This window comes from Streptomyces sp. NPDC006365 (assembly GCF_042870755.1).
Lineage (GTDB): Bacteria > Actinomycetota > Actinomycetes > Streptomycetales > Streptomycetaceae > Streptomyces > Streptomyces xiangluensis.
The window spans coordinates 1-115,343 of sequence record NZ_JBIAHS010000026.1; the positions used below are offsets into that span (position 1 = coordinate 1).

The 115,343-nt window shown below is 71.4% G+C and carries 81 protein-coding genes and 4 pseudogenes (1 of these 85 running past the window's edge); 58 read left to right on the forward strand and 27 right to left on the reverse strand.

What is annotated here, in order from left to right; translation table 11 throughout:
- Positions 1-181: pseudogene (locus tag ACFYO0_RS41600) on the reverse strand (hypothetical protein); the annotation flags it as partial.
- 114 nt (positions 182-295) lie between these two features.
- Complete coding sequence (locus ACFYO0_RS41605) at positions 296-928, reverse strand: ScbR family autoregulator-binding transcription factor (RefSeq protein WP_388686777.1); 633 nt, start codon at positions 926-928, stop codon at positions 296-298.
- A 244-nt stretch (positions 929-1,172) separates the two neighbouring features.
- Between ACFYO0_RS41605 and ACFYO0_RS41610 the strand changes: the two genes are divergently transcribed.
- The 3 genes from ACFYO0_RS41610 to ACFYO0_RS41620 all read left to right on the forward strand — a co-directional run bounded on the left by ACFYO0_RS41610 (position 1,173) and on the right by ACFYO0_RS41620 (position 3,712).
- Positions 1,173-2,126, forward strand: coding sequence for a ScbA/BarX family gamma-butyrolactone biosynthesis protein (locus ACFYO0_RS41610; protein WP_388686778.1), 954 nt, complete (start codon positions 1,173-1,175; stop codon positions 2,124-2,126).
- A gap of 82 nt (positions 2,127-2,208) precedes the next feature.
- On the forward strand, positions 2,209-2,892 hold the full coding sequence (locus tag ACFYO0_RS41615) for an HAD family phosphatase (RefSeq protein ID WP_388686779.1): 684 nt from the start codon (positions 2,209-2,211) through the stop codon (positions 2,890-2,892).
- Positions 2,893-2,980: 88 nt separating this feature from the next.
- On the forward strand, positions 2,981-3,712 hold the full coding sequence (locus ACFYO0_RS41620; RefSeq protein WP_388686923.1) for an SDR family NAD(P)-dependent oxidoreductase: 732 nt from the start codon (positions 2,981-2,983) through the stop codon (positions 3,710-3,712).
- 31 nt (positions 3,713-3,743) lie between these two features.
- On the opposite strand, the gene ACFYO0_RS41625 is transcribed toward ACFYO0_RS41620, so the two are convergent.
- Complete coding sequence (locus tag ACFYO0_RS41625) at positions 3,744-4,442, reverse strand: TetR family transcriptional regulator (protein WP_388686781.1); 699 nt, start codon at positions 4,440-4,442, stop codon at positions 3,744-3,746.
- Positions 4,443-4,740: 298 nt separating this feature from the next.
- On the opposite strand from ACFYO0_RS41625, the gene ACFYO0_RS41630 reads away from it, so the two are divergent.
- On the forward strand, positions 4,741-5,709 hold the full coding sequence (locus ACFYO0_RS41630; RefSeq protein WP_388686782.1) for a hypothetical protein: 969 nt from the start codon (positions 4,741-4,743) through the stop codon (positions 5,707-5,709).
- A 435-nt stretch (positions 5,710-6,144) separates the two neighbouring features.
- The gene (locus ACFYO0_RS41635; RefSeq protein WP_388686784.1) at positions 6,145-7,317 is read left to right on the forward strand and encodes an IS701 family transposase; all 1,173 of its coding nucleotides are present in this window, start codon (positions 6,145-6,147) and stop codon (positions 7,315-7,317) included.
- 527 nt (positions 7,318-7,844) lie between these two features.
- Here the strand turns inward: ACFYO0_RS41635 and ACFYO0_RS41640 are convergent.
- Entirely contained in the window at positions 7,845-8,321 is a 477-nt protein-coding gene (locus tag ACFYO0_RS41640; RefSeq protein WP_388686786.1) for a hypothetical protein, read from the reverse strand.
- A 344-nt stretch (positions 8,322-8,665) separates the two neighbouring features.
- On the opposite strand from ACFYO0_RS41640, the gene ACFYO0_RS41645 reads away from it, so the two are divergent.
- The 10 genes and pseudogenes from ACFYO0_RS41645 to ACFYO0_RS41690 all read left to right on the forward strand — a co-directional run.
- Entirely contained in the window at positions 8,666-9,109 is a 444-nt protein-coding gene (locus tag ACFYO0_RS41645) for a winged helix-turn-helix transcriptional regulator (protein ID WP_388686788.1), read from the forward strand.
- Between the two features lie 138 nt (positions 9,110-9,247).
- Positions 9,248-10,228, forward strand: a complete 981-nt coding sequence (locus ACFYO0_RS41650; RefSeq protein WP_388686790.1) for a DUF1702 family protein — start codon at positions 9,248-9,250, stop codon at positions 10,226-10,228.
- A gap of 107 nt (positions 10,229-10,335) precedes the next feature.
- Entirely contained in the window at positions 10,336-11,334 is a 999-nt protein-coding gene (locus ACFYO0_RS41655) for a DUF1702 family protein (protein WP_388686791.1), read from the forward strand.
- Positions 11,331-13,313 carry an FG-GAP repeat domain-containing protein gene (locus ACFYO0_RS41660; RefSeq protein ID WP_388686793.1) on the forward strand — a complete coding sequence of 661 codons (1,983 nt, stop codon included), beginning with the start codon at positions 11,331-11,333 and terminating at the stop codon, positions 13,311-13,313. Before ACFYO0_RS41655 ends, ACFYO0_RS41660 begins: the two co-directional genes overlap by 4 nt.
- Positions 13,314-13,315: 2 nt before the next feature.
- Positions 13,316-14,338: an enediyne biosynthesis protein gene (locus ACFYO0_RS41665; protein WP_388686795.1), complete on the forward strand. Its 1,023-nt coding sequence runs from the start codon at positions 13,316-13,318 to the stop codon at positions 14,336-14,338.
- Positions 14,335-20,205 carry an SDR family NAD(P)-dependent oxidoreductase gene (locus ACFYO0_RS41670; protein ID WP_388686797.1) on the forward strand — a complete coding sequence of 1,957 codons (5,871 nt, stop codon included), beginning with the start codon at positions 14,335-14,337 and terminating at the stop codon, positions 20,203-20,205. The genes ACFYO0_RS41665 and ACFYO0_RS41670 overlap by 4 nt, the downstream gene beginning before the upstream one ends.
- A complete protein-coding gene (locus ACFYO0_RS41675; RefSeq protein WP_388686798.1) occupies positions 20,198-20,650 on the forward strand; it encodes a hypothetical protein in 453 nt (150 codons plus the stop codon). The genes ACFYO0_RS41670 and ACFYO0_RS41675 overlap by 8 nt, the downstream gene beginning before the upstream one ends.
- The gene (locus ACFYO0_RS41680) at positions 20,647-21,198 is read left to right on the forward strand and encodes a flavin reductase family protein (RefSeq protein WP_388686800.1); all 552 of its coding nucleotides are present in this window, start codon (positions 20,647-20,649) and stop codon (positions 21,196-21,198) included. The genes ACFYO0_RS41675 and ACFYO0_RS41680 overlap by 4 nt, the downstream gene beginning before the upstream one ends.
- On the forward strand, positions 21,195-22,541 hold the full coding sequence (locus tag ACFYO0_RS41685) for a cytochrome P450 (RefSeq protein ID WP_388686802.1): 1,347 nt from the start codon (positions 21,195-21,197) through the stop codon (positions 22,539-22,541). Before ACFYO0_RS41680 ends, ACFYO0_RS41685 begins: the two co-directional genes overlap by 4 nt.
- Before the next feature lie 188 nt (positions 22,542-22,729).
- Positions 22,730-23,216, forward strand: a pseudogene (locus ACFYO0_RS41690) (transposase); the annotation flags it as partial.
- A gap of 307 nt (positions 23,217-23,523) precedes the next feature.
- Here ACFYO0_RS41690 and ACFYO0_RS41695 read toward each other — a convergent pair.
- Positions 23,524-24,294 carry a helix-turn-helix domain-containing protein gene (locus tag ACFYO0_RS41695; protein ID WP_388686804.1) on the reverse strand — a complete coding sequence of 257 codons (771 nt, stop codon included), beginning with the start codon at positions 24,292-24,294 and terminating at the stop codon, positions 23,524-23,526.
- Positions 24,295-24,351: 57 nt separating this feature from the next.
- Positions 24,352-25,368: a transcriptional regulator gene (locus ACFYO0_RS41700; protein WP_388686805.1), complete on the reverse strand. Its 1,017-nt coding sequence runs from the start codon at positions 25,366-25,368 to the stop codon at positions 24,352-24,354.
- 282 nt (positions 25,369-25,650) lie between these two features.
- Between ACFYO0_RS41700 and ACFYO0_RS41705 the strand changes: the two genes are divergently transcribed.
- The 6 genes from ACFYO0_RS41705 (at position 25,651) to ACFYO0_RS41730 (ending at position 30,530) form a co-directional block, all read left to right on the forward strand.
- Positions 25,651-26,223, forward strand: a complete 573-nt coding sequence (locus ACFYO0_RS41705; protein WP_388686807.1) for a DUF5987 family protein — start codon at positions 25,651-25,653, stop codon at positions 26,221-26,223.
- Positions 26,220-27,884, forward strand: a complete 1,665-nt coding sequence (locus ACFYO0_RS41710; RefSeq protein ID WP_388686809.1) for an FAD-dependent oxidoreductase — start codon at positions 26,220-26,222, stop codon at positions 27,882-27,884. The genes ACFYO0_RS41705 and ACFYO0_RS41710 overlap by 4 nt, the downstream gene beginning before the upstream one ends.
- 164 nt (positions 27,885-28,048) lie before the next feature.
- Positions 28,049-28,507 carry an acyl-CoA thioesterase gene (locus ACFYO0_RS41715; protein ID WP_388686810.1) on the forward strand — a complete coding sequence of 153 codons (459 nt, stop codon included), beginning with the start codon at positions 28,049-28,051 and terminating at the stop codon, positions 28,505-28,507.
- Between the two features lie 140 nt (positions 28,508-28,647).
- Positions 28,648-29,451, forward strand: coding sequence for a TIGR03084 family metal-binding protein (locus tag ACFYO0_RS41720; protein ID WP_388686812.1), 804 nt, complete (start codon positions 28,648-28,650; stop codon positions 29,449-29,451).
- Complete coding sequence (locus ACFYO0_RS41725; RefSeq protein ID WP_388686814.1) at positions 29,448-30,032, forward strand: prephenate dehydrogenase/arogenate dehydrogenase family protein; 585 nt, start codon at positions 29,448-29,450, stop codon at positions 30,030-30,032. The genes ACFYO0_RS41720 and ACFYO0_RS41725 overlap by 4 nt, the downstream gene beginning before the upstream one ends.
- 219 nt (positions 30,033-30,251) lie before the next feature.
- Positions 30,252-30,530, forward strand: a complete 279-nt coding sequence (locus ACFYO0_RS41730) for a hypothetical protein (protein WP_388686816.1) — start codon at positions 30,252-30,254, stop codon at positions 30,528-30,530.
- A 233-nt stretch (positions 30,531-30,763) separates the two neighbouring features.
- Here the strand turns inward: ACFYO0_RS41730 and ACFYO0_RS41735 are convergent, their stop codons facing one another.
- From ACFYO0_RS41735 to ACFYO0_RS41750, 4 genes are all read right to left on the reverse strand, one after another.
- On the reverse strand, positions 30,764-32,008 hold the full coding sequence (locus tag ACFYO0_RS41735; protein ID WP_388686817.1) for an acyl-CoA dehydrogenase family protein: 1,245 nt from the start codon (positions 32,006-32,008) through the stop codon (positions 30,764-30,766).
- A 4-nt stretch (positions 32,009-32,012) separates the two neighbouring features.
- Positions 32,013-33,362: a condensation domain-containing protein gene (locus ACFYO0_RS41740; protein WP_388686819.1), complete on the reverse strand. Its 1,350-nt coding sequence runs from the start codon at positions 33,360-33,362 to the stop codon at positions 32,013-32,015.
- A gap of 319 nt (positions 33,363-33,681) precedes the next feature.
- Positions 33,682-34,110, reverse strand: coding sequence for an SgcJ/EcaC family oxidoreductase (locus ACFYO0_RS41745; protein ID WP_388686821.1), 429 nt, complete (start codon positions 34,108-34,110; stop codon positions 33,682-33,684).
- Positions 34,111-34,425: 315 nt separating this feature from the next.
- Complete coding sequence (locus ACFYO0_RS41750; protein WP_388686823.1) at positions 34,426-35,817, reverse strand: extracellular solute-binding protein; 1,392 nt, start codon at positions 35,815-35,817, stop codon at positions 34,426-34,428.
- Positions 35,818-36,083: 266 nt separating this feature from the next.
- Here ACFYO0_RS41750 and ACFYO0_RS41755 point away from each other — a divergent pair, with 266 nt between their 5' ends.
- The 8 genes from ACFYO0_RS41755 (at position 36,084) to ACFYO0_RS41790 (ending at position 48,000) form a co-directional block, all read left to right on the forward strand.
- A complete protein-coding gene (locus ACFYO0_RS41755; protein WP_388686825.1) occupies positions 36,084-37,265 on the forward strand; it encodes an acyl-CoA dehydrogenase family protein in 1,182 nt (393 codons plus the stop codon).
- Between the two features lie 42 nt (positions 37,266-37,307).
- Complete coding sequence (locus ACFYO0_RS41760) at positions 37,308-37,577, forward strand: phosphopantetheine-binding protein (protein WP_388686827.1); 270 nt, start codon at positions 37,308-37,310, stop codon at positions 37,575-37,577.
- Between the two features lie 17 nt (positions 37,578-37,594).
- Positions 37,595-38,482: a phytanoyl-CoA dioxygenase family protein gene (locus ACFYO0_RS41765; RefSeq protein ID WP_388686829.1), complete on the forward strand. Its 888-nt coding sequence runs from the start codon at positions 37,595-37,597 to the stop codon at positions 38,480-38,482.
- Positions 38,483-38,698: 216 nt separating this feature from the next.
- A complete protein-coding gene (locus ACFYO0_RS41770) occupies positions 38,699-39,934 on the forward strand; it encodes a cytochrome P450 (protein WP_388686831.1) in 1,236 nt (411 codons plus the stop codon).
- A 43-nt stretch (positions 39,935-39,977) separates the two neighbouring features.
- Positions 39,978-41,255 (forward strand): nucleotide disphospho-sugar-binding domain-containing protein, encoded by a 1,278-nt coding sequence (locus ACFYO0_RS41775; RefSeq protein WP_388686833.1) that lies wholly within the window; start codon positions 39,978-39,980, stop codon positions 41,253-41,255.
- Positions 41,256-41,390: 135 nt separating this feature from the next.
- Entirely contained in the window at positions 41,391-44,501 is a 3,111-nt protein-coding gene (locus ACFYO0_RS41780; RefSeq protein WP_388686835.1) for an amino acid adenylation domain-containing protein, read from the forward strand.
- Between the two features lie 243 nt (positions 44,502-44,744).
- A complete protein-coding gene (locus tag ACFYO0_RS41785) occupies positions 44,745-46,241 on the forward strand; it encodes a class I SAM-dependent methyltransferase (protein ID WP_388686836.1) in 1,497 nt (498 codons plus the stop codon).
- A gap of 79 nt (positions 46,242-46,320) precedes the next feature.
- A complete protein-coding gene (locus tag ACFYO0_RS41790) occupies positions 46,321-48,000 on the forward strand; it encodes an MFS transporter (protein WP_388686838.1) in 1,680 nt (559 codons plus the stop codon).
- Between the two features lie 135 nt (positions 48,001-48,135).
- Here the strand turns inward: ACFYO0_RS41790 and ACFYO0_RS41795 are convergent, their stop codons facing one another.
- The 4 genes from ACFYO0_RS41795 to ACFYO0_RS41810 form a co-directional block, all read right to left on the reverse strand.
- A complete protein-coding gene (locus ACFYO0_RS41795) occupies positions 48,136-49,017 on the reverse strand; it encodes a Gfo/Idh/MocA family protein (protein ID WP_388686840.1) in 882 nt (293 codons plus the stop codon).
- A gap of 8 nt (positions 49,018-49,025) precedes the next feature.
- Complete coding sequence (locus tag ACFYO0_RS41800; protein ID WP_388686842.1) at positions 49,026-50,372, reverse strand: NDP-hexose 2,3-dehydratase family protein; 1,347 nt, start codon at positions 50,370-50,372, stop codon at positions 49,026-49,028.
- Positions 50,369-51,646 carry a class I SAM-dependent methyltransferase gene (locus ACFYO0_RS41805; RefSeq protein ID WP_388686844.1) on the reverse strand — a complete coding sequence of 426 codons (1,278 nt, stop codon included), beginning with the start codon at positions 51,644-51,646 and terminating at the stop codon, positions 50,369-50,371. The genes ACFYO0_RS41800 and ACFYO0_RS41805 overlap by 4 nt, the downstream gene beginning before the upstream one ends.
- Positions 51,647-51,770: 124 nt before the next feature.
- Positions 51,771-52,922 (reverse strand): DegT/DnrJ/EryC1/StrS family aminotransferase, encoded by a 1,152-nt coding sequence (locus ACFYO0_RS41810; RefSeq protein WP_388686846.1) that lies wholly within the window; start codon positions 52,920-52,922, stop codon positions 51,771-51,773.
- A 292-nt stretch (positions 52,923-53,214) separates the two neighbouring features.
- On the opposite strand from ACFYO0_RS41810, the gene cmdF reads away from it, so the two are divergent.
- The 8 genes and pseudogenes from cmdF to ACFYO0_RS41850 all read left to right on the forward strand — a co-directional run bounded on the left by cmdF (position 53,215) and on the right by ACFYO0_RS41850 (position 62,247).
- Positions 53,215-54,828: a tyrosine 2,3-aminomutase gene (gene cmdF / locus ACFYO0_RS41815; RefSeq protein WP_388686848.1), complete on the forward strand. Its 1,614-nt coding sequence runs from the start codon at positions 53,215-53,217 to the stop codon at positions 54,826-54,828.
- 14 nt (positions 54,829-54,842) lie between these two features.
- Positions 54,843-56,972 carry a molybdopterin oxidoreductase family protein gene (locus ACFYO0_RS41820; protein ID WP_388686849.1) on the forward strand — a complete coding sequence of 710 codons (2,130 nt, stop codon included), beginning with the start codon at positions 54,843-54,845 and terminating at the stop codon, positions 56,970-56,972.
- A 186-nt stretch (positions 56,973-57,158) separates the two neighbouring features.
- Positions 57,159-57,545, forward strand: coding sequence for a hypothetical protein (locus ACFYO0_RS41825; RefSeq protein ID WP_388686850.1), 387 nt, complete (start codon positions 57,159-57,161; stop codon positions 57,543-57,545).
- 272 nt (positions 57,546-57,817) lie between these two features.
- Positions 57,818-59,320, forward strand: coding sequence for a 4-hydroxyphenylacetate 3-hydroxylase family protein (locus ACFYO0_RS41830; RefSeq protein WP_388686852.1), 1,503 nt, complete (start codon positions 57,818-57,820; stop codon positions 59,318-59,320).
- A 154-nt stretch (positions 59,321-59,474) separates the two neighbouring features.
- Complete coding sequence (locus ACFYO0_RS41835) at positions 59,475-60,953, forward strand: AMP-binding protein (protein WP_388686853.1); 1,479 nt, start codon at positions 59,475-59,477, stop codon at positions 60,951-60,953.
- Between the two features lie 75 nt (positions 60,954-61,028).
- Positions 61,029-61,157 (forward strand): annotated as a pseudogene (locus ACFYO0_RS41840) (IS630 family transposase); the annotation flags it as partial.
- Between the two features lie 53 nt (positions 61,158-61,210).
- Positions 61,211-61,609 (forward strand): serine hydrolase domain-containing protein, encoded by a 399-nt coding sequence (locus ACFYO0_RS41845; protein ID WP_388686854.1) that lies wholly within the window; start codon positions 61,211-61,213, stop codon positions 61,607-61,609.
- Complete coding sequence (locus ACFYO0_RS41850; RefSeq protein ID WP_388686856.1) at positions 61,606-62,247, forward strand: serine hydrolase domain-containing protein; 642 nt, start codon at positions 61,606-61,608, stop codon at positions 62,245-62,247. The genes ACFYO0_RS41845 and ACFYO0_RS41850 overlap by 4 nt, the downstream gene beginning before the upstream one ends.
- A gap of 220 nt (positions 62,248-62,467) precedes the next feature.
- Here the strand turns inward: ACFYO0_RS41850 and ACFYO0_RS41855 are convergent, their stop codons facing one another.
- The 3 genes from ACFYO0_RS41855 to rfbA all read right to left on the reverse strand — a co-directional run bounded on the left by ACFYO0_RS41855 (position 62,468) and on the right by rfbA (position 65,924).
- Positions 62,468-63,847: an FAD-dependent oxidoreductase gene (locus tag ACFYO0_RS41855; protein WP_388686857.1), complete on the reverse strand. Its 1,380-nt coding sequence runs from the start codon at positions 63,845-63,847 to the stop codon at positions 62,468-62,470.
- Positions 63,848-63,959: 112 nt separating this feature from the next.
- The gene (locus tag ACFYO0_RS41860; RefSeq protein ID WP_388686858.1) at positions 63,960-65,027 is read right to left on the reverse strand and encodes a carboxymuconolactone decarboxylase family protein; all 1,068 of its coding nucleotides are present in this window, start codon (positions 65,025-65,027) and stop codon (positions 63,960-63,962) included.
- 9 nt (positions 65,028-65,036) lie between these two features.
- Complete coding sequence (rfbA, locus tag ACFYO0_RS41865; protein WP_388686860.1) at positions 65,037-65,924, reverse strand: glucose-1-phosphate thymidylyltransferase RfbA; 888 nt, start codon at positions 65,922-65,924, stop codon at positions 65,037-65,039.
- 218 nt (positions 65,925-66,142) lie between these two features.
- On the opposite strand from rfbA, the gene ACFYO0_RS41870 reads away from it, so the two are divergent.
- Positions 66,143-67,009: a putative sugar O-methyltransferase gene (locus ACFYO0_RS41870; RefSeq protein WP_388686862.1), complete on the forward strand. Its 867-nt coding sequence runs from the start codon at positions 66,143-66,145 to the stop codon at positions 67,007-67,009.
- Here ACFYO0_RS41870 and ACFYO0_RS41875 read toward each other — a convergent pair.
- Positions 66,961-67,578, reverse strand: coding sequence for a dTDP-4-dehydrorhamnose 3,5-epimerase family protein (locus ACFYO0_RS41875; RefSeq protein WP_388686864.1), 618 nt, complete (start codon positions 67,576-67,578; stop codon positions 66,961-66,963). The two genes, ACFYO0_RS41870 and ACFYO0_RS41875, sit on opposite strands and share 49 nt — an antisense overlap.
- 103 nt (positions 67,579-67,681) lie before the next feature.
- Between ACFYO0_RS41875 and rfbB the strand changes: the two genes are divergently transcribed.
- The 3 genes from rfbB (at position 67,682) to ACFYO0_RS41890 (ending at position 70,373) form a co-directional block, all read left to right on the forward strand.
- Entirely contained in the window at positions 67,682-68,662 is a 981-nt protein-coding gene (gene rfbB / locus ACFYO0_RS41880) for a dTDP-glucose 4,6-dehydratase (protein ID WP_388686865.1), read from the forward strand.
- 195 nt (positions 68,663-68,857) lie between these two features.
- Positions 68,858-69,661, forward strand: coding sequence for a phytanoyl-CoA dioxygenase family protein (locus tag ACFYO0_RS41885; RefSeq protein ID WP_388686867.1), 804 nt, complete (start codon positions 68,858-68,860; stop codon positions 69,659-69,661).
- A 229-nt stretch (positions 69,662-69,890) separates the two neighbouring features.
- Positions 69,891-70,373: a pyridoxamine 5'-phosphate oxidase family protein gene (locus tag ACFYO0_RS41890; RefSeq protein WP_388686869.1), complete on the forward strand. Its 483-nt coding sequence runs from the start codon at positions 69,891-69,893 to the stop codon at positions 70,371-70,373.
- Positions 70,374-70,486: 113 nt separating this feature from the next.
- Here ACFYO0_RS41890 and ACFYO0_RS41895 read toward each other — a convergent pair whose 3' ends face one another.
- From ACFYO0_RS41895 to ACFYO0_RS41915, 5 genes are read right to left on the reverse strand one after another with little or no spacing between them, the layout of a single operon-like run.
- On the reverse strand, positions 70,487-70,702 hold the full coding sequence (locus ACFYO0_RS41895; protein ID WP_388686871.1) for an MbtH family protein: 216 nt from the start codon (positions 70,700-70,702) through the stop codon (positions 70,487-70,489).
- Entirely contained in the window at positions 70,699-80,904 is a 10,206-nt protein-coding gene (locus ACFYO0_RS41900; RefSeq protein ID WP_388686873.1) for an amino acid adenylation domain-containing protein, read from the reverse strand. Before ACFYO0_RS41900 ends, ACFYO0_RS41895 begins: the two co-directional genes overlap by 4 nt.
- Positions 80,901-87,116, reverse strand: a complete 6,216-nt coding sequence (locus tag ACFYO0_RS41905) for an amino acid adenylation domain-containing protein (RefSeq protein WP_388686875.1) — start codon at positions 87,114-87,116, stop codon at positions 80,901-80,903. The genes ACFYO0_RS41900 and ACFYO0_RS41905 overlap by 4 nt, the downstream gene beginning before the upstream one ends.
- The gene (locus ACFYO0_RS41910; RefSeq protein WP_388686877.1) at positions 87,113-90,235 is read right to left on the reverse strand and encodes an amino acid adenylation domain-containing protein; all 3,123 of its coding nucleotides are present in this window, start codon (positions 90,233-90,235) and stop codon (positions 87,113-87,115) included. The genes ACFYO0_RS41905 and ACFYO0_RS41910 overlap by 4 nt, the downstream gene beginning before the upstream one ends.
- The gene (locus ACFYO0_RS41915; RefSeq protein WP_388686878.1) at positions 90,235-92,958 is read right to left on the reverse strand and encodes an amino acid adenylation domain-containing protein; all 2,724 of its coding nucleotides are present in this window, start codon (positions 92,956-92,958) and stop codon (positions 90,235-90,237) included. The genes ACFYO0_RS41910 and ACFYO0_RS41915 overlap by 1 nt, the downstream gene beginning before the upstream one ends.
- Positions 92,959-93,138: 180 nt before the next feature.
- On the opposite strand from ACFYO0_RS41915, the gene ACFYO0_RS41920 reads away from it, so the two are divergent.
- Positions 93,139-94,425 (forward strand): MFS transporter, encoded by a 1,287-nt coding sequence (locus ACFYO0_RS41920; protein ID WP_388686880.1) that lies wholly within the window; start codon positions 93,139-93,141, stop codon positions 94,423-94,425.
- Positions 94,426-94,453: 28 nt separating this feature from the next.
- Here the strand turns inward: ACFYO0_RS41920 and ACFYO0_RS41925 are convergent, their stop codons facing one another.
- Together ACFYO0_RS41925 and ACFYO0_RS41930 are read right to left on the reverse strand one after the other, a co-directional pair.
- Entirely contained in the window at positions 94,454-94,708 is a 255-nt protein-coding gene (locus ACFYO0_RS41925) for a 4'-phosphopantetheinyl transferase superfamily protein (RefSeq protein ID WP_388686881.1), read from the reverse strand.
- A 496-nt stretch (positions 94,709-95,204) separates the two neighbouring features.
- Positions 95,205-95,687 (reverse strand): annotated as a pseudogene (locus ACFYO0_RS41930) (hypothetical protein); the annotation flags it as partial.
- Between the two features lie 22 nt (positions 95,688-95,709).
- Between ACFYO0_RS41930 and ACFYO0_RS41935 the strand changes: the two are divergent.
- The 3 genes from ACFYO0_RS41935 to ACFYO0_RS41945 are packed head-to-tail and all read left to right on the forward strand — an operon-like array spanning position 95,710 to position 98,224.
- Positions 95,710-96,267: a hypothetical protein gene (locus tag ACFYO0_RS41935; protein WP_388686883.1), complete on the forward strand. Its 558-nt coding sequence runs from the start codon at positions 95,710-95,712 to the stop codon at positions 96,265-96,267.
- The gene (locus ACFYO0_RS41940; protein ID WP_388686885.1) at positions 96,264-96,746 is read left to right on the forward strand and encodes a hypothetical protein; all 483 of its coding nucleotides are present in this window, start codon (positions 96,264-96,266) and stop codon (positions 96,744-96,746) included. Before ACFYO0_RS41935 ends, ACFYO0_RS41940 begins: the two co-directional genes overlap by 4 nt.
- Positions 96,743-98,224 carry a UvrD-helicase domain-containing protein gene (locus ACFYO0_RS41945; protein ID WP_388686925.1) on the forward strand — a complete coding sequence of 494 codons (1,482 nt, stop codon included), beginning with the start codon at positions 96,743-96,745 and terminating at the stop codon, positions 98,222-98,224. The genes ACFYO0_RS41940 and ACFYO0_RS41945 overlap by 4 nt, the downstream gene beginning before the upstream one ends.
- Before the next feature lie 75 nt (positions 98,225-98,299).
- On the opposite strand, the gene ACFYO0_RS41950 is transcribed toward ACFYO0_RS41945, so the two are convergent.
- Positions 98,300-99,043, reverse strand: a complete 744-nt coding sequence (locus tag ACFYO0_RS41950) for an AraC family transcriptional regulator (RefSeq protein ID WP_388686886.1) — start codon at positions 99,041-99,043, stop codon at positions 98,300-98,302.
- Between the two features lie 54 nt (positions 99,044-99,097).
- Between ACFYO0_RS41950 and ACFYO0_RS41955 the strand changes: the two genes are divergently transcribed.
- Positions 99,098-100,312: an MFS transporter gene (locus ACFYO0_RS41955; RefSeq protein WP_388686927.1), complete on the forward strand. Its 1,215-nt coding sequence runs from the start codon at positions 99,098-99,100 to the stop codon at positions 100,310-100,312.
- A 702-nt stretch (positions 100,313-101,014) separates the two neighbouring features.
- Here the strand turns inward: ACFYO0_RS41955 and ACFYO0_RS41960 are convergent.
- Entirely contained in the window at positions 101,015-101,887 is an 873-nt protein-coding gene (locus ACFYO0_RS41960) for a BTAD domain-containing putative transcriptional regulator (RefSeq protein WP_388686888.1), read from the reverse strand.
- Positions 101,888-102,960: 1,073 nt separating this feature from the next.
- Between ACFYO0_RS41960 and sbnA the strand changes: the two genes are divergently transcribed.
- The 12 genes from sbnA to ACFYO0_RS42020 all read left to right on the forward strand — a co-directional run.
- Positions 102,961-103,932, forward strand: a complete 972-nt coding sequence (sbnA, locus tag ACFYO0_RS41965; RefSeq protein WP_388686889.1) for a 2,3-diaminopropionate biosynthesis protein SbnA — start codon at positions 102,961-102,963, stop codon at positions 103,930-103,932.
- Positions 103,929-104,990, forward strand: a complete 1,062-nt coding sequence (sbnB, locus tag ACFYO0_RS41970) for a 2,3-diaminopropionate biosynthesis protein SbnB (protein ID WP_388686891.1) — start codon at positions 103,929-103,931, stop codon at positions 104,988-104,990. The genes sbnA and sbnB overlap by 4 nt, the downstream gene beginning before the upstream one ends.
- A gap of 68 nt (positions 104,991-105,058) precedes the next feature.
- Positions 105,059-106,666 (forward strand): amino acid adenylation domain-containing protein, encoded by a 1,608-nt coding sequence (locus tag ACFYO0_RS41975; RefSeq protein WP_388686892.1) that lies wholly within the window; start codon positions 105,059-105,061, stop codon positions 106,664-106,666.
- Complete coding sequence (locus ACFYO0_RS41980; RefSeq protein ID WP_388686894.1) at positions 106,663-107,877, forward strand: acyl-CoA dehydrogenase family protein; 1,215 nt, start codon at positions 106,663-106,665, stop codon at positions 107,875-107,877. Before ACFYO0_RS41975 ends, ACFYO0_RS41980 begins: the two co-directional genes overlap by 4 nt.
- 289 nt (positions 107,878-108,166) lie before the next feature.
- Complete coding sequence (locus ACFYO0_RS41985; RefSeq protein ID WP_388686895.1) at positions 108,167-108,739, forward strand: GAF domain-containing protein; 573 nt, start codon at positions 108,167-108,169, stop codon at positions 108,737-108,739.
- The gene (locus tag ACFYO0_RS41990) at positions 108,739-108,978 is read left to right on the forward strand and encodes an acyl carrier protein (protein ID WP_388686897.1); all 240 of its coding nucleotides are present in this window, start codon (positions 108,739-108,741) and stop codon (positions 108,976-108,978) included. Before ACFYO0_RS41985 ends, ACFYO0_RS41990 begins: the two co-directional genes overlap by 1 nt.
- A 37-nt stretch (positions 108,979-109,015) precedes the next feature.
- A complete protein-coding gene (locus ACFYO0_RS41995; protein WP_388686899.1) occupies positions 109,016-109,798 on the forward strand; it encodes a thioesterase II family protein in 783 nt (260 codons plus the stop codon).
- Positions 109,788-110,648 carry a hypothetical protein gene (locus tag ACFYO0_RS42000; protein WP_388686901.1) on the forward strand — a complete coding sequence of 287 codons (861 nt, stop codon included), beginning with the start codon at positions 109,788-109,790 and terminating at the stop codon, positions 110,646-110,648. The genes ACFYO0_RS41995 and ACFYO0_RS42000 overlap by 11 nt, the downstream gene beginning before the upstream one ends.
- A gap of 83 nt (positions 110,649-110,731) precedes the next feature.
- Positions 110,732-111,265 (forward strand): NADPH-dependent FMN reductase, encoded by a 534-nt coding sequence (ssuE, locus tag ACFYO0_RS42005; RefSeq protein ID WP_388686929.1) that lies wholly within the window; start codon positions 110,732-110,734, stop codon positions 111,263-111,265.
- A 100-nt stretch (positions 111,266-111,365) separates the two neighbouring features.
- Positions 111,366-112,742, forward strand: a complete 1,377-nt coding sequence (locus ACFYO0_RS42010; protein WP_388686902.1) for a nitrate/nitrite transporter — start codon at positions 111,366-111,368, stop codon at positions 112,740-112,742.
- Positions 112,735-114,822, forward strand: coding sequence for a molybdopterin oxidoreductase family protein (locus ACFYO0_RS42015; RefSeq protein WP_388686904.1), 2,088 nt, complete (start codon positions 112,735-112,737; stop codon positions 114,820-114,822). The genes ACFYO0_RS42010 and ACFYO0_RS42015 overlap by 8 nt, the downstream gene beginning before the upstream one ends.
- Positions 114,823-114,826: 4 nt before the next feature.
- Positions 114,827-115,343: the start of an FAD-dependent oxidoreductase gene (locus tag ACFYO0_RS42020; RefSeq protein ID WP_388686905.1), read on the forward strand. The gene runs 893 nt beyond the window's last position; 517 of the gene's 1,410 nt are visible here — the first part of the coding sequence; it begins with the start codon at positions 114,827-114,829; its stop codon lies beyond the right edge, outside the window.

The following is a 115,343-nucleotide window of genomic DNA, read 5'->3' on the forward strand; positions in this document are numbered from 1 at the left end:
CCGTGGCGAAGGGGTTCCGCGCAACGGGACCGGCGTTCTTCAGGGCGAGCAGGATGAACCCGGCCGCGCCCGCCTGCAGCGTGCCGTACACGTACCCGTACCCGTACCCGTACCCGTACCCGTACCCGTACCCGTACGCGTACGGGTACGCGTCGAGGCCGAAGGCCGTCACGATGACCACACGCAGCGGACCGGCGCCCCCGGCCCGTACGGGTCAGGGCCCGGCAGGGCCCCGGGTGTGCGGGCCGGGCGGAGACCGGCCGGGTGCGCCTCGGGGCGGACGCCCGGCAGAGCGTCACGTGAGTTCGAGCGTCCACGTCGAATGCGTGAGCACCTGCGTGATCATGGCCGGCACCGCCACACCCGGAAGCAGATAACGCCACATGCGCTCCACCAGGACCGGGAGGTCGCTCCGGCGTGTGGTGGCGGCGGTGTACATCTGCATCCCGGTGCACGCCTCAAGGATGAACTCCGCCAGCTCCCGGGGCTCGACCCCGGGCTGCAGCTCGCCCGCGCGCTGCGCCTCCTCCAGGTCGTCACCGAGGATCGACACCCAGGACTCGTACGGCGAACCCAGGTGGGCCTGATAGGTGCCCCGCTCGCTCGTGAGACGGACCCCGGCGCGCAGCAGGGAATCGGTCTGGAGCTGGTGCGCCCAGACGATGGTGGCGTCGACCACGCGCTGCAGGCGCTGTGACTCGAGGCGCGGGAGGATGGTGCGCGACTGGGCCTCCATCACGGCGTCGGCCAGCGCTTCCTTCGACTTGAAGTGGAAGTAGACCGCGCCCGGAGTGGTCCCGCACCGCTCCACGATCTTGGCGATGCTCGATCCGCTGTAGCCGAGCTCGTCGAAGACCTGGGCCGCGGCCTGCACGATGGACTCCCGGGTCCGCAGCGCCCGGGGTTGCTTCACTCTGCGCGTTGCCACGGGTACCTCCATAAAAAACCAAACATTCACTATCTTCCCCCGCGGGGGCGCGGCCGAATCCTCGGTGGCCGCATGCCGTTCCGGCGTACCTGCTGATTCCGCGTGGAGTTGAGGCTGCGCTCGCAGATCGTGCCTGGTCGGCGCAGAAATCATATGGATCATGGTCAAAACCCTCGACAGAGAAACAGAACGCCCCTTATTTTTTCTTGGCGCCCACTTGGGCTTCCTCTCTCCTGGAGTGATCATGCTCAGATCCGCCGAACGCGCCGGCGAGGCTCCACCAGCGGTCCTGACCACCACCGTCCCCAAGGAATACGTGCACCGCGCCGCGGTCTCCGAGGTGTTTTTAACCGGTTGGCAGCGGACCGGGGCCGACGACTTCACCGCCACCGCCCAATGGCCGCGCAGCCACAGTTTCTACCGGACCAGCCGCACCCGGTACGACCCGCTGCTGCTGTGCGAAACGGTCCGGCAGGCGCCCGCGCTGCTGATGCACGCCGCCTATCTCGTCCCGTTCGGCCACCAGATGATCTGGACGCGCTTTCGGTTCACCGCCAACCCGCACGCCCTGCGCATCGAACGCCGGCCCGCGGAACTGCAGTTGTACGTCACCTGCTCCGAGATGCGGCGGATACGGGGTGTGCCGGCCGCCGTCACCATGGAGTTCCAGGTCATGCGCGGCTCCGAGCCGCTCGGGTCCGCCGCCACCAGCTTCACCTGCCACTCCCCGGCCGTCTACCGCCGGATGCGCGGGGACCGGGGTGATGCGGCCCGGATCTTCGACGAGGCGTCCGAACCCGCGTCGCCGCTGCCGCCGGGCGAGGTCGGGCGCCTGATCCCCGAGGACGTCGTCCTGTCCCCGTCCGCCCCTCCGGGCCGGCCCGGACCGTGGACGCTGCGCGTGGACACCAGCCACCCGGTCCTGTTCGACCACCCCGTCGACCACGTGCCCGGCATGCTGCTGCTGGAGGCGGTACGGCAGGCGACGCACGCACTCGACTCCAAGAATGACATGGGCATACCCATCGGGATGGATGTCGAGTTCCACCGCTACGTGGAGTTCGACTCCCCCTGCACCATCACGGCGGAGCCGCAGCCGCCCCGCTCCGCGGACGCCCGGCGCACGGTCCGCATCAAGGGCGTGCAGGGCGAGGCGACCGCCTTCACCGCGACCGCGGAAGTGGGCGGCGGCCATTGAGACAGCGACGGGCCGGCGCCGGAATTCCCACGGCGCCGCGTCAGGACCGGTATCTGTGCACCCCTCGGACAGAGGAGAGATCATGCGGCTGGACCATCTGCGGGTGGCGGCGGTCAACATCGACGGGGTGCTCCTGAACGACACGTTCAGCCCCGTGATCCACGACTTCGTGGTCAGCCGCGGCGGCGCGTACACCCAGGCCGTCGAACAGAGCGTCTTCTCGCAGAACCCCAGGACGGCGGCCCGCGCGCTGGCCCGCGCCGCCGGTGTCGCCATGGAGCCCGACGAGGTGCTGGAGACCTACTTCGCCGCACGCGAGAAGTACCTCGCCGACCACCCGGTCCGGCAACTGCCCGGCGGCCGCGAACTCCTGGTCTGGCTGCGCGCGCTGGGGCTGGAGACGGTCTGCTACGGCGGTCTGGGCCGGGACCACTTCCTCCGGCACCTCGACGACTGCGTGGACCTGTTCTCCGCCGGCTACGTGTGCACGGCCGACTTCCGGCCCGGCCTGCGCGAGATCACCACGGACACCTTCGGCCTGCGCTTCGACCAGATGCTGTTCATCGACGACGTCGCGGAGGTGGCCGCGGAGGCCGGGCGGCTCGGCACGGCCTTCATCGGGCATCCCAGCGACTTCGCCCACGGATTCCAGCGCCGGCTGATGGCGGCGTCCGGCGTCCGGCACCTGGTCGACCGGCTGGAGGACATCGACGAGGCCCTGCTGCACCGCATCGACGCGGAGAGCGCAGCACTCGTCCGGGGGTGACCCCACACACGGCACCTGGGGAGGGAGCGCGGTGGCAGCGATCGTGGAAGGCCGCGGAGGGACCGGCCTGGCCGGGGGGAAGGTGGTCATGATCACGGGGGCGTCGAGCGGCATCGGCGCCGCCGCGGCCCGGCTGTTCGCGGCCGAGGGCGCGGCCGTGGTGCTGATGGCGCGGCGCGAGGAGGCACTCCGGCGCGTGGCCGAGGACATCACCGGGGCCGGCGGCGCCGCGGTGTGCGCACCGGGCGACGTCGTCCGGCCGGAGGACGCCGGGCGGGCGGTGCAGGCCGCCCTGACCGCCTTCGGCAGGCTGGACTGCGCCTTCAACAACGCCGGATGGGGTACGTCGGGCCAGCGGCTGCACGAGGTCGAGGACGCGGTCTACGACCAGGTCATGGACGTCAACGTGCGGGGCGTGTGGAACTGCATGCGCGCCCAGCTGCCCTTCATGCTCGACACCGGCGCCGGCGTCGTCGTGAACACGGCGAGCGTCGCCGGGGTCAGGGCGACCCGCGCCTCGGCGCCGTACGTCGCGGCCAAGCACGCCGTGCTCGGCCTGACCCGGGCGGCGGCGGCCGACTACGGACAGCAGGGCGTACGGGTGAACGCCCTGGTGGTCGGCAGCACCCGCACGGAACTCCTGGAGCACGCCACGGAGATCACCCCCGGCGGCGGGGGAGCCGTCGGCGGACGGTCGGCGCAGAAGCGCATGGCGTCGCCCGAGGAGATCGCCGAGGCGGCGGTCTGGCTCTGCAGCGACCGCTCCTCGTTCGTCACCGGAGCGGCGCTCGCCGTGGACGGAGGGCGAACGGCCCAGTGAGAGCCAGAGCCCGCGTCCGAACCCCCGCCGTTCACGCCTGCCCGCCGGACAGGGATTCGGACGGGGCCCCGGTGACGGAGGCTCCCCCCAAAGACGCCGTCCCGTCCACGCCCGCGCCCGGCAGTGGGAGCGTCGCAGCGCTGCCCGACGGTGCGATGCCCTCAAGCACCAGGCGCCAGCTGTGCTGGAGCCGGTCGACGGCACTCTCGTCGGAAGGCGCCGCCGCCTCGGCGTTCCGCAGATTCACCTCGGAGCCCCCGATCAGCAGGCGGATGAGCCCGGTCAGGTCGTCCGGCAGCGTATGACCGCTCAGCTGGCCGCTCGCATGCGCCTGGCCGACCAGGCTGGTGACCAGCGGCAGCCACTCCTCGGCCCAGCCGGTGGAGCTGTGCCGCTCCCGGGACAGGCGCACCGCGCACCGTACAAGTACCTCCTCCTCGATCAGTCGGGTGAGCTCCAGGGTCAACGCGATCGTGCGCTGGAGCGCCGGGGCCGGCTGGTCGGCGATGTGCTCGACCACCGTCCTCGCCGTGGCCCACGCCTCTTCCGCGACGGCATCGGCGAGCTGGGCCTTGTTCGGGAAGTGGAAGGTCAGCGCTCCCATCGAGATCTTTGCGACACCGGCGATCTGAGCCAGCGTCGTGCCGTGGTAGCCGTCCCGGTTGAATTCCACGGCGGCCGCGTCGATCAGCGTCCTGCGCGTACGCACCGCACGGTCTTGCCTGGTCATGTCCTCCCTGGCTTCCTGTTGACAGTCGCATCAACAGAGAGCATTGCCTCCGTGGCGCAGCGCGGCAATGCGAAGTTGCCTGAAATGCGCGACTGTCAATATCCGGCTTCTCCGTCCACCCCCCGACTTGCCGAAGTGTGCCGACGTACCGCCGTGGTCGGTGTCTCCGGCCGTACGCGCGCACTCCGCGGTCGGCAATCTCGGAGACGTTCCCGGACCGGGGTTCTCCCTACTCTCCCGCTGGGGCGGCGCTCTCGCGTCCCTCCCCACCGTCGAACCAGCCGACTGGAGAGCCTCGATGACGCACGCACAAAAGATGCAGGTCTCGTCACGGGACCGTGCGGGACAGACCGATGCACCCGCAACCGGACCGGTGCGCCGGCGGTGGCGCGTGCTCCTGCTGAGCGTCGCCGCGGGCTTTCTGCTCACGGTGGTGTGGTCCGCCGAGTTCGTGGACCGGACGATCGGCGGGAACATCGCCACAACCCTGCTCGGCCACGACCCCGAGGCGCCGATCTCCGGTGTCGTGGCGGGCATCGTCTTCGCCTTCACGTCGGGGCTCGCCGGTACGTTCACCGCCTGCAACATCGCGGCCTTCGGCACGATCGCACCGCTGCTCGGCACGGTGGGCAGCCGGTGGGGACGGGTGGTGCAGGCGCTCAAGCCGCTGGTCCCGCTGTCGCTCGGGATGGTCACGGTGTCCGCGCTGTACGGCGTGCTGGTGGGGTTCGTGGGGACGTCGATGCCGCAGTTCTCCGAGGCCGAGTCCGTCCCCGGGGTGCTCTCCGGCCGCTCCGTGCAGAGCATGGTCGCGTTCGGCGTCGTCGGCCTGTCGATGTTCTGTCTGGGGCTGAGCGCGCTCGGGTTCGTCCGTGATCCCTTCGCGCGTCTTCGCCGCAGGTTTCCGCACGCGCAGACCGTCTTCATGGGCGTGCTGATCGGCGGTTTCCTGGTCGGGCGGCCCTACCCGTTGTTCCGGCAGCTGTTCCGGGACGCGGCGGAGAGCGGGAACCCGCTGTACGGCGCCGCGGCGTTCACGCTCCAGTCGGCGGGCAACATCGCGATCATGGCGGTCGTCTTCGTGGCGCTGTCCGCCGTGGCGGGCGCCCGGGTGCAGCGGTGGATGGCGAAGCCGGGACGCGCCGCCGTCCTCACCGCCGTCGCCCTGATCGTCGCCGGCGCCTTCACGTTCCTGTACTGGGACGTCCGGCTGCTCGCCCGCCGGGAGATCATCCCCTGGTACCCGATCGCCCCGTGGGCCGCTTGAGGCGACACCGGGAGGGCGGACCCAGAACATACCGAGCGGTTGGTGCGGTCTGAGCTGCTGTGACTCCGGGTCCCCGCGCTCCTGTGGCCCCGTACCCCTGCGTCTCTGTGCCCCTGTGCCCTGGTGGCTCCGGGCCCCCGAGCCCCCGCGCTCCTGTGCCCTGGTGACCCGTGACCTGCGATCGAGGCGGCCCGCGATCAGGCCGAACTCAAGCCCCTGAACGGCCGGTTGACCCCCAGGGCGGCGTCCGGTCCCGCCCTCCAGGCCGCCACCCCGACCCGTACCGATTGCCCGTACTTGCCCGCCTCGCCGCCGCGCGGGCGGAGGCGACTTCCCAGAGTCTCCGGGCAGGGCGGCACGGGCAGGTCAAAAAAAGAGGTTAACCGTTATCCTTTTTTGCATCGCTGCGGCCGACAGGGGGACCACGCTGTGTTCATGACGAGCTCGCTCCAGCAGCAGGCATCGGCCTTCGACTTCGCGGAGCAGATCTTCGCCCACCTGCCCCGTGCCGATCAGCGCCGCTGGGCGCACGCCTACCTGGTGAGCCTGCTGCGCACCCCGGGCAAGAAGTCGATGCGGCGGCTGGCGGCGGCCATCTCGGACTCGCCGACGGCCGCGCAGTCGCTGCACCAGTTCGTCAACGCCAGTCCCTGGGAGTGGGAGCCGGCCAACCAGGAGATCATGCGCTGGGCGGAGCAGCAGCTGAACCCGGTGGCCTGGCAGATCGACGTCGCGGTCATGCGCAAGCGCGGCGAGCACTCCTGCGGCGTCCACCGGCGCTTCGTCCCCGACACCGGGAGGTCGGTGAACTGCCAGGTCGGCATCGGCGGGTTCCTGGTGCACCGGGACGGAGCGGTCCCGGTCGACTGGCGGCTGTTCCTGCCCGGCGCCTGGGTCAGGGACTCCAACCGCAGGGCGCGCGCCCGCATCCCGCACGACGTCGCCGCGCAGGGTCTCGAGGACCACGCCCTCGATCTGGCGCGCGCCATGAGCGAGCGCACCCGCCTGGCGGCCGTCCCCGTCATCGCCGACCTCAGCGCCCACGCCGGAGCGGGCACGCTGGTGCGCGGATTCAGCCAGCTCGGCTGCGACTTCGGCGTGGCCGTGCCGGGCAACCTGCCGCTGGTGGTCGGCCGCCACCTCGAAGCCCCACGGCGCGACGGCCGGTCCCAGCCCGTCGTCCTGCCGGCCGGGAAGTTCTTCGAGTCGGGCTACGGCGGCAGCCTCGAAACCACCATCTGTACGGCACCGCAGGGCCGGACCCTGACGGTCCAGGCGGGCCTTGTGGGCCTGCCGCGCAGCGGCCCGTTCGAGAAGCTGCCGCAGCGCGCGTACCGCCTGGTCTCCGTCCGCTGCGACCGGCAGCCGCGGCCCGGCACCCTGTGGCTGACCAACATGGTGCACCGGCGGATCGAGGACGTCATCGCCACGGTCCAGATGCGGGCCCACACGAAGCAGACGCTGCGGGACCTGGACAGCGGCTTCGGGCTCCAGGACTTCGAGGGCAGGTCCTACCCGGGCTGGCACCACCACATGACGCTGGTCAGCGCGGCCTATGCGCACAACGTCCTTGAACGTTCCGAGAGACAGCCGGCACTGGCCTCCTGATCCGAGAGCCTGTGCCGCTTCAGGTGCGTGAGCGGGGGACAGCCACGGGAGGACCGCTCCGCTCACGGGATGGCCGCTTGCGGCGTCTCCAGCGGCGGAGGCATGAGGTGTCCGCGCGCGAGGAAGACGAGGATGCCCAGGCCCGCGGCCACAAGACCCGCGATGAACAGCCCCTCCTTCGAGCCCCGCGGGTCGTAGACCTGGGACGGCAGCCCGATGTCGACCGCGGGAGGGGACTCACCGTCCGCATGCTGTCGCGGTCGGCACCGTAGAAGGAGGCACGCTTGGCGTCGCCACCTCCACGTGGCAGGAAGGCACCCGACCAGCTGCAGCTCTCGTGTCCCGGATGCTGGATGCAGGCCAGTTACTCCGCGGTGAACACCCCGGGCCGGCCGTCCCCTTCGCCGCCCGCAGCGCCGTGCCCGTGTTGGGCAGCGAGACGTACAGCAGCGCCACCGCCGTCAGAAGCAGGACCACGGTCACCAACCGCGACGGCGCAGGACGGGAGGCCGGACCGGGACGGGAGGTCATTCCGCCTGCCCCGCCGGCACTCGGCGGTCCACGACCGCGCAACCGCAGCGCGCGGCCGCGGCATCGGCACGCCGGTGGAGCAGCATGGCGACGACCATCGGCGCGAAGACCAGCGCGTTGTAGAACAGGGGCAGTTCCACCCGCGGGAAGAACAGCTGGATGATGCTGGTCGGAGCCGTCCGCCCGAGGAGGAACGACCCGGTGAGAGCCTGGGCCAGCAGCAGATGCTCGAAGTGGTGCCACACCTGGATGCCGAGCGACACGTTCCACCAGGTGCGCGAGCGCCCGGAGAAGCCGGGGCGGAGCAGGAGCAGCCCCACCAGCATGACCAGGGCGTAGCCGTAGTGCATCCACTCCGACGTGACCAGCCAGGGGAAGGGGATGCCGAGAACGCCACGGGCTTCGGAGAGCGGCCGGTGGTAGACGTAGAGCTGCACCGCCTGGGCGAGGTGCTGCGCCCAGTGGCCCAGCACGATGCCCGATGACGAGATACACGCCGAGCGCCGCTCTGTGCCCGCTGCTGTTCAGCCGGTCCAAGGCCGACGGGGCGTCTGAAGGGCGGCGGTTGGCCCTGACCGCCATGGGCGGGACTCCTTCGGGGAGCGGGCGGGAAGGGCCGTTGCTCACGTCAGGATGACGGCCCCGACCACCCCCGGCGTCTTCCGCAGTGCTCACTTCCCGCGCAGGTGGCAGGGGCTGCGGGAACGGCCACCGGCGACGCGGCGCGGACGCCGCTTTCCGCGGCCGGCCGGTCACTCGTGCCTACTTCACCACCTCGATCTTTTCACAGGACTTGTCGGCTGCCTACCGTGACCGAATGCTGAAACGTACCTATGACGGCCAGGACTGCAACATTGCGCGGTCACTCGAAGTGGTGGGGGAGCGCTGGACGTTGCTCATCGTCCGCTCCGCTTTCCTCGGCATCAATCGGTTCGACGGATTCCTCAGCACCCTGGACATCGCCCGGAATGTGCTCGCCGCCAGGCTCGCCAGGCTGGTCGAGAACGGGCTGATGGAGAAGATCCCGTACCAGGATAAGCCGGTCCGCTATGAATACCGGCTCACTCGGAAAGGAAATGACCTCGCCCGCGCGGTGATCGCCCTCATGCAATGGGGGGACCGTAATCTGCCCAATGAGGGCGGGCCGCCGCGACAGGCGCAGCACATCGGCTGTGAAGGACTCGTGCAGTCCCAGCTGCATTGCACCGAATGCGCGCGGGAGGTGCACACCGAGGAAGTCGCCGTCCGTACGACCCGTTGACAGCCCCCTTTTCTCCGGGGGAACGCAAGGGAGGCCCTGGGCCACCGAACACCTGCGCACGCCTGAAGATGCCCGCGGATCGGCGCCGCCCCGACGATGAGGCCCTCTTGCACTCGTCGTGGAGACAAGGAGGCGGACATGGCGGCGATCGGCACGCTCCGCAGAATGCTCATGGCCCCGTCCCTGGCCGATGTGGAGTTCGTCCGGCGTGGATTTCCCGTCGAGCCGACGGCTGCCACCCGACGGCTGGAGCACGTTCCCCAGGCGGTCGTCTGCGGTTTCGAGTGGGGGATCGAGGCGCCGAGCCTGCACGAGACCGAGCGCAGGCTGGCCATGATCGACCCGGAACTGCAGGGATTCGCCTACGAGGGCGCGACGATGGCCTGCGTCGTCCGGGACGCGATGGGACCGGGCCGCGGGAGCCGCACCCGGGACCTCCTCACCGGCGAGGGCGCCCGGCACATCTTCCTCAACTACATCGGCATCGGGTTCGCCATGGCGCGCCTCCCACAGCCGCTGTGGAAGAAGGTGCTGCCCGAACTCACCGACGCGGCCCTCTACCCGCAGATGCACTGGCTGGCCGTCGACGGCTACGGCTTCGACAAGGCCTACTTCCACACCCCTCGCTTCGTCGACGAGCAGCGCGTGCCCGACGCCTACCCGTGGCAGGGCGACGCCGCCTACTTCCCCCGCGCCGTCGACCAGGGCATCGGCCGCGCGCTGTGGTTCATCCACGGCGCCCACCCGGCGAACGTCGCCGCCGCGGTCCGCCGGTTCGCCGCGGAGCGGCAGCCCGACCTGTGGAGCGGCGTCGGGCTCGCGGCCACGTTCGCCGGCTGCTGCACCCCGGCCAGCCTGCGGACGCTGCCCGCCGAGGCGGGCGAGCACCGGGCCGACCTCGCGCAGGGCGCCGTGTTCGCCGCGAAGGCCCGCGTCCACGCGCAGGCGGTGCCCGAGCACACCCACGCCGCCCTCTCCGCGCTGGCCGGTCTCTCCGTGGAACAGGCGTCCGGACTCGCCGACGACTGCGCCGTGGCCGACGCAGGGAACGCCGGCGTTCCTGCGTACGAACTATGGCGTCGTGCCGTACGGAGCAAGGTGCCGACGGCGAACCGGTGAAGCGAATCTCCATCGGCGTGATGCACCACTCGTAAAGCTGCGCTCCTGCTGATGACTGAATTCAGGCCCGGGGATCGCAGACAATCAATGAGGGGGCGATTCTCCGCGTGTCCACAGGTCTCCGCGCGCTGCGGCGCAAAATTCTCACACCCAATGTCTCGGCCACCAGGCTGGATGTCCGTGGTTTCCATGTGAAGAATGCTGAAGCAAAAGAAAAACTGGAAACCATCGGAAGTACGTTCCTGCAGGGCTATGGCTATGCAGTGGAAGCCCGTTCGCCTGAACAAGCCGAGGAATGGCTTGAAGGGGTGGACCGGGAGTTCCGCGGATTCGCCTACGAAGGCGCCGGAATGGGCGCCGTGATGCTCGACGCACTGGCCGGAAGCACTAAAAGGCTGACCGGTCTGCTCGCCGGGCAGGGGCAGCACCACATCTACATGGTGTACGTCGGAATCGGCTGGGCCATGGCCCGGCTGCCGCGTTTCCTGTGGCCGGACGTGACCCGGACCGACCCGCTGCTGCGCTGGCTGATCCTCGACGGATACGGCTTCCACCAGGCGTATTTCCGTACCGACCAATACGTCCGCGACCCGCACCGGGAGCACCCCTTCACCTGGGCGGGCGGATCCGCCGCGTACAGCGCGCGGGCGATCGACCACGGCATCGGCCGGGCGCTGTGGTTCGTCGGCGGCACCGACCCCGACACCGTCGCCGGACTGATCGCGGCCTACCCCGCGCACCGGCACCCCGACCTGTACGGCGGCGCGGGGCTGGCCGCCACCTACGCGGGCAGCGCCGACGAGGGCGAGCTGCAGAAGTTCGCCCGGCACGCGGGCGAGCACCGCCCGCAGCTCGCCCAGGGCGCCGCGTTCGCCACCGAGGCCCGCGAGAAGGCCGGACTGACGATCCCGCACACCCGGCTCGCGGCCCGCGTGCTGTGCGACCGGACCCCGGAAGAGGCCGCCAGGCTCTGCCGCGACCTCATGCCCACGGCCGACGCGACCGCCGGCAACGCCGGTGCCACACCGGCCTACGAGACCTGGCGACAGCAGATCGCCGCCGCACTCTCCGCCGTTCCCCTCGCGCAGAAAGATGCGAACTCATGACCCACCCACGGACCTGGCTGACCAAACAGGCGCCCGGCGTCGTTGCCTTCGCCCTCATGGTGGGCACCTACTACGCCGTGCACGTACCGGACTCCTCCGCGGCCGACCGGCGCGAACTGGCGGAGAACTTCTCGTTCGCACCGACGTCGATCGCGATGCCGTCCGGCCATCCGCAGCAGACGATCCGCAAGGTCAACAAGGCGTACGAGCACATCGAGGCCTGGATCTCCTCGGTCGGCGCCGGCATCGCCATGAACGACATCGACGGTGACGGGCTGGACAACGACCTGTGCGTCACCGACCCCAGGATCGACCAGGTCGTGGTGACACCGGCTCCGGTGCCCGGCCGCAAGAGCGCGACCTACGAGCCGTTCGCACTGGACCCCGCGGCGCTGCCGAAGAGCAAGACGATGGCGCCGATGGGCTGCACGCCCGCCGACTTCAACGAGGACGGCGCGACCGACCTCCTCGTGCACTACTGGGGACGCACCCCGGTGCTCTTCCTCGCGAAGCCGGACGCGAAGTCCGATGCCAAGGCTGACGCGAAGTCCGGCGAAAAGTCCGGCGAGAAGACCGAGGCCCGTACGACCACCACCATGACCCCCGACAGCTTCGAACCGGTCGAGCTCGTGCCCGGCAACGGCGGGGACACCTACACGGGCCCCCTGTGGAACTCCAACACCTCCGTCGTCGCCGACTTCGACGGCGACGGCCACAACGACATCCTCATCGGCAACTACTTCCCCGACAGCCCGGTCCTCGACCCGTCCAAGGACGGCGGAGTGACCATGAACGACTCCCTGTCGCACGCCCAGAACGGCGGCGGATCCCACTTCTTCCGCTGGACCGAGCAGGGCTTCAAGGAGCAGAAGGACGTCCTGCCCGACGGCATCGACCAGGGCTGGACCCTGGCGGCCTCCGCCAACGACCTGGACGGCGACCAGCTGCCCGAGCTGTACCTTGGCCACGACTTCGGAACCTCGGCGCTGCTGTACAACACCTCCCGCCCCGGGAAGATCAGCTTCAGCGAGGTCAAGTCCGTGCACCGCGGAACCGTGCCCAAGTCCAAGGAGGTGGGCCGCAGTTCCTTCAAGGGCATGGGCGTCGACTTCGCCGACCTCGACAACGACGGCCTCTACGATGCCTTCGTCTCGAACATCACCACCTCCTTCGGCATCCAGGAGTCCAACTTCGCCTTCATCGGCGAGGCCAGGGACAAGAAGGACCTGAAGGACCGGATGAGCCAGGGCGAAGCCCCCTTCACCGACCGGAGCGCGCCGCTGCGGCTGGCCTGGTCCGGCTGGGGCTGGGACGTGAAGACCGGCGACTTCGACAACAACGGCGACGTCGAGATCGTCCAGGCCAACGGCTTCGTCAAGGGCAAGACCAACCGCTGGCCCCAGCTGCAGGAACTGGCGACCTCCAACGACGCCCTCGTCGCCGACCCGCTGTGGTGGCCGAACGTCCGCGAGGGCGACGACCTCGCCGGCAACCAGACCCTGCGCTTCTTCAGCAAGGCCGGCGACGGCGGCTACGAAAACCTCGCCCAGGAACTCGGCATGGCCGTGCCCGTGCCCACCCGGGGCATCGCCACCGGTGACGCCGACGGCGACGGACGCCTCGACATGGCGGTCGCCCGCCAGTGGGGCGAGCCGGTCTTCTACCAGAACACCACCGCGAAGCCCGGCGACCACCTCGGGCTGAAGCTCGTCGACCAGGCGGGCTCTCCGGTGATCGGCGCCCAGGCGGCGGTGACGCTGTCCGACGGCAGCACCCGCCTCGGCCGGGTCGACGGCGGCGGCGGCCACTCCGGGCGGCGCAGCAGCGACGTGCACATCGGCCTGGGCCAGGAGACCGACGGTCCCGTGCGGGTCGACCTCCTCTGGCGGGACCGCAGCGGCCAGGTACGCAAGCAGGATCTTCAGCTGAGCCCTGGCTGGCACACGCTCCAGCTCGGCGCCGACGCCAAGGAGAAGTGACCGTGTCCGACAAGCAGACAACCGCGCAGGCAGCGCCACAGGCGGCGCCCCGGCACGATGCCAAGGTCATCAAGGCGCTGCGCCGATTCGCCCTCTCGATCTCCGTACTGAACATCCTCGGCTACACCGTGCTCGGCTTCGAACAGCCGTGGACCTGGCCCTTCGTCGCCCTCGCCACCGCCTACGCGGTGGAGACCGGGCTGGAGGCGATCAGCGCCCGGGTCGACGGACGCCGGGCCCGCTACCTCGGCGGCGGTCCCCGCGGAGTGATGGACTTCCTGCTCCCCTCGCACATCACCGGCCTGGCCGTGAACATGCTGACCTACGTCAACGACCGGGTCTGGGTCATGGTGTTCGGCGTCATCGTCGCCGTCGGCACCAAGTGGGTGCTGCGCGCCCCGCTGCGCGGCCGGATGCGGCACTACATGAACCCGTCGAACTTCGGCATCGCCGTCATCCTGCTGCTCTTCCCCTGGGCCAGCATCGCCCCGCCCTACCACTTCACCGAGTACCTGTACGGCCCCGCCGACTGGGTGCTCCCGGGCATCATCATCGTGCTCGGCACCATGCTCAACGCCAAGCTCACCGGCCGCATGTGGCTGATCGCGGCCTGGGTCGGCGGATTCGCGCTGCAGGCCATCGTCCGCGGCCTGCTCTTCGACACCTCCATCCCCTCGGGCCTCGGCATGATGACCGGCACGGCCTTCGTCCTCTTCACCAACTACATGATCACCGACCCGGGCACGTCCCCGTCCGGACGCCTCCAGCAGATCGCCTTCGGCGGCGGTGTCGCCGGTATGTACGGGCTGCTCACCGCGCTGCACATCGCGTACGGCCTGTTCTTCGCCACCGCGCTGGTCTGCCTGATCCGCGGCGGCTACCTGTGGTGGCTCGACCGCCTGGGCAAGCGCACCGAAGCGGCGGCACCGCCGGCCCCCGTGCACGAGTCCTTCAACACCCTGCTGGGCGCCCGGTCGGTCAACGGAACCGCTCCGGGCGGACAGAAGGAGACGGTGTCCGCATGAGCAAGATAGCCATCGTCGGCATGGCCTGCCGCTACCCCGACGCGGTGACCCCGCAGGAGCTGTGGGAGAACGCCGTCGCGGGCCGCCGGGCCTTCCGCAGGCTGCCCGACGTACGCATGAACCTCGCCGACTACTACGATCCCGACCCGGCCGTGCCGGACCGCTTCTACGCCCGGACCGCGGCGGTCCTGCAGGGGTACGAGTTCGACCGCGTCGCCCACAAGATCGCGGGCAGCACCTACCGGTCCACCGACCTCACGCACTGGCTCGCCCTGGACGTCGCGGGCCGGGCCCTCGCCGACGCCGGCTTCCCGGCGGGCGACGGCCTGCCGCGGGAGACCACCGGCGTGATGATCGGGAACACCCTCACCGGGGAGTTCTCCCGCGCCAACGTGATGCGGCAGCGCTGGCCCTACGTGCGCCGGGTCCTGGCCGAGGCCCTCAAGGGCATGGGCTGGGAGGACGAGCGCGTCGCGGAGTTCGCCGCCGGGATGGAGGAGGAGTACAAGAAGCCCTTCCCGCCCGTCAACGAGGACACCCTGGCGGGCGGCCTGTCCAACACCATCGCTGGCCGCATCTGCAACCACTTCGACTTCAACGGCGGCGGCTACAGCGTGGACGGGGCCTGCTCCTCGTCGCTGCTGGCCGTGACCACCGCCGGTTCCGCACTGCTCAGCGGCACCGTCGACGTGGCGGTCGCCGGTGGCGTCGACCTGTCCATCGACCCCTTCGAGATCATCGGGTTCGCGAAGACGGGCGCCCTGTCCACGAGCGAGATGCGGCTGTACGACCGCCACTCCAACGGCTTCTGGCCCGGTGAGGGCTGCGGCATGATCGTCCTCATGCGGGAGGAGGACGCGCTCGCCGCCGGGCACCGCATCTACGCGAGCATCCCCGGCTGGGGCATCTCCTCCGACGGCCAGGGCGGCATCACCCGCCCCGAGGCCAACGGCTACCGCCAGGCCCTCGACCGCGCCTACGAACAGGCCGGGTTCGGCATCGAATCCGTACCCCTCTTCGAAGGCCACGGCACCGGCACCGCCGTCGGCGACCTGACCGAGCTGACCGCGCTGTCGGAGTCCCGCACCGCGGCCGGCGCCGACACGCCCGCGGTCATCAGCTCCATCAAGGGCATGATCGGCCACACCAAGGCCGCGGCCGGCATCGCCGGACTCATCAAGGCGGCCATGGCGCTGCACACCCGGATGCTGCCGCCCACGCTCGGCTGCGTCGACCCGCACGACCTGCTCACCGCCGACAAGGCGCCGCTGCGGGTGCTGCGCCGGGCCGAGGCCTGGCCGGACGAGCTGCCGCTGCGCGCGGGCGTCACCTCCATGGGATTCGGCGGGATCAACACCCACGTCGTCCTCGACAAGACCGCCGCCCTGCCGCACAAGGCCCCCAGCCGCCGCGCCCTCACCCTGGCCGGCTCCCTGCAGGACAGCGAACTCCTGATGTTCGACGCGCAGTCCCCCGGCGAACTGCGCGAACGCCTCGTCCAGGCGGCCGACTACACCACTCAGCTGTCGTACGCGCAGATCGGGGACCTCGCCGCGACACTCCAGCGCGACCTCCTCGACCAGCCCTGGCGGGCGGCCGCGGTCGTCACCTCCCCGGAGGACGCCGGACAGCAGCTGCGCGGGCTCGTCGAGGCCCTCGACGCACGCGGGTCCGACGACGGCTTCCGGGCCGTCGACGGCGGCCGCACGTTCCTCGGCCGGACGGGTGAGAACAGCCGGATCGGCTTCCTCTTCCCCGGCCAGGGCTCGGGCACGGGCACGGCCGGGGGCGCCCTGGCCCGCCGCTTCCCCGAAGCGGCGGACGTCTACGCCGGCGCCGGGCTGCCCACCGACGGGGACACCACCGCCACCGAGGTGGCCCAGCCCCGCATCGCCACCGGTTCGCTGGCCGGCCTGCGGGCGCTGGACGCCCTGGGCATCGAGGCGGACGTCGCCGTCGGCCACAGCCTCGGCGAACTCGCCGCCCTGCACTGGGCCGGAGCGATGGACGGCCAGGTGCTGCTCGACGCCGCCAAGGTCCGGGGCCGGGCCATGGCCGAGCACAGCGCCTCCGGCACCATGGCCTCGCTCGGCGCCGCACCGGCGGCCGTCCAGGAACTGACGGCCGGTCTGCCGGTCGTCGTGGCCGGGTACAACGGGCCCGAGCAGACCGTCGTCGCCGGACCGGTCGACGCCGTCGACACGCTCGCGGAGCGGGCCGCGCGGGCCGGCACCGCCTGCACCCGCCTCGCGGTGTCGCACGCCTTCCACTCCCCGCTGGTCGCGCCTGCCGCCGACGCGTTCGGCCGCTGGCTCTCCGGAACCGCGTTCGCGGGCCTGGAGCGCCGGGTCGTCTCCACCGTCACCGGCGCCGAACTGACCGGGCGGACCGACCTCGCCGGGCTGCTGCGGGACCAGATCACCGAACCGGTGCTGTTCACCCAGGCGGTGACCACCGCGGCCGACGACGTCGACCTGTTCGTCGAGGTCGGCCCCGGCCGGGTGCTGAGCAGCCTCACGGCCGCCTCCACCGACGTCCCCGCGCTGACCCTGAACACCGACGACGAATCCCTGCGCTCCCTCCTGCAGGTCGTCGCGGCGGCCTGGGTGCTCGGCGCACCCGTGATCCACGAGCGGCTGTTCCGGGACCGGCTGACCCGCCCGCTGACCATCGGGGCCGAACTCAGCTTCCTGGCCAGCCCCTGCGAGCAGGCACCGCAGCACGACCCGCCCGCCGTCACGGCCCGGCCCGCCGACACCGACACCGCCGCCGACACCGGAGGAGCGGCGACCACGGCCGGGAGCGCCGGGGACTCGGCACTCGACGTGCTCCTCGCCCTCGTGGCCGAACGCGCCGAACTGCCCGTGGAGTTGGTGGACGCGGGCAGCAGCCTCCTCGACGGACTGCACCTGAGCTCGATCACCGTCGGGCAGATCGTCAACCAGGCCGCCACGCGCCTTGGCATCCCTGCCACCCAGATGCCGACCAACTTCGCGACCGCGACGGTGGGCGACATCGCCGAGGCCCTGGAGTCCCTCGCCGGCACCGGCGGCGCGGACGAGGCCGCCCCCGTGGTGGCCGGTTCCGCACCCTGGGCCCGCGCCTTCTCCGTCGCACCGCAGGAACTCGCGCTGCCCGACGCGCCGGTCGCCGCCGAAGGTGCCAGCGACTGGCAGCTGTTCGCCCCCGACGGCCACCCGGTGGCGGACCGGCTGGCCACCACCCTGCGGCAGTCGGCCCTGGGCCCCGGTGTCCTGGTCTGCCTGTCCGACGCCTGCCCGCCCGAAGAGGTGGAGTACGCGCTGAACGGCGCCAAGGCCGCCCTGGCCGCCGCCGGTGCCACACCGGACCTGCGGTTCGTCCTGGTGCAGTCCGGCCGCGGCGCCGCCGGTCTCGCCAAGACCCTGCACCTGGAACAGCCGGGCCTGCGCACCACCCTCGTCCAGACCCCGCTGACCGCCGACAGCGCCGAACAGGCGGTGACACGCGTGCTCACCGAGGTCGCCGCCGTCACCGGCAGCACCCGGTTCTGCGAGGCGCACTACGACACCGACGGCACCCGCCGCGTACCGACCCTGACCGCCCTGCCGGTCCGGGCCGACCGCACGGACCTGCCGATCGGCACCGCGGACGTCCTCCTCGTGACCGGCGGCGGCAAGGGCATCTCCGCCGAGTGCGCCCTGGCCGTGGCCCGGGAGACCGGCGCCGCCCTCGCCGTCCTGGGCCGCTCCGACCCGGACACCGACACCGAACTCGCCGCCAACCTGGCCCGGATGGCCGACCGGGGCGTGACGCTCCACTACGCCCGCGCCGACGTCACCGACGCGCAGCAGGTCCGGGCCGCGGTCGGCGAACTCACCGACCGGCTCGGCCCGGTCACCGCGCTGCTGCACGGCGCCGGGCGCAACGAACCCGGCCCCCTCGGCGGGCTCACGCAGGCGGACATCGAGCAGACCTTCGCCCCCAAGGTCGACGGCCTGCGCACGGTCCTCGACGCCGTCGGACCGCAGCACCTCAAGCTGCTCGTCACCTTCGGCAGCATCATCGGACGCTCCGGACTGCAGGGCGAGGCGCACTACGCCACGGCCAACGAATGGCTCGCCGACCTCACCGAAGAGGTGGCCCGCACCCACCCCGGCTGCCGGGCCCGCTGCCTGGAGTGGTCGGTCTGGTCCGGTGTCGGCATGGGGGAGAAGCTGTCCGTCGTCGAGACCCTGTCCCGCCAGGGCATCACCCCCCTCTCGCCCGACCGGGGAGTGGAGCTCCTGCTCCGCCTCATCGGCGACCCGGACGCGCCCGTCGTCACGGTCGTCAGCGGCCGCACCGAGGGCATCGGCACGGTCCGCCGCGACCTGCCCCCGCTGCCGCTGCTGCGCTTCACCGGCACCCCGCTGATCCGCTACCACGGCGTCGAACTGGTCACCGAGGTCGAGCTGAACGCGGGCACCGACCCTTATCTCGCCGACCACCTGGTGGACGGCAACCTGCTGATGCCCGCCGTGCTCGGCATGGAGGCCATGGCCCAGGTGGCGTACGCGGCCACCGGCTGGGAAGGCACCCCCGCCTTCGAGCGGGTGCAGTTCCAGCGGCCCATCGTGGTGCCGCCCAACGGCGCCGCCCGGATCCGCATCGCCGCCACCGTGACCGGCACCGACACCGTCGACGTGGCCATCCACGCCGTTGACACGGGCTTCACCGCCGAGCACTTCCGGGCCCGCCTGGTCTACACGAACGCGCCCGCGCCCGCCGGAGCACCCGAGCAGGTCGCCGCCGGGACCACCCCGGTCGCCCTCGACCCGGCGGCCGATCTGTACGGCAGCGTGCTGTTCCAGGGCGGACGCTTCCAGCGGCTGCGGCGCTTCCACCGGGCCGCCGCCCGCGACGTCGACGCCGACGTGGCGGTCGCCGGGCCCACCGGCTGGTTCGCCGGCTTCCTGCCGTCCACGCTGCTGCTCGCCGACCCCGGGATGCGCGACGCCCTGATGCACGGCAACCAGGTCTGCGTCCCCGACGCCACGCTGCTGCCGTCCGGCATCGAACGGCTGCAGCCGATGGGCGCCGGCACCGAACTCCCCGGGGAACCGCAGGAGTTGCGCTACTGCGCCACCGAACGCTCCCGGGACGGCGACACGTACGTCTACGACATCGCCGTACGGGACCGCAAGGGAACCGTGGTGGAACGCTGGGACGGACTGACCCTGCACGCCGTGGGCAAGACCGACGGCTCCGGACCCTGGGCGCCGCCGCTGCTCGGCTCGTACCTGGAACGGACCCTGGAGGACATGCTCGGCCGGCGCATCGCCGTCGCGGTCGAACCGGACCGGCAGGACACCGGCACAGAGCCGGGCAGTGTGGCGGCCCGCCGGGCGGCCACCGCGGCCGCCGTGCAACGCGCCCTCGGCGCCCACGCCGACCTCCGGTACCGGCCCGACGGGCAGCCGGAGATCGACGGCGGCCTGCGGGTCTCCGCCGCCCACGGCATGGGACTGACACTCGCCACGCTCTCCGACGCCACCGTGACCTGCGACATCGAGCCGGTCAGCATCCGCCCGGACAGCGAGTGGCAGTCGCTCCTCGGCGAGTACGCACCGCTCGCGGCGCTCGTCGCCAAGGAGACCGGCGAGACCCCCGACACGGCCGCCACCCGGGTGTGGAGCGCCGCGGAATGCCTGCGCAAGGCCGGATACCTGGCACAGGTCCCGCTTGCCCTCACCCCGCACACCCGCACCAACTGGGTGTCCTTCTCCTGCGGTGACCTCACCGTCGCGACCTTCGTCACCACGCTGCGCACTGCCCTGGAGCCCGTCGTCTTCGCCGTACTCACAGACAGCACACCGCCCAGCAACGAAGGGGCCCACCGTGCCTGACACCTCCGCCTATACCTACACGGCCGGTACCGACGAGCCGGACGGTGCCGTCGACGACGCCTACCTGAGCTGTCTGATCCGGCAGGAGCACTCCCGGGACCTGCACCTCGTGCAGCGACTCGGCGCCGCCGGGAGCCCCGCCATGGCCGACCCCGTGACCCTGGAGATGGACTGCGAGCTGTACACCGCGATCACGCCCGGCGACGAGCTGACGATCCGTGTGCACTCCCGGCAGATCCGGCCCGACGAGCTGGAGTTCACCTTCGAGCACGTCAGGGGCCTGCCCGGAGGCGGCGACGAGCTGGTGGCCCGGGGCAGCCAGCGCATCGCCTACGGGCAGCCGGGGGCCGGCGCCACCCTGGGCACACCCCCGGTCACCCTCGCACCGGCCCACGAGCGGCGGCTCGTGCCGCACGACGGGATACCGGCCGGGAGGCGGTCATGAGCGTCCTGGCCGCTCCGCCCGCGGAGCTCGTCGACATCGAGGACGGCAAGCAGCTGCGCCGCACCTTCGGGACCTTCGCCACCGGAGTCACCGTGGTGACCGTGGGCGGGGACGACTGCCGCGGCATGACCGCGAACTCGTTCACCGCGGTCTCCCTCGACCCGGCCCTGGTCCTGGTCTGTGTCGGGCGCGACGCGGTCATGCACCGCAGCCTCGCGCACGCCGAGACCTTCTCGGTCTCGGTGCTGGCGGCGGACCAGGAGGCCGTGGCCCGCCACTTCGCCAACTCCTCCCGGCCCGCCGGACGCGGCCAGTTCGAGACCGTCGACTGGCTGGCCGGCGCCGCCACCGGCACCCCGCTGATCGCCGGCGCCCTGGCGCACCTCGAATGCGTCAAGGAACGGCTGTACGACGGCGGCGACCACACCATCTTCGTCGGCCGCGTCCTAGCCGCCGGACGGACGGCGGCGGCCGGCACCCCGCTGCTCTTCCACGGCGGCCGCTTCGGCCGCCCGGCCACCGAGGGAGCGGAGGACCGTACGCCATGACCCGACACCCGCCGGGCCCGCCGCCCGCCGCACTGCCCGGACTGCTGAAGAAGCTCGCCGTCGACCGGCTCGGCCTGATGCGGGAGGCGGCGGCCCTCGGCGACGCGGTCCGGGTCGTCATCGGCCCGAAGAAGCTGTACGTGTTCAACCACCCGGACCACGCCAAGCACGTGCTCGCCGACAACAGCGCCAACTACCACAAGGGCATCGGCCTCGTGCAGGCCCGACGCGTCCTGGGTGACGGCCTGCTGACCAGCGACGGCGACATCTGGCAGGAACAGCGCCGCACCGTCCAGCCGGCCTTCAGGCCCACCCGCATCGCCCGCCAGGCGGACGCGGTCGCGGAGGAGGCGGCCAAGCTGGTCGCCCTGCTCCGCGGGCACGAGGGCGCGGGCCCCGTCGACGTCCAGGACGAGCTCACCGGGCTCACCCTCGGTGTGCTCGGCCGCACCCTGCTCGACACGGACCTCGGCGGCCACGACGCGGTGGCCCACTCCTTCGAAGCGGTCCAGGACCAGGCCATGTTCGAGATGGTGACGCAGGGCCTGGTGCCCAAGTGGCTGCCCACCCCCGGGCAGCGGCGGTTCCGCAAGGCCCGCAAGGAGCTGTACGAGGTCGCCGACCGGCTGGTCGCGGACCGCACCGGACGCATGGCGGACGGCGAACCGCCGCAGGACGCCCTCGGCCGGATGATCCTCGCGGCCCGCCGGACGGCCGACGCCACACCCGCCCGGGCCCGGCTGCGGGAGGAGATCGTCACCCTCCTGCTCGCCGGGCACGAGACCACCGCGAGCACTCTCGGCTGGACGCTCAGCCTGCTCGACAAGCACCCCGAGGTCCGCGAGCGGGTCCGGGCGGAGGCACGGCAGGTCCTCGGCGACCGCGACCCGCAGCTGGAGGACCTGCACCGGCTCGGTTACACCACCATGGTGGTGCAGGAGGCCATGCGGCTGTACCCGCCGGTGTGGGTGCTGCCCCGGGTGGCCCAGGAGGACGACGAGGTCGGCGGCTACACGGTGTCGGCCGGTGCCGACGTCCTGGTCAGCCCGTACATCCTGCACCGGCACCCGGACCTGTGGGACGACCCGGAACGGTTCGACCCCGAGCGGTTCGACGCCCAGCGGGTGGCCCACCGGCCGCGGTACGCCTACATCCCGTTCGGTGCCGGTCCCCGGTTCTGTGTCGGCAGCAACCTCGGCATGATGGAAGCGGTCTTCGTCACCGCGCTCCTCACCCGGGACCTGACGCTCACCTCCGTACCCGGCCACCGGGCGGTTCCGGAGCCCATGCTGTCGCTGCGCATGGCGGGCGGACTGCCGATGACGGTGACCGCGGCGAGCTGACCGCGCGCCGGCTGCCGGGGCGCGGACGGGGGTTCGGACACAGGCTCTGAGCTTGTTCTTTATCTTCCGGCCTCGAATGGCGTCTCGAACTGGGTCGCTCACCTGGTGATTCGCCGGACGTGGGGGCGGCCTTCGTCTGATCCTGTGCTCCGACCAAGGTGCACGTGATCAAGACGAAGGCCGTGAGGGTGAGTCTGCTGCCTGATGCTGTCCGGAGGGAAGCGTTCGCGGAAGCGTCACGCTTTGGGGGAGAGTTCTACGAGTGTCTGACCGCCCGGCGTGACGAGTTGTTCGAGCTGGTGGACGCGGTGCTGTGTGCGGACGGTGCGGTGAAGTCCCCGGTGGACTTGACGCTGTTGCCCGAGCATCGTCGTGGGCACGGAGCGATGTACGGCGGCCTGAACCACGGTCGCATCGACATGGGTCGGCTGCGGACCATGTTGGCTGGTCTGTCGCTGCCGCGTTTCGACGGAGGGCGCCTGGTGTTGGCGGTCGATGTCTCGCCGTGGCTGCGTTCGGACGCGCCGTGCTCGGCGGAGCGGTTGTTCTGCCACGTCTATGGGCGGGCGAAGACAGCCTCGCAGTTCATTCCGGGCTGGCCCTACTCCTTCGTCGCCGTGCTGGAGCCGGGTGCCACGTCCTGGACCGCAATCCTGGACGCGGTGCGGCAACCATCGCCGAACGTAATAGCCTCAAACCTCACAAAGGTTAAACAACAAGCTGAGAGTCCGCGTCCGAACCCCCGTCGCGTGGGCGGAGGTTCGTACGCGGGCTCTCAACCGGGCGTGCACGCACCCCGGGCCCGCCGGCGCACTCCGGCAGGTCCCGGCCGAGCGTGGTCGTCTCGTACGCGGGCATGCGTACGCAGGTTTCCGTACGGGGGCTCTCGTACGCAGGCCTTCGTACGGAGGGTGTCGTACGCGGGCTTTCGTGCGGAGGGTGTCGTACGCAGATCGCGTACGCGGGTGTCGTACGCAAGCTCTCAGGCGGCGACCACCCGGCCGGCCGCGCCCGTCGGCACCGCGAGCAGCACCGGGGGGTCCCAGGGGTCCGCAGGCCGCAGCACGATGTCCACGGGCAGCGGCAGCACCCCGGCGCGCACCGTGACCGGGCCGTGCCGCCCGACGGACAGGCCGTCCCGCGTGCCGTGGCTGTCCCCGGCCCACTGGGCGATCGTGCCGTAGGGGACCGAGTGGGCCAGGACGTGCCAGTTCCCCTCGGGCACGTCCTGCAGCTCGAAGGGGCCCGGACCGTCCAGTTCGAGGAAGCGGGCGGGCCGGCCCTGGGGGATCGAGCTGGGGAAGAGCCCCACGAAGACCGGGCCGAGGGGCCGGTCGCCCGGCAGCACGAGCCGGCCGCGCAGCGCCACCCGGTCGGGCGCGTCGCACGCGTCGGCGGGGCCGGTGCCCAACTCCGCGACGTCCCCGCCCAGTTCCCGGAACCGGCTCGGCGAGACACCGACGCAGATCTTGAAGCGTGAGCTGAAGGTGCCGACGCTGCTGTACCCCACCTGGCTGCTGATGTCGGCCACGTTCAGCTCCGTGCTGAGCAGCAGGAACTTCGCCCGCTGCAGCCTGAGCGCGGACAGGAACCGCCGCGGCGACGTCCCGGTCACCTCGCTGAAGACCCGGGTGAAGTGGAACTTGCTGAACATGGCGGTGCGGGCCATGTCGTCGATGGTCAACTCCTGATCGAGATGGTGGTGCATCTCGTCGATGACCCGGCGAACGGCATCGAGAGACTTGGCAGCCATGGACCTCTCCTTCGGGATCGTGGTACGGGCCGGCGGGAACTTCCGCGCACGTGCTGCTCACATGCCGCGGGACATCTTTCGTTCGGAGAGCTCCTGGGCGAGGCGCCGCCAGGTCCCCGCGCACTTCAGGGCGAGCTCCGCGACGGTCTCGGAGTGGTGCGGGGGGATGGCCTCGATGCGCCGGCGCCAGGCCTCGTCGGTGAAGAAGTGGCCGTGCAGCCACCGGACGAAATCGCGGCCCGCTTCCGAATTGCGCAGGGACGGGTCGTCGGCGAGCATCCGCATCATGTCCATCGCGCTGCGCGTCGTCCCCGCGGGGGGTCTGGCCCACTGGGGTCGTGCTGAGGGCGCGGTCCGGGCCTGCTCCGGCACGGTGCGCTTCGCCGGGGCGGGGCTCCGGGGCGAGGACAGTGGAGGGGGAACGGGTTCCTCGCCCCGGAGCAGTCTCTGGCGGACGTCGTGAGCGGTGCCGAGCGACAGCCCGGCCTCCTGGGCGACGACCCGCAGGGGGAGTTCGGGGCTTCGGCTCATCAGCTCGGCGGCGTGCCGGCGTTCCTGGGTCCGGTCGAGGGGGTGCGCTTTTCCGTCGAGGCCGAGGCGGACGTTCGACTGCGGAAGATCCGCGGCTGAACGGCGGCGCACATCGGCCACGCTCTTGGCATCGAGTCCCGTGTACACGGCGATGCTCCGGTCGGACATGGCCGGGAAGGAAGCCAGGATGCGGCAGACGGCCGCCCTGCGGTCGGCGACCGACAGCGGCAGGCCGTGCGCGATGTTCCGGGCCACGGACTGGATGAAGGCCTCGTCGTCGCCGCCGTCGAAGAACTGGGCGTCTATGAGGTCCCGTCCGAGTATCGCGGCGGCTCTGACGCGATGCATGCCGTCGACCACGCGCATGGTCGGCCGGTGCACGAGTATCGGGGGCACTGATTCGAATACTTCGACAAGTCGGCGGACATGCACCTCGTCGATTCCGTCGAGCCGAGGTGTGTCCGCGGAGATGAGAGTGCTGATCCGCACAGGCTGCGTGAAATGTGCCGGTAATTCCGCGGCGATGCCGCCAGAGCTCTCCATTGCCGCTCCAACCAAGGTGGATATGCACTATCGGTGTGCAGGACGCGCTGCTGTAAACGACGACTTCTCCAGTCGCGCGCAGGTTCTGAGGAGATCAAGGACGGAGCCTACCGGTTGGCCTGATTTCGATAAGTGATCGAGGCGCAGATGCAACGACTCTGGCGAGTCTGCGAAATAGGGAAGCCGGTTGCTTGAACAAAGCCGTCGGTTGCTTGAACTTCGCGGTCGTCCCTAGCGTTCCTCTCGCCATCGAACGAACCGGCCCCGATGAGGGAGGCAGAGTTGACCGGGACCACCAGCGGAGACTTCGTTGCACACCGGACGCAGACGCTCGAGGCCTTCGCGGACACGATCGTGCCGGGCGAGAAGCGCCGGCCCGACGACCGGGCCGTGGCCGGTGCGGCGCCCGGCGGCGGAGCCGTCGCGGCCGGTGCCCTGGAGCTGATGCAGTGGGATGCCACCGGCATCTCCGAAGGCCTCGGCGACCTGGTGGAGCTGCTCGACGGGCACACCCGGTCCTACGCCGAGGAGCACGGGCTGACGCTCGACGCCTCCGTCCCGCCCTTCGTGGCGCTGGACTTCGCACACCGCACCGCCCTGGTGCAGCGGCTGACCGGCTCCGGGCATCCGGAGAAGGAGCTGTGGGTGATGCTCGCGCTCTTCTCCAACATGAGCTTCGACTCCGCGGCCCACCGCCACACCGCGGAAGCCCTGGCCGACGGGCATCCCGGCCTGACGGCGATGGGCATCACCCCGCCCGACGCGGACGGACTGTGGCGCTTCGGCAAGCCCGGATACGGCACGGCACTCGCCCGCCGCCACCCCGACACCACACCCTCAGGGAGTCCGGCATGAGCACCAGCACGGAACAGACCGAGGTCCTGGTGATCGGCAGCGGCTTCGGCGGGGCGATCACGGCCTACCACCTCGCCGCGGGCGGTGCGAAGGTCACCGTCCTGGAACGGGGCCCCTGGCTGGACACCGACGACTTCGAGCACGACTACAAACTCGGCTCCTCCTACACCCGGGCCTTCGACTTCGTCGTCGGCGACGGGATGAGCGTGCTCGGCGGCAACTGCGTGGGCGGCGGCAGCGTCGTGTACTTCGCGGCGATGCCCCGCGCCCCGCGGTTCGTCTTCGAGCGGCACGGCAGCATCGGCCGGCGCATGTGGCCGAAGTCGGTCAGCCGCGACACCCTCGACCCCTGGTACGACCGGGTAGCCGAGTCCATCTCCATCAGCAAGCCGGACTGGAACGAGGTCAGCTACGCCGGCGGGCTGTGGGCCGCGGCCTGCGACCACGCGGGCCGCACAGCCAACCCGCTGCCCGCGGCCGTCGACAACAGCACGTGCGTCAACTGCAACTGGATGATGGCCGGCTGCCGCTTCGACGCCAAGCAGTCGCTGCTGCTCAACTACCTGCCCGCGGCCCTCGCCCACGGCGCGGAGATCCGCCCGCTGCACGAGGTCCAGCACATCGCGCGGACCCCGGACGGCGACTACCGCGTCCACTACAACGTCGTCGACGACGAGGACTACCGCATCCACACCGGCGGCGGCACCATCGACGCGAAGATCGTCGTCATGGCCGCGGGCGCCGGCGCCACCCCCGTCATCCTGCAGCGCAGCGAACCCTCCCTGGGCACCATGCCGCATGCCGTGGGCCGCTACTTCTCCGGCAACGGCGAGCGGCTCAACACCGCCGTCATCGACGAGGAGAAGGCCGCCGAGCTGCTCGGCCTGGACCGCGGCGACGGCATCGCCTACGCCGCCAACCACATCGGCAAGGGACCGACCGTCGCCAACTGGGACCGCCTGGACGGCTCCCTGCCCGAGTACTCCCGCTACTCCCTGGAGCAGCTGTACTTCCCGCCGGGCCTGGGCACGATCCTCGCCCAGGTGCCCGACGCGACCGGGCCCGCCTGGTTCGGACCGCAGAAGAAGGAACTCCTCAAACGCTGGTCCTCCTGGCTGACGATCTTCACCATGATCGAGGACGACAACGAAGGCGTCTTCGGGCCGCCCCCGGCCACCGGCAACGCCCACCGGATCTCCCAGCAGATGCTCGGCCGGGGCAACCTCCGGTACGACCCCAGGCCCACCACCCTGGCCGCCTGGGCGCAGTCCGACGCCGAGGTCAAGGAGATCCTGGAGAAGGACGGACTCTCCAAGGTCATGCCCTGGACCAACGACGTCGTCGGCGCCTACACCGTGCACCCCCTCGCGTCGTGCCGGATCGGGGACGACCCGCACACCTCCGCCCTGGACGACCGCAACGAACTCCGCGGCCACCCGGGCATCTTCGTCACCGACGGCTCCGCCGTACCCGGTGCCCTGACCGTCAACCCGGCCATGACCATCGCGGCGCTCGCCGAGCGAGCGATCCCCGGCATCGTCGACGCGGCGCGGAGTCGCGGCGTCCAGGTCCGGTACGGGGCCCCGGCCCCCGACGGCTCCCGCAGCGCCCGCAAAGGCGTCCTGCCCCTGCTCCCCGCCCTGCGCGGCGCGAGCTCCTAGGCGACCGGCCGGGCCGGACCGTCAGCCCGGCCCGGCATCGCAATCGCACCGGAAAAGAACTGCTCCTCCTCCGGACGGCCCACAGGGGGCACCGGACAGCCCCGTCGACCCTGATGAGTTGCTTCAAAAAACCCGGCAGGGAAAAAGGCGAAAGGTGAAGAAAGATGACCGACTATTTCGAGTACCGGCACACGGTGGGTTTCGAGGAGACCAATCTCGTCGGCAACGTCTACTACGTGAATTATCTGCGCTGGCAGGGTCGGTGCCGGGAGCTTTTCCTGAAAGAGAAGGCGCCGGCGGTCCTTGCGGAGGTGCAGGACGACCTGAAGCTGTTCACGCTGAAGGTGGACTGCGAGTTCTTCGCCGAGATCACCGCTTTCGACGAGTTGTCAGTCCGGATGCGGCTGGCGGAGCTGGGGCAGACCCAGCTGGAGTTCACCTTCGACTACGTGAAGGTGTCGGCGGACGGGGCCGAGACGCTGGTCGCCCGTGGCCGGCAGCGGGTCGCCTGCATGCGCGGCCCGAACACCGCCACCGTGCCCTCCGCGATTCCCGATTCGCTCGTCCAGGCCCTCGCCCCGTACTCCACGCAGGTGCTCCCGCTCGTCGGACGCGCCGCCTGAACCGGCCTCCGGCCGGCCCACCCGTGCCCACTGGGTTGCATCGAACAACCCGGCATCCCCGGTGAGTTGCATCAAGAGACCCGTCAGTCCGGGACGGCCCTCCCGTCCGTACCCGGCTTCCACCACACAAGGAGAAGACGATGGCCACGCTGCACGACACCCTCAAGGACCTGACCGCCGACGTCGAGGACGTCGTCCGGCTGGTGGCGGACCTGGACGCCACCGCCTGGCAGACCCCGACGCCCGCCCCGGGCTGGACCGTCGCCGACCAGGTCGCCCACCTGACCTTCATCTTCCGGCTCGCGAAGACGGCCGCCGCCGACCCGCAGCTGTTCAAGAACATCGCCGCGGCCGCGGCCGACGACTTCAACGGCGCGGTCAACGCCGCCCTGGCCCAGTTCAACACCCTGCCGCCGGCGGAGCTGCTCGCCGCCTTCCAGGCCGAGGCCGACGACTGCGTCCGGGCCCTGGGCGCGGTGCCGGAGAACCAGGTCGTGCCGTGGCTGGTCAATCCGCTGCCGCCGGTCGTCCTGGCCTGCGCCGGAGTCATGGAGCTCTTCGGGCACGGCCAGGACATCGCGGACGCGCTCGGGGTACGCCGGGTGCCGACGGACCGGCTGCGGCACCTGGCCGACTTCGCCTTCCTGACCCGGGACTTCGGCTACCAGGCCCGCGGCGAGACGCCCCCGGACGGGCCCTTCCGCTTCGAGCTGACCGCGCCCTCCGGCGGGACCTGGAGCATCGGCCCGGCCGACGCCACCCAAATTGTCACAGGAGCCGCCCATGACTTCTGCCTGCTCGTGACCCGGCGCAGGCATCCTGACGACCTCGCTCTGACCGCGGTCGGCGACGATGCCCGGCACTGGCTCGGCATAGCCCAGGCGTACCGTGGGCCCGCAGGCGAGGGCAGGGCACCCGGTCAGTTCAAGAACCTGCCCGAGTGATCGGCAGCCCCGCAGCACCGAGCCAAGGATGGGAGGCGATCACGGTGGCCCGCACGGATCTGCAGCACGTCACCCTGATCGGCTGCGGCCTGATCGGCACCTCCATCGCCCTGGCGCTCAACAGCGCCGGGGTGGACGTCTCGCTCGACGACATCGACCCCGAAGCCGTGGCACGGGCCCGGAAGCTGGGCGCCGGGTCCGTGCTGTTGCCCGACTCCCCGCCGGCCGACCTCGTGGTGATCGCGACGGCCCCCCACGCAGTGGTGGACGTGCTGTATGAAGCGCAGGCGTGCGGCCGTGGCCGGGCCTACACCGATGTCGCGCCCGGGAAGCAGCGCATCTGGGAGGAGGCCCAGATGCGCGGCTGCGACCTCTGGGGCTACCTTCCCGGGCGCCCGCTCGTAGCGAAGCCGGCGGACATGCCCGCCGATCCCAGCGCGGACCACTTCGCCGGCCGGCCCTGGCTCCTCTTCCCGTACCCCTTGGTGGAACCGGACGCCCTCGACGCGGTCGACCGCCTGATCACCCTGTGCCGTGCCCAGCGCACCGACATGTCTCTTGAGGCAGAGCCCGTCGCCTGACCCGGCGCCTGCGCCCGAACCCCCGTCCACGCCCCCGGGCGGACGGGGGGCCGGGGGCAGGCGCCGAGGTACGTGCACCACTCCGGCGGCCGGGCGTGAGCACGACGAAAGATGCCCGCATCGTGTGACGGGCGGCACCGTTGACGCAGTGCCGCAGGCCGCCGCGCAGTCCGGCGGCCTGCGGCGACCAGTACGGGTGGGAGGCCGACCGTGGGACAGGTGCTCGATACTCCACCGATACACGTCGACAGCGCGCCGGACGCGGACACGCCGGTTCCCGACCGGCCCGGCGGGCGCACGGCCTGCCGCCCAAAAGCAGCTGCCGCGTTCACCTACAGCCCGTCCGGAGCGCGCGAGTCCGCCGAAGCCCTCGTGCGGCTCCTGGTGTCGGCCGTCACCCAGGAGCCGGAGCCGCTGCCCGGGGAGGAGTTCCCGGACGGGGCGTGCGGGCCCGGCTGCATCGCCCTCAGCGGGCCGAGACGGGACCGCGGCGGCTGACGTCCGGCGAGGACCGGGGCAGGGGCGAGGGGCTGAGGCCCCCGCCCCCCGACGTACCCCCACCCCATCCACGTACCACCGCTCCTCGACGTACCACCGCCCCGGGCACCCGGCATGCCCCCGCCCCACCCCCACGTACCACTGCCCCCGACATGCCACCGCACCGGCACCCGTACGGATGCCGGTGCGGCCGGGGCCTTCGCGAGGTCGCCCCCTGTCTGCTGCTCCCCGGGTCAGCCGGACTGCGCGTTCATCAGGCGCAGCTGGGCGTACCCGCGGTTGGCCACGGTGGTGAGCAGCACGGCGGAGCTCACGTGCGTGCGCCCGGTGGACAGGTCCCGCCAGACCCGTTCGAGGCGCTCCCCCTCCCGTGCGGACGTGCTGCCGGCCGTCGGCTGGATGATCTCGTCGACGGCCCGCCAGGCCAGCTGGGTGGCCTCCCGGCACAGCAGCGCGATCCGCACGTCCTCCTCCGCGGTGAACGCCTCGGGCGGCTGCTCGGACAGCTCGTGCCAGCGCCGCGCCGCGGCACCCACCAGGGCCTCGGCGGCGTCGATCATGCTGCTGGCCTGCCCGTACCAGAGCTGGTAGTCGGGATCCTCGGCCCGGGGCGGGAACGGCGGCAGGATCGTCGTACGGGAGAACATCAGCTCTGTGTACGCGTCGAGCGCGCCCTGGCACATGCCGACCGCGATGTGTGCGCCCTCCAGCGCCATCGAGCTGGCCGGGGCACCGCCGTACTGCGGGTGCTCGTGCAGCGCGCGGCCCGGGGTGCCGCCGGTCACCGAGATCTCCTCGAAGTTGACCTCCAGGCCGAAGTGGCCGGGGATGCGCCCGCCGGAGATCCGGATGCTGTGCGAACCGCTGCCCTTGAGGCCGATCTGCCCGCCCCAGTCGTCGAGCATCTCCCACTGGTCGCGCGGCGCGATGAACAGCAGCTGGCGGGGCGGTTCCCCCTCGCCTCCGGCGATCATGGCGTTGCCGATCAGGTGGGTCGCGTACGGTGCGCCGGAGCAGTACTTCCACTCGCCGTTCAGGATCCAGGAGCCGTCCGCGGCCTGCTCGGCCGTCCCGAACGGGGCGTTGACGAGGGGCGCGATGAAGTCGCCGCCGCGGAAGATCTCGGCCTGCGCCTCCTCCTCGAACATGGTGGCGGCGAACAGCGAGTGCGCGGCGCCCAGGCAGTACATCCAGCCGGTCGACGGGCAGGCGCGGCAGAGGATCTTCACGACCTCCAGGAAGGTGTCGAAGCCGAACTCGAAGCCGCCGTAACGCCTGGGCACCGTGATGCGGTAGAGCCCCGCGTCCCGGAACGCCCGGTGGGTGTCCTCGGCGTAGTAGGTCCGTTCCTCGGTCTCGCGCTGGCGGGAGATCAGGGTGGCGGCGACGGCCCGGGCCCGCTCGATGAGCACGGCCGGGGTGACGTCGGGCTCGAACGGCGCGGCCGTGGCCTGCGCGGGGGTCTCGGTGAGGGTCATCGCGTCACGCCCCGATCGCCGCGTCGGGGGCGGCCACCATCTCGCCGACCACACCGAGGAATCCGGCGACCTGCTCGTCGACCTCGGCCCGGTCGAACAGGTGGCGGCTGAAGCTGAGCCCGCCGACCACCTCGGTGTTGCTGAGGTGCATCGACCAGATCATGCCGTCGGGGGTCTCGGACCCCATGGGCTGCGGGACGACCCGCCGCCAGATCGCCGAGTACTCCAGGTCGCCGACCTTCTCGGCCTGCATCGAGTACGGCGGCTGGACGGCCTGGAACAGGGTCGGTGCCGTGTCGGGGCCGACCGAGTTCATCAGCTCGGGCGCCACGGCGAGGACCTGCATCAGCGGCAGCTCGTGGGAGAAGGCACCGACGCACGCCGTCCTGGTGCGGGCGACGACCTCGCGGAAGGTCCCGCAGCCGCTCACGTCCACACGCAGCGGCACGAAGTTGAAGAACGACCCGACCGTGGACCGGAAGCCGTGCCGGCGGCCCGGCGCGAAGGTGGGGACCACGAGGTCGGTCTGCCCGGTGCGCCGGTTCACGTACACGGCGAACGCCGCGAGCAGCACCATGAACGGGGAGCTGCGCGTCGCCCGGGCCAGCCGGGACACCTCCGCGCTCAGCTCGGCGTCGGTGGTGAAGCGGTGGTAACTCGTCGCCGGGCTCTCGTCGTTGCGGCGGGTCGGCGCCACCAGGACCCGGGCGCCGCGCAGGGTCTCACGCCAGTAGGCCTGGGCGGCGGCCACCGACGGCCCGGAGGCGTCCTCCTGCTGCGCCACGATGTAGTCGCGGTACTGGGTCGCCTCCGGCAGCCGCGGCTCGTCCCCGGCCGCGCGGGCCGCGTAGCACTGCGCCAGGTCCTGCATGATCACCTGGAGCGACCAGACGTCCGCGGCGCTGTGGTGCGTGGCCAGCACCAGCACCGCGTCCTCGTCGTCGAAGCGGCCGAGCACCGCACGCAGCAGCGGCACCTCGTGGATCGGGAACGGCCGGGTCTCCGCCTCGATCATGAGCTCTTCGGCGCGCCGCTCGCGGTCCGGGCCCGGTGCCTCGTCCAGCTCGACAAGCAGCAGCTCGGGCTGCCCGGCGGGCACCACGCTCTGCGTGCCGCCGCCGTTCTCCAGGTGCAGCACCGTACGCAGCGCCTCGTGCCGCTCGACCACGTCGGCGAGCGCCAGGCGCAGCGCCAGTACGTTCACCCGGCCGTGCAGCCGCCACCCGCCGACCTCGACGTAGTGCGGCCCGAACGGCCCCGCCTCGTAGCCCTGGGCGAACATGGCGAGGAATTGCTGCTGCAGTGAGAGCGCCGTGGTGGTCGGTGCCTGCTGAGCTTCCGGATAGGTGGTCATGCGTGATCTCTCCTCGGTGGAGGCTGAGAGCCTGTGTCTGGACCCCCTTGTCTGCCCGTTGCGCAGACGGGGGTTCAGACGCAGGCTCTGACGCCGGCGTGGTGGAGGGCAGCGGGCACCGGGCGTCGTGCCGACGCCGGCGCGGTGGCCGCGCTCGAGTGTCGGCAGCGCCGGAAGACCGCCGCATCTTCGTGGTTGCCGCCCGTTTCCGGTGCGCGGAGCCTGTGGCAGCACCCCCGTCACCCCCCCCCGCCACCCGCACTCCGGGCGGGCGACGGGGGTTCGGGCACAGGCTTTTACGGGCGGTACGGGACGCTGCTCAGCCGGTGTGACGCGGACTGTTCTGGTAGGCGGCGAGCTGCCACCGGCCGTCCTGCTTCACGACCAGCCAGGAGGCGTGCACGGCCCGCTCGGGGGACGGCTCGTCCTGACCCGGCGTCAGAATGCCGCCGCGCGTGACCAGGATCCCGGCCTCCGCGCTGAGGAAGCGGATGTCGACGGGGGTGCCGGTGACGCGCGTGCCCTTGTACGGGCCGGCGAAGGCCGCCGCGGCGAAGGCGCGGATGGCGTCACGGCCCTTCTCGAAGAAGCCGGGAAGGATCAGGGTCCCGTCGGCGGTGAACACCTCGGCGAACGCGTCGGCGTCGTAGGACGCCCAGGCCTCGACGATGCGCTGGGGCACCGCAGCGACCGCGGCCTTGTCCGCGTCGGTGACCGCAACATCCGAGAGGGTGCTCTGGGTACTCATGTCTTCTCCATCGCAGGGTGGGAAGCAGGTGGGAAATCGCAGGGTGAGTCATCGCGGGCCGGGACATCGCGGGGTGGGAAGGGGCCGCGGCCGTCGCCGGTCGCCGCCGGCCGCGCTTCCGGTACGCCGCGGCCGCGGGGGTGACCAGGTGGTTCACACCGTCACACTCCGGGTGTGTTCCGGCATCTTGCGGATTGCGCAGACGGTGTCGGTGGCAGGGGGCTGACGCAGAGGGCTGTACACGGAGGGCTGGCCGCAGGGGCTGACGCGGAGGGCCGTACGCGGAGGGCCGTACGCGGAGGCCGGCGGAGGCGTTCAGGCGCCGAGCCGGATCCGCTCGCCCTCCATCTGCGGCAGCCGCTGCGGCGCGTGGCCGTCGGCGCCGGAGTCCGACTCCACCTGCCGCGCGTACTCGTCGAGCAGCTGCCGGGCCTGGTCGTTCGCCCGGCTGAACCGCGCGGTCAGATCCTCACCGCCGACCAGAACATCGTGCATGGCCTGCGTGCCCGCGCCCTGGACGGGCAGGAAGTTGCCCAGCACCGCCCCGCGCGTGGCAGGGGAGTCGGGGCTCGTCCGGAGCTGGTCGATCGCGGCCCGGCAGTGCGGATTCCGGTCGAACCAGCCCTCCTCGGTGAGCAGGTCGATCGAGGACTCGGTGGTGGGGACGAACGTCCGCTCGTGGTCGTAGACGGCGGTCGCGTTCCGCGGGTTGTTCATGAACTGCAGGAAGGCCAGCGCGCCGTCGCGGGTCGCCTCGTCCAGCCCGGAGCGCAGCCAGAGCGACTCACCGGCGATGAGGTTCCCCGCGTACCCGGCCCGTTCGTTGTACGGCATCGCGCCGGCCTGCACGCGGAAGCCGGCCTTGCGGGCCGCCCGCACGATGGGCCCGGCCTCGACGGAGGTGCTGACCAGCATCGCCGCGTCGCCGTCGGCGAACGCCTGCATGCAGCCCCACCAGTCCGACGACTTGCCGGTGTAGAGGTAGTGGCCCGCCCGGTACAGGTCCCGCCACCAGGTCGCGTAGGCCAGCATCTCGGGCGACAGGTAGTCGACCTTCCCGCTCCGGCCCGACCTGCCGTTGTCGTGGTCGGAGAACAGGCCGCCCTGCTGCGCCACGGACTGCTGGAAGAGCCAGCCGAAGTTGGGCCAGGTGATGCCGGCGCGGCGGGCGCCGTCCCGTCCGGCCAGGGCGGCACACGCCGCCTCCACCTCCGCCCAGGTGCGCGGCGGTTCGGCGATCCCGGCGGCGTTCAGCGCGTCGATGTTGGAGAACAGCAGCACGGTGGAGGTGTTGCGCGGCATCGAGCTCAGGTCGCCGTCGAGCGTGAAGTACGCCCGCATGTTGGACACGACGTTGTCGAGGACCACGGGCTCGCCGAGGATCTCCGTCCGCCCGCCCACCGCCTCGGTCACCGAGGTGAACAGCGGCTGCCCGTCCCGGTCGCGTACGTCCTGGGCCTCCTGGACGTAGGTGTACTGGTACGAGGCGAGGTGCGGCGCGTTCCCCGTACGGGCGGCCCGCGCCACCTCCCGGGGAAACCGCCCCACGTTGACGGCGTCGACGACGACCCGGTACCGCGGGTGCCTGCGGTTGAACTCCTCCGCCTGCCTCCGGATCGGGTCGACGAGCTGCTGCCACATCGGCCAGCGATTGAGCCAGACGTTGATCGTGAGCTTCTCGGCTGCTTGGTGCATCAGTCTGCCCATCTCAGGTCGGTACCGGCTTCCTGGGCAGTTCATGCTCCGCGCCGCCCTCGCCGGGCGCATCTCCATGCGTGCTCCGGAGCCCGCGTACCGGCCGCATCTCCACGCGTGCTCCAGGCGCAGGCCCGCACCTCCCGTCCGCGCCCCGGCGCCGGTACGCACGGGAAACAGCAGCTCGGAAGATGCGGCGCGGTGATCCCGGCTGCCATCGTCCTCACGACGTCGCCCTGACTCCGTCCTCAGGGCGCGCCCCGACTCAAGGAGAGCCGATGGAAACCGTCACCATGCTGTCGCGGACCGAACTGCTGCGGCGCGCAGCCGAGCTCGGCCCTGTACTGCGGTCCAACTCCCAGGCGTCGGAGCAGCGCAGGCAGCTCAACGCCGAGACGCTCGAAGCGCTGGGCGGATCCGGTCTGCTGCGCATGCGGGTGCCGCGCAGTCATGGCGGCTACGAGTCCGACATGCGCACCGTCTCCGAGGTCCTCGCCGAGCTGGCGCGCGGCGACGGCTCCGCCGCCTGGACCGCTTCGGTGTGGATGATCAGCAGCTGGATGGTCGGCCTCTTCCCCGAGTCCGTCCGCGACGAGGTGTTCGCCGACCCAGACGTACGGATCAGCGGCATCCTCAGCCCCGGCGCCATGGCCGCCCCGGCGGACGGCGGCTACCTGGTCAACGGCAAGTGGTCGTTCAACACCGGTGCCCAGCAGAGCACGTGGAACGTGAACGCCGCCGTCCGGCCCACCCCGGACGGGCAGCACGAGCCCGTCATGGTGCTGATGCCGATGAGCGACCTGAAGGTGATCGACGACTGGCACACCTCCGGCATGTGCGCCTCCGGCAGCGTCACGACTGTCGCCGAGAACGTCTTCGTACCGGCCGAGCGGGTGCTGCCGATCGGCCCGGTGATCGGCGGTGCGCACCCGGGGCAGCAGAACCCCGACGCGACCATGTGGCGGGCCCCGTTCATGCCGATCGCCTGCGCCACCGTCGGCGCGGCCGCGTACGGCCTCGCGGTCGCCGCCCGGGACGCGTTCATGGAGCGGCTGCCCGGAGCCAAGATCACCTACACCGACTACACGGAGCAGAGCGCCGCGCCGCTGACCCATCTGCAGCTGGCGCAGGCGGAGATCGCGATCGCGGAGGCCGAGTTCCACCTGCTGCGCACCGCCGACCTGATCGACACAAAGGCGTCGTCCGGCGAGCAGTGGAGCCTCGAAGAGCGCGCCCGTGCCCGGCTCGACCTGGGCGCCGTCTGCCTGCGCGTCAAGGAGGCCGTGGACGTGCTGGCCAGTGCCAGCGGCGGCTCCTCGCTGTACTCCAGCGCGCCGATCCAGCGCATCGAGCGCGACATCAAGGCGCTCAACCTGCACGCGATCATGCACCCCGACACCAACTTCGAGCTGTACGGGCGCCTCGCCTGCGGCCTGCCGGCCAACACCCAGTACCTCTGATCCGTATTCCTCTGCACCCCTCTGAACCCGCCTGGAGGAGACATGAGCACCCAGCAGCAGTCGGCTCTCAGCACGGAAGAAATCTCCCAGCGCGTCGCGGCGATCTGGACGGACGCCCTGGGCCCGGGCTCCGACCGGCCCGGCGCCACGTTCTTCGAGCTCAACGGACAGTCCATCGCCGCCGTGCAGGTCGCCGCGGCCGTCGAGGAACAGCTCGGCCTCACCCTCGACATCGGCGACCTCTTCGAGGACCCGGACCTGGAGACCCTCACCCACCTCGTGCTCGCCCTGTCCGGCGGCTCGGCCGACTGAGTGCGGGGGCCGCGGAGGTGAAAACGAAACACGAACTGACCCACGTACGGCCGGATGCGGACCTCGACGACGTGGTGGCGGTCCTGGAGCGCGACGGAGCGGTGGTCGTCGAGGGATTCACCGACGCGGCGACGCTGGCCGGGCTCCGGGACGACCTGGGACCCGGCCTGGAGGAGTCCGGCTACAGCGAGAGCGGTTACGACGGCCAGAAGACCAAGCGGCTGTCCAGCCTGTTCCAGCGGTCGACGCACATGTCACCGGTTGTGACGCAGCGTCACTTCCTGGGTGCGGCCCGGCAGTTGCTGCAGCAGCCGCAGCACATCTGGATCGGCAAGGTCCGGATGGAGGTGAAGCCGAGCATCCAGGTCAGCTTCACCCAGGCGATCCGCATCGACCCGGGCCAGGGCCGGCAGCCGCTGCACCGCGACGACGCGATGCATCTGTGGCGGCACCCGGGACCGCCGTGCCGGCTGCAGCTGATGCTGGCCATGACCGCCTTCACCAGCGCCAACGGCGCGACTCTGGTCATCCCCGGCAGCCACCACTGGGACGACGAGCGGGCCCCCACGTACGCCGAGACGGTACCGGCCGTGATGCCCGCCGGCTCCGCGCTGCTCTGGCAGGGCGGCGTCTACCACGGCGGCGGGGCCAACACCACGGACGCGCCGCGGTACAGCCTGTCCGTCGCCCTCGACCTGGGCAACCTGCGGCAGGAGGAGAACCAGTACCTCGCCGTCTCCCGGGAGACCGTGGCGACGCTGCCGGAGGAGGTGCAGCGGCTGCTCGGCTGGGACCGCTGCCCGCCCGGCCTCGGCCAGGTCGAGACGCAGGACCCGCACCTGCTCCTGGAGCGGACCCAGCAGGAGCTCGCCAGCAGGCCACGGGGCGCGAACCCGCTGCAGTAGCGCTTCTGTCCGGAGCAGCCGGTACGTGCGATCGGCGTGCGGTGCCGCAGGACGGGCGGCCCCGCACGCCGCGCGCGCGTGCCGGGTGCCGGGGCGCGGGCGGGGATGCCGACACCGGCTCACCGGCTCACCGGCCACAGCTGCGGCGGCCGCCGCACGTCACCCCCTGTGCACCGGCCTCCGGGAGCACATGTGCACCGACCTTTGGGAGTAAGCGTGGACACAGACCCGCCCATCGCCATCGACCACCTCGGCAGCGACATCCACGGCGAGGCGGCCCGGATCCGGGAGCGCGGACCGGTCGCCCCGGTCGAGCTGCCCGGCGGGGTGGCCGCCTACGCGGTGACCGGCTACCGGGCCGCCCGGCAGGTCCTGGCGGACCAGCGGTTCTCCAAGGACGCCCGCCTGCACTGGCCCGCCTACGCCGAGGGCGACATCGGCGCGGACTTCCCGCTGCTGCCCTGGGCCCGGATGGAGAACATGTCCACCGCGCACGGCGAGCCGCACGCCCGGCAACGCCGCCTCGTCGCGGGCGCGTTCAGCCCGCAGCGCGTGGCGGCCCTGCAGCCCCGCATCGAGGACGTCGTGGCGCGCGCACTGGACGCCCTTCAGGCCCGTACGGAACAGGACCCGGACGCGGCGGTCGACCTGCGGGCCGACTTCGCGCGTCCGGTGGCGGCGCAGGTGATCGGACAGCTCCTCGGCGCACGCCCGGAGGACCAGGACGGCATCCTGGCCCGCGCGGGATACACCCCGGCGAGCCCGCAGGAGATGCGGGCCGCGTTCCTGCGCGACCGGCAGGACGCCGAGGAGCTCGTGGCGGCCAAGCGCCTGGATCCCGGCGAGGACCTCATCAGCGACCTGATCGCGGCGCAGGCGGACGAGGGGCCCGCGGCGGACGAGGAGCTGGTCTCCCTGGTGCTGCTGATGCTGAACACCGGCACGGAACCGGCCAAGAACCTCATCACCAACACCGTCGCCGCCCTGCTGACCTGCCCCGGCCTGCTCGACGCCGTGCGCGCGGGGCGGGTCTCCTGGGGCGACGTGGTGGAGGAGACGCTGCGCACCGAAGCACCGGTGGCCATGATGCCCTTCCGGTTCCCGGTGGAGGACGTGACCGTCGAGGGCGAGAAGATCCCGCAGGGCTGCCCCGTGCTGGTCAGCTTCGCGGCCCCGGGCCGCGATCCCGACCTGCACGGCGCCGACGCGCGGGAGTTCGACGCGGAGCGGGCGGACAAACGGCACCTGGCCTTCGGCCACGGCGCGCACCGGTGCGTCGGCCAGGCCCTGGCCCGCATGGAGGTCCGGATCGCCGTGCAGGCGCTGTTCGCGCGCTTCCCCGGCCTGCACCTCGGCACGGCACCGGAGGACCTCGCGCCGCTGGGCACCTTCGTCATGAACGGCCACCGGTCGCTGCCGGTCCGGTTGACCGCCCGCGTCGCCCAGCACTGACCGCCCGCCGCACCCCCGCCCCGACCCCGCCGCAGGAGATTCCATGCGCATCCTCATCCTGACGTGCCCGAGCAAGACCCACCTGTACGCGATGGTGCCGCTGGCCTGGGCCCTGCGGACCGCCGGGCACGAGGTGCACGTCGCCAGCCAGCCCGACGCCGCCAACTTCAGCGCCGACGACATCGCGCGCACCGGCCTGCCCGCGGTCGCGATCGGCGACGACCTCGACGTGAGCGCCACGATGGCGGCCGTGATGGAGGCGGCGGAGCCACCGGCCCCGACGGCCCCCGCCCCGGCCGGGCCGCGCCGCAGGGCGACGCAGAGCGAGTACGCCGCCGATGACCCGTACGGCGAACTCGACGGACTGGCCACGCAGCACTTCCCGTTCTTCAACTCGCCCTCGGTGATCGACGGTGCGGTCCGCTACGCCCGCCGGTGGCGGCCCGACCTGGTGATCTGGGACGCGATGACCATGGCCTACGCCGGCCCGGCCGCCGCGCAGGCGGCCGGCGCCGCGCACGCCCGCTTCGTGTTCGGCCCGGACTCGCTGGCCCAGCTGCGGGCCGCCACACCGGACCGGGACCCGCTGGGGGAGGTCGTACGGCCCCTCCTCGACCGGTACGGGCTGGCCTACGACGAGCACACCCTGACGGGACACTGGTCGATCAACGCCACCCCGCCGTGGACCTGGCAGCCGCCCGGCACGCACTACCTCTGGACACGGCCCACCCCGTTCAACGGGCCGTCGGCGGTGCCGGACTGGGTGCTCGACGCGCCCGAACGCCGACGCGTCTGCCTCACCCTGGGCCTCAGCTTCCGCGAACTCGACGCCGGTGCGCCGACCGGTGAGCTGCTCGGGGCGGTCGCCGACCTGGACGCCGAGGTGGTCATCACGCTCGGCCGGGAGCAGATCGCGGCGCTGCCGACGCTGCCCGACAACGTGCGCGCCGTCGAGTTCGTGCCGCTGGCGGCGCTGCTGCCGACCTGCTCGGCGGTGGTCCACCACGGCGGCTACGGCACGTTCATCACGGCGCTGCAGCACGGGGTGCCGCAGCTCGTGGTGCCCGGCAAGTTCGGCAACGACAAGTTCTGGGGCCCGCTGGCCCACCTCGACATCCTGGAGCAGGAGGGCGCCGGCCTCTACGTGAGCGACCCGGACCGGCTGACCCCGGACGCGCTGCGCGACCAGCTGCTCCGGGTGCTGAAGGACCCGGAGTTCGGCCACAACGCGGCCCGCCTGCGCGCGCGGCTGAACGAGCTGCCCACACCGAACGAGACCGTCCTGGCCATCGAACGGCTGACGGCGCAGCACCGGCCCTGAGCATCCGGGGCGGCGTACACGGATCGTGCGCCGCCCGGTCGGGCAACGGGGAAGATGCCGCCGGTCCGCGGGAGTGACGAGCATGAATCGAGTGGTGCCACGGCAGGAACCGTGGCAGAACCCCGAGGAGACACCATGACAACCAGTGATCTCGACCGCGTGGCGTCCGCCCCGGACGACGCGATGCGCAAGGAGTGGATCGCGCTGGCGGCGGAGGTGCTGGGGTGTCCGGTCAGCACGGTCGAGGAGCGCGCCGGGACGGCGTCCTTCATCGACATGGGCGGCACCTCGCTGCGCGCGGCCGACTTCGTGGCCCGGGTGGAGCGGCGGCTCGGCATCTCCCCGCCGGTCCGCGCGATGCGCGGCTCGGTGCCGCTCGCGGAGGCCATGGCACAGGCCGGTGAGTTCCGGCCCGTACCGGCGCCCGCCGCGACCACCGAGGTGGACCGGCCGCTGCTGACCAGCCAGGACGGCATGCTGATGGCCGAGGAGCAGATCGACGGCCGTCCGGTGCGCGTGCTGTTCACGGCCGAGAGCGCCACCCCCTTCGACCCGGAGCGGCTGCGCACGACGCTGGCCGCGCTGACCCGCAGCCACGAGGCGCTCCGCACCGCCTTCACCCGTACCGACAACGGCTTCGCACGCCGTGTGCTGCCGCACTGGGAGCCGCGGCTGATCGAGCAGCGGCTCGCCCCGCCGCCCGGCGGCAACGCGGTGAACATCGTGCACCACCAGCTGTCCGCGGCGCCGGGGCTGCTGCAGCCGTTCAGCGAGCCGCCCGTCGTGTTCGTGCACACCCGCGTCGAGGACGGCCCGGACCTGCTGAGCATCCTGCTGCACCACGCCCTCCTCGACGGGTGGGCGCTGAGCCGGTTCTGGCACGCCTTCGCCCGCGCGTACACCACAGGTGTCGCCGAGCCGGGCCTCTCGCCCGAGCTGATCCTGGCCCGGGACCGGGAGATCGCCGGGAACGGCCGGCTCGCCGAGCTGACCCGGCTCGCGGCCGAGGACCTCGCCGGACTGCCCGAGACCGTCCCGCTGCCCGTCGACCGGGCGCGGCCCGAGCCCCCGGACGTCAACGGCGTGCACCTGCCGTTCGGCCTCAGCGCCGGGCTGCGGGACCGGGTCATGGCCACCGCACGGCAACTCGGCGTGACCCACACCGTCATCGTGTTCAGCGCCTGGGCCCTGGCCATGGGCCAGCGGGCCGGGCTGCAGGACCTCGCCATCGGCGTCGCGATGTCCGGCCGCGAGACCGCCCAGCTGCACGACGTGCTCGGACTGTGCGTCCGTATCGTGCCCGTGCGCTTCCGGATGGACGAGGACCGCACCGTCGCCGAGCAGCTGCGGGCCTGCGCCGCCAGCTGGGCGGCCGCCACCGAGCGGGCCGAACTCCCGCTCGACAAGGTCATCTCGGCCCTGGGCCAGGACCACGTCACCGACCGGCTGCCGGTCATCCAGGGCGTGTTCGAGGCGCACGACGAGCTGATGCCCGACCGGCTGCAGGAGTGCGGCCTCGACCTGCCGCTGCACGAGGGCTACACCGGCTCCTCCATGATGGAGACCACCCTGTTCCTGACCAGCTGGGCCGAGCGGCCCGCGCTGCAACTGGAGTACCAGCCCGGCGTGTTCACCCCGGACGAGGCGCACGCGCTGATCGACGGATTCGTCGCGGCCCTGGAGGAGCTCGTCGCGGACGTGGACGCGCCTGTCTCGTCGGTCCGCGCCGTCGCGCCGGGGCAGCGGGAGTGGCTCCGGAAGCTCGCCGACGCGCCCGCCGCCGACTGCGAGACTGGGCTGTGGCAGCTCTTCGAGGAGACCGCCGAGCGGTACCCGGACGAGGTCGCCGTCGAGGACCTGACGTACGACGAACTCCTCGCCGCCGTCCGCACCCAGGCCACCGCCCTCACCGACGTCCGCCCCGGCGACCGCGTCGTCGTGGCCCTGCCGCGCGGCACCGCCGAGGTCGTCGCCGTGCTCGCCGTGCTGCACCGGGGTGCGACGTACGTGGCGGTGGACCAGGCCGCGCCGCGGGACTGGCTGGAGAAGATCCTCCGGCAGGTCTCGCCCGCCGCCGTGATCGGCTCGCCCGAGGTGGCCGGGCTGGCTGCCCGCCCGGCCCTCGCGCCCTGGAGCCCGGCCACCCCGCTGGAGCCCGGACCGGAGCCGGCACCGGCCGACCCGGGCCGCACCGCGTACATCGCGTTCACGTCCGGTTCCAGCGGCCGCCCCAAGGGCGTGCCCGTGCCGCACCGTGCGGTCGTACGCCTGGTGCGTGACGTCAGCTATGTACGGACCGGGCCCGGCGAACGGTTCTCGCGCACCGCGCCGCTGGCCTTTGACGCCTCCACCCTGGAGCTGTTCGCGCCGCTGCTGTCCGGCGCGAGTCTGCAGATCTTCCCGGACGGCCCGGTCACCGTGACCGAGCTGGGCCGGTTCCTGGCCGAGCGCCGGGTGAGCGTGGCGTGGATGACCACCGGCCTGTTCCGGCTCATGGCCGACCACCGGCCCGAGGCGTTCGCGGACGTGCGCCAGGTCCTCACCGGCGGCGAGGTCACCCCGCCGGAGCAGGTGCGGCGACTGCTCGAACGGTACGAGGGACTGCGGATCAGCCTCGCCTACGGCCCGACCGAGTGCACCACCTTCACCACGATCCACCACTTCGACGCGGCGGCCGAGGTGAGCGACCCGCTGCCGATCGGCAGGCCCGTCCCCGGCACGCGGGTCTTCGTCCTCGACGACGGCGGCCGCCTGGTGCCGCCGGGCGCGGTCGGTGAACTCTGCGTCGGCGGCATCGCCCTCGCCGACGGCTACCTCGGCCTTCCCGACGAGACCGCCCAGGCGTTCGGCGGGCGGGACCCCGAGACCGGCGAGCGGCTCTACCGCACCGGGGACCTGGTGCGCTGGGACACTCGCGGCCGCCTGATGTTCGTCGGCCGCCTCGACCGGCAGCTGAAGGTACGCGGATTCCGGGTCGAGCCGGAGGCGGTCGCGCGGCGGCTGCGCGAGCACCCGGGGGTCCGGGACGCCGTCGTCGTCGGCGAGGGCAAGGTCGCCGACCAGCGGCTGATCGCCGGAGTCATCGCCGAGGGAGCGGCCCCGTCCCCGGCGGAGCTGCGCGACTGGGTCGGCGAGACGCTGCCGTCGTGGGCCGTACCGGAACTGTGGTCCTTCGTCGACGCCTTCCCGCTGACACGCAACGCGAAGGTCGACCTGAAGGCCCTGGCCGCGCACGCGACCGCCTAGGCCGTGTCTTCCGGATCATGCCGGGGTCGAGCGGGGTCTGGCACGCAGATCTGCCGCGTTGTCGTCGGTTGCCAACTCCCCCAAGCTCTCGGCTTCGCTCGAGCAGGGAGGTATCCCCTTGCGTTGTCGCCCTCCTCCGCCTTGCAGCTGCACGCACCAGACCCCGCTCGGCCCCGTTCACACCGCATCCGGAGATACCAGCCGACCTGACCCGAAAGACACGACCTGGAGAAGGAGCGGGAGTTGACTGTCCAATCCGTAGCGGGCGACGCCGAGATCGAGGCCGTCGCCACCACGCATCCGCAGGTCGAGCGGGCGGTCGTGTCCGACGGCGTCATCCAGGTGATGCCGGCGGACGCGGCACCGCAGACCGAGTTCGTCGCGCAATGGCGGCGGCTCTACGACGATCTGTACGCCGGTGACTCCGACGACTCCGGGACCGGTTTCTTCGAGAGTGCCTCCCAAGGTGCCTCCCACGGCGGCCCCGACGGCGGTGCCGCTTCCACCGGGGGCCCCATGTCCGACTTCAGCGGCTGGACCAGCAGCTACACCGGCGAACTGATCCCCGCCGAGCAGATGGAGGAGTGGCGGGCCGCCACGGTCGAACGGATCCGCGGCCTGCGCCCGTCCCGGGTCCTGGAGATCGGCGTCGGCTCGGGACTGCTGCTCTGGCATCTGGCCCCCGACTGCGCCGAGTACCGGGCCACCGACTTCTCGCCGGTCACCATCGCGAACCTGCGGTCGCGGCTGAGGAGTTCCGGCGTGCCCTGGGCGAGCCGGGTGCACCTGCGCGCCGCCGAGGCCGTCGAGACTGACCGGTTCCCCGAGGGCTACTTCGACACGGTGATCATCAACTCGGTGACGATGCACTTCCCGGGCCACGGGTACATGCGCCGCGTCGTCGAGCAGGCGCTGCGGGTGCTGGCACCGGGCGGCCGACTGTTCATCGGTGACAACCGCCACCTGAGCCTCCTCCCGGAGTTCGTCACCGAGATCCAGCGCACGCAGCACCCGTCGGCCGCGCCGGCCGAGCTCCGCGACCGCGTGGACGAGGCCGTCGCGGGCCACGAGTGGCTGCTGCTGGCACCGGAGTACTTCGTCGCGACCGCCCGGGAACTCCCCGACGTCGCCGGCGTCGACATCCAGCTGAAACGCGGCTCGCAGGTCAACGAGCTGACCAGCTTCCGCTTCGACGTGGTGCTGCACAAGGGCCCCGCACCGGTCCGCTCGCTCACCGGCGTACCCCGGCTGCCCTTCGCGGGCTGGCCGGAACTCACCGCCGAGCTGGGGCGCAGGCCGGGGGAGGACCTGCGGGTGACGGGCATCCCGAACCGCGCGCTGCTCCGCCTGCTCGCCTCGGCGGCGGCGGTCCGGCGCGGCGAGGAGCCGCCACCCGCCCAGGAGGAAGCGGGCCTGCTCCCCGAAGACCTGCATCTGCTCGCGGAACAGCTCGGCCGCAGGGTCGTGGTGACCGGGTCGGCGCAGCCCGGCGAGATGGACGCGGTCTTCCTGAGCGCGCCGGAGGAGGAGCCGCTGACCGATCTCTACGAGCCGGGCGAACCGCTCAAGTCGGCGTCCCACCACGTGAATTACCCGCAGGCGGCCGAGCTGGCGGAGCACGTACGCCGCTTCGTCGCCGAACGACTGCCGGGGTCGGACGTCCCGGCCGTCGAGATCGTCAACGCCCTTCCCTGGCCGACCGATGGATTGCGCAATCTGGAAGAACTGAACGGCTCCTGATCGTGACAACTTGGCTTCCTTGAAGGAGACCTGTTCCCAGATCCATCGGATGCTCGGGAAGAACTAGGAGGGATACCTGATGCAACCCACTGACGACACGTCCCCGGCCGTGAAGGCAGGTAGGCGCGAGTGGTTGGGGCTGGCGGTGCTGGCCCTTCCCGCGCTGTTGCTGTCCGTGGATGCCAGCGTGCTCTTCCTGGCGCTCCCGCAACTGAGCGCGGATCTGGGCGCCACCGGCGTCGAACAGCTCTGGATCATCGACGTGTACGGGTTCCTCATCGGAGGCTTCCTGATCACGATGGGCGGCCTCGGCGACCGGACCGGCCGCCGCAGGCTGCTGCTCATCGGCGCGGCCGTCTTCGGTCTCATGTCGGTCCTCGCGGCGTACTCGACCAGCCCCGAGATGCTGATCGCGGCGCGGGCCCTGATGGGTATCGCCGGTGCCACCGTGATGCCGTCGGCGCTGGCCCTCATCAGCAACATGTTCCCGGACCCCAAGCAGATGGGTCTGGCCATCGCGGTCTTCATCGGCTGCTTCATGGGCGGCGCGGCGATCGGCCCGGCGGTCGGCGGCGCCATGCTGACCAACTTCTGGTGGGGCTCGGTCTTCCTCATCAACGTGCCGGTGATGCTGCTGATCGTGCTGGCCGGTCCGGCGCTGCTGCCGGAGTACCGCAGCGGTGAGAGCGGCGGCATCGACCTGATCAGCGCAGTGCTCTCGCTCGGCGCGATCCTGCCGGTCATCTACGGCCTCAAGGAGCTGGCCCGCAACGGCTGGGCCCCGCTGCCCGCGCTCGTGCTGGTGGCCGGCCTGGTGGTCGGGTACCTGTTCATCCGGCGGCAGAAGACCCAGGACAACCCGCTGCTGGACCTGAAGCTGTTCAAGCACCGCGCCTTCACCGGCGCCCTCATGATCATGCTGCTCGGCTCGGTGATGATGTCCGGCCTGGCGCTGTTCTTCACGCTGTTCCTGCAGTCCGTCCGCGGTCTGTCCGCCCTGCAGACCGGCCTGTGGATGGTGATCTCCGCGGTGGCGCTGGTGGTCGGCTCGATGGGCTCGCCGATCCTGGCGCAGAAGCGCCGCCCCGGCATCGTGATCGCCATCAGCCTCGGCATCTCGATGGTCGGTTTCCTGCTGATGACGCAGGCGGACCGGACGAGTTCGCTGGCCCTGCCGATCATCGCCGTCGCGATGGTGTCGCTGGGTGCCGGTGGCTTCGCGTCGCTCTCCACCGGCCTCCTCGTCGGCGCGGTGCCGCCGGAGCGGGCGGGTTCGGCGTCGTCGGTCTCGGAGATGAGCGGCGAACTCGGCGGCGCGCTGGGCGTGGCGCTGATCGGCACGCTCGGTACGACCATCTACCGGAGCCTCCTCGACGTGCCGTCGGGTGTGCCGGAAGGGGCGGCCGAGGCGGCCCGGGAGAACATCACGGGTGCCGTCGCCTCGGCGGCCGAACTCCCGGGCGCAGCCGGGGCAGCCCTGCTCGACGCCGCACGGGACGCCTTCACAACGGCCCTGCGCAGCGTCGGGGTGGTCTCCGCGGTCATCGCCGCCGCCCTGGTGGTCGTGGCCATCACGGTGCTCCGCCAGTTCCCGCCGACGGGCGAGGCGGCCGAGGGTGACGCCACACCCGAAGGGAACGCCACGGCCGAGGCGGACGCGGGCAAGGACGCCGGTACGGACCCGGACGCCGGTACGGACGCCGAAGCCGGTGGGACCAAGGGTCCCGGAGAGACACGGGAGCCGGCCGCCAAGGTCTGACCCTGCCTCGACCCACGGACGCCACCCGCGATGCGCGGGTGGCGTCCGCGTGTGCGGGGACGACGCGGAGGCTGCGTACGAACTCCCTTGGCCTGTACGAGAGTTCAAATGAACTCTCGTACAGGCCAAGGGAGTTCAGACGCCGGCCGCGCGGGCGAGGAGGTCCCGGGTCCGGGCGTCGCTCAGCAGCGGCGCGTCGAACTCCCTCGATCCGGTACGGATCGCCGTGAGGACCCGCTCCAGGAAGAGCAGCATGCTGTCGGCCGGGGCGACCCGGTGGGACACGGAGGCGCCGTCGTGGGACACCCGCACGGTGGGGGAGAGGTCGGGCGGCGCCGAGAACGGGCGCTCGAAGTCGGCGCCGGTGCCCGGACCGAGCAGGTGCAGCGCGTTGCGGTAGCCGGACGTGAAGCCGAACTGGCCGACCACGGTCCGGCCGCCGGGATATCCGGCCAGGACGCTGTACGACAGCTCAAGGCCGTCGGCGGACCGGTCGCCCACGATCACCTCGACCCGGGTGGGCTCGGCGTCCCACAGGACACGGCCCAGCGAGGCGAAGTACGGCCCGGTGTCGGCGAAGGCGCCGCCGCCCCGCGCGCGGTCGTGACGGAAGTCGTCGGGCGGCACCGGCGGGGTGAAGACGGCCACGGCCCCGGTGAACGTCAGGCCGCGGGCGTGGGCGAACATCGGGTGGTACGCGTAGCAGGTCGCCTCGGCCAGGACCAGGGACGACGCCCGGGCGAGCGCCACGGCCGCGGTCGCCTCGGGCAGGGTCAGGAACGCGGGCTTGTCCACCACGACGTGGTTCCCGTGCTCCAGCGCCCACAGCACGGCCTCGGCATGGTCGCCGTTGGCCGAAGACACGTGGACGAGACCGGGCCTGCGGGCCGCGAGGGCACGCCAGTCGGTGCCGTCGCGGCGGCTCGCCACCGCGGTCGATCCGAAGGGCAGCGCCGCAACGGCGGGCAGCACCCGCCGCTGCGCGAACCGCGACCGGCCCACCAGCAGGAAGTCCATACGCTCTCCTAGAGGAGGCACGCCATCAGGCTGCGTGCCTCGACGTTGACGTAGTAGCCGGCGGCGACGAGGCGGTCGAGCAGGCCGAGGGTCATCCACCGGTGGGTGGGCGGGACGGCGATGTCCCGGTCCGCGGGCAGCTCGACGACGACGTGCCGGGTGTCGGCCCGCAGGAAGCGGCCGCCGTCCTCGGACTGCACCGAGCTGTGCCGCACCTGCGGCCCGGCCGTGGCGAGGTACTCGAGCAGCGGCGGCGCGGCGGCCCCGGTGCGGTGGAGGCCGGGCGACAGCTGGATGGTGGCGGCCAGTTCGAGCCGGTCGGTCAGGCCCGGCTGCACCATCGCCTGGACGAGGAACTCCAGGACCCCGGCGCGGCGCCGGCACAGGAAGGCCACCAGGTTGCCGGGCACCGGTTCCAGCATGGGCTGACACCAGCGGCCGACCTCGCGGCTGCTCGCGGCCACGGAGAGGCCGACGATGCGGAAGAAGTCGCCGTCGCGGTGCCGGATGCTCTCGTCGTCGGCGATCCACTCGTCCAGCTCGGACAGGCCGACGCGGCGCACTTCGAGGGTGTAGCGCTCCTTCTGGTCGATCAGCCAGGTCATCGCCTCGGCCAGGTCGGCGTTGGAGCGGTGCCTGCGGTGCGAGGTGACGACGGCCGCGTGGAAGTCGTCGGCGGGCAGTACCCCGCCCGCGGCGTACGAGATGCAGGCCAGCACCGTACGGGCGTTCATGTTGACGTGGCCCAGGGCCAGCTGACGCCGGATCTGTCCGAGGGTGAGCCAGGCGAAGTCGTCGTACCGCGGCACGTCCTCGTCCGGCGGGACCTCCACGATCATGTTGCGGTTGCGTTTGTGCAGGTACCACGCGGCGTGCTCGGACAGCAGCCGGTCGACCAGCACCCGGCGGCGGGAGGACGGCAGGAAGTAGTCCAGGTACGGCGTGGAGCGTCCGCCGTGCACCCGCTGGTAGTTGCTCGGCGTGGCCTGCACCGTCGCCGCGTACTGCACCAGGCTGGTGTTGCCGGGCTCCATCTTGACCTGCATCAGGAAGTACGGCACACCGTCGAACCGCTTGACGAGGATCCCGAGGATCCCGATCTCGGGCTGCACGATGATCGGCTGCCGCCAGGAGGGCGCCCGGCCGTGGTTGGTGCGCACCGCAAGACCCTCGACGGTGAAGAAACGTTCAGAGGAGTGCACCAGCCGCTCGCCCAGGTGCCATGCGCCCAGCGACGCCAGCGGCACCTCCGTCACGTCGTACGCGGCGGACGCGGAGCGCGCCTTGAGGAACGCGTCGGCGTCGACCCGCCCGTCCTCGACGAGCGCCGAGGACAGGAACCCGGCCTGCGTCACCTGACGCCGCCCCGGGGCCGCGCCGGGTCGTCCACCGACGGCAGCGGGAAGACCAGCCTGCCCCCGGCGGCGACGAACTCCCGCTCCCGCTCGACGAAGCCCTGCCGGTGCACCCAGGGCAGCACGAACAGCTGGTCCGGCCTGCGCGCCTTGGCGTTCTCCTCGGACACGATCGGGATCCCGGAGCCGGGCGTGACCGCGCCGTGCTTCTCCGCGCTGACCTCGCCGATGCACGGCAGGTCGTCGGTGGTGATGCCGCAGTACTGCAGGATCACATTGCCCTTGGTGGACGCGCCGTAGCCGACGGTGTGGAGCCCGGCCTTACGCGACCGGTCGAAGAACGCGCGGACCTCGTCGCGATGCTGGGCGACACGACGCGCGAACGACTCGTACGGCTCGTCGGTGTCGAGCGCGAGCGCCGCCTCGCGCTGCCGGACGCGCTCGATGCCGGCGTGGTCGATGCGGTGCTTCGACGGGTCCTTCACCAGCGTGACGCAGAGACTGCCGCCGTTCACGTCGGTGATCTCGGCGGTGGTGAGGGTGAGCCCGGCGCGGGCGGCCATCCACTCGATCTGCCGCAGCTGGTAGTACTCCAGGTGCTCGTGGCAGATCGCGTCGTACGCCGGAATGTCCAGCAGCGGCAGCGCGTAGCTCATCTCGATCATCCACACGCCGTCATCCGCCAGGATGTCGCGGACCTGGGTCATGAAGCCCAGCGGGTCGGGCAGGTCGTAGAACATCGCGATCGCGGTGACGACCTTCGCCTTCCGGTCGCCGTACCGCTCGGTGAAGGCGTCCTTGGAGAAGAAGTCGGGGATCAGGCCGATGTCGTCGGGGTAGGACGCCCGCCACTTCTCGCCGGTCGGGTCGATGCCGACCCGGGTGACGTCCGACGGGTACGCCTTGAGCAGCGTCGCGTCGTTGCTGCCGATGTCGAGCACGAGGTCGCCGGGGGCGAGGTCGACCAGGCCGGTGAGGGCGGCGACCTTGCCCTTCAGGTGGCCGACCATGAAGGGGCGGATGCTGGAGCGGTAGCCGTAGTGCTCGCCGTACATCAGCGTCAGGTCGGGCGTGTGCCGCATCTGCAGCAGCCCGCAGCCGCCCGGGGCGCAGCGCATCAGCTCCAGCGGGGCGACCCGTACGGTCTCGCCGGGCCGGGGGAAGATGCCGGTGAGCGCCTGCATCCCCAGGTCGAGCACCGGCAGCAGACTGCGGTTCCCGCAGATCCGGCAGGCGGTGCACTCGGTGACGACCGTGTCGGCGCCGATGGTCATGATGCCTCCGTGGTTGAGTGACGGGCGGTCGGCCGCCCGGTGCCGAGGCGGTGACGGCTCCGGCGCGTACGGGCAGGACCCGCCCGGGCAGACGCGGCAGCGCCTGCCCTGCGGACACCGGCTCTCAGGCCGCCGCGCCCGGCGCGTGCCGCTCGACCGCCTCGCGGAACCGCCGCGCCACCTGCCCGACCTCGGCGTCCGTGAGCGCCTGGTGCAGCGGGAGCAGCAGCGTGTTCGCGGCGGCGGTGTCGGTGCCGGGCAGCTGCGCGTCCGAGCCGTACAGCGGGACCCGGTGCAGCGGCGGATAGCGGTACGTGGTGTAGACGCCGTTCTCCAGCAGGTACTCCGCGATGCCGTCGCGCAGCGCCGGGTCGACCTGCACCCAGTAGAAGTAGCGCGTGGACTCGTGCCCCGCGGGCGGCGGCGGGCTCAGCCGCACACCGGGCAGGCCGGCCAGCATGCGGTCGTAGGCGGCCGAGATCTCCCGGCGGCGCTCCACGAAGCCGGGCAGCCGGCGCAGCTGGACCCGGCCGATGGCCGCGGTCATGTCGTTGCCGATGAGCCGCTGGCCGACCTCGTGGACGGTCTGGTCCCACCAGCGGCGCGGGTTGTGGGCCATCGCCGCGAACGCACCGCGGTCCTCCATGCCGTGGTAGGCGAGGCGGTGGGCGCGGCGGGCCAGTTCGGGGTCGCGCAGATAGATCATGCCGCCGTCGCCGGTCGTGATGATCTTGCGGGAGTCGAAGCTCCAGATGCCGATATCGGCGAAGGTGCCGCAGGCCCGGCCGTCCACCCGGGAGTGCACCGCGCAGGCGGCGTCCTCGACGAGCGGGATGCCGCGCTCCCGGCACAGCTCGGTGATCGCCACGATGTCGCCCGGGTGGCCGCCGTAGTGCAGGATCGTCACGGCCTTGGTGCGCGGCGTGAGACAGGCGGCGATGTCCGCCGCGGACGGGTTCAGGGTGTGTGGGTCGACGTCGCAGAACACCACGCGGGCGCCGGTGGCGGCGATCGTGTTGGCGTTGGCCACGAAGCTCATCGACGGGACGACGACCTCGTCGCCCGGCCCGAATTCGAGGAGCTGGGCCGTCAGACCCAGCGCCGAGGTGGCCGAGTTGAGGAACAGCAAGGTCTCCGGCGGGACACCGAGGTGCTCGCCGAAGTCGCGCTCGAACTCGCGCGTTTGGGGCCCGTAGCCCAGCCAGTTGCTCTCGAAGGCCTTGCCGACCGCCGCGAGCTCCTCGGCGCCGACGCTCGGCTGAAACACGTTGATCATCTGGCCTCCCTTGTCTCGCATGCCGTCATGCTCGGCGCCGTCGGGCGGCCGCCGCATCTTCCGCGGTGCCTTTCCTGCCGACGCCCGCGCCCGAACTTCCGCGGCTGGCCGGGAGGGCGGCCGCACCGCAGGGGAGCCGGGACAAGCCCGGAGTCCGGCACCGCGGGGCACGCGGCGACTTCGGCACGTGATCACCACCAGGGCACGGGAGAAGGTGCGGCACCCGGTGTGCCGGTGGTGGCATCGACGCGCAACCAGGCGTCCTGTCACCACACCTGACCGGGAGTTTCACATGACCATGGTGGGAACCGATGTCCGAGTCGAGTTCGACGGCGAGACGCTCGACGTGCCGCAGGTCCGCCGGGTTGCCGAGGAGCACGTACCGGTCGCCCTGGGCCCGCAGGTCCTGAGCCGCGCCGCGGCCAGCCGCGAACAGTTCGAGGAGACCGTCCGGCAGAACATCCCCGTGTACGGGGTGACGACCGGCTACGGCGAGATGATCTACATGCTGGTCGACACCGCCAAGGAGACCGAGCTCCAGACCAACCTCGTACGCAGCCACAGCGCCGGCGTCGGCCCGCTGTTCAACGAGTCGGAGTCCCGCGCCGTCGTCGCCGCCCGCCTCAACGCCCTCGCCAAGGGCCACTCCGCGGTCCGCCCCGAGATCCTCGAACGCCTCGCCCTCTACCTCAACGAGGGCCTCACCCCGGCCATCCCGGAGATCGGCTCGCTCGGCGCCAGCGGCGACCTCGCCCCCCTCTCGCACATCGCCAGCACCCTCATCGGCGAGGGCTACCTGCTGCGCGGCGGGGTGAAGACACCGACCGGCCCGGTGCTTCGCTCGCTCGGCATCGAGCCGCTGCAGCTGCGCTTCAAGGAGGGCCTCGCCCTGATCAACGGCACGTCGGCGATGACCGGCGTGGGTTCCCTCCTCGCCGAGCACGCGCTGGCCCAGGCCCGGCACGCCGAGGTCGTCGCCGCGCTGGTCGTCGAGACCCTGCAGGGCTCGATGAGCCCGTTCCAGCCGGAGGGCCACGACATCGCCCGCCCGCACGCGGGACAGATCGCCAGCGCCGCCAACATGCGCACCCTGATGGCCGGCAGCCGCCTCACCGTCGAACACGCCGACCTGCGCAGGCAGGTGGCCGCCAGCAAGGAGAACGGCGACGGCGGGAACGTCCACCGCTCCGAGGTCTATCTGCAGAAGGCGTACTCGCTGCGGGCCATCCCGCAGGTCATCGGAGCCATGCGGGACACCCTGTCGCACACCCGCACCAAGCTGGAGATCGAGCTCAACTCCGCCAACGACAACCCGCTGTTCTTCCCCGGCCAGGAGATCTTCCACGGCGCCAACTTCCACGGCCAGCCCATCGCCTTCGTGATGGACTTCCTGACCATCGCGCTCACCCAGCTCGGCGTGCTCTCCGAGCGGCGCAGCAACCGCCTCCTCAACCGGCACCTCAGCTACGGCCTGCCGGAGTTCCTGGTCAAGGGCGAGCCCGGCCTCAACAGCGGCTTCGCCGGCGCCCAGTACCCGGCCACCGCGCTCGTCGCCGAGAACCGCACCATCAGCCCGGCCAGCACCCAGAGCGTCCCGTCCAACGGCGACAACCAGGACGTCGTCAGCATGGGCCTGATCGCCACCCGCAACTGCCGCCGGGTGCTGCGCAACAACAACACCATCCTGGCCCTCGAATTCCTCGCCGCGGCCCAGGCCGTGGACGTCTCCGGCCGCCGCGACGGGCTCAGCCCGGCCGCCCGGGTCACCTACGACACCATCCGCTCGCTGGTGCCCACCCTCGACGACGACCGCTACATGGCCGACGACCTCGAACTCGTCGCCGCCGAACTGGAGCGCGGCACGGTACTCAAGGCCCTCGACGCCGCCGGCATCAGCCTGCACTGACCAAGGGACGACACATGAGGACCGCGTACCGTACCTGCCCGTTGTGCGAGGCCGTCTGCGGCCTGCGCCTGACCCTCGACGGCGAACGCGTCGTCTCGGTGACCGGCGACAAGGACGACCCGTTCTCGAAGGGCTACATGTGCCCGAAGGGAGCCAGCCTGGGCCGCCTCGACGAGGACCCCGACCGGCTCACCAGCCCCATGGTGCGCGAGGGCGAATCCTGGCGCCGGGCCGACTGGGACGAGGCGTTCGCGTACGTGGCCCGTCGCCTGGACGCCGTCATCGCCGAGCACGGACGGGACGCCCTGGCCCTCTACTACGGCAACCCGACGTTCCACACCATGGCCGGCATCCTCTACCGGGGACCGCTGGCCATGGCGCTCGGCACCCGCAACGTGTTCTCGGCGAGCACCGTCGACCAGATGCCCAAACACGTGGCGTCCGGGCTGATGACCGGCGACCCGTGGGCGGTCGCGGTGCCCGACCTCGACCGCACCGACCACCTCCTGATCATCGGCGCCAACCCGGCGGTGTCCAACGGCTCCCTGTGCGCCGCACCGGACTTCGCCGGGCGGATGCGGCGGATCCGCGAACGTGGCGGGCGGATCGTGGTGGTCGACCCACGGCGCACCCGGACCGCCGAACTCGCCGACGAGCATGTGTTCGTACGGCCCGGCAGCGACCCCGCGCTGCTGTTCGCCATGGTGCACACCCTGCTCACCGAGGACCTGGACACGATCCGGGTCCCGGTGGCCGGGCTCGACCGGCTGCGTGAGCTCGCCGCCGCATTCACCCCCGAGCAGGTGGCCCCGTACTGCGGTGTCGACGCGGGCACGATCCGGCGGCTCGCCCGCGAGCTGGCCGCCGCGCCCACCGCCGCCGTCTACGCCCGCATCGGCACCTGCACTGCCGAGTTCGGCACCCTCGCACAGTGGCTCGTGGACGTCCTCAACGTCCTGACCGGCAACTTCGACCGGGCCGGCGGCGCGATGTACGCCAAGCCGGCCACCGCCGAGGTGCACAAGAGCCCCGAGCCGTTCACCGCCGGACGCTGGCACAGCCGGGTGCGCGGCTTTCCCGAGACGCTCGGCGAGTTCCCGGCCGCCACGATGGTCGACGAGATCGAGCAGCCCGGCCCCGGCCAGGTGCGCGCCCTCGTCACCGTCGCCGGCAACCCGGTCCTTTCCACCCCGGACGGCGACCGCCTCGACCGCGCCCTGGACGGCCTCGACTTCATGGTGGCCGTCGACCCCTACCTGAACGAGACCACCCGGCACGCCGACGTGATCCTGCCGCCGCCGCGCACCCTGCAGATGCCGCACTACGACTTCCTGATCTCCACCATCCAGGTGCGCAACTACGCCCGCTACTCACCGGCGGTGCTGCCGCTCGAACCGGGGCAGCGCAGCGAGGCCGAGATCATGGAGCGGCTCACACTGATCGCGATGGGACTGGGCGCGGAGGCCGACCCGTCGGGCCTGCCCGAGCAGATGCTGAGCCAGCTCATCGAGGCGATCCCGGTGACGACCCGCGCCGAACTGGAGGGGTACGACGGCCCCGACCTGCTGCTTGACGCCATGCTGCGGATGGGCCCGTACGGACTGACCCGGGAGAAGCTGCTCGGGCACCCGAACGGCCTCGACCTCGGCCCGCTCGAACCCCGGCTGGGCGAGATCCTCAAGACCCCGTCCGAGTGGGTCGAGCTGGCCCCCGGCCCGCTCGCCGAGGACACCGGCCGTCTGCGCGCCGCGATGAGCCGTCCCCCGGCGCCGATGGTGCTGATCGGGCGCCGCCACCTGCGCTCCAACAACAGCTGGATGCACAACGTGCCCCGGCTGACCGGCGGCACGAACCGCTGCACCCTGCAGATCCACCCGGACGACCAGGCCCGGCTCGGGCTCGGCGAGCGGGCCCGGATCACCTCGGCCTCGGGCGCGCTGGAGGTGGAGCTGGAGCCGACCGACACGATCATGCCGGGGGTGGTGAGCCTGCCGCACGGCTGGGGGCACCGGAACACCGGGCAGCGGCTGGCCGCGGACCGGGCCGGGGTCAACGTGAACGAGCTGACCGGCGGCGCGGTGGACGTGCCGTCCGGCAACGCGGTCTTCAACGGCGTGCCGGTCACGCTGAGCGCCTGCACCTGAACCCTCCGTCCACGCGACGAAACCCGGGCCCGCACACCCGGCCAAGGTCAGCCATCTGGAAGAGGGTGAGGCCCGCCCCGCCGTCGTAGTGTTCCGTCGACATTGCTGAATCAGGGGGGAAATAGGTTGAAGAGACGGCTGTTTCTGGTCGCGGGCGGATCGGTTCGGGCTCCATGATGCTGTTCCGTGGACTCGCCTCGTCCGCCGAACCCCGCCGCGTCCACCACACCCACCGCGCCCCATCCGCACGCGCACGGCCCGAGCCCGTCCGCGTCGCGCAGGTCGAAGCCGCTCCGCGTCGCGGCGTTCCAGGCGCGCATGCCGGTGCCGCCGGTCGCGAAGCCGGTCCGGCAGACGGAGGCCGGGGACGAGTACGAGGTCGAGGTGCGCCCCGCGCAGCTCGAACTGGCGCCGGGCGTCGTCACCGACGCCTTCACGTACGGCGGCGACTGGGTCGGCCCGACCATACGGGGCCGCACCGGCCGCCCCGTCAAGGTGACGTTCCGCAACAAGCTCGCCGTTCATGACGACGTATCACCCGACCATGATCCACCACGCAAGATCAACATTTGACGACAGGCCCTGAAGCTCCGCGCCCGAACTGCCGCCGTAGATCAGGGAGTTCATGGAGGTGCTCCGCGCTTTCACCGCTGAGCACCGGAGGAGATGCCGGGGCCCCGGAACCGGTGTGACGCTGACGGCATGACCGTCATCCCGCGCATGACCGAGTCGGGCACCACGCCGCCCTCCCTCCCTCGCCCCCTTCCCGCCCCATCCGAGCCGATCGAACGGGCCCGGGCCGTCGCGCCCGGGCCCGTCGCACGCCGACGTGCCGGGGCAGCACAGTGACCCGGCCGCTGACCGGGGACGAATACGTCGAGAGCCTCCGCGACGACCGTGAGGTGTTCCTCAACGGCGAGCGGGTCAAGGACGTCACCACACACCCCGCGTTCCGCAACCCGGTGCGGATGACCGCCCGGCTCTACGACGCGCTGCACGATCCGGCGCAGCGCGACGTGCTGACCGCCCCCACCGACACCGGCTCGGGCGGCTTCACCCACCCCTTCTTCCGCACCCCGCGCACCGTCGACGACATGGTCGCCGACCAGCGGGCCATCGCGGCCTGGGCCCGGATGAGCTACGGCTGGATGGGCCGCAGCCCCGACTACAAGGCGTCGTTCCTCGGCACCCTCGGCGCCAACTCCGGCTTCTACGCGCCGTACAGCGACAACGCCGAGCGCTGGTACCAGGAGTCGCAGGAGAAGGTGCTCTTCTGGAACCACGCCATCGTGCACCCGCCCGTGGACCGCAACCGCGCCCCCGACCAGGTCACCGACGTCTACATCCGGGTCGAACGCGAGACGGACGCCGGTCTCATCGTCAGCGGCGCCAAGGTGGTCGCCACCGGCTCGGCACTGAGCCACTACAACTTCATCGCCCACTTCGGGCTGCCGGTCCGCAAGAAAGAGTTCGCCCTGATCGCCACCGTGCCGATGGGCGCGGCCGGGGTGAAGCTGATCTGCCGCCCGTCGTACGGGGCGAACGCCGCCGCCGTCGGCACCCCCTTCGACTACCCGCTGTCGTCGCGGCTCGACGAGAACGACACCATCCTGGTCCTCGACCAGGTGCTGGTGCCCTGGGAGAACGTGTTCGTCTACGGCGACCTCGGCAAGGTCCAGATGTTCGCCGGCCTGTCCGGATTCTCCGAGCGCTTCACCTTCCACGGCTGCACCCGGCTCGCCGTCAAGCTCGAATTCCTCGCCGGCCTCCTCGCCAAGGCCCTGGAACTCACCGGCACCAAGGACTTCCGCGGCGTGCAGAGCCGCCTCGGCGAGGTGCTCGCCTGGCGCAACCTGTTCTGGGGGCTCTCCGACGCGGCCGCCCGCAATCCGGTGGAGTGGAAGAACGGCGCACTGCTGCCCAACCCGCAGTACGGCATGGCGTACCGCTGGTTCATGCAGGTCGGCTATCCACGGGTCAAGGAGATCATCCAGCAGGACGTGGCGAGCGGGCTCATCTACGTGAACTCCAGCGCCGACGACTTCCGCAGCCCGGAGATACGGCCCTACCTCGACCGGTATCTGCGCGGCTCGGACGGCTCGGACGCCGAACAGCGGGTCAAGGTGATGAAGCTGCTCTGGGACGCGACCGGCACCGAGTTCGGCGGCCGGCACGAGCTCTACGAGCGCAACTACGCCGGCAACCACGAGAACACCCGGGTCGAACTGCTGCGCGCACAGACCGCGACCGGCCTTCTCGACGGCTACAAGGCGTTCGCCGAACAGTGCCTGTCCGAGTACGACCTGGACGGCTGGACCGCCCCCGACCTGTGGGCACCGGAACGCTGAGAGCCCGCGGGGTGCCGGGGCGCGGACACCGGCTCTGAGAGCCTGCGGGCAGAAAAGGCAGAAACAGCGCAACCCCTCCTCGTATCGTGCTCTCTTCGCCCCGTGGGCACGCGGGGAGGAGACCCGCGGCCCGCCGTGGCGCCACGCTCACGGCATGACAACCGATGCCGTACACCACCTTGTCCGGCAGCGCGGGTCCGAAGGCGCTGCCCTGCGCTGGGACTCCGAGGAGTTCACCCCGGACGACCTGCACGACCGGTCCGCCCGCATCGCCGCCGCGCTCGCCGGTCTCGCCGGCCGCCCGGTCGCGGTACGGGTGCCGCCCGGACCGGACCGCTACGCGGCGCTGCTCGGCGTGCTGCGCGCCGGGGCGCACGTCGTCTGGTTCGACACCGGGGCCGCCGGTGAGCGCGCCCGGATGATCCTGGACGACGTCCGCCCGGCCGCGGTGCTGACCGCGGGTCCCCCGGACGACCTCGTCGCCTGGTACGCCGGGCACACCGGGACCGCACCCCTGGACGTGACGGAACTGCCCGCGGCGGCCGTGCCCGATCAGGAGGTCCGGCCCGACGACTGGGCCTACATCGCGCACACGTCCGGCTCCACCGGCCGCCCCAAAGGGGTGCCGCAGACGCACGCCGCGCTGGCCCAGTTCGGCCGCTGGTTCGCCGATGCCTTCGGCCTCGCCCCCGGCGTCCGGGTCGCCCAGTGGGTGCACCCCGAGCACGACCCGGCGATCTGCGAGACGTTCGCCGCCCTCCTTTCGGGGGCGACGCTGTGCCCCGTACCGCCGAAGATCCGCGCCCACCCGGCCCGGCTGCTCGACTGGCTCGCCGAGACGCGGGTCGACGTGCTCCAGACCGTCCCGAGCTTCGCGCGGGAACTGGCCCGCGCGAGCGACGGGCGGCCGCTGCCGGTGCGGCGACTGGTCCTGATGGGCGAGGCGATCCCGCCGGACCTCGTCGGGGCGCTGCACGCCGGGTCCCCGGACATCGAGCTGTACAACCTCTACGGCCCCACCGAGACGGTCGCCGCGACCTGGCACCGCATCCCGCGCGGCGCGGCCGGCCCGGTCCCCGTCGGCCGGGCCATTCCTGGCCGGGAGGTGCTGCTCCTCGACGACGCGGACCGCGAGGCGGACGAGGGCGAGATGGTGGTGCGCAGCCCGTACGTCACCCCGGGCTATCTGCGGGGCGGCCGCGAAGGTCCCGCGTTCCGTCCCGTCCCCGGGCGCGGCCCCGGCCCCTGGTACCGCACCGGCGACCGGGGCCGGAGACGGCCGGACGGACTCCTGGAGTTCCGCGGCCGGCATGACGCGCAGGTGAAGATCCAGGGCCACCGCATCGAACTCGCCGAGGTCGAGGCCGTCCTCGACGGGCACTCCTCGGTCGCCGAGTGCGCCGTGCTGGCCGCCCGCAACGACGACGGCCTCGTCACCTCGCTCATGGCGTACGTGGTGTCGCGGGAGGAGGAGCCGCCGCAGCGCCAGTGGCGGGCGTCCGTGCGGCAGCGGTTCGGTGACGTGCGGCTGCCGATCAGGTTCCGGATCGTGCCGGACGCGCTGCCGCGCACCGCGACCGGCAAGGTCGACGGTCGCCGACTGAGGGAGAGCCTGGGAGAGCTGGTGCTCTGACCGGGAAGGTTCGCCGGGGCGGTCTTCCGGGCGGTTGGACGCACGGTGACTTCCGCTCCGACTGCTGAGGGGGTGGTGGCTGAGTTTGTCCGCGTGCGCAGGTCGACCGACCAGGAAGGGCATGAGCTGCAGCAGATCGTGCGCCGAGGCAGGACCAGTTCGGTGCGCTGTCGGCGCGCGATGATGCTGCCGGCTTCGGCCGGCCCTTCACCCGCTGGCATCGCATCTGTCAGGGGCAGTTCAGGGTTGTGATCAGGGTGATCACTCATGGGCGACGGCGACTGCACGCAGCAGAGTTGGCGTTGTCAACAAGTCCCGTCAGCACAGGACATCCTCGACCGCCTGCCCGACGACGTCGTTGCGGGCGCGCTGGCAGACGGGACGGCGCCACCGCCACCGCCGGCCCGGTCACCGCTGACGCCCATGCCCGGATCGGCAGTGTCACCAAGGCGTTCACCAACACGGTGGTTCTCCAGCTCGTCGCCGAGCACCGGATCGGCCTGGACACACCGGCGCGAAGGTACATCCCCCAAGTGCTGCCCAAGGCGTACCACCGTGTCACCGTGCACCAGCTCCTCGACCACACGAGCGGCCTGCCCAGACCGCCCCCACCCCCGGCCCGGCCGACGGACCCGGATGGCAGCTCAAATCCGTGACGCCCGAAGACTTCTTGCGCGACATGTTCGCCGCAGCCACCGGCACCCCCCCCACCCCCGGCTCCGAGCAGCAGTACAACGGGCTCAACTCCTTCGTCCTCGGCCTGATCGTGGAGAAGGCCACCCGTCACTCCTTCACCACCGAACTGGAACGCAGAATCATCCGGCCGCGACACCTGCACCACACCAGCCTGCCCGACGCCGACGACCCGACGATCCCCTCGCCCCACGCGGTGGTGCACCTCGATGGGCAGGACGTGACCGAGCAGAGCCCGTACCCGTGGGCCGGGGGAGGCATGATCTCCACCGCCGCCGACCCGGACCGCTTCATGATCGCGCTGTTCCGGGGCAGCCTGCTCCCACCCGCCCAGCAGAAGCTGGCGTTCGAGGTGCCGAACGCGAAGAGCGCCGCCGGCAACTCGAACTGCGTCGGCCAGGCGGCCTGCTACAGCATCGGCGGACTCCTGCGCCACCAGCTCCCGAGTGGCGAGTACGCGTGGGGCAAGACCGGTTCCCGCCCCGGCTGGGACAACGGGTTCTTCGCCATCCGCGACCTCCGGCACCGCGTGGTGTACTCCCTGAACCCGACGGGGACCGGCAATGACCTCCTGTACATCAACGCCGGGCTCGCCGACTGACAGTCGGCCCCCACCCGGTCCGGTGCATGGCGACCGGCGCCCGGTCAACCCGGCGAACCAATGCGGTCACAGCACCAGAGAGGGGCTGGGGAGAGCTGAGGGGCAGCTGAGGGAAAGGGCCCGTCGTGCAGGGGAGGTTGCACGACGGGCCCTTTGTGGCGGACCGGCTGAGCTCAGCGCCTGCGTACGAACCCCGGGCGGGGGGCCCGTACGCGGGCTCTCAGCGCGTCCGGGCGAGAGCCGGCTGCCGCGGCCGGGCGGCGGCGGAGGACCGGGTGAAGGCGCCGCGCAGGACGCGCCACAGCACGGCCGGGCGCATCAGCGACTGCGGGGTGTCGACCATGCCGGCGGCCCGCAGGTACGCCGTGGTGACCTTCGGGTCCCGGGTCGCCGCCACCTGGACGAGCCGCAGGTAGCGCTGGACCATGCGCATCTTCAGGGATCGGTGGCCGGGCACGTCCGGGAAGTTCAGGTCGACCGTCGTGGTCATCTCCCAGGGCGCGTCGATGCAGTCGCGGGCCAGGTCGCGGAAGTACGCCGCCGGGTCGGGCTCACCGGCCGGGCGCAGGTGCTGGCGCAGTGTCAGCGCGGAGATCGCGGCCACGGTCATGCCCTGCGCGTACACCGGGTTGAAGCTGGTGACCGCGTCCCCGGTGACGACCAGGCCGGCCGGCAGCCGGGACATCCGCTCGTACCGGCGGCGCAGCGTGACCGGGTAGTGGAAGGGCACCGGCTGGTCGACCGGGCGGGCCGTCTCCAGGGCGTCGGCGATGTCCGGGATCGCCAGCGACCGGACGAACTCGTAGAAGCCCTCCTGGTCGGTCGGAGGGTGGTCGCCGAGCAGGCCGTACGTGGTCAGCTCGACCCGGCCGTGGTCGGTCTGCGTGAAGATCGCGCCACGCGGGGAACCCGGGTACGCGACCGGGATGATGGCCAGGTCGCCGCGCCACGGGTCGTCGTCCAGCTCGTAGTGCTGCGTGACGTACCCGAGGTTGATCTTGATGCGTTCCTCGGGGACCGTCCCGTAGCCGAACCGCTTCAGGATCGCCGGGGTCCGCGAGCCGCGGCCTGTGGCGTCGACGACCAGGTCGGCCTCGATGACCACCTCGCGCCGGTCGTCGTCCAGGTCGGACAGCCGGGCCCCGGTGATCCGGGAGTGGTCCGGCGTGGCTTCGAGGCCGACGATGTCGTGGCGTTCGACGAACCGCACCCGGGGCAGCCGCTCCACGCGCTCCCGCAGGTGACGTTCCATCAGCGGGGCCGTGGCCGGTACCGCGATGTAGCCGATGTCCTCACGGACCAGCGGCTGCCCGTTGAAGTACCAGCGGCACGAGCCGGCGTAGTCGCCGGTCGGGCAGCCGTCGGCGACGAGTTCGTCGATGAAGCCGGGGAACAGCTCCTCGGTGACCTGGAGGCCGCGGACGTGCATGGCGTTGATGTGCCGGCCCTGCGGGCGGCCCCGGCGCGGTCCCCGCTCGCCGACCAGCCGGTCACGGTCGACGATCAGGACCTCGTCGTACTGCTCGGTCAGGACGCGCGCGGCGAACAGGCCGGCGTAGCTGCCGCCGAGCACCAGCGCCCGGCGTGGCTTCTTGCCCATCGGTGGTCCACCCTTCCTCGTGGCCGCTCGGCCCGTTGGCGGCGGCGTGGGGCGCAGGGCGTCGAGGACTACGGAACCTCGCTGGATCCGCCCATGCGGTGGAGCGTCGCAGTCAGGCGGACGGCCCCACATCTTTCCGCGTGCCTTCCTGCGGTACGAGCCGGCCGACCGTCCGGCGGGCTGCGGAGAACGCCGCCCAGGAGGTCAGTTCGATCAGCTGCGCGTCGTCCGCGCGGCATTCCCCGACAAGCTCGGGGGTGACGCGGTAGGACGCGACGGCGGTCGTCAGCGCCAGGCGCGCGGCCGGCCGGTCCTGCGCGGGCAGCGGTTTGACCGCCTCCTCCAGCCACCCGGGGAAGTCCACCGGGGGAGTACCGGAGTCCGGGTCGTCGAGCCGGGCTTCGACCAGTGCACGCACCCCGGCCGGGACACTCCGCTCACCGGCGGCGGCGATGGCGGCGGCACCGCGGTGCACGGCCTCGGCGATGTGCGGTACGGGTGCGGCCCAGCCGGTGTCCGCGGGCGGCGCCGCCGGGGGCAGCAGGCCGAGCGACTCGCCCGGGGCGACCTGGACCCGGCCGAGCCGCCCCATGACCGAGGCCGCGGTGCGCCGCAGGACCCGTTCTGCGGGCTGCGGCACGGACGGCAGCGGCGAGTCCCGGAGGAACACGTTGACCATGCGGTTGATGTAGTGGAAGGTCAGCGCGACCCCGGCGAGTTCGGGCCGCTGTTCGGCCGGGAACGGCTCCGGCCCCCGGCCGGTCCGCGCCCAGCGGACCAGGGCGCGCAGCCGGGGGTCGGAGATTTCGTCGGTCCCGCCGGCCGCGATGCGGGCAGCGTCCGGTCCGGCGAGCAGTCCGGTCAGGGCGGCACCGTGCACGTCCACGCAGTACGGGCAGCGGTTGGCCAGCGACACGGCCGCGGCCACCGCCTCCTTGTCGGCGCGGTCGGCCAGGCCCGGTACGAGCAGCGTCTCCCGCAGGATGCTCCAGCACGCCGCGAGCACGTCGGGTGCCGCGGCGTGCAGGGCGAGCGGCGGGGCGAGCATCCCGAAGTCGGCCTCGACCTGACGGTAGACACGCGCCACGGGTTCGGCGGCGGCCCCCGGTGATATCGGCCGGACGAACCGGAGGTGCGCGGGCACGACGCGCCGGGTCGCCGTCCTGAGCAGTCTTCCCATGGTGGCCTCCTAAGCGACGGTGTGGGCGGCGAAGTTGTGGGCGATCTCGGTGAGGTAGCGGCCGTAGTCCGACTGCCACATGCGGGCGCCGAGTTCGTAGCAGGCCTCGGCGTCGATGTAGCCCATGCGCAGCGCGATCTCCTCCAGGCAGGCCACCCGCACCCCCTGCCGTTCCTGGATCACCTGCACGTACTGGCTCGCGGCGGTCAGGGTGTCGTGCGTCCCGCAGTCCATCCAGGTGTAGCCGCGGCTGAGCGGTACGAGTTTGGCCCGGCCCTGCCGCAGGTACTCCTGGTTGACGTCGGTGATCTCCAGCTCGCCGCGCTCCGAGGGCCGCAGCCCGGCGGCGATGCCGACGACGTCGTTGTCGTAGAGGTAGAGGCCGGTGATGGCCTGGTCGGAGCGCGGGCTGCGGGGTTTCTCGCAGATCGACAGCAGTCGGCCGGTGTCGTCGGTCTCGGCGATGCCGTACCGCCCGGGATCCGCGACGGAGTAGCCGAACAGCGTGCAGCCGTCGACCGCACGGGTCTCCCGCTGCAGCACGTTGTAGAAACCGGCGCCGTGGAAGAGGTTGTCGCCGAGGACCAGCGCGGACCGGTCGTGCCCGATGTGGTCGGCGCCGATCAGGAACGCCTCGGCGATGCCGCGCGGCTCCTTCTGCTCGGCGTAGCTGATGTTCAGGCCGAGCCGGGACCCGTCACCGAGCAGGTCCTGGATGTGCGGGACCACATCGGGGTTCGAGATGATCAGGATGTCCCGGACACCGGCCAGCATCAGCACCGAGACCGGGTAGTACAGCATCGGTTTGTCGTGGACGGCCAGCAGTTGCTTGGACGTCGCCAGCGTGAGCGGGTAGAGCCGTGTGCCGCTGCCGCCGGCGAGAACGATTCCCTTCACCTTCCGCTCCGTTCGTCGAGTCGGATCTGGCGGAGACGCAGGCTCCGAGTATGTGGCGGGCGTCCCGCGGCCGGGTCTCCTGGAATGCGGTCTGCACATGCCCCGCGAGGTGGCCCGGCGGTGCGCATTCTCAAAGGCGTGACCCGCCGGGGAATGGCGTGATACTCCACTCCGCCGGGCCGCCCAGGCCCATCACCCTCATCGAGGAGGCTTCGACGATGATCGTCGAGCAGGACACCGAGGCACTGCAGGGATTCCGGGCCGATGACGCCAACTTCAGGCTGACGCTGTGGGATCCGCGGACCAACGGGGTGCGCTACCTGAAGACGCTGCTGTACAGCGCCGCCGGCCGGCTGAGCCCGCTGGAACGGGAGCAGCTGCGCCGCATCAGCCACCGTGACGTCGGCGGCCCGATCACCGTCCGGCACGGCGGCGAAGAGATCGACATGGACTACCTGCGGGCGGTGCAGGAGGTCGGCTACCTCGCCGAGCGGGTCCGGCTGGACGGCGCGCGGATCGTCGAGATCGGCGCCGGGTACGGCCGTACGGGCCATGCGCTGATGACCGCCCACGACGTCGCGGAGTACCACATCGTCGAGCAGGAGGAGTCGCTGCCGCTGGCCCGCGCCTACCTGCGCACGGTGCTCGACCCCGAACAGTTCGCCAAGGTGTCGTTCCACTCGGCCACGGACGCCGCGGACACCTTCCCGTACGACGTCGACCTGGCCATCAACATCGACTCGTTCGCCTGCATGCCGCCGGACGCGGTACGCGGCTACCTCCGGCTCGTCGACGAGCGGTGCCGGGCGTTCTACGTCAACGGGCCGGTCGGCAAGTTCCTCGACAAGGAGCTGGACAACCACGCGCGGGGCGCCGACGAGGTGGCCACCGCGCTGAGCAACGGACTGCTGACCGAGGTCATCGACATCTTCGACAGCGAGGCCGTGCACGAGCAGTCCCGCCGGTTCGTGTCCGTCTACGCGCCGGGCGACCGCTGGGAGTGCGCCGCCGAGGCCGCCACACCGGTGTGGAGCTACTACTGGCAGGCGCTGTACCGCTCCTCCAAGCGGCGGCACACCGCGTAGTCCGGGAGCAAACCGGCGTCCAGCGCCTCGTCGACACTGGGCGCCGCCTGGTCGCGCGGCGACAGAACGGGCTCGATGTCGCCGGGGATCGGCAGCGCGAGCCGCGGGTCGAAGGGATCGAGCGCCAGCTCGTTCTCCGGCCGGTACTCCAGCGACAGCAGGTAGTTCATCACCGTGTGGTCCTCCAGGGCGACGAACAGGTGGCCCACCCCGAGCGGGAAGTACAGCGCCGGGCTGTCCTCCCGGCCGAGCTCCACGACGTCGTAACTCCCGAACGTCGGCGAGCCGACCCGCAGGTCGACCACGAAGTCCAGGGCGCGGCCGTGCGCACAGTAGACGTACTTGGCGGTGCCCGGCGGGGTCGCGGTGTAGTGCAGGCCCCGCACCGCACCGCGGCGCGAGACGCTGAAGTTGACCTGGGCCACCGGGAAGAGCGGATGTCCGGCCGCGGGCGTGAACGCCGACGACCGGAACGGCGTACGGAAGACACCGCGCTCGTCGGGGAACGACGGCACGGCGAAGGCCAGGGCACCGCCCACCAGCCGGGTGGGCGTGGTCTCGTCAGTCACCGCACCAGGGTCACCGAGCCACGCGCGACGGGGCCACTCGCCGATTGCGGGCCGTGGCACGCTGAGAGATGCCCGCGCGGCGACCGGCGGCGACGATCAGGACATGGATCGGATTCTGGTCACCGGCGGGGCAGGCTTCATTGGCTCGCAGTACGTCCGCGCGCTGCTCACGGACGACAGCCCGCCCGCGACGGTCACCGTGCTCGACAAGCTGACCTACGCGGGCCGCCTCGACAACCTCGCCCCCGTCGCGCAACCCCCCTCGTTCCGCTTCGTGCAGGGCGACATCTGCGACGCCCCTCTGGTCGACACCCTGGTGGCCGAACACGAGCAGATCGTGCACTTCGCGGCGGAGTCGCACGTGGACCGGGCGATCGCCGACGGCACTGCCTTCGCCCGGACCAACGTGCTCGGCACCCAGACCCTCCTGGAGGCCACCGCCCGCCGCCACGGCGACGCCGCCGTGTTCGTGCACGTCTCGACCGACGAGGTGTACGGCTCGGTGCCCACCGGCAGCAGCAGCGAGCGGGACCTCCTCGACCCGAGCTCGCCGTACTCGGCGACCAAGGCGGCGAGCGACCTGCTCGCACTCGCCTACCACCGCACCCACGGCGTGGACGTGCGGGTCACCCGGTGCGCCAACAACTACGGCCCCTACCAGCACCCGGAGAAGTTCATCGCACGGTGCATCACGAACCTGCTCGACGGCGGGGACGTACCGCTGTACGGCGATGGGCTGAACGTGCGGGACTGGCTGCACGTGGCCGACCACGCCCGGGCGCTCGACCTGGTGCGCACCAAGGGCGCGGCCGGCGAGATCTACAACATCGGCGGCGGCACCGAGCTGCCCAACCGGGAGATCGCCGAGCGGCTGATCGCGCTCTGCGGCCGGGGCCGCATCCACCGGGCCGCGGACCGCCCCGGCCACGACCGGCGCTACTCGGTGGACTGCTCGAAGATCGCCGGCCTGCTGGGGTTCGTGCCCCGGCACGACTTCGACACGGGCCTCGAACAGACCGTGCGCTGGTACGCCGACCACCGCGCGTGGTGGGCGTCGCCGACCACCGGGAAATCCGTCGGCTGAGCGTGCGCGGCTCCGCAATCAGAGAGATGACCCCGGGTGGCATGCCGACGACTATGGGATTTCGCCCCGAAGTTCGGGGAATTTCGGTGCCGGATGTCGATGAGGGCACATGGACCGGCCCTTTCCGGCGCGCTTGCGACGACCGGCCGTCGAACAACCGGGACAGAAGACAATCTTTCGGAGGTGTCGCCAGCCATGGCACTGGCCACGCAGGACATTGAGATCGCTCAGGTCGAATACGGGACTTCCGGATATCATCGCCATATCGAGTCGCTCAGCGCCGATGAAGTAGGCAGAATCCGCGACAGCATCGACCGGATCAGCCGTCAGACCCGGCCCGAGGTGGTGTTCGAGAAGGACACCGAGGTCGTACGGGCGGTCCACGGCTGCCATCTCTTCGACGAGACGAGCGCGCGGCTGGTGCGGCATCCGCTGCTCCTCGGCCTGGCCGAGTCGATCATCGGCGAGCCGGTCTACGTCTACCAGTTCAAGGTCAACCTGAAGCAGCCCTTCGAGGGCGCGGCCTGGCCGTGGCACCAGGACTACACGTTCTGGCGGAACGAGGACGGCATGGCCGACGACCGTGCGGTCAACATCGCCGTCCTCCTCGACGACACCCACGAGGGCAACGGCCCGCTGCAGGTCCTGCCGGGAACCCACGAGCTGGGGCTGGTCGAGACGGCCGGCCGCGCGGGGCGTTCGGGCGACTGGCGCCAGCACGTCGCGGCGGACCTCGAGTACACGGTCCCCGATGACGTCGCGGAGCGGCTGCGGGAGGAGTACGGCAAGGAGCTGATCGTCGGCCCGGCCGGCTCGGTCTTCGCCTTCCACCCCAGCATCGTGCACGCCTCGTCGTCGAACCGTTCCCCGGACCGCCGGGCGATGCTGCTGATCACCTACAACGCGGTGAGTAACGCCCCACGTTCGTCGCCGCGCCCGGAATTCCTGGTCAGCAAGGACACGACACCGGTGACCGCATTCGCCGGCACCACTCTTTGAGAGCCTGCGCCCGAATCCCCGCCGCCTGACATTCGGTCAGGCGGCGGGGGCTCAGGCATGGGCTCTGCTCTTGCGTGTCAGTGAACGGGGAAAACTCCGGCCCGTCGGCCCGGAGAACGACCGGCGAATACCGGGGCATGTCCGGATCCCCGGGAAAGAACCTCCCCGGAAAGGAAACCTCCGCGGAACCAATCGGCATTGACGGCGTCTCAGCTGTACGGTCTACGTCATGGACATGGAGAAACTGATAGCCGAGGGCCGGGCCCTCATCGACAGAAACTGTTTCATGACCCTGGGAACCGCGAACGCCGACGGCGAACCCTGGGCGTCCCCGGTCTACTACGTGGCCGACGGATACGCGACGTTCTACTGGATCTCGTCCCCCGAGGCGACCCAGGTCCGCAACATCGCGGCACGGCCCCAGGTCGGCATCGTGGTGTTCAACTCGCAGCAGGTGCCGGGCTCGGACGAAGCGGTGTACATGTCCGCCACGGCGTGCGAGCTGACCGGGGACGAACTGGACCGGGGCCTGGAGATCTACCTGGACAAGGCACCGTTCAGCCGGGGCCCCGAGGTCTTCCGGCCCCCCGGACGGTACCGGGCGTACCGGGCCACGGTGACCGAACACTTCATGCTCTGCCCGCAGGCGTCCAGCGAGCCCTGCCCCGAGCACGGCCGTGTCTCCGACCACCGCATGGCAGTGTCCCTCTGACGCCGAGCCTCTGACGCCGAGCCCTCAACACCGGGGCCGCCCGCACCCGTACGTCCGAACCCCCGTCATGTGCCCTCCGGAGGGCACATGACGGGGGTTCAGCGATACAGGCCCTACGAAGCCCGCTCCATCTCCCGGACCAGGCTCAGCGGCCGCATGTCGGTCCAGGTCCGCTCGACGAAGTCGAGACTGCTCTGCCGGCTGTCCGCGGGCCGCGCGCACCGCCAGCCGTCCGGCACTCCGGCCGCCTCCGGCCACAGCGAGTACTGGCCCTCGTCGTTGACCAGCACCAGGTACCGGCCGTCGGCGTCCTCGAACGGGTTCGTCATCGTGTCTCCTTCAGCTCGGCTGCGATGATCGGACCGATCTCGGTGAGCGGGCCCTGACGCATCATCGTCGTGTGGTGGCAGTCGATCCGGTACTCGTTGATCTCCCCGTCGACGTGGCCGAGCCAGGAGTCGACGGCCGGTGCGCCGTCGCGGGCGGCGGTCAGGTAGACGAGGTTCCCGTGGAACACCCCCGGCGGGGTCTCGTGCAGCAGCCGGTGCGTGTGCAGGCCGCTGTCCACCAGGATGTCCAGGTCCTCACCGGTGACACCCACGTCGTCGCCGATCGCACGGGCGATCGCGGCACGGTCCATCCGGCCGTCCGCGGGCGCGGAGTCGAGCAGGGCGAGGAACCGCACCTGCTCACCGTCGCGCTGCAGCCGACACGCCAGCGCGTGCGCGATCGTCCCGCCCGCCGACCAGCCGAGCAGGTGGTATGGGCCGGCCGGCTGCACCGAGCGGAGCTGCGCCAGATAATCGTCGACCATCGCGTCCAGGTCCGCCGCGGGCTCGTCCCGGCGCGCCTGCAACCCGTACACGGGATGGCCCGGCAGGTGCGGCAGCAGGCCCGCGTAGCACCAGCTGAGCCCGGAGACCGGGTGCACGCAGAACAGCGCGGGCGCGGTGCCGACGGCCCGGACGGGCAGCAGCACGTCGACCCCGGCGTTCGCCGGGACGGCCAGGTCGAGCTGCTCCGCGAGAGCCTCGGGCGTGGGCGCCGCGAACAGCGTCCGCATGCTCAGCTCGGCGCCGAGCGCGGACTGGATCCGCTTCAACAGCTTCACCGCAAGCAGGGAATGGCCGCCGAGTTCGAAGAACCCGTCGTCGACCCCGACCCGCTCCAGCCCGAGCACCTCCGCGAACAGACCGCACAGCGCCACCTCACGGGCGGTACGGGCGGGCCGGTTCGCGACGCCGGCCTCCGACGCGGGCAGCGCCTTGCGGTCGATCTTGCGGCTGGGCGTCAGCGGGAACGCGTCCAGGAGTACCACGGCCGACGGCACCAGATGCGCCGGGACCCGCTCACGCATCCATGCGCGCAGCTCCGCCGGGGCGGCCTCCGCGCCGGTGGTGGTCACGTAGGCGACCAGACGGCGGTCGCCCGGCCGGTCCTCGCGGACCACGGCGGCGGCCTGGCTCACCGCGGGGTGGCCGGTGAGCACCGCCTCGACCTCGCCCAGCTCGATCCGGAAACCGCGGATCTTCACCTGGTCGTCGGTGCGGCCCAGATACTCCAGCGTGCCGTCGCCCCGCCACCGCACCAGGTCACCGGTGCGGTACATCCGGGCGCCGCCGCTGCCGTACGGGTCGGCGACGAACCGTTCCGCGGTGACGGCGGGCCGGCGCAGATAGCCGCGGGCCAGTCCGGGCCCGGCGAGATACAGCTCACCGGGAACCCCCGGCGGCACCGGCCGCAGCGTCGCGTCGAGGACGTACAGGCGCATGTCCCGCACCGCACGCCCCATCGGCGGCGCGCCGCTACCGCTCAGCGGGTCGCTGACGGTGCCCACCACGGTCGCCTCGGTCGGCCCGTACACGTTGATGAGGGTCCGGCCGTCCGACCAGGTCGCCGCGACACCGGCCGGGCAGGCCTCGCCGCCGACCATGACCGTCACCGACGCCGGGATCTCCGCCGGGTCCAGCTCCGCGAGCGACGACGGCGGCAGGCACATGTGGGTGATCCCGTGCCGCCGGATCAGGCCGGTCAGCGCGGGCCCGGGCAGCAGCTGCTCCGGCGGGGCGAGCACCAGCCGGGCCCCGGAGAGCAGGCCGAGGGACAGGTCCCACACCGACGCGTCGAAGCTCGGCGAGGCGAACTGCAGGACCACCTCGCCCGGACCGGGCCCGATGCGCTCGCGCTGGGTCGCGGCGAACGCGGCCAGACCGGCGTGCGAGACGACCACACCCTTGGGCCGGCCGGTCGACCCGGACGTGTAGATCAGGTAGGCCGGGTTGCGCAGGTCGACGGCGGCGGGCACCGGCCCGTCGGCCGGGGCCTCGGGCAGCGCGTCGAGGCGGAGCACCGGGCAGTCGAGGCGGGGCAGCACCGCGGCGGTCTCCCCGCTGCTGACGACGAGCGCGGGCGCGGCGTCGGACAGCAGGTAGGCGATCCGCTCGGCCGGATACCCGGGGTCGACCGGCAGGTACGCCGCACCGGCCTTCTGCACCGCGAGCAGCGCGGCGACCATCTCCGCCGACCGGGGCAGGGCCAGGCCGACCACGTCCTCCGGTCCGGCCCCGTGCGCGGCGAAGAGCCGGGCCAGGTCGTCGGCGCGGGCGTCGAGTTCGGCGTACGTCCACTCCACCCGGCCGTCGGCCACCGCGATCTCGTCCGGGTACGCGGCCACCGTCTCTGCGAACAGCTCCGGGAACGTGCGGGGCGGCACCGGCGTACCGGACGCGTCGGGCAGGACACGGCGCCGCTCGTCGTCGGAGAGCAGCTCGAACGCGGACACCCTGGTGTCGGGTTCGGCGGCCGCGGCGGTCAGCAGCCGCAGCAGCCGCTCGGCCAGCGCGGCGACGGTGGACGCGTCGAACAGGTCCGTCCGGTACTCCAGGGAGCCGTCGACGCCGTCGCCGGTCTCGCTGAAGTTGAACGTTAGGTCGAACTTGGCGTTGACGCCGCCGACCGGCTCCGGCTCGACCCGCAGACCGGGCAGCGTCACCTCGGCCCGGCCGGTGTTCTGGAGCACGAACGCCACCTGGAACAGCGGGTGCGCGGCCGGCGACCGGACCGGGTTGAGGATCTCCACGAGCCGGTCGAACGGCAGGTCCTGATGGGCCAGCGCCGCCAGGTCCCGTTCCTTGACCCGGGCCAGCAGGTCACGGAACGTCGGATCGCCCGAGGTGTCGGTGCGCAGCACGAGCGTGTTGACGAAGAAGCCGACCAGGTCGTCGAGCGTCTCGTCCTGGCGCCCGGCCACCACCGTGCCGATCGGCAGGTCGGTACCGGCGCCCGACCGGGTCAGGAGTGTCGCCAGTCCGGCCTGCAGCACCATGAACAGTGTGCAGCCGTGTTCCTGGGCGAGCCCGGCCAGCGCGCCGTGCACCTCGGCGGGGATGCGGAAGTCCAGGACTCCGCTGTGCCCGTCGGCGCTCGCCCCGCGCGGCCTGTCCAGGGGCAGGTCGAGGAGCTCCGGCGCGCCGGCCAGGGTGTCGCTCCAGAAGGCGATCTGCCGGGCCAGGGGGCTCTGCGGGTCGTCCTCGTCGCCGAGGGTCTCCCGCTGCCAGAGCGTGTAGTCGGCGTACTGGACGGGCAGCGGACGCCAGTCGGGGGTGGCCCCGGCGAGGCGGGCCCGGTACGCGGTGCCGAGGTCCTCGACCAGCGGTGCGAGGGACCAGCCGTCACCGGCGATGTGGTGCAGCACCACGACGAGGACGTGCTCGTCGTCGGCGAGCCGGAACAGGTGCGCCCGCCACGGAAGTTCGGCCCCCAGGTCGAAGCCGGTGGTGCAGACCCTCTCGACGGCCTCCTCCAGGCCGGCGCGCGCCACGTCCGTGACGGTCAGTTCCGGCCGGGCGTCCGGCCCGGCCAGGACGACCTGGCGCGGCTCCCCGTCCACTTCGGGCAGCACGGTCCGCAGCGCCTCGTGCCGGCCGGTCACGTCGGCGAGCGCCTGCCGCAGCGCGCCGGGGTCGAGCGTGCCGGTCAGCCGCAGCGCGAACGGCAGGTTGTACGTCGAGTCCGACCCGGTGAGGCGGTCGAGGAACCACAGCCGCTGCTGGGCGAACGACAACGGCAGGATCTCCGGCCGCTCGAAGACGCGCAGTGCGCTGTCGGAGGCGCGGCCCGTCGCGGCGAGCTGCTCGGCGAGCCCCGCCACGGTCGGCGTCTCGAACAGCGCCCGCACCGGGAGGTTCGCGTCGAACGCGGAGCGGATCCGGGTGATCAGCCGGGTGGCCAGCAGCGAGTGCCCGCCCAGCGCGAAGAAGTCGTCGTCGATGCCGACCGGCGGCACCGCGAGCAGGTCGGCGAACAGGTCGGCGAGCGTGCGCTCCGCCGGGGTGCGCGGCGCCCGGGACGCCGCCGCGGCGGCGAACACCGGCGTGGGCAGCGCCTTCCGGTCGGCCTTGCCGCTGGTGTTCAGCGGGATGTGGGCGAGCGGCATGACCGCCGCCGGGACCATGTAGTCCGGCAGCGACCGGGCGGTCCAGGCCCGCAGTTCGGCCGCGTCGACATCGGCCGGGACCACGTAGGCGACCAGGCGTGCGTCGCCGGGCCGGTCCTCCCGCGCCACGACGACGGCCTGGGTGACCGCCGGGTGCCCTTCGAGGACCGTCTCGATCTCGCCCGGCTCGATCCGGAAACCGCGGATCTTCACCTGGTCGTCGGTGCGGCCCAGATACTCCAGGGTGCCGTCGCCCCGCCACCGCACCAGGTCACCGGTGCGGTACATCCGGGAGCCCGGCTCGCCGAACGGGTCGGCGACGAACCGTACGGCGGTCATCCCGGTCCGGCCCCGGTAGCCGCGGGCCAGCCCCGCACCCGCGTGATACAGCTCGCCCGCCACGCCGGGCGGCACCGGCTGCAGGTCCGGACCCAGCACGTACGCACGGGTGTTGGCGAGCGGACGGCCCAGGGTGACCGGCCGGCCGGTCACGATCGGACTGCCGAGCGTGTCGACCGTGCACTCGGTGGGCCCGTAGTAGTTGTAGCAGTCGGTCCGCGGCGCGGCACCGATCTCGTCCCACAGGGCGGCGTCGATGGCCTCACCGCCGACCGACAGGATCGCCGGGGCGTGCCCGCCGCCGTCGCCGCCGTCCAGGAGACCGGCGGCGATCAGCGGTTTCGCGTACGACGGGGTCACGTCCAGGAAGTCGATCCTCTCGTCCCGCACGTATCGGACGACCGCCTCCGTGTCGGCGCGCAGCTCCTCGTCGATGACGTGCAGGGTGTGCCCGTCGGCGAGCCACAGCAGCTCGTCCCACGACGTGTCGAAGGAGAACGACGCGGTGAGCGCCACCTGGACGGTCCCGGCCCGCGCGGCCAGCGGCGCGATCAGCGTGGTCCGGTGCTCGTGGAACAGGTTCACCACGTTGCGGTGCTCCACCACGACGGCCTTGGGCTTCCCCGTCGAACCGGAGGTGTAGATCAGATAGACCGGGTGCCGCGGGTCCAGCGGCCGCACCCGCTCCGCCGGGTCGAGGTCACCGTCCGGGAAACCGGCGAGCACCTCGTCGTCGAGCCCGGTGAGGACGACGGCGGGCGCCGCGTCCTCCAGCATCGCGTCGGCCCGGTCGCGGGGCATGGCGAGGTCGACCGGAAGGTAGGCGGCCCCGGACTTGAGCACCCCGAGGAGCGCCACCACCATGTCGGTCGTACGGGGCAGGACCAGCGCGACCCGGTCCTCCGGGCCGACCCCCTGCGCGATCAGATGACGGGCCACCCGGTTCGCGCGGGCGTGCAGTTCGGCGTGGGTGAGCCTGCCGTCCCGGGCCACGACGGCGACCTGGTCCGGCACGCGGCGTGCGGCCCGCTCGAACATCTCCGGCACGGTCACCGGCTCGACTGGGTGGGCGGTGTCGTTCCACTCCTCCAGGAGCTGCCGCCGCTCCGCCGAGTCGAGGAGCTCGCAACTGCCGAGCGCGGCACCCGGGTTCGCGGCCAGCGCGGTCAGTAGCGCCTCGAAGTGGCGCAGCAGCCGGTCGGCGGTCGCGGCGTCGAACAGGTCGGTGTTGTACTCCAGGCGGCACAGCAGGCCGTCGTCGCGCTGGTAGATGTCCAGCGACAGGTCGACCTGGGAGCTGCCGAGCCCGGAGCCCGGCCGGTCGTGCGCCGCGACCCCGGTCAGGTCGAGCGGGTCGTCGTTGAGGTTCAGCAGGTTGAACATCACCTGGAACAGCGGGTTGCGGCTGGGGTCACGGGCCGGGTTGAGCTCCTCGACCAGCCGCTCGAACGGCACCTCCTGGTGCGCGAAAGCACCCACCGCCGTCTCCCGTACCCGGGCCAGCAGGTCGGCGAAGGACAGTGTGTGGTCGAGTTCGGTGCGCAGCACCAGCGTGTTGACGAAGAAGCCGATCATCCGCTCCAGCTCGACCTCGGTGCGCCCCGCGACCGGGGTGCCCACGCAGATGTCGGTCGCGCCGGTGTACCGGTGCAGCAGGGCCTGGTAGCCGCCGAGCAGCGTCATGAAGAGCGTCGTGTCGTGGCTGCGGCCCAGCCGTTCGAGGTCGGCGCGCAGCCCGGCCGGGAGCTGCCGGTCGGCGACCGCGCCGTTGTTGGTCTGCACCCGCGGCCGGGGCCGGTCGGTCGGCAGTTCCAGGGCGGCGGGGATGCCGGCGAGCTGCTCGGTCCAGTAGGGCAGGCCGCTGTCGAGGATGCCGGGCATCCGGTCGCGCTGCCACAGCGTGTAGTCGCCGTACTGGACGGGCAGCGGCGGCAGCGGCGACTCCCGGCCGTCCCGGAACGCGTTGTACAGGCGGCTGATCTCGTCGCAGAGGACGTCGAGGGACCAGCCGTCGATCACGATGTGGTGCACGCACAGGGCGAGCACGTACCGGTCGGTGCCGGTGCGGAACACGGTGACCCGCAGCATCGGTCCGGCCGCCAGGTCGAAGGGGCGCCGCAGACCGTCGGTGATCCGCTGCTCCTGCCCGGCCTCGTCCAGGTCCGCCACGTCGACCAGCGGTATCTCCACCGGCGCGGGCGGCAGCACCTTCTGCACCGGCTCGCCGTCCTGCTCGGGCAGCACCGTGCGCAGCACCTCGTGCCGCCGCACCACCTCGGTGACGGCGTCGCGCAGCGGCCCCATCCTCAGGTCGCCCTCCAGGTCGAGGACGAGCGGAATGGCGTACGCGAGGTCCGCACCGGACTGTTCGAGGAACCACAGCCGCCGCTGCATGAACGCGGCGGGCAGCGGCTCGTCCGACACGGGCCGGGGGACGACGGCCTGCCGCCGGGCCCGACCGGAGCCGCCGATCGCGCGGGCCAGTCCGGCGACCGTCGGGTTGTCGAGGACCGACTCGATCGGCAGCTCCGTCTCGAAGCGGGCCCGCAGGCGGGAGCCGAGCTGGGTGGCGAGCAGGGAGTGCCCGCCGAGTTCGAAGAAGTCGTCGTGGACGCCGACGGCGGCCAGCCCGAGGAGCTCGCACCAGATCGCCGCGACGGCCTCCTCGGTGGCGTCCCGGGGCCCGTCGAGGACCTCGTCGGCGGCCTCCGTCTCCGCCGCCCCGGGCACGGCCTCCACGGCGGGCGGGGGTTCTTCGTCGAGGAGCCACCAGCGGCCGTCGCGCCAGGCGTGCACCGCACCGAGAGCGGCCGGCGCACGCACCGGGGCCGGTGCCTGTTCCTCCAGGTCGAACACGGTGACCTGGGCGGTCTCCCGCAGCCGGGCCACGAGGTCGGGCACCGGTCCTGCACCGACGAGCCCGCCGCCCACCAGCAGCAGCCGCACCCCTGCGGCGGCGGCCTGCCCGGCGAGTTCCGGCAGTGCGTCCCGTACGGCGGGGTCGTCGACCGCGACGGCGACGGCCGGGCCGACCGCGCCCTCGGTGGCGGCGACCGCCCCGTCCGCCGCGGCGGACCGCACGGTGCCCGTGTCGCCGGCCAGCGCGGCGATCAGCCCCGGCGCGGGCAGGTCGCCGACGGTGACGACGACGTCGTGCTCCCGCCGGCCCGCGGCCGGACTCCCGGTGGACCGGACGCGGTTGCTCTCGCAGTCGATCGGCTCGAACGGGTGCGGCGGCAGGGCGCACAGCTGCGGCGCGTCGAGGAGGTCCTCGACGGGAATGTCGAAGCCGCGCTCCCACAGCCTGCCGAGCGCGGCGAGGAGGTTCTCCTCCTCGCTGTTCTCGGCGCTTCCGCTGACCGGCACCGCCAGGTGCTCGCCGGTCCAGGCCGCATGCCCGCGCAGCATCCGGGTCATGGTCTGGCCGGGGCCGAGCTCGACGAAGACCCGGCAGGAGCTGTCGAGGAGGGTGTCCGCGCAGTCGGACAGCCGCACCGTGCCGGCCGCGTGGTCGGCCCAGTAGGCGCCGCCCGAGGTGACCGCCGGATCGGCCCAGCCGCCGGTGACGTTGGACAGGTACGGCAGGGTGGGGGTCGTGTGCGGGATCTCCTCGACGATCCGGCCGAGCCGTTCGGCGGCCGGCCTGATCGCCTCCGTGTGGAAGGCGCCGCCGATGTCGAGGATCCGGTCGCCGATCCCGTCGGCCTTCAGCCGGTCGATCTCCTCGACCGGGCCGGCCAGCACCGAGTAGCGGGGCGCCTCGATCGCCACGGCCAGCCCCGGCCGCGCGGCGAGCAGTTCCCGCACCTCGTCCGGGCACGCCTTGACGGTCAGCATCCGGCCCGGCCCGACGCCGCTCAGGATGGTGCCGCGCTCGTGCACCAGACGCAGCGCGTCCGAGGGGGACCACCGTCCGGCGACGGCCGCGGCGACGAGTTCACCGGCGCTGTGCCCCAGCATGGCCTTCGGCTCGATGCCGTACGCCTGCAGTTGCCGGGCGAGGGAGAACCCGATGGCGAACAGCGCGAGCTGCTCGTTCACCACGCTCCGCAGCCAGTCCAGGCCGGGATCCGGGCGCAGCACGACGTCGAGGTCGATGCCGTAGCGGCTGCGGCACTCGGCGGCGAGCGCGTCGAACGTCTCGCGGAACACCGGCAGCCTGCGGTGCGCGGCGCCGCCGAAACCGGAGCGCAGCACGCTGGTGCCGGGGAACAGGAACGCGATGTCCCGCTCGGCGGAGACCCGGGCGACCGGCGGCGCCGCACGCAGCGCCTCGGCCGCCTCGGCCCGGTCGGCCGCGACCACGGCGCTGCGGTGGTCGAAGCGGCGCCGCCCGGTGGCCAGGGTGAACGCCACGTCGTCCTGCGGGTCGTCGGACGACTCCAGGTGCTCGGCGAGTGCGGTGCGCTGGCTGCGGACGGCCGCCGCCGAAGCTCCCGACAGGCAGAAGACACGGGGCTTCGCGGAGTCCGTACGGCTGCGGACCGGCGGCGACTCCAGGACGACGTGCGCGTTGGTGCCGCCCACACCGAAGGCGCTCACCCCGGCGAGGACCGGCCCTTCGGCGGGCAGGGGGGCCAGCTCGGTGGCGATCCGGAACGGCGACGTGTCCAGCTCCAGGCCCGGGTTCGGCTCCCGGTAGTGCAGCGTCGGCACGAGCTCCCGGTGCTGCAGCATGAGCGCCGTCTTGATCAGCCCGGCCGCGCCGGCCGCGGCACCGGTGTGGCCGATGTTGCTCTTCACCGCGCCGAGCCGGCAGTAGCCGACCCGGTCGGTGGACTCACGGAACGCGGCGGTCAGCGCGGCCACCTCGACGGGGTCGCCGACCCGCGTGGCGGTGCCGTGCGCCTCCACGTACGCGATGTCGTCGGCCTCCACACCGGCCTGGGCGTGCGCGTACTGGATGGCGTCGCGCTGGCCGGCGAACGAGGGCGCGCTGAAGCCGATCTTCTCCCCGCCGTCGTTGTTCAGCGCCGAGCCGCGGATCACCGCGACGATCCGGTTGCCGTCCTTGACCGCGTCCTCCAGCCGCCGCAGCACCACCACGGCCACGCCGCTGCTGCCGACCGTGCCGCTGGCGGCCGCGTCGAACGGGCGGCAGTGGCCGTCCGCGGACTCGACGTACCCCTCCTCGTACAGGTAGCCGGTGACCTGCGGCAGCCACAGCGAGGCGCCCCCGGCGAGGGCCGCGTCGCACTCGTAGTTGAGGAGGCTCTGCGCGGCCTGGTGCACCGCCACCAGCGACGTGGAGCACGCCGTCTGCACGGTGAGCGCCGGGCCGCGCAGCCCCAGCTTGTACGCGACCCGGGTGGCGAGGAAGTCCTTGTCGTAGCCGATCATGCTGGACAGTCCGTCGCCGCCGGTGCCCTGCAGCTCCGGGTTCATCATGTCGCAGCCCGCGTACACACCGACCCAGCCGTCGAAGCGCTGCGGGTCGATCCCGGCGTCGTCGAGCGCCGTCGACGCCGACTCCAGGAAGACCCGCTGCTGCGGGTCCATCGCCGCGGCCTCGGCCGGGCTGTAGCCGAAGAACCTGCGGTCGAAGAACTCACCGCCCGTCAGCACACCGCGGGCGGGAACATAACGCGGATGCCGGGCCAGCGCCGGATCCACCCCGGCGGCGATCAGCTCGTCGAGGCCGAACCGGCTGATGCCTTCGACACCGTCGCGCAGGTTCTGCCAGAACCGGCCGGCGTTCTCAGCCCCGGGCAGCCGGGCGGCCAGCCCGACGATCGCCACGGCGTTGGACTCGCTCATGCGTCCTCTCCAACCTTCGTCGGGCGGGCGGTGCGGGCACGACGGGCCCGCCGCGCCTGTGCGGCGCGGCTGCGGACCTCGGCGGCCGCGGAGGACGGCTCGCCGTTGCCGGCGGCCAGGGACCGGGCCAGCGCGTGCACGGTGGGATGTTCGAACAGGCGCCGGATCGGCAGGGTCAGGGACAGCTCGCTCTCCAGCCGGGCGTGCAGCGTGCCGAGGAGCAGCGAATTGCCGCCGAGGTCGAAGAAGTTGTCGTGCGTACCGACCGCGTCGAGGCCGAGCACCGCCGACCACACACCGGCGATCCGCCGCTCCGTCTCCGACTCCGGCGCCGTCCACGCGATCTCACCGACCCGGTCGGCGCGCTGCGGCCGGGGCAGCGCCCCCGTGTCGAGCTTCCCGCGATGGTTCAGCGGCAGCTCGGGCAGCCACACCACGGCACTCGGCACCATGAACTCGGGCAGCCGCGACTTCAGCCGCGTAAGCACCGCCGGTGTGTCCGCACGCTCGCCCGCCACGGCCACCAGATAGGCGACCAGCGGCGCCGCCTCACCCGGATAGCCGCGCACCACGGCCTGACGCACCGCAGGGTCGGCCAGCAACTGCGTCTCGACCTCGGCGGGTTCGACACGGTAGCCGCGGATCTTCAGCTGCCGGTCCAGGCGGCCCAGATATTCGAGGGTGCCGTCCGGCAGCCAGCGGGCCCGGTCCCCGGTGCGGTACACCCAGCCGGGATTGCCGTCCGGATCGCGGTCGCTGAACCGCTCCCCGGTCAGGTCGTCCCGGCCCCAGTAGCCCTGCGCGACGGTCGCCCCGCCGACGAACAGCTCGCCGGGCATCCCCACCGGGCAGCGCCGCCCCGCCGCGTCCAGGATGTACGGGCGCACACCGTCGAGGGGCCGGCCGATGCAGTTCAGCACCGTCGCCGTCGACACGTCGAGGACATGGCTGGTCGTGATGAACGTCTCGGTCGGCCCGTACGCGTCGCAGACCCCGTACGGGACGGCCGGCGGGAGCGTGGTCAGCGCCGAGCCGGCGAAGAACAGCCAGCGCAGCGCCGGCAGTTCGGTGCCCGCCGCCCACAGCGCCTCGGCCACGGGTGTCGGCGCGAAGAACATCGTCACGCCCTGCTCGCCGAGCCACGAGGTGAGTTCGGGGACCACGACGGGACGTTCGTACGGCAGCAGTTCCGCGCCGCCGCACAGCGCGGGCCACAACTCGTGCTGCGTCGTGTCGAACGCGACGCTGTGGATCTGGCTGACCCGGTCGCCGGGCCGCACGTCGAAGGCGTCGATGTGCCAGCGGGTCACGTGCGCGAGGCTCCCGTGCCGGTACGCGACACCCTTCGGCTCGCCGGTGGTGCCCGACGTATACAGGATGTACGCCGTCGCATCCGGGCCGGGCAGCGCCGCCGGGGCGTCCTTGGTGACCGTGCCGACGCTCTCGGCGACCGTGCCGATGCCGACGACCTCGACGCCCGGCGGCACGGCCCCGGCGGCCTCGGCGGGCCGGTCGGTGACGACGGCGCACGCACCGGCGTTGCCGAGGATGAACCGGATCCGGTCCTCCGGGTACTCCGGGTCGAGCGGGCAGATCGCCAGCCCCGCCTTCCACCCTGCCAGCATCGACACGACGAGGTCGGCGCCGCGGGGCAGCAGCAGCGCAACCACCGTGCGGTCACCGGCCAGCGGCCGCAGCACCGCCGCGAGCGCGTCGGCCCGCGCGTCGAGCGCGGCGTAGCTGAGGACACCGCTGCGGGAGCGGAGCGCCGGCGCGTCCGGCTGCTCGGCGCACCGCTGCGCGAACAGCGCCGGAACCGTCGTTTCCGCACCCGCCGGGGCGGACTCCTCGAACCGGGCGAGCTCCGCCCGTTCGGGGGCGCCGAGCAGGTCGACCGTGCCGACCGGCTGGTCCGCGACCTCGGCGAACGACTCGACGAACCGGCCCAGCCAGGCGGCCATCCGCTCCGCCTCACCGCCGGTGAGCCGGTCACCGCGGTACAGGATCGTGCCCTGCAGCCTGCCGTCGGTCTCCTCGAAGCCGACGGTCAGCCCGAACTTCCCGGCGTACCCGGCCCCCGCGTGGTCCAGCTCGACGGGCGTGAGCGCGGCCCCGCCGATCGGCACGGCGGCCGCTCCCGCCGCGGTCGCGGCCAGCGTCACGTCCGCGTACGGCGTCCAGCCCGGTCGGCGCGGCGGCCGCAGCCGGCTCACCACGTCCTCGAACGGCACCCGGTCCAGGTCGAACGCGCCGAGCACGGTCTCCCGCATGGCGAGCGCCAGGTCCAGCACCGTGGTGTCCGGATCGCACTCCGAGCGCAGCACGAGCGTGTTGAGGCACGGCCCGAGCAGGTCGGGGAACTCGTCCCGGTTGGCGACCGGGCAGCCGAACGCGACGTCCTCCTGCCCGGTCCACCGGTGCAGCAGCGCGGCGAGCCCGGTCGCGGCCACCATGAACCAGGACAGGCCGTGCTCCGCGCGCATCCGGCGCAGCCCGTCCAGCGCCCCGGGCCCGAGCGGGATGGTCACCGAACCGGGCGGCGCGGTCTGCAACGGCGGAGTCAGCGCCGGGAACGCCGGTGTCCCGGAGAGCCGCCGCTCCCACGCGTCCAGCCCCTCCCGGCCGTGCGCACTGTCCCGCTCCTCGGCCTGCGCCACCGCGAAGTCCCGGAACTGCGGGCGGCCGGACGGCAGCAGCTCGGCCAACGGCACCTCGGGCAGGTCGGTGAGCCCGTCGAGGACCCGGCCGAGCCGCTCGGCGAGCCGCCGGGCACGGGCGGCGGTGTGCCGGTCCCCGCGATACGACAGCACCGCGCTGAGCTGCCCGTCGTCCTCCACGAACGTCACGGTGAGACCGAACTTCGTCTCGTGCTGCCAGCGGTCGAACGGCAGCGCCGCCATCGTCGCCGGGCCCAGCGCCTGCCGGGTGCGCGGCACGGACACCAGGTTCAGCATGACGTCCAGGTACGGGGTGCGCCCGGACCGCCGCTGCGGGGCCAGTTCGGACAGCACCTCGGGCAGCGGCGCCGCCTGGTACTCGAACGCGTCGAGCATGCTGTCGCGCACCTCGCCGAGCAGGTCGGCGAACGTCGTCGCCGCCTCGGCCCGCGAGCGCAGCACCACCGTGTTCAGGCAGGGCCCCAGCACGTCGTCGAGGTCGTCGCCCTCCCGGTTGGCCATCGGCAGCCCGAACGTGACGTCGCCGCCTTCGTCCGTACGGTGCAGCCACGCGGCGACCGCCGCGACCGCCACCATGTACCAGGACACCCGGTGCTCGTCGCGGAGCGCGGCCGTGCGGCGGGCGAAGTCCGGCGCGAACGGGACCGGCACCGCGCCGTGCGCCTCCGGGCGCCGCGGCGGCGCGCCGAGGTCGAGGGTGTCGGGCGCGCCGGTCAGCCGGTCCACCCAGTGGCCGACGGCGTCCGGGTCCTCGTCCCACCGGGCCTGCGCGAACTGCACCACGGGCGGCAGCTCACCGACGGTCTCACCGAGGGCGCGCGCATAGAAGTGGGCGAGGTCGCGTTCCAGCGCCGGCACCGACTGCGCGTCGAACGCGATGTGGTGGAAGCACAGCAGCAGCGTGTGCGCGTCCGGTCCGGTCCGCACCAGGCGGGCCCGCAGCAGCCGCCCGGCCGCGAGGTCGAACGGCGTCGACGCCTCCCGGCCGGTCAGGACGGCCAGGTCCTCGGTGTCGTGGGCCAGTTCAGGCGTCCACGGTTCGGTGACGACCTGGTGGAGCCGCCCGTCGTGGTGGTGGAACGCGGTACGCAGGATCTCGTGCCGTTCGACGAGCGCGCCCAGCGCGGTCCGCAGCGCCCCCGGGTCGAGGTCGCCGGTGATCCGCCACGACAGGGGAACGTTGTAGGCGGGGCCGGTGCAGTCCATCTGCTCGGCCAGCCACATCTGTTCCTGCATGCTCGTCGCGGGCACACCGGCCGCCGCCGTCTCCGGCTGCTCCACGAGCCGGTCTCCGGCCCGCGTGTCCAGGTGCGCGGCGAGTTCGTCGAGCCGCGGCACCTGGTACAGGTCACGGACGGAGAGGCGGATCCCGGTGCGGGCGGCGATCGCCCCGGTGAGCCGGGGCACCAGCAGGGAGTGCCCGCCGATCTCGAAGAACGAGTCACCGGCACCCGGCGGCGGACAGTCGAGGACCTCTGTGAAGATCTGGGCGAGGAGTTGTTCCGTCGGTGTCGACGGCTCGGCGCGGGGCGCGGTCGGCAGCCCGCCGCCCTGGGCGCGCAGCGCGTTGCGGTCCACCTTGCCGTTGCCGGTCAGCGGGAAGCGCTCCACGATCCGGAAGACCGCGGGCACCATGTACGCGGGAAGCCGGGGCGAGAGGTGGGCGCGCAGGTCGGCGGCCGACGGTGGCTCCCCGTCGCACACCAGATACCCGGCGAGTGTGTCGGCGTCGTCGAGGAGCACCGCCGCGTCCGCCACGTCGGGCCGTTCCCGCAGGAGCGCCTCGATCTCACCCGGCTCCACCCGGAACCCGTGCAGTTTGATCTGGTTGTCCACCCGGTTGACGTACGCGAGCTGCCCGTCCGGCAGCATCCGCACGAGGTCACCGGTGCCGTAGATGATGCCGCCGTCCGGGTCGGCCGGGTCGGTGCGGAACCTCTCGGCGGTCAGCTCGGGCCGGCGCAGATATCCGGCGGCGACACCGTCACCGCCGATCCACAGCTCGCCCGGTTCCCCCGCCGGTACGGGCCGCAGCTTCTCGTCGAGGACGTGCAGGGTGGTGTTGGTGACCGGCTGGCCCAGCGTGACCGGGCCGGTGGCCGCGACCAGGCCCGCGGTCGACCAGATGGTGGTCTCGGTGGGGCCGTACAGGTTCCACAACGCCCGCGAGCGGCGGTGCAGCTCGTCGGCGAGGGGCCGCGGCAGCGCCTCCCCACCACAGAGGACGTTCAGTTCCGGGTCGCCCGCCCACCCCGCGGCCAGCAGCATCCGCCACGTCGCCGGTGTCGCCTGCATGTGGGTGGGGCGGGTACGGGCCAGATGCCGCACGAGCAGGTCACCGTCGCGGGCCACCTCCGCGGAGGCGACGTCGACGGTGCCGCCGGTGATCAGCGGAAGGAACAGTTCGAGGGCGGCGATGTCGAAGCAGACCGTGGTGAGGGCCAGCATCGTGTCGCGGTCGCCGAACCCGGGCCGGACTGCCATGGACCGCAGCAGGTTCGCCAGACCACGATGCGTGACCTGCACTCCCTTCGGCCTGCCCGTGGAACCCGAGGTGTAGATGACGTACGCGATGTCGTCGCCGCCCACCGGGACCGGCACGGCGAGCGGTGCGGCCGTGAGGACCTCGCCCAGCAGGACGGTCTCGACGCCGGTGGCGGCCATCTCGGCGCCCGGGGCCCGGTCGGCGATGAGCAGCGAGGCCCGGGAGTCGTCGAGCATGCCGGCGATCCGCTCGTCCGGGTAGATCGGGTCGAGCGGCACATACGCGGCACCCGAAAGCAGCACACCCAGCAGCGTCGGCACCAGGTCCGCCGACCGGTCGAGGTACACCCCGACGAGGTCGCCCCGCCCCAGCCCGCGCGCCGCGAGATGACCGGCCACCGCGTGCGCCCGGCGGCCGAGTTCGGCATAGCTGAGCGTGCTGCCCTCGTGCACCAGCGCCGTGTCGTCCGGGGTGCGCGCGGCCTGCCCGAGGAACAGCGCGGGCAGCGGCAGCGCCTCCTCCTGCCACACGGGCGTCGCGGCCGGGGCGGTACCCACGCCCAGCTCGGCGGCGGCCACGTCGTAGCAGTCGCGCAGCTCACGCAGGAACACCTGGGTGGACGTGGCGTCCCAGATCAGGTGGTGGGCGCAGAGGAACAACACCTGCCGCTGCCCGTCGAGTTCGGCCAGCCCGATCCGCAGCAGCCGCCGCCCGCCCAGGTCGAACGGCCTGCGGGAGCCCGCACGTATCCACGCCTCGACGGCGTCCTCCGGCTCGCCCCGCAGGTCGGCCCGGTCGACGACCGGCGTCCATGCCTCGCCGACCTGCTGGAACAGGCGGCCGTCACGCTCGGCGAACGTCGTACGCAGGATCTCGTGCCGCTCGATCAGCACCGCCACGGCCCGCTCCAGCGCCTCCGCGGAGAGCGTGCCCTGCACCCGCCACGCGTACGGCACGTTGTAGAGCCCGTCGCCCGGTTCGAGACGCTCGGCGAACCACATGCGTTCCTGGACGCTCGTCGCCGGCGTGCCGACGGTCGTCGTGCTCATACTTCGGTCCTCCTGAGATCGTCGACAGCGGCGGCGAACGCCTCAGCCGTGGGTTGGTCGAACAGCGTGCGCACGCTCAGCCGGACACCGAGGACACGGCGCAGCCTGGCGACCACACGTGTGGCGAGCAGCGAATCGCCGCCCAGATGGAAGAAGTTGTCGGTCATACCGACCTCGCCCGCACCGAGCTGCTCGGCCCAGACACGGCACACGGCCGCCTCCAGGTTGGTGCGCGGCGCGACACCGGCGGCGCGTTCGGCCCGCACCGGCTCCGGCAGCCGCGCGCGGTCGACCTTGCCGCTGGCGTTCAGCGGGAACTGGTCGAGCAGCACTAAGTCGCTGGGCACCATGTACGGCGGCAGCGCGGCGGCCAGCTGGTTCTGCAGGTCCGGCACGGACAGCTCGACACCCGTGTGAGGCACCGCGTAGGCGACGAGCCGGGGCCCGTCGTCGTCCCGGCGCACCAGCACCAGCGCCGACCGCACCCCGGGGCAGCCGGTGAGCCGCGCCTCGATCTCGCCCGGCTCGATCCGGTAGCCGCGGATCTTCACCTGGTCGTCGCTGCGGCCGAGGAATTCCAGCGTGCCGTCGGGCAGCCACCGCACCATGTCACCGGTGCGGTACAGCAGCGCCCCGTCCTCGCCGTACGGATCGGGCACGAACCGCTCGGCCGTCAGGTCCGGCGCCCCCACGTAGCCGTGGGCGAGGCCGAGGCCCGCGACGAGCAGCTCACCGGGCACCCCGGCGGGGACCAGCCGCAGCTGCGGGTCGGTGACGTAGCAGCGGGAACCACGGACGGGCCTGCCGATGGGGATCGACACGGCGTCCGGCGGCACCTCGGTGATCAGGTGCGTGGTGCTGAACGTGGTGTTCTCCGTCGGCCCGTACCCGTTGAGGAGCCGCCCCGGCGCGTTCCACGGCTCCAGCACGGTACGGATCACCGCGGGGTCGAGTGCTTCGCCGCCCACGAGGACCGTGCCGACCCCGGCGACCGCGTCCGGCACTTCGCCGACGGTGTGGTTGAACAGCGACGACGTCATCCACAGCACGGTGACGCCTTGCTCCCGCAGCGCGGCCGCGAACACCGCGGGCTCCACCACGGTCTCCTTCGGCAGGACGACCGCCTCGGCGCCGGTGAGTAGGGCGCCCCAGATCTCGAAGGTGGCGGCGTCGAACGAGATGCTGCTGCTGTGCGCGACCCGGTCACCGGGCCCGATGTCGACATAGTCGGTCTCGTGCACCAGCCGCACCACCGCCCGGTGCGGCACCCGCACCCCCTTGGGACGGCCCGTCGACCCGGAGGTGTACATGACGTACGCCAGATCCTCCGGCCCCGGCACGCCCCGCGCCGCACGGCCCGTGGCCTCGGGCAGCTGGTCCATCAGCACCCGCGGCCCCGCCCAGGCCGCCGTCTTCTCCGCGTACGGGCTGCCGGTCACCACCGCGACGGCACCGGCATCGGCAAGGAGATCGCCGAGCCGCTCCGCCGGATAGCCGGGGTCGAGCGGCAGGTAGTGGCCGCCCGCCTTGAGGATGCCCAGCAGCGCCGCCACCTGGTCCGCGGAGCGGTCCAGGCAGACACCGACACACGCCGGGCCGTCGAACCCGGCGAGCGCGGCCGCGACCCGTTCGGCCCGCGCGTCCAGTTCGGCGTACGTGAGGACCTCCGCCCCTTCGCGTACGGCGGGCGCGTCCGGGCGCAGCGCGACCTGCTCGGCGAACAGCTCCGGCACCGACCTGCCCGGGCCGTGTGCCGGCGCGGCCGCGTTGCCCCGGGCGAGGAGCTCGGCCTCGTCGTCGGCGGTGAGCAGCGGCAGCGCGGACACCGGGCGGTCCGGGCCGGCGGCGGCACCGGCCAGGATCCGTTCGAGGTGGGCAAGGAGACGCTCCACGGTGGAGCGGTCGAACAGGTCCTGCCGGTAGTCGACGTCGACGACGAGTTCACCGCCGTCCTCGAAGGCCATCACGTCGAGTTCGAACTTGACGACACCGGGATCGAAGACGAACTCGGTGACCGTCGAGCCGGGCACCCGCAGCGGATCGGCGGGCGTGTTGAGGAACGACAGCACGACATTGACCAGCGGCGGCCTGCTCAGATCACGGTCAGGGCCGTGCAGGTCGGCGAGCCGCTCGAACGGCAGGTCCTGGTTCTCCTGGGCCTGCAGCGCCGTCTCCTGCACCTGCCCGAGCAGCTCACCGAACGACGGGTCACCGGTCAGGTCCGTACGCAGCACGACCGTGTTGACGAAAAACCCCAGGAGTTCCTCCAACTCGGGGCGGTCGCGGTGGGCCAGGGCCGCGCCGAGGAGCACGTCCCGCTGCCCGGTGTGCCGGGCCAGCAGCGCCGACAACCCGGCGGCGACGGCCGCGAAGAGCGTCACGTCGTGCCGGGCGGCCAGCTCACGCACCGCGGAGAGCACCTCGGCGGGAATACGCCGCCGCACCCGCGCCCCGTCCCAGCACTGCACCGGTGGCCGCGGCCGGTCCGTGAGCAGCCCGAGCGGCTCACAACCCGCCAACTTGTCACGCCAGTACGTGAGTTGACCGTCCAGGACGTCCTCGTCGAGGGTCTCCCGCTGCGACCGGGCGAAGTCGGTGTACTGCAGCGGCGGCTCGCCCAGCGGCGAATCCACATCGAGGAGGTACGCCTCGTACAGCTCGGACACCTCACGCAGCAGCAGCGACAGGGTCCACTGGTCGGCGACCAGGTGGTGCAGGCAGAGCACCAGCACGTGGTCGTCGTCGTCGATACGCAGCAAACCGGCCCGCAGCAACGGGCCCCGGCGCAGCTCGAACGGCCGCAGCACCTGATCCCGGGCCAACTCCGCGGCACGCGCAAGCCGCTCCTCCACCGGCCCGCCGCCGACCGGCGTCACCGGCACCTCGACCGGCTCGCAGGCCTGGATCCGGTGCACCGGCCGACCGCCGGGCCCGTCGGCGACCGCGGCCCGCAACACCTCGTGCCGACGCACCACCTCGGTCAGCGCCCGCGCCAGCAGACCGGGCGCGAGCGGCCCCCGAATACGGTGCGCGGACGGAATGTTGTACCCGGCGGCACCGGGATGCAGCTGGTCGAGGAACCACAACCGCTGCTGGGCGAAGGTGAGCGGGGCATCCATCAGCTGACCTCCGTGTGATCGACAAGGCTCGTCCCGGACACTTCGAGGCGACCGGCGATCGCCGCGACGGAAGGCTCCTCGAGCAGTCGGCGTACGGGGACAAGCACACCGAACTCGTGCAGGATCCGCGACGAGAGCTGGGCGAACGTCAGCGAGTGCGCGCCGAGCGTCCGCAGATCGTCGTCCCGGCCGACCCCACGGCCGAGCAACTCCTCGACCAGCCCGGTCACGGCCTCCTCGGCGGCGCTCCGCGGCCCGTCCGCACCACGCCGCCGCCCGTCGAGCCACAACGGCAACGGCAACGCGTTGCGGTCCACCTTGCCGACCGGCGTCAACGGCAGCCGGTCGAGGAGGACCAGCAGGTCGGGCATCTCGTGCGGTACGAACCGGGCGGCGAGCACCTCACGCAACTCGTCCCGCAGCCGCTCGTCGCCCTCCTCGTCCGGCACCCGGTTCACCGTCTCGACGGGTGTCGCGGCCGGGCCGGGCCAGGGCAGCCGCACCGGCTCGGGCACCGTGTCGTGCAGCCACACCGCGTCCAGCGCACCGTCGGCGCGCCCGGCGGCCCAGCTGAGCCGCACCCGGTAGGGCAGCCCGAGGGTGAGCGCCCGCAGATCGACCGGCGACGGCGCCCCGCCCGGCCGGGCCCGGGCCCGCAGCTCACCGGCGGTCACCTGCCCGGCCATGCCGCGCCATGCCGCGAACCGCGCCGCCAGCTCCGCGTACGGAATGCCCCGGACACCGAACACCCGCGGCTCGCCACCACGCAGCACCGCACGGATCGCCGCCAGGTCGACCTCGCCGCCGTAGTCCCGCCACTCGAACCCGGGAGCCGCCGGGACCTCGCCCGCCCGGACCAGCACATCGAATCGGCCGGGGTCGGCACGGTCGTACCGCGGCACGATCTCCACCGACCCCGCCGGCAGGTCCGCGAACACCACCGGATGCACAGCCGGCCCGGCATCGTCCCGGTTCCGCCCGTAAGCCCGCCAGCGCAGCTCGTCGCCGGTGGTGCCGTCCACCGCGGTCGCCAGCTCGGCCCTCCCCGCGGCGGGCCCCAGCAGAGGCAGCGACCGCACCCCGCTCACCAGCACCGTGTCGCCGTGCTGCTGCGCCGCGCCGATCGCGGCGAGCAGACCAGCGGCACCGTCCACGGCGTGCGCATCGACCAGCACCAGGTCGTAGGCCCCCCGCACGTCCGGTGTCAGCGACTCCCGCCGCTCATGGACGTCACACACCTTGTCGAGGCCCGGCACACCCGGCCCGATCTCCAGCACGGACCGGGGCGCGAGAGCCCGCACGGCGGCGACCGTGGTGACGGCGCTCCCGGCCGGCCCCGGCGGCACCGACCAGCCCGCCGCACCGCCCGGGCCGGCCTTTTCGACGTACGCGACCAACTGTGCGGCCTGCCCCGCGGGCCGCACAGCGGCCACCGCGACCTGCCGCACACCGGGGTGCCGCATCAACGCCCGCTCGATCTCGTCGGGTTCGATGCGATGCCCGCGGACCTTCACCTGCCGGTCGATCCGCCCGAGGAACTCGAACTGCCCGTCCGCCCCGAGCCGCGCCAGGTCGCCGGTGCGGTAGGTGCGCAGCCCGCCGTCCACCCCGAATCGCCGGCTCGTCAGCTCGGGCCTGCGCAGATAACCGCGGGCCACACCGGGACCGGCCACCACGATCTCACCGGCCTCACCCGCGGGCACAGGCTGGCCCTGCGGGTCGAGCAGGCGCACATCCACCCCGCCCAACGGCCGCCCGATCGGGACCGGCCCGTCCGCCGTGGCCTCGTCGGCGACCACCGCGGACGTCACGTACACCGTCGTCTCGGTCGGACCGTAGATGTTCACGAGCCGGAACGGCAGGCCGGGCCGGGGACGGCGCCGCAGCGCCTCACCGCCCGTCACCAGCCAGCGCAGCGCCAACGTCTCAAGGCCCGGCTGGGCCAGCACGATCTCGGCGAGCGCGGTGGTCAGGAAGCACACCGTGATCGCATGGTCCCGCAACGCCCGGACCAGCCGCTCGGGGTCGCCCCGGTCGTTGTCGGAGACCGCGACGGCATGCCCGCCCACGCTCAGCAGCGGCCACAGATCGAGGATCGACGCGTCGAAACTCAGCGGGGCGGCCAGCGAACCCCGGTCGGCCGCGGTGAGTTCGAGCGCCTCCGCATGCCAGCGGCACAGGTCGGCGATCCCGCCGTGCTCGAGCTGCACCCCCTTGGGTGCGCCCGTCGACGCCGACGTGTACATCAGACAGGCCAGGTCGTCCCGGCGCACCTCGACGTCCGGCGGCGTGGCGGGACACGCGGCGATCAGCGCCGCATCGGCGTACGGGTCCACCACTGTGCCGGCGGCCGCATCCTGCCCCGTGATGACCACCAGGGCGCCGCTGTCCTCCAGCATGTACCGCAGACGCGCCTCCGGATAGCCGGTGTCCAGCGGCAACGCGGCACCCCCGGCCCGGTGCACGCCCAGCAGCGCCACATAGTGCTCCAGGCCACGGTCCAGGTGGACGGCGACGACCACGCCCCGCTCCACGCCGAGCCCGCGCAGATGGTGGGCCAGCCGGTTGGCCCGCTCGTCCAGCTCGCGGTAGGACAGCACACCGTCAGCGCAGGTGATCGCCGGTGCCTGAGGAGTACGGCGGGCCCAGTGTGTGACCGCGTGATGTACGGGCCGCCCCCCGCCGTCCGTCCGGTCCGCTCGTGAGGCAACCCGCTCGTCCACTGCGTTCCCTTCCCGCGGCTCTCGATTACCGGCCCGAGCCTCGCTTCGGTCGTCCCGGTCTGTCTTCTTCCGTCATGCGCACTGCCGGCGGCCCGGCCGAAACTGCGCAACACGGAAGATGAAGCCCCCCGCCGCACCCTGCGATGCTGACCGGACACGGGCGAAAGGAGCAGGACGACTGTGACGGCGACGGAGGGGCAGGACACCGGGCGGCAGGGCCGACCCGGATGGACCCGACGCGGCTTCTGGCAGGGACCGGTCGGCTCGGTCTACGTCGCGACCCTCGTGCTGTCGGTCGGCCGTGGCGCCTGGTACGCCTGCTGGGCGCTGTTCTTCCTACGGTCCGTCGAGCTGTCGCCGGCCCAGTTCGGCATCGGCATCACCGCTGCAGGTCTCGTCGGTATGGTCGCCGGCATGCCGGTCGGCTACCTCGCCGACCGCATCGGGCCCCGCGAGGTGCTGATGGCCGTCGCAGCGGTCCAGGGCCTGGCCACCATGTCCCTGGCGCTGGTGCACAACTTCTGGACAGCCATGATCGCGACCACTGTCGTGGTGACGGCGGAGAAGGCGTCCCCGGGCATCCGCATCGCCGTGCTCTCCGGCCTGACCGACGGCCCCGACCGGCTCAAATCGATCAGCAACTGCCACGTCATCAAGGAGATCGGCGCGGTCGCCGGCTCCGTCATCGGCATCGTGGTGCTGACCCTCGACAACCGCCCCGGCTACGTGGGCATGGTGCTGTTCTGCGGAGCGGCCAGCCTCGCTTTCGCCGCCCTGATCGCGCGCGTCCCGCACGTCGAGTCGCTCCGGGAACGCCAGGTCACACGCAAAATGCTGGTGCTGCGCGACCGCCCGTTCCTGGTCCTCACCGTCCTCAACGGCGTCCTCGCGCTCAACTGGGGTGTGCTCGACGCGGGCCTGCCCGTCTGGCTCACCTCTCACACCCAGGCGCCACCCTGGACCATGGGCGTCCTGCTGGCCTTCAACGGTGTGGTCATCGTGCTGCTGCTCAACCGCTTCACCCAGGCAGCCACCACCGTCAAAAGCGCAGGACGCATGTCGGCTCTGGCCGGGGTCACTCTGGCGGTGTCCTGTCTGGTCTTCGCGACCACGGACGGCGCCACCGCCGGCACCGTCATCGCCCTGCTGTTCGTCGCCGCCGCGGTCCACACCCTCGGCGAACTCTTCTTCGTCGCCGGCGGGTACGGCCTCTCCGTGGGCATGACCCGCGAAGACGCCCACGGCGAATACCAGGGCATGTTCGGCGTCGGCGAAGGCGCCGCGATGATGCTCGCCCCCGGTCTGCTCACTGCGCTGCTCGCCGGTTGGGGCTCACCGGGCTGGCTGCTGCTCGCCGGCCTGTTCCTCGCCTCCGGAGCCGGACTCCTGTACACCAGCCGCTGGTCGATCCGCCTGGAACAACGCCGCGGTACGACCACCGCGAAGGAACTGCAGCCGGTCGACTGACAACCCCCTCACGGCGGGGAGCCCCCCTTTACGTAAGGGCTGTGCCCTGTACTGCGACGGCTGCGGCGAAGCCGTCCGGGGAGTTCACTTCCGTAAGGTTCCACCCCGTCGGCCCGGCACCCGCGGTACCCACGTAATTGGAGTCGAGGCCTCCCACGACCCCGGTGCCGATCCCTTTCCGATACGCCTCTTTCCGCGCCCAGACACGAGCGAAGGCATTCCTGCGGGCCGCCCCGGAGAGCGCATCCAACTCCGCGACCTCCCGGGGGTGTCGGTTATTCATGTAGTTGAGACATGCTCGTCACTGTGACCTGCAACATCTCAACTGCAGTCGCAGAAACTGAGGCTGAGTCGTCTAACCGACTGACCTGCTTTTATGAGATGTGAAGGTTCTTGCGGCCCTCGATGGTGAGCCTGTGGCCTGGCGCGCCTCACTTCTATCAAGAATGTCTCAACTCCATGGATAATTGCTTGGGATTGGGGTCCCTGAGGGTGTGAAGAAATTGATCTTGATGTGGGGGAGCGCCCCTCCACGAGGGTCGGAACGGTTCGTGGTCCGCTTCGAATGGATCGGTGTCCTGGGAACAACGCGGCGACGACATCCACGAAGCTCTGAAGCACTGAGATGCTGGCGTCGAGCGCCGATCGGTCGAATTCGCCTACGACCGCATAGCGCGGAATGTCCGCTGCCGAGGGCTTGGTCGCGGCAGGCTCGTGAGTGCACTCCGGAGGCCCGGGTTTGAACGTAACGTCGCGCCCGCTTGCCCCGGCGCGACGTGTCAGCGTTTGACGCGGTTGCGTACGGCCAGGACGGCCAGGCCCAGGAGGACAGGTTCAGCCACGCGGGAGCCCATCTCGATGTAGGTGCCGGTGGTGGTCAGGTCCTGGCCGGAGGAGCGGAACACCACGGAGTTGAGGGTCACGTTCAGGGACTTCTCGAAGCGCTTGCCGGTGAACCTGTCCCCGGTGGGGTTCTGCGGGTCGGTCTTGTTGATCTCGAAGGTGACCTTGCCCCCGCCGGACGGCACAGTGCCGACCGCTTCCTGCCTCGGGGAGTCGTTCGGAAGCCCGGAGCGCATCAGCAGCACGATGGTGACGAGCATGGCGGCAGCGAGCCAGCCCAGGGCGCGCAAGGCACGCAGGCCGTAACCGGAGAGCAGCCAGTACCCCCACAACAGGAAGCGCTCGCCGAGTGGGGTTCCGGTGTGATCGTGGCGACGCATCTCCATCTCGCCGTAGTAGAAGTCAGCGGCACCAGGCTCCTGGTGCCGCATCCCTCACGCCGTGCTCTGCCCCCACCGCACCCCCACCACCCGGATCAACGCACACCTTGAGGCGGCACGCCGTCAACTCGCCGTCCGCACCCGCCGCCTGATCGACACCGGCCGCTTTACCCCGCCGGCCCCGCCTGCTGCCGGCGAACCGCCCGCCGACCACGGCCGGCCGCCCCGTCCCGTCGTACAGCTGCTGCTGGGCCTCTATCTCGCCGACCGCCCCCTCGAGGACATCCAATGCGTGGCACAGACCCGCCAGCGCCACCGCTGCCCTCAGCCCGTACTCCTCCCCAACACCCCCGCGGGCGTCTGGATGCTGCTGCCCGCCAGTCCGCAGCGCGGCCAACTCGCCCTGCCCGCCGCACTGATGGCCGTCTACGATCTCGGCCACCTGCCCTATGCCGAACAGCTGCGCTGGCGCACCCAGCGCTGCCCCGCCCACGCCGCCGCCCCGGGGGCCGCCGATCTCGCCCTGGCCGGATGGCAGGTCTTCGACCCCCTCCTGCACGCGGAACACATCCGAACCCGCCTCCCGCACACCTCGACCGGCCGCCACGGGCAGGGGTGACGATGCCGCACCACGCCCTCGAGATCACCCTGACGCGGCCTCTCACCCCGGCCGAACTCCACCACGCCACCCGCTCGATGCCGCTGGCGGCCAACCACGACGCCACCCGACTCATGGCCCTGACACGCGCCAAAACCCCGGTCAAGGCCCTCGAACGCCTACGCCACCAGATGGATGGACGACTCCCCATCGACGTGATCACCACGCACTACCCGGACACGGGCGGGCAGATCCTGCTCAACGTCACCTTCCCGCCCACCACCTACACCTCCATCCGCCACGCCGCCGACCGCGCGGGCAAGTCCCCAGAAAACTTCGTGCGACAGGCCCTCCACCGCGCCTTGGCCCAGCACGCCAGCGACGAGGCCGACCGCCTCGACCAGGCGGTACAGCAGCTGCTCGCCCACACCACGGCCGCCCCACTCCTGGCGGCCGTCGGGCGCGCCCTCACCCACACCCCCGGAGTCGCGCCATGCTGAACCCCACCGACGAACAGCAGGCCGCGGCTGATGCCTTTCACGCCGGCGAGCACCTGGCCCTGCAGGCCGGTGCGGGCACCGGCAAGACCACCACCCTGGCCCTGCTCGCCCACGCCACCCAGCGCCGCGGCCGCTACCTCGCCTACAACCGGGCCATCGCCCAGGACGCCACCGCCCGCTTCCCCAAAAACGTCTGGTGCAAGACCGCCCACGCACTGGCCTACGCCGCCGTCGGCCACCGCTACACCCGCCGCCTGAACGCCCCCCGCCGCCCGGCCTGGCAGACCGGACAGGCCCTCGGCATCACCAAACCCATCCGCATCGGCGACCGCGACCTCTCCCCAAAGGCCCTCTCCTACGCCACCCTGCGCACCGTGGCCCGCTTCTGCCACACCGCCGATGAGGCGATCACCCGCCACCACGTCCCGCACCTGCGCGGCCTCGAGGACACGGACCTGCACACCCAACTCGCCGCCCACATCGTGCCGTTCGCCCGCAAGGCCTGGGCCGACCTGCAGCACCCGGACGAGGGTGCGGTCCGCTTCGACCACGACCATTACCTGAAGATCTGGGCCCTCACCCAGCCCACCATCAATGCCGACTTCCTGCTCCTGGACGAGGCCCAGGACACCAACCCCGTCGTCGAACAAATCTTCCTCAGCCAACGCGAGCACGCCCAGCTGGTCATGGTCGGCGACTCCGCCCAGGCCATCTACCAATGGCGCGGCGCCAAAGACGTCATGACCGGCTTCGACGGCACCCAGCTCACTCTCTCCCAGTCCTTCCGCTTCGGCCCGCAACTCGCCGCCGAGGCCAACCGCTGGCTGCACATCGCCGACGCCCCGATCCGCCTGACCGGCACCCCGGCCGTGCCCACCGAAATCGGCCCCCTCACCCGGCCCGACGCGGTGCTGTGCCGCACCAACGTCGGCGCCATGGCCCAGGCCATGGACCTGCTGGCCGCCGGATACCGCGTCGGGCTGGCCGGGGGAGCAGACAGCCTGTACGCCCTCGCCCAAGCCGCCCGCAACTTGACAGAAGGCCGCCGCACCACCCACCCCGAACTCCTCCTGTTCCCCTCTTGGGGCGAGTTGCAGGACTACGCCGCCCACGACCCGGCCGGCCGTGACCTGCAGCCGCTGGTCGACCTCGTCGACCGCCACGGCACCGACGCCATCTTGGCCGCCCTCGCCCAACTCGTCCCCGAACCACAGGCCGAGGTAACCGTCTCCACCGCCCACAAGGCCAAGGGCCGCGAATGGGCCCGCGTGAAAATCGCCGACGACTTCACCCCACCCAAAGACAGCGACCAGCACGACGACACCGGCCGTCCGGTGCCCGGCCCGATCGACGACGGCGAAGCCCGCCTCGCCTACGTTGCTGTCACCCGCACCCGCCAACGACTCGACATCGGCGGGCTGTCCTGGATCGAGGATCACCCTGCCGGATCCCACCCCTCACAACAGGCAGGCGCGTAGGGAGGGATGTAAGACCCCGACAACGGGTGCCGCGCCTCCAAAAGATCGGCCGGTCCCGGAGGCGTCTGTGACCCGTCAGCCCCGCGGGTAGTTGCCCGGCGTGTGGCCGAAGGTGCGCCGGAAGACGTCGATGAACGCGCTGGCGGATGACCAGCCGCACAGGTGTGCGACCGTGGTCACTGGTGTGTCCTCGGCCAGCAGGACCAGCGCGTGGTGGAGCCGCAGCTGGGTGCGCCACTGGGGGAAGGACATTCCGAGTTCGCTGCGGAACAGCCGGGACAGGGTGCGGTCGCTTGCCCCGATCTCACGGCCCAGGTCGGCGAGGGTGCGACTGTCGGCCGGATCGGCGCGCAGGATGTCGCACAGCGTCTGCAGCAGGGGCGCTGCGGGCGTGGGCAGGTGCAGTGGCTGCTGGGGTGAGGCCCGCAGCTGGTCGAGCAATACCGCGCGTAGGCGGGCCCGTTCGGGGCTGTTGTCGTCCTGGGTGCGCGTGTAGGCGATGATCAGTTCGCGCAGCAGCGGACCCACGGCGAGCACGGTCGGCGTCTTCAGGGCGAGCGGGTTCTCGGTCGCCGGCAACCCCACCAGGTGCAGTTCGAGCTCGCCGTGGGCCTGGTGGGCGTGCACGGTGCCAGCGGGTACCCAGATGGCGCGGGTGCCGGGGGCGACCCAGGAGCCTGCGCTGGTGGTGACGGCCAGCACTCCGCGGCCGGCGTAGACGATCTGGTGGTCGTCGTGGCGGTGGGCATCAATCGCGGCACCGGGCGCCAGCGACTGGGTGCGGGTCGGGGCGACCGGCTCATGGCGGATCTGCGTCATCGTCTGGCAGTTTATCGGAAGTGCGACACGGCATCCGGCGCCGACCATGACTGGGTGCGAAGAAATGCATCAATCACACTGTTGTCCGTCGGGCATGCCTGCGTCGACATCTACCAGGGCGCCGTGGCGTCCCTGGTGCCGTTCTTCGTCGCCGAGCGCGCCTACAGTTATGCCGCTGTCTCGGGCATCGTGCTGGCCGCCTCCTTGCTGTCGTCGGTGGCGCAACCGGTGTTCGGTGCGCTCACTGACCGCTGGGCGATGCCGTGGCTGCTCCCGGCCAGCACGCTGCTGGGCGGTGTGGGCATCGCACTGAGCGGGGTGAGCGGCTCCTACGCGCTGACCCTCGCGTTCGTGGCGGTGTCCGGGGTGGGCGTGGCTGCCTATCACCCCGAGTCCGCGCGGGTCGCCCGGCTCGCCAGTCGGGGCAGCCACAGTGCGATGGGCTGGTTCTCACTGGGCGGCAACCTTGGCTTCGCGGTGGCCCCGCTCATGGTCGCCGCCGTTGTTGCTACCGGGGGTCTGCGCCTGACGCCGCTGCTGGTGCTGCCGGCGCTCGTTGGTGCCGTGCTGTGCCTGCCCGTGCTGCGTGCGCTGGAGCAGCAGGAGTCCGCCGGGGCCGCTGCGGCGGTGGCGGCCGGGGGTGACGACAAAGCGTCGTTCGTGAAGCTGTCGCTGGCTGTGGTGTGCCGGTCGATCGTCTTTATCGGTCTGAGCACCTTCATCGCGCTGTTCGCCACGGAGCGCATGGGCGGCAGCACGGCAGCGGGCACCGCGGCACTGTTCGTGCTCTACCTCGGCGGCGCGGTGGGCTCCGTGCTGGGTGGCACGCTGGCCAACCGCTGGGACCGGGTCACCGTTGCGCGCTGGTCGTACCTGCTCACGGCCGGATCGGTCGCGGGTGTGGTGTTCGTACCCGGCCCGGCTCTGTATCTGTTCGTGGCGCTGACCTCGGCCGGCCTGTACGTCCCGTTCTCGCTGCAGGTCACGCTCGGCCAGGACTATCTGCCCTCGCGCGTCGGCACCGCCAGCGGGATCACGCTCGGTCTGACCGTCAGCATCGGTGGCCTGGTGAGTCCTCTCATCGGCAGCGTCGCCGACAAAACATCCCTGCAAACCGCCCTGGCGCCACTGGTCCTGATGCCCGTACTGAGCTGGCTGTTGTTCCGCACCCTGCCCGAACCCACCGTGCCGCAGCCCGGGGCTGCCGCACATCTGAAGGGAGACGACACCGATGCCGCACTCTCTCCCGTACGGCCCGATCACCGTTGACCAGCCTGCCCCACAAGAAGCCCGCCGCGCCGCCGAGGTGAACGGCCCGCCAGACCTCGAGCCCCAGGGACCCTGTCCGCTACAGGAGTGGGGCTGCAGTGCCGCTCTGCGCCAGCCGTCCTGGCGTTTGCTGTCCAGCCACTCGACATCCGACGGCGAGGTCGAGTATTGCAAGTGCAGTTGCAACGCCATCGTGGTGCTCTACCCGGGGGGACTGGCCGCGTTCACCGGCCCCCCGGTCGACTAGCTTGCCCGGGAGGCCGGAGACCGAGTGATCGGACGGAACCAGCGCCGGACGACTTTCTCGGTGTCGGCGCAACCGGCCAAACGCGTAGACGTGCCGGGTGGTATGGCTGTCGCCAACGGGACACTCCTCGTTCGACACGCGAGGTAAACGGGCGCCCCAGCCTGCGTACGCATGGTCACTTCCCGCCAAGATGCGCATTGCGTGCTTCCGTACTCTTCCGCTAGGCCCGCCGAATATCCGGTGACCGCATAGTGTACGGAAACTTGGCCGCGAATCGCCGCATGGCGAGAAGAAATGGCGAGCGTTCCGAAAGGAACAGAAACCGGAAGGCGGGGAAAGTCCCTGAGACGATCCATTACTCCGGCCAGGCATGTTTTGATCTGCCGCCGGGCAGGGGCATTTTGTATACGGCTCGGCGGCAGGTCGGCGTGGCGCATTCACTTATCGCCCGGTATTCAGTCGGTGGAAAGCGGTACGTATTTCGTCGTGTGCGAGTTCAGGATTGTCAGCTGGAGCTGCTGCAGCGGGTAGCCCGGTTCGATGCCGATCTCATTCACCAGCCGAGTCCGCAGCCTGCCAAACACCTCCAGCGCCCGGGCCCGGCGCCCGTTGAGCGCGAGGGCACGCATGTACTGAGCGTGCAAGCCCTCGTGGAACGGGTGTTCGCTGGTCAGCGAGGCGAGTTCTGCGATCACCTTCTGGTGCAGCCCAGCCTCGATCCTGGCATCGACCAGCGCCTCGACCGTGTCCAGCCGGGACTCCTCCAGCAACAGGCGTCGTGACTCCAACACGGGGCCGGTCGGCACGTCTGCGAAGGCACTGCCGCGCCACAGATCCAGCGCTTCCTCCATGAGAAGGATCCCAGCGTGACCGTCGCCGGCCTGCAGTTTCGCTCGGCCGTGGTCAGCCAGCTGCATGAAGTCCAGCCAGTCCAGCCGCAGTCCCGAACTCTGCAGGCGGTACCCACCGGCCCGAGTAACCAGCACGTCCTCCGCGATTTCCAGAGGTTCACGTCCAGCCAACTGAGACAGTAGCTTGCGGATGCTGAGGATGTACGTCTGCAGGGTGCGCAGAGCACTCGCCGGCGGCTGCTCTAACCACAGCTCTCGTATCAGTGCGGAGGTCGGAACGACCTGGTCCGGATGCGTACACAGCATCGCAAGTACGGTGCGTATTTTTGGCGCGACACTCGCGGATTGGTCCAAGTCGTCGACACCGATGCGCAAGGGCCCCAATAAACCGCAGAGCGCCCAGGTTGATTCCCGCCCGTCCGCTTGCCCAAGAGCATCGTCGTATGTCCGACCGGCCGAACGCATGGTGACGCGCACAGTTTCTCCCTCGGATGGTTCGCCGTCGGAACAGGCAGTCCGACGTATGCGTCGCTGAAGCAGCAACAACATACTTATCGAATGCCCCATGAAACCAGATGGAAATCTAGCCCGTTGGCTATTTCTCGCCTATAGGTCAACTTCCAGGGGGCGCATTCGGGGGCGCATAAGGAGACGTTTCTCGCTACCCTGTGCGCCGGGTCGGAACCGTCATTGTGTATTCACTATGAACTCATCCCAGAGGTGGTTTCCTCTCTCCTTCTCGCATGTTGGAATTCGAGTACGCGATGCGATTTGACTGTTTCGTCTTACTTTTTTGCAAGACTCGCTCCGTCTCTGACCTGGCCGGCTACAGGCACTGTGTACAGGTCCCGGTGGGTGCGAGAAATGTGCGCCCTGCCTGGCGATCGTGAGCCGTCGGGGATCACGGCGAGTGGCTGGCCTGCACAAATGTGAGGCCGACGGTCGTCGTCGGTGAGTCGCGAGACACCGTGGGCGCCGGCTGCTCCGCCCGCTCCGACTCTCCGCCGACGCGGCCCAGTCCTTGTGCTCAGTCGCCTGACATCGCGCATCGGACAACTCCATCGCAGTGGGACCGCCCTTGGGGCGGGCCCTTCGGCGTGGGGCTGGCCGCCAGCCCCACGCCGCTCGAACCAGTTGCTACCAGGGGATTGAGCGTTCCTTGTCATAGACCTCAACAGAGGTCTGCGACCGTGAACGTGCAAAGGCGAGCACGACAGCTGTGCAGTGTGTTTGCGCCATGACATTACGCGGCCGACCCGGACCACTGCCGGTTCTCCGCTGAAACGGATCTCACAGCCGGTCGAAGGGACATGCATGGCCATCCAGAGGGGACGCATCGCCGTCGTGGCGAGGACATCGCCGGACCGGCCACCACGACCGGTACCGAGTCCGCTGATTCCCTCTGGGGACTGGCCTCGTGCTCATGACGCCGAGTCGATCCGAGAAGACCACACTCCGCACAGTCCTGCGACGCATGCTCCGCCGGTCCCGAACCTCCTCAGCGCGGATTGGTCCCGATCCACACGGATGAACGGAAGTGAAGACAACGCATGACCGTCATCACCGCTGCTCACGAACTCCTCGACAGCGACGTCTACATCGACCTGGGGCCCAGCCTCGGCCTCCCGTTGCATCTCAAGTGCGAGGGCTTCAATTTCGCGGGCTCAATCAAGATCCAGCCCGCTGCGCGAATGGTCGAAGCGGCACAGCGCGACGGCCTCATCGGACCGGACTCCGTCCTGATCGAGTCCTCCTCCGGCAACCTCGGCGTGGCTCTCGCAGTGATCGCCGCGTCCAAGAGGCTGAAGTTCGTCTGTGTCACCGACCCCAACTGCAACCCCGCGACCATAGCCCTGATCCGGGCCCTCGGCGCCGAGGTCGTCGTCGTGGACGAACCTGACGCCTCCGGCGGATACCTCGCCGCCCGCAAGGCGTATGTGAGCCGGCGCTGTGCCCAGGACCCGGCCTTCGTCTGGCTCAACCAGTACGAAAACCCCGCCAACTGGATCGCCCACTACGAGAGCACCGCGGCTCTCATCGCCAAGGACTTTCCCGACCTCGACACTCTGTTCATCGGAGCGGGCACCGGTGGCACCCTGATGGGCTGCGCCCGCTTCTTCCGCGAACACCGGCCGGAGATTCGCATCATCGCCGTCGACAGCGTCGGCTCGGTGAGCTTCGCCGGCACCCCAGGACCACGGCACATCCCCGGGCTCGGTGCCAGCGCGCCGATGCCGCTGATCGATCCCGAGCTCGTCGACGAGGTCATCCGCATCCACGAGATCGACACCATCCATACCTGCCGCAGGCTCGCCGCTCGCGGCATCCTTCTCGGCGGCTCGTCGGGGACGGTGATCAGCGCCGCCTCACAGTGGTTTGCCCACCACCGCGGTAACCCGCACACCGCGGTGGCCATCGCTCCGGACCTGGGGGAGCGCTACATCAGCACGATCTACAACGACACCTGGGTCACCCACCACTACGGTCATGACGACCTGCACAAGATCCTGGAGATGTCTTGAGCAACCAGGCCGACACCCCCCAGTTCTGCATCGTCCCGGGCAGCACCGTGCACCGGGTGCTCGACGGACAGCAGCGGGAGATCATCGAACTCGTCGAGAACGCCTACCGCCTGCACGGCGAAGGTCGCACGATCAACCCGCCGTCGTACTTCCTGCGGTTTCCCGACCGGCCCACCGCCCGCATCATCGCCCTGCCCGCCTCGGTCGGCGGCGACCGCCCGGTCGACGGTCTGAAGTGGATTTCCAGCTTCCCGGCCAACCTCGACCGCAGTATCCCGCGTGCTTCCGCAGTCCTCATCCTCAACGACCCGGTCACCGGCTATCCGTACGCCTGCCTGGAGAGCTCGATCATCAGCGCCGTACGCACTGCCGCCTCCGCCGCGGTTGCGGCCCGTGCTCTCAGCGAGACCCGGCCCGCTCCGCAACGCGTCGGCTATCTCGGCACCGGGCTCATCGCGCGGTACGTACACTCCCACCTGTCCTCACTCGGCCGGACCCCGCAGGAGTACGCCGTCCACGATCTGTCGGCCGAGTACGCGCGAAGCTTCGCCGACTACCTGGAGCGTGGGGCGGGCGGCAGATCCGTGCACGTCCTGGACTCGGCGGAGGAGTTGATCCGCTCCTGCGACGTGATCGTGTGCGCCACCACGGCGGCCACACCCCACCTCATCGAACCGTCCTGGTTCGCCCACCACCCGCTGGTGCTGCATGTGTCGCTGCGGGACGTGGGCACCGAGGTCATCCTGGACAGCTTCAACGTCGTCGACGATGTTGAGCACGTACTCAAGGCGAACACCTCTGTCCACCTCGCGGAACAGCACACCGGCAGCCGGGACTTCCTGGACGGCACTCTGTACGACGTGCTCACCGGCACGTTGAAGGTGCCCGCCGACCGCACCGTGGTCTTCTCACCGTTCGGACTCGGCGTACTCGACCTGACGGTCGGGGAGCACGTCCACACCCGAGCCCGTGAAAGTGGCCAACTGGTCGCGGTAGACGGGTTCTTCCACGACCTTGACCGGCACAGCACCCCAGACGTCCAGGCGGTCCGACGATGACGACCACACCGCAACACACCGGAGCATCAACGCAGGTGTGGGCCGAGCTCCCCTTAGCGCCCGGAGCCGTGGCCCGCGCCAGAGAACTGGCGCTGCGCTATGTCCGCGGGCACGACACCTCAACTGCCCTGCTGAACCACGTCATCGAGCACGCCGAACGCAGCCCGAACCGTCCGGCCGTCGTCGATGGCGATCGCACTCTGAGCTACCGGGCCCTGCTGGGCCAAATCGCCCTAACCCGGGAGGCCCTGCACGCTGCCGGGGTCCGCACGGGTGATGTCGTCGCCGCCGTCGGCCCCCGCAGCGCCGACACCCCAGTCATCTTCCTGGCACTGGAAGCCCTGGGCGCCTCCTACCTGCCGCTCGATTCCAGCTGGCCGGAGGTCAGGGTCCGGGACGTCCTCGGCCGCAGCCGGGCCGCACTACTCATCGACTACTCCAGCGACGTCGCCACTGCGCACGCCGCGCGGTCAGCCGCCAAAGCCGAGCAGATCACCGTCCTGCCCCTGCCCGTTAAGGGCGAGGGCACCACACCCTCAGGTCTGAGCGGCGACCGTTCTCACGAGGTCCGCTACACGATCTTCACCTCGGGGACCACCGGCCGCCCCAAGGGCGCCACGGTCGAGCACCAGGGCATGCTCAACCACCTGTGGGCCAAAGCGGCCGACCTGTCGCTGGGACCCGACGACGCGGTGGCGTTCACCGCTCCGCTGGTCTTCGACATCTCCATCTGGCAGATGCTGTGCCCGTTGCTGGTCGGCGGCCGAGTGGTGGTGGTCAGCGACGAAGCCATGCGGCTGCCCCGCTGGCTCATCGGCGCCCTCGACTCCGCGGCCGTCACCGTCGTGGAGCTTGTGCCCACCGTCATCGGCTGGCTCGTCGATGAGCTGGGCCGCCGGGACGGCGCTGGACTGGCCTCGCTACGGTGGCTGCTCTCCACCGGGGAAGAGCTGTATCCGGCCGTCGCGGAGCGCGTTCTGCTGACCCTTCCGCACGTGTCCGTAGTCAACGCCTACGGCCCCACGGAGTGCTCCGACGACGTCACCCATCACGTGGTGGTGCCCGCCGACCTGACCGGTGCCCGGCTGCCGGTCGGTGCACCGGTCGCCAACACCACGCTGTACGTGCTGGTTCAGGACGCGGAGGGCAGCCCCTGGCGGGCGGCCGAACCGGGGGAGAGCGGCGAATTGTTCGTCGGCGGCACGGGCGTGGGGCTGGGATATCTCAACGACCCCACCACCACCGACCGCGCCTTCTTCCGTGACCCCTTCGACCCGCACTCCGCCACCGGCCGCCTCTACCGATCCGGCGACCTGTCCCGCGTCGACGACGGGCTCGTGTACTACCTCGGCCGCAGCGACCGGCAGGTAAAGGTGTCCGGCGTTCGCATGGAGCTCGGCGAGATAGAGGTCGTCTTGAGCCGGCACCCGGCCGTGGAGCAGTGCGCGGTAGTCGTCTCCGGTGAAGGCGAGCACGGTGAACTCGTCGCCCACTACAGTCTGCGCACCCCCGTGCCCCAGACCCAGCTGCAGGACGTGCTGGGCGAGGCGCTGCCGACGGCGATGGTGCCCCGGCGCTGGCGGGAGTGGGACGCGCTGCCCCTGACGCACAACGGAAAGATCGACCACCGGTCGCTCCAGGCGGCCGCCACCACCCCCCGGAAAGAGGCACCGTGACGACCGCAACGGCGAAGAACACGGGACCGAACGCCTCTGCGACGGCACCGGGCGCCGCCTCACCGGGTCTCGCGCAGCGTGTCGCCGCCGTGGCCAAGGTCGCCGAGGAACACCTCGCCGAAACCGAACGCGACGCCGTGTTCCCCGAACACGCGCTGGCGGAGATGCGCAGCACCGGGCTCCTCGGACTGCTCGTACCGGCCGAGGACGGTGGGCTCGGGGGCACGATCCCCGACCTCGTCGACGTCAGCATGGCCCTTGGCCGCGTTGACATGTCGGTGGCAATGATCTTCGCAATGCACTGCCAACAGTCCGAGGCGATCGTCCGGTACGCCGCCTCGCCCCTGCGCGAGGAACTGCTCTCCCAACTTGCCGCCGGGGATCTGTACCTGGCCTCGGTGACCACCGAACCGGGCAAGGGCGGCCACCTGTTCAAGTCGTACGCCCCCCTGCACGAGGGCGACAACACCCTGGAGATCGACCGGACCGCACCGATCGTGACCGGCGGCAGCATGGCGGACGGTTTCCTCATCACCATGCGCAGCCCGCAGGCCACGGCCGACCACCACGTCTCCCTGGTCTACGCCCATCGGCACCAACTGCGTGTGCAGAGCACGGGAGCGTGGTGCCCGATGGGCATGCGCGCCAGCCACAGTCTGCCAATGACACTCACGGGCACGATCCCCGCCCACCAGGTGATCGGTGAACACGGTGCCTTCCACCGCGTCGCCCAGTCCGTCTTCGGTCCACTCGCCCATATCGGCTGGTCGGCGACGTGGCTGGGCACCGCAGCCGGTGCCCTGTCCCGCGTCCTGCGGTTGCTGCGTGACCCAGCCGGCCGCAAACGCTTCGACTTCGGCTCGGAGCTGCTGATGACCCGGCTGTCACGGGCCCGGCAGCGGCTCGACACCGTCCATGCCTTGCTGCGTCGCACCGAGGCGCTCGTGATGAGCGGCGCCGACCTGTCCGGCGCGAGCAGCCAACTTCTGTTGAACAATCTGAAGATCACCGCTGCAGAAGAGTGCCACCTGGCCGTCAACGAGCTCGTGGACGCGGTCGGTCTCAGACATGGCTACCTCCAGGACTCGCCGACTCGGCTGGAGAAGGCGCTGCGCGACCTTCGTTCCGCCGCGCTCAACTACAGCAACGACCGACTGCACTTGGCCGACGGGCAGTTGTGTCTGCTCGACCCGGACGTACGCTTCAGCTGACCTCGGCCCCGGCAAGTCGGAGTCTGACGCAGCCGTGAGCCGGCCTTCTTTCTTTCACGAATCCTTTCCAAGGGCTTTATTTAGTGACCCATTTTCCGGAATGGCATTGATTTAAATCCACTCTTGTGCCACCGGAATTCAACTGCTAATGTCTTGGAAAGCGGAAATCGCGAACAGTCGGCCGGTGTGCATTCTCTCGGCGTGAATCCCGGCGGCTTCTCCCTCGCGGCCGCTATGCGCTGAGGTCCAATAAATCACCGCACCCGCACCCCATCACCGAGGAATTCTCATGCCTGAAAACGGCCCGGAAAACCCGACCGAGAACTGGAACACCGCGCTGCGCTACATCGCGGGACGCAAGGCCGCCGAGGAGTCCCTGGGATTCCTCGCCCACATCAGCACCACCATCCAGCAGACCACCCAGCTCAAGGAAGTCGTTCCGGCAGTCGCCAAGGCCTGCGTCCCCTTCCTCGCCTCCGCCATCTCCCTGGGTTCCCTGGCCACGCACTCCCAGCTCGTGGTGCAGTCGCCGACCGAGTTCTCGACGGCGCTGGAGGGCGTGCGCGGCCTCGTCGAGGACAACGCTGGACAGCGGCTCGTGATCAGCGAGCACGAGGGTCTCGTCAAACAGACCGATCCGAGCCACCTCACCCTGCTGCACCAGTGGAAGGCCGACTCAGCGGTGGGCCTGCCGCTGATCTACCGCGGTCTGCGCGGCGGCCACCTCTTCCTGCTGCGCGGCCAGGGACACCGCCGGGGTCCGATCAGCCCCAGCGACCTGGCGCTCATCTCCGAAGTAGCCGACCGCGTCGCGGCGTTCAATGCGTTCAGCATCCAGCTGGACGCCACGGAAGGTCTGTGATGACGGCGACCTGGCAGGACATACGTACCTGGATCCTCCAGCGCAACCCCGAACTCGGCGAGGCCGACGTGGCCCCGGAAACCGACATCATTGAGTCACGGATTGTCGATTCCCTGCAATTCGTGGAGCTGGTCCTCTACATCGAGGAATTGCGCGGCGAAATGCTGCAGTCCATGGATGTCGACCTCAACGCCTTCCGCACCCTGAAGGACATCGAACGGAATTTCCTTTCTCAGTAGTCGCACGCAGTCGACAAGAAAACGTGTGGGGAGCGGCATGACAAGCGGACAATCCATCGTGGTGCAGGGCAACCTCCACGACACCATCGACGCCGTGGTCTTTCTGCCGCCCGCCGGCAGCCTCACCTCACCCTTCTTCTCCGTCGGGGCACTGCTGCCGCCGGCCGTACCTGCGCTCCACTGCGAACTGCCCGGCCGCGGACGACTGGCGCACGACCAGACGCCCGCATCCGTGTCCGCCGCCGTGGACCGCTGGACTGAGGACCTCACCGCACTGCTGCCGGAGGGCCGACTGCACCTGTTCGGGCACAGCCTGGGTGCTCTGTTCGCCTACGAACTCGCAGCCCGGATCGAGGACCATCCCCGGTACGAGGTCGGCGGGTTGTCGGTCTCCGGCGCCAGAGAGCCCGGCAGCGCCCCGCGCACCCTGGTGGCCGCGGCGTTCGAGGCGCTGCGCCGAGACCAGCGCGCCACCGACAAGGAGGGCGACGCGGACGGGACATGGCTGACCCGGGACCTGCGCATGCGGCGGGAACACCGCGTCACACGCCAGTCGGTCCGGGCGCCGCTTGCACTGTTCTGCGGAGACTCCGATCCCTTCGCCCGGCCCGCCGACATGGCGGAGTGGAAACACTTCACCAGCGGTCCCTTCCTCGGGACGTTCACCTTCCCCGGCGGGCACGACTACTACCTCTCCGGCCAGGCCGCGATCGCCACGACGATCACAGACCTCGTGGACCGCTGCCGTGAGCTCCCACGCACCCCCGTACCCGAAAGCCAGTCAGATTCTTCACGACAAGGAGTTGGACATGACGGTTGACAAGCAGAGCGCGCCCACGATCGAGCAGCTGATCGACGTCGTCGGCAACAGCTCGGTCGGCATCACGGTGACCGACCGGACCGGTGCCGTCCTGCTGCACAACAAGGCACAGTCCATCCTCATGAACGGGGAGGCCGACCACCTCAGCGGGCGGATCCTGCTCGACGGCGAGGACGGGCTGGACAAGCTGCTGGCGCAGCTCGAGAAGGAGGGCAGGTTCGAGAACGTCCGGGTCGCATACCTCAGCGCCGACGGCAAGCAGGACCGTGTCTGCGGCGTCAACGCCGTGGTGGCCGGCAGCGGCAACGAGACCCGGATCCACTGGGTGAGCCGGCCGGAGCTCGGCGAGCGGCTGCCGGTGTCCAGCACGAGCACGCCGGACCCTACCTCCGACGCCACCGCCTGGATTCGCGCAGTTGACGAGCGCGCGCAGCCCGTCCTGGCACCGACCAAGGAGCACGAGTCGGTGCTGCGCGAGTTCTACGAGGTCGCGCCGGTGGCGATCCACCTGATCGGGGTCAACGGCCAGGTCATGCACGCCAACCCGGCCGATGTGGCCCTGGTCGAGTACAGCTCCACGCCGTCCGAGTACGTCGGTCAGCACATCCGCAAGATCTACGAGGACCAGGGGCTGCTTGATGACTTCCTGTCCCGCTGGGACGAGGACTCGCCGATCATCAACTTCCGGGCGAACTTCGTCACCCGGGACGGTGCCCCGAAGCCGGTGCTGATCTTCTCGACGGCGCAGGCCGCCGGCGGCAGCGTCTCCAACACCCGCTGCTTCGTCTTCAACGACCCCGAGCCGCAGCGCGCCCGCGACGCCGTCAGCGCCTTCGGCTGGCCGGCCTGACATAAGACGGGCGGAGCCCGGGGCAACCCCGGGCTCCGCCCGCCACGGACCAGACTCCAACCCGACCCTTCCTGGGGGTGACCGTGTCCAACGTGTTGGTAATTTCGGGAAGCCCGTCATCAACGTCCAAGACCGAACTCATCGGGGATCATGTGGCACGACGACTGGCCGAGTACGAGTGGCACGCCGGACACCTGAAGGTGCGTACCCTGCCTCCCGCACCGCTGCTCCACGCGGACGCCACGGACCCGGCAATCGCCAACGCACTGGACCAGGTCTCGCGGGCCGACGGCATCGTGCTGGCCACCCCGACGTACAAGGCGAGCTTTTCCGGGCTGCTCAAGACGTTCCTCGACCTGCTGCCGCAGTACGGGTTCACGCACAAGGTGGTGCTGCCGCTCGCCACCGGCGGCAGCGCCGCGCACGTCCTAGTGCTGGACTACGCGCTGCGCCCGGTGGCCCACTCCCTGGGCGCCCGGCACGTCGTCCAAAGCTTCTTCCTGCTCGACAAGCACATGGCCTCTGAGAACGGCAGCCTGCACATCCGGCCCGAAAGCACCGGGATGCTCGACGACGTGATCGAGCAGTTCCGCAAGGCCCTGATCGCGACCTCCTGACTCCCCGCCAGCTCCAGCGCGCCCGCACCGAACGTCACCGTCCCTGTCCCCATCCCCGTATCAACGCCCGATCGTTCACAGCAGTTGGAGTCCATGCCCCATGGCTGAGAAAACCGTGAAGAGCACGTGGCTCACCGGCTGGGATCCCGAAGACGAGGACGCCTGGCGCCAGGGCGGTCACCGGGTGGCCCGCCGCAACCTCATCCTGTCCGTTCTCTCCGAACACATCGGCTTCTCCGTATGGACCCTGTGGTCCGTGCTCGTGCTGTTCATGTCCCCCGAAACAGGGCTGGCATTCAACCCCGGCGAGAAGTTCCTGCTGGTGGCCACCCCTACCGTCGTCGGTGCACTGCTGCGGCTGCCCTACAGCTACGCGGTAACCCGGTTCGGCGGACGCAACTGGACAGTGTTCGCCACCCTCCTCCTGCTCGTCCCCACGCTGCTTGCCATGTACTTCGTGCGGCAACCAGGTACCCCACTGTGGGTGTTCCTGCTGATCGGTGCCGTGGGCGGGGTGGGCGGCGGCAACTTCGCATCATCCATGACGAACATCACCGCCTTCTTCCCACAGCGGCACCAGGGCTGGGCGCTGGGCCTCAACGCCGGAGGCGGCAATCTAGGTGTCGCGGCAGTCCAGCTCATCGGCCTCGCAGTCATCTCCGTGGCCGGCCGCACCCACCCTGAGTACGTGGCAGCTATTTACCTGCCGCTCATTCTGATCGTGGCGGCGCTAGCGGCCCGGCGGATGGACAACGTGGACGCCGTGCGCACCGCACCCGGCGCCCAGCGCGAGGCCGTCCGAGACCCCGACACCTGGTGGATTTCCCTGCTGTACATCGGCACCTTCGGCTCGTTCATCGGGTTCGGTTTCGCCTTCGGACTCGTCCTGCAGAACGAGTTCGACGCGAGCCCCGTCCAAGCGGTCGGATACACCTTCCTCGGTCCGCTCCTTGGTTCCTTCTCCCGGCCATTGGGCGGCTGGCTGGCGGACCGCCTGGGCGGTGAGAGAGTGACCTTCTGGAACTTCCTCGGCATGGGCGCCGGCACGGTGGTGCTGATCGCCGCCTCCCGCGTGGGCTCCTTGGGATTGTTCGTCGCCGCATTCACGGCACTGTTTGTGCTCAGCGGCCTCGGCAACGGGTCGACGTACAAGATGATCCCGGCGGTCTTCGCGCGGAAAGCGGAGGGCGAGGTGACCAGCGGCCGCGACGCCAAGGGGACATTCGTCCGGGCCCGCCAGCTGTCCGGCGCGGTCATCGCCGTCGCCGGCAGCGTGGGCGCGCTCGGCGGTGCGGCCATCAACCTCGCCTTCCTCGTCTCGTACTCCGACGGCTCCGGCTCCGGCACGCCCGCCTTCCTTGCCTTCCTTGCCTACTACGTCCTGTGCATCACGGTCATCCGAGTCGTCTACCTGCGCCGCCGGCCAGCCGAGACCAGGACCGCGCCGGGCGGCGTTCGGGAGTCCAGCCGTGTCTGAAGCATCCCTGCCGCGTCCGGCGACAGACACGCACTGCCCCTACTGCGCCCTGCAGTGCGGTACGCGGCTGACCGGTGACCGCGCCACCGGGGTGACGGTTGAGCCGACTGACTTCCCGGTCAACCGCGGCAAACTGTGCCAGAAGGGCTGGACTGCGCCCGAAGTCCTCACCGCCGCCGACCGGCTGCTCACACCTTTGGTCCGCGGCCGCGACGGCCAGCTCGCGGAGGCCTCCTGGGACACCGCGCTGGACACCGTCGCTGAGGGGCTGCGCCGGATCCGTGCGCAGTACGGACCGGACGCGCTGGCGGTGTTCGGCGGAGGCGGTCTGACCAACGAGAAGGCTTATCTGCTGGGCAAGTTCGCCCGCCTCACGCTGGGCACCAGCCAGATCGACTACAACGGCCGGTTCTGCATGGCGTCTGCAGCCGCCGCGGGCAACGATGCCTTCGGCGTGGACCGCGGCCTGCCCTTCCCCATCACCGACCTGGCCCGGGCGCGGACGGTGCTCCTCGCCGGTGCCAACGTCGCGGAGACCATGCCGCCCCTGATGCAGCACCTGGACCGGGCCCGGCTGATCGTCGTGGACCCGCGGCGCAGCGCCACCGCCCGCCGTGCTGCCCTGCACCTTCAACCCGCGCCCGGCACCGACCTCGCCCTCGCGCTCGGCCTGCTGCACCTCGCCGTCGTGGAGGGACTCGTCGACCGCGCGTACGTCGAGCGGCGCACGCGCGGCTTCGAGACCGCGATGAGCCGCGCGGCCGGCTGGTGGCCCGAACGGGTCGAGGCTGTCACAGGTGTGTCGGTGAGCGCCCAGCGCACGGCCGTTCACCTGCTTGCCGAGAGCCCCGACAGCTACGTCCTCACCGGCCGCGGCGTCGAACAGCACCGGCAGGGCACCGCCACCACGGCCGCCTTCATCAACATCGCGCTCGCCCTCGGCCTGCCCGGCTCTCCCGGCGGTGGGTACGGCTGCCTGACCGGTCAGGGCAACGGCCAGGGCGGTCGCGAACACGGCCAGAAGGCCGACCAGCTGCCCGGCTACCGATCCCTCACCGACCCCACGGACCGTGCCCATGTCGCCGGCGTATGGGGTGTGTCGCCGGACCGACTGCCCGGCCCCGGACGGACAGCCTACGAACTGCTCGACGCACTCGGCAGCGAGAAAGGACCGCGGGCACTGTTCATCCTCGGCTCCAACCCAGCGGTCTCGGCACCGCACTCCGCGCGGGTCGTCGAACGCCTGGCCTCGCTCGACCTGCTGGTCGTGGCCGACTTCGTGCCCTCCGAGACCGCCCGCATGGCCGACGTCGTCCTGCCGGTCACCCAGTGGGCCGAGGAGGACGGCACCCTGACCAACCTGGAAGGCCGAGTCCTGCGCCGCCGCGCCCTGCTCGCCCCGCCGCCCCTGGTCCGAAGCGACCTGCAGGTCCTGCACAACCTCGCCGTCCGGCTCGGCGAGCCGGCCGACCGCTATCCGATCGAACCCCGCGAGGTATTCGAAGAACTGCGCGCCGCGTCCCGGGGCGGGCGCGCCGACTACTCCGGCATCTCCTACGACCGGCTGGACGCGGGCGAAAGCTTGTACTGGCCCTGCCCGGACACTGTCGAAGCCCACCCGGGCACCCCCCGCCTGTTCCGGGACACGTTCGCCCACCCCGACGGCCGGGCTCGTTTCACCGATGTCGATCACCACGGCCCCGCTGAGGACACCAGCGGCGATTACCCGGTGCACGCCATCACCGGTCGGGTCCTCGCCCACTACCAGTCAGGGGCGCAGACTCGCCGGGTCGCGGAACTGTCCAAGGCCGTGCCGCAGGCGTTCGTCGAAGTCCACCCCGACACGGCAGCCCGCTGCGGGCTGGCCGACCGGGGCCTCGCCCGGATCTCCTCGGCCCGCGGCGGCATGACGGCCAGGGTCCGGCTGGATCCGACACTGCGCCCGGACACCGTCTTCGTCCCCTTCCACTTCGCCGGGGACGGCCGGGCCAACCTGTTCACCAACCCCGCCCTGGACCCGCGCAGCGGCATGCCCGAATTCAAGGTCAGCGCCGTCCGGCTCGACCCTCTCCCGGAGTGACGCCGTGAGCCACATCCTCGTCATCGGCCATGGTCCGGCCGCCCACCGTCTCCTCCAGCACCTGCACGACTACGGTCACCCGGGTCCCGTCACCGTCCTGGCCGCGGAACTCCGACCCGCCCACCACCGGCCGCTGCTGACGTCGGTCCTGGCCGGTCGGCTCGGCCCCGACGCGCTGCGCCTGCCGCCACCCCCCGGCACCCAGGTGGAGCAGGGCACCGTAGCCACCGCTATCGACCGCGCCAGACGAGTCGTACACGCCCGCCGGGACGGTACCTCGACCACCTATTCCTACGATGTCCTTGTCCTGGCCAGCGGAGCCCGCCCCGTGGTGCCCGCCCTGCCCGGTGCGACGGGCCAGGACGGACGGCTCGTGCCGGGCGTCACCACCCTGCGTACAACCGCTGACTGCGACCGGATCGCGGGCGCCACCGCAGCGGTGCTAGGCGGCGGGCCGCTCGGAGTGGAGACAGCGAGCGCGCTGGCCCTGCGCGGCACCGCCACCACCCTGGTCTGTGCCG

Excerpts from the sequence above, each read along its gene's own strand:
- ACFYO0_RS41760 (WP_388686827.1), top strand. The coding sequence starts at position 37,308 with ATGAGCACCCAGCAGCAGTCGGCTCTCAGCACGGAAGAAATCTCCCAG.
- ACFYO0_RS41685 (WP_388686802.1), top strand. The coding sequence starts at position 21,195 with ATGACCCGACACCCGCCGGGCCCGCCGCCCGCCGCACTGCCCGGACTG.
- ACFYO0_RS41985 (WP_388686895.1), top strand. The coding sequence starts at position 108,167 with ATGCCTGAAAACGGCCCGGAAAACCCGACCGAGAACTGGAACACCGCG.
- ACFYO0_RS42010 (WP_388686902.1), top strand. The coding sequence starts at position 111,366 with ATGGCTGAGAAAACCGTGAAGAGCACGTGGCTCACCGGCTGGGATCCC.
- ACFYO0_RS41885 (WP_388686867.1), top strand. The coding sequence starts at position 68,858 with ATGGCACTGGCCACGCAGGACATTGAGATCGCTCAGGTCGAATACGGG.
- ACFYO0_RS41680 (WP_388686800.1), top strand. The coding sequence starts at position 20,647 with ATGAGCGTCCTGGCCGCTCCGCCCGCGGAGCTCGTCGACATCGAGGAC.
- ACFYO0_RS41890 (WP_388686869.1), top strand. The coding sequence starts at position 69,891 with ATGGACATGGAGAAACTGATAGCCGAGGGCCGGGCCCTCATCGACAGA.
- ACFYO0_RS41695 (WP_388686804.1), bottom strand. The coding sequence starts at position 24,294 with ATGGCTGCCAAGTCTCTCGATGCCGTTCGCCGGGTCATCGACGAGATG.
- ACFYO0_RS41745 (WP_388686821.1), bottom strand. The coding sequence starts at position 34,110 with ATGAGTACCCAGAGCACCCTCTCGGATGTTGCGGTCACCGACGCGGAC.
- ACFYO0_RS41710 (WP_388686809.1), top strand. The coding sequence starts at position 26,220 with ATGAGCACCAGCACGGAACAGACCGAGGTCCTGGTGATCGGCAGCGGC.
- ACFYO0_RS41895 (WP_388686871.1), bottom strand. The coding sequence starts at position 70,702 with ATGACGAACCCGTTCGAGGACGCCGACGGCCGGTACCTGGTGCTGGTC.
- ACFYO0_RS41925 (WP_388686881.1), bottom strand. The coding sequence starts at position 94,708 with ATGAATAACCGACACCCCCGGGAGGTCGCGGAGTTGGATGCGCTCTCC.
- ACFYO0_RS41780 (WP_388686835.1), top strand. The coding sequence starts at position 41,391 with ATGACAACCAGTGATCTCGACCGCGTGGCGTCCGCCCCGGACGACGCG.
- ACFYO0_RS41650 (WP_388686790.1), top strand. The coding sequence starts at position 9,248 with ATGGCGGCGATCGGCACGCTCCGCAGAATGCTCATGGCCCCGTCCCTG.
- ACFYO0_RS41620 (WP_388686923.1), top strand. The coding sequence starts at position 2,981 with ATGATCACGGGGGCGTCGAGCGGCATCGGCGCCGCCGCGGCCCGGCTG.
- ACFYO0_RS41615 (WP_388686779.1), top strand. The coding sequence starts at position 2,209 with ATGCGGCTGGACCATCTGCGGGTGGCGGCGGTCAACATCGACGGGGTG.
- ACFYO0_RS41645 (WP_388686788.1), top strand. The coding sequence starts at position 8,666 with ATGCTGAAACGTACCTATGACGGCCAGGACTGCAACATTGCGCGGTCA.
- ACFYO0_RS41735 (WP_388686817.1), bottom strand. The coding sequence starts at position 32,008 with ATGACCCTCACCGAGACCCCCGCGCAGGCCACGGCCGCGCCGTTCGAG.
- ACFYO0_RS41835 (WP_388686853.1), top strand. The coding sequence starts at position 59,475 with ATGACAACCGATGCCGTACACCACCTTGTCCGGCAGCGCGGGTCCGAA.
- ACFYO0_RS41610 (WP_388686778.1), top strand. The coding sequence starts at position 1,173 with ATGCTCAGATCCGCCGAACGCGCCGGCGAGGCTCCACCAGCGGTCCTG.
- ACFYO0_RS41870 (WP_388686862.1), top strand. The coding sequence starts at position 66,143 with ATGATCGTCGAGCAGGACACCGAGGCACTGCAGGGATTCCGGGCCGAT.
- ACFYO0_RS41855 (WP_388686857.1), bottom strand. The coding sequence starts at position 63,847 with ATGGGCAAGAAGCCACGCCGGGCGCTGGTGCTCGGCGGCAGCTACGCC.
- ACFYO0_RS41740 (WP_388686819.1), bottom strand. The coding sequence starts at position 33,362 with ATGACCACCTATCCGGAAGCTCAGCAGGCACCGACCACCACGGCGCTC.
- ACFYO0_RS41715 (WP_388686810.1), top strand. The coding sequence starts at position 28,049 with ATGACCGACTATTTCGAGTACCGGCACACGGTGGGTTTCGAGGAGACC.
- ACFYO0_RS41810 (WP_388686846.1), bottom strand. The coding sequence starts at position 52,922 with ATGATCAACGTGTTTCAGCCGAGCGTCGGCGCCGAGGAGCTCGCGGCG.
- ACFYO0_RS41950 (WP_388686886.1), bottom strand. The coding sequence starts at position 99,043 with ATGACGCAGATCCGCCATGAGCCGGTCGCCCCGACCCGCACCCAGTCG.
- ACFYO0_RS41990 (WP_388686897.1), top strand. The coding sequence starts at position 108,739 with ATGACGGCGACCTGGCAGGACATACGTACCTGGATCCTCCAGCGCAAC.
- ACFYO0_RS41670 (WP_388686797.1), top strand. The coding sequence starts at position 14,335 with ATGAGCAAGATAGCCATCGTCGGCATGGCCTGCCGCTACCCCGACGCG.
- ACFYO0_RS41910 (WP_388686877.1), bottom strand. The coding sequence starts at position 90,235 with ATGGATGCCCCGCTCACCTTCGCCCAGCAGCGGTTGTGGTTCCTCGAC.
- ACFYO0_RS41720 (WP_388686812.1), top strand. The coding sequence starts at position 28,648 with ATGGCCACGCTGCACGACACCCTCAAGGACCTGACCGCCGACGTCGAG.
- ACFYO0_RS41805 (WP_388686844.1), bottom strand. The coding sequence starts at position 51,646 with ATGACCATCGGCGCCGACACGGTCGTCACCGAGTGCACCGCCTGCCGG.
- ACFYO0_RS41700 (WP_388686805.1), bottom strand. The coding sequence starts at position 25,368 with ATGGAGAGCTCTGGCGGCATCGCCGCGGAATTACCGGCACATTTCACG.
- ACFYO0_RS41660 (WP_388686793.1), top strand. The coding sequence starts at position 11,331 with ATGACCCACCCACGGACCTGGCTGACCAAACAGGCGCCCGGCGTCGTT.
- sbnA (WP_388686889.1), top strand. The coding sequence starts at position 102,961 with ATGACCGTCATCACCGCTGCTCACGAACTCCTCGACAGCGACGTCTAC.
- ACFYO0_RS41795 (WP_388686840.1), bottom strand. The coding sequence starts at position 49,017 with ATGGACTTCCTGCTGGTGGGCCGGTCGCGGTTCGCGCAGCGGCGGGTG.
- ACFYO0_RS41900 (WP_388686873.1), bottom strand. The coding sequence starts at position 80,904 with ATGAGCGAGTCCAACGCCGTGGCGATCGTCGGGCTGGCCGCCCGGCTG.
- ACFYO0_RS41820 (WP_388686849.1), top strand. The coding sequence starts at position 54,843 with ATGAGGACCGCGTACCGTACCTGCCCGTTGTGCGAGGCCGTCTGCGGC.
- ACFYO0_RS41750 (WP_388686823.1), bottom strand. The coding sequence starts at position 35,817 with ATGGGCAGACTGATGCACCAAGCAGCCGAGAAGCTCACGATCAACGTC.
- cmdF (WP_388686848.1), top strand. The coding sequence starts at position 53,215 with ATGACCATGGTGGGAACCGATGTCCGAGTCGAGTTCGACGGCGAGACG.
- ACFYO0_RS42000 (WP_388686901.1), top strand. The coding sequence starts at position 109,788 with ATGACGGTTGACAAGCAGAGCGCGCCCACGATCGAGCAGCTGATCGAC.
- ACFYO0_RS41625 (WP_388686781.1), bottom strand. The coding sequence starts at position 4,442 with ATGACCAGGCAAGACCGTGCGGTGCGTACGCGCAGGACGCTGATCGAC.
- ACFYO0_RS41755 (WP_388686825.1), top strand. The coding sequence starts at position 36,084 with ATGGAAACCGTCACCATGCTGTCGCGGACCGAACTGCTGCGGCGCGCA.
- ACFYO0_RS41995 (WP_388686899.1), top strand. The coding sequence starts at position 109,016 with ATGACAAGCGGACAATCCATCGTGGTGCAGGGCAACCTCCACGACACC.
- ACFYO0_RS41635 (WP_388686784.1), top strand. The coding sequence starts at position 6,145 with ATGACGAGCTCGCTCCAGCAGCAGGCATCGGCCTTCGACTTCGCGGAG.
- ACFYO0_RS41905 (WP_388686875.1), bottom strand. The coding sequence starts at position 87,116 with ATGAGCACGACGACCGTCGGCACGCCGGCGACGAGCGTCCAGGAACGC.
- ACFYO0_RS41775 (WP_388686833.1), top strand. The coding sequence starts at position 39,978 with ATGCGCATCCTCATCCTGACGTGCCCGAGCAAGACCCACCTGTACGCG.
- rfbB (WP_388686865.1), top strand. The coding sequence starts at position 67,682 with ATGGATCGGATTCTGGTCACCGGCGGGGCAGGCTTCATTGGCTCGCAG.
- ACFYO0_RS41790 (WP_388686838.1), top strand. The coding sequence starts at position 46,321 with ATGCAACCCACTGACGACACGTCCCCGGCCGTGAAGGCAGGTAGGCGC.
- ACFYO0_RS41860 (WP_388686858.1), bottom strand. The coding sequence starts at position 65,027 with ATGGGAAGACTGCTCAGGACGGCGACCCGGCGCGTCGTGCCCGCGCAC.
- ACFYO0_RS41630 (WP_388686782.1), top strand. The coding sequence starts at position 4,741 with ATGACGCACGCACAAAAGATGCAGGTCTCGTCACGGGACCGTGCGGGA.